The sequence below is a fragment of the Kutzneria sp. NPDC052558 genome (genome assembly GCF_044547355.1).
Classification (GTDB): domain Bacteria; phylum Actinomycetota; class Actinomycetes; order Mycobacteriales; family Pseudonocardiaceae; genus Kutzneria.
In genome coordinates this window covers 64,913-177,541 of the sequence record NZ_JBIUAG010000021.1, presented here as the reverse complement: position 1 = coordinate 177,541, position 112,629 = coordinate 64,913, and the positions used below count along the sequence as shown (strand labels likewise).

Below are 112,629 nucleotides of genomic sequence, written 5' to 3'. Positions count from 1 at the left end.
AAACGCCCGGTCCCATTCCGAACCCGGAAGCTAAGCCCTCCAGCGCCGATGGTACTGCACTCGTGAGGGTGTGGGAGAGTAGGACGCCGCCGAACTTAACTTGGGACGCCCCTTGTCTGCGGCAACGCGGACAGGGGGCGTTTCGCTATGTTTCACCAGGGGAATTAGTCGGTCCCCCGCATCCCGACCTGGGGATGGCCGGTCTCGGTCGCCCAGCCCCAGACCCCCGGATCGCTGAGCAGCGACTACCGTGTTGTTGGACCGGTCTACGGGGTCGGTCGTGTCTAGGAGGTTTGTAGTGTCCAGGTTCGGGCAGCGTCCCGGCGATCGTGACGGCGGTCAGCGTGGTGGCGACCGTCAGCAGCGCACCGGCGGCCAAGGATCAGGTGAAGGCCGAGGGCAGCAGCGCGGCGCCGGCGAGCGGCGGTCGTACGGCGACCGTCAGCAGGGCGCGCCCCGCCAGGACCGTGGCGGCAGCTGGTCTCGCGACAACAACAACAGCAGCAGCAACAGCCGTGGCGGCAGCGGTGGCTACCGGGGCGGCAGCAACGACCAGCGCGGTGGTTCCGGCGACCGTCCCCGGTGGAACAACGACCGGGACAGCCAGCGCTCCGGCGGCTACCGCTCGGACTCCGGCGACCGCCCCCGCTACAACTCGGACCGCACGGGTTCCGGCGACCGTCCGCGTTTCAACTCGGACCGGTCCGGCTCTGGCGACCGTCCGCGCTACAACTCCGACCGTTCGGGTTCCGGGGATCGGCCCCGCTACAACTCAGAGCGGAGTGGCTCCGGCGATCGCCCCCGCTACAACTCGGACCGCACGGGTTCCGGCGACCGTCCGCGTTTCAACTCGGACCGCTCGGGCTCCGGTGACCGTCCGCGCTACAACTCCGACCGGTCCGGGTCGGGGGATCGGCCGCGCTTCAACAGCGACCGGGGCAACGACCGTCCCCGCTACAACGACCGCGACGGCTCGCGTTCCAACGACCGCGACCAGCGTGGCGGCGACCGGCCTCGCTTCAACGACCGTGCCGGCTCCGGCGACCGCCCGCGCTTCAACAACGAGCGCAGTGGCGACCGGCCCCGGTACAACAACGACCGCGGTGGGGATCGCCCGCGCTACAACGATGATCGCGGTGGCGACCGTCCGCGCTTCAACAGCGACCGGGGCGGCGACCGTCCCCATTTCAACAACGACCGGGGCAATGACCGGCCGCGGTACAACGACCGCGATGGCTCGCGTTCCAACGACCAGCGTGGCGGCGACCGTCCGCGGTTCGGGGATCGGGACCAGCAGCGCAGCGGGGATCGCCCGCGTCACAACAACAACGACCGTTCGCGCTTCGGTGGCGACCGCGACCAGCGCGGCGGCGGCTACCGCGGCGACCGGGCCGGCTCCGGCGATCGGCCGCGCTACAACAGCGACCGCAACGACCAGCGCGGTGGCTCGGGCGACCGTCCCCGCTGGAACAGCGACCGGGACAACCAGCGCTCCGGTGACCGGCCCCGCTACAACTCGGACCGGCCGCGCTACGGCAACGACCGCGTCAACGACCGGGACCGCGACGACGTTCGCGACGGCGCCAGCAGCCGTCCGCAGCGGCCGGCCAAGTTCCAGGACCGCAAGAAGGACTGGACCAAGAACGACGGCAAGCCTGGCTACGGCGACCGCCCCAAGCGTTTCGACGGCGACCGCAAGCCCCGCACCGCCGGCCGCCCCCAGGGGGGCAGCGCCTCGGGTCCGCGCGAGCAGCGTCACGAGCGTCCCCGCAACTTCGACGAGCGTCCCCCGCTGCGCGCGGTCGACGCCGAGCCGTCGGAAGAGCTGGAGATCGCCGAGCAGGCCGAGGCCGTAGAGGCCGTCGCCGCCCAGGAGCGCGCCGAGGTCGACCCCGCGAAGCTCGACACCGCCGAGCTCGAGGACGACGCCGACGAGGACACGGCCGAGACCGAGGACGAGCAGGCGGCCGACGAAGACGGCGAGACCGCGGCCGAACGTCAGGACGAGTCGCAGGACGAGGTCGAGCAGCCGCGCGTCGACCGGTTCGGCACGCCGTTGCTGCCGGAGGGCGCCGTGTTCTCCGCGCTCGACCCCGAGGCGCGCATGGAGCTCCGTAGCCTGCCGAAGGCGCTCGCGGAGGTCGTCGGCGCGCACCTGGTCGCCGCCGGCATGCTGGTGGACGAGGAGCCGGAGGAGGCCCTGGCCCACGCCCGGTTCGCCCGGACGAAGGCGGCGCGGGTCGGCCTGGTCCGCGAGGCGGCGGGCCTGACGGCCTACCACGCCGGCGAGTGGGCCGAGGCGCTGTCGGAGCTGCGGGCCGCTCGCCGGATGAGCGCCGGCCCGGGGCACCTGGCCGTGATGGCGGACTGCGAGCGGGCGCTGGGTCGTCCGGAGCGGGCACTGGACCTGGCCAAGGAGGCCGACGCCCAGAAGCTGACCAAGGCCGAGCAGATCGAGCTGCGCATCGTCGCGGCCGGGGCCCGGCGTGACATGGGCCAGCTCGACGCGGCCGTGGTGGCGTTGCAGGGCGACGACCTCGACCCGGCCAAGCACGAGCCGTGGAGCGCCCGCCTGTTCTACGCCTACGCGGACAACCTCGCGGCCGTCGGCCGCACCGAGGAGGCCATCCGCTGGTTCATGCAGGCGGCCGAGTTCGACGACGAGGAAGAGACCGACGCCTCGGAGCGGGCCATCGAGCTGAGCCAGGACGGCGAGAGCGGCGAGGAGCAGGAGTGACGCAGCCGGACGACCTGCTGGCGGCCTACGACGCCCTCCTGCTCGACCTCGACGGCACCGTCTACCGCGGTGGCGAGGCCGTGCCGGGCGCCGTCGAGGCGATCAAGGCCAGCCGCGAGCGGGGCGCCGGCATCCGTTACGTCACCAACAACGCCTCCCGCAAGCCGGCGAGCGTCGCCGCCCACCTGAACGAGCTGGGTTTCCAGGCCTCCGACGACGAGGTCAGCACCAGCTCCCAGGCCGGCGCGGCGGTGCTCGCCGAGCACCTCGAGCCGGGCGCCCTCGTGCTGATCGTCGGCACGCAGGCCCTGGCCGACGAGGTCACGGCGGTCGGCCTGACCACGACGCGCACCTACTCGCCCGAGGTCGCGGCGGTCGTGCAGGGCCACTCGCCCGACACCGGCTGGAGCGACCTCGCCGAGGCGGCCCTGGCCATCCGCAACGGCGCGTTCTGGGTGGCGTGCAACATCGACGCCACCCTGCCGACCGAGCGGGGCCTGATGCCGGGCAACGGATCCATGGTCGCCGCGGTGCGCACCGCCACCGACGTCGAACCGGTCGTCGCCGGCAAGCCGGCGCGGCCGCTGATGGACCAGGCGATCCGGTCCGCCGGCGCGAGCAAGCCGCTCGTCGTCGGCGACCGTCTCGACACCGACATCGCCGGGGCCACCGCCGCCGAGCTGGACGCGCTGCTGGTGCTCACCGGCGTCGCGACCCCGGCCCAGGTGCTCCAGGCCCCGGCCGAGCTGCGCCCCCGCTACCTGTCGGCCGACCTGTCCGGCCTGCTGCTGCCGCTGTCCGAGGTGGAGATCGCCAAGCAGCCCGGCTGGGACGTCGCGGTCGGCGACGGCGAACTGACCGTCACCGGCTCCGGTGACCCGCTGGCCCTGCTGCGCGGCCTGTGCGCCGCCTGGTGGCCGGCCGGCGGCGGCCCGGTGACCGTGCGTGCCACCGATGACGCCTCGATGGCCGCCTTGGGTGCGCTGAATATCGGCTAGCGTTGTACGAAGTCACCCGAGTTACTCCTTCCGGGAGCCACAGATGACCCAGCCGCCAGTCCCGGGCCCGCCGCCGACCACGGGGCGCAGTCTGCCCACCGGACCACGCGCGCCGATGTGGCCGGCCGACGGCGCCGGGGGGACGACCCCGCACGACACGCCCATGGCGACGATCGACTACGCCGTCGCCAGGCTGGCCGAACTGGACACCCTCGACGTCGCCGAGCACCCGGCGCGGTTCGAGGCGGTCCACGCCACGCTGACCGACGCGCTGTCGGCCATCGACGGGTTCTGACCCCGGTGACCCGCAGGGCACGGCTGGACGCCGAGCTGGTCCGTCGCGGACTGGCCCGGTCGAGGGCGCACGCGTCGGAACTGGTCGCCAACGGCCGGGTGACGGTGCGCGGCACGGTGGCCACCAAGGCGGCGACGGCCATCGAGGCCGACACCCCGGTCATCGTGCGCGAGGACGACGACGACCCGAACTGGGCCTCGCGCGGCGCGTACAAGCTGGTCGGCGCGCTGGACGCGTTCGACATCCCGGTCGAGGGACGCCGCTGCCTGGACGCGGGCGCGTCCACCGGCGGCTTCACCGACGTGCTGCTGCGCCGCGGCGCCCGCGAGGTGGTCGCCGCCGACGTGGGCCGCGGCCTGCTGCTGTGGCGGTTGCAGACCGACGACCGGGTCGTGGTTCTGGACAAAACGAACGTGCGCGCGTTGAACCCGGAATTGACCGGTGGCGTCGTCGATCTCGTGGTCGCTGATCTCTCCTTCATCTCCCTGGGCCTGGTGCTGCCCGCCCTGCTGTCCTGCACGACCGAGGACGGCGACATCGTGCCGATGGTGAAACCGCAGTTCCAGGTGGGCAAGGACAACGTCGGCCCGGGCGGGGTGGTGCGCGGCGGCCGGCTGCGCGCCCAGGCCGTGCTCGGCGTGGTCGGCGAGGCCGCCGAGCTGGGCCTGCGCCTGCACGGCGTGGTGGCCAGCCCGCTGCCCGGCCCGTCCGGCAACGTCGAGTACTTCGTGTGGTTGCGGCGCGGCGAGCCGCTACCCGAGGAGCAGGCCGCGGAACTGGTCGCCACCGCGGTCCGGGAGGGGCCGAAATGACGCAGCTCACCGTGAACGGCGACCGGGAGATCCTGCTCGTCGTGAAAACCGGCCGGCAGACCAACCTGCGGCTGGCCGAGAAGGTCGCCGGCCGGTTCGCCGAGGCCGGCATCCGGCTGCGGGTCGTCGAGGACGAGGCCGCCGACCTGGACCGCTCCTGCTACGCCGAGGTCGCGCCGGCCAGCACCGCCGCGGTCGGCACCGAGCTGGTGTTCGCCCTCGGCGGCGACGGCACGCTGCTGCGGGCCGCCGAGCTGGCCCGGCCGTTCGGCACCCCGGTGCTGGGCGTCAACCTGGGCCGGGTCGGCTTCCTGGTCGAGGCCGACATGGACGACCTGGACGAGGCCGTGCAGCGGGTGATCGACCGCAACTACCACGTCGAGGAGCGGATGACGCTGGACGTGGCGGCGCAGGTGCAGGGCGAGGTCATCGCCCACACCTGGGCGCTGAACGAGGCCAGCGTGGAGAAGAGCAGCCGGGAGCGGGTGCTGGACGTGGTCGTCGAGGTCGACGCCCGTCCGGTGTCGGCCTACGGCTGCGACGGTGTGTTGTGCGCCACACCGTCCGGGTCGACGGCGTACGCGTTCTCGGCCGGCGGCCCCGTGGTGTGGCCGGACCTGGACGCCCTGCTGGTCGTGCCGAGCAACGCCCACGCGCTGTTCGCCCGGCCGTTCGTGGTGTCGCCGAACTCGGTGGTGGCCTTCGAGATCGACCCGCACGGCCACCCCGCGGTGCTGTGCTGCGACGGCCGCCGGCTGGTCGAGCTGCCCGCCGGCACCCGGGTGGAGGTGGCCCACTCCAGCACCCCGGTCAAGCTGGTGCGGCTCAAGCAGGACCTCTTCTCGGACCGCCTCGTGAACAAGTTCGCCCTGCCGGTGCAGGGATGGCGCGGTCCCGTTCTCGACTGACCAGCCCGTTCGGGTTGGCGGCGCTGACCGGTTTGGCCCGCCCCGGTCGTGGAACGTCAGGGGTTGGCACTAGTGTTCGACCTGTGCTGATCGAGATGCGTATCCAGGGTCTGGGCGTGATCGATGAGGCCAGCATCGAACTCCACCGGGGTTTGACGGTGGTCACGGGCGAGACCGGCGCCGGCAAGACGATGGTGGTCACGGGCCTGCACCTGCTCAGCGGGGGCCGGGCCGAGGCCTCGCGCGTCCGCACCGGGGTGGAGCGGGCCGTGGTCGAGGGGCGCTTCCACACGCCACCGGGCAGCCCGGCGGCCGAGGTCGCGGCCAACGCGGGCGCGGACCCGGACGAGGACGGCAGCCTGATCGCGGTGCGCACGATCAGCACCGACGGCCGGTCCCGCGCGCACCTGGGCGGCCGCTCGGTGCCCGTCGGGGTGCTCGCGGAGATCTCCGAGCAGCTGATCGCCGTGCACGGGCAGAACGACCAGCTGCGGCTGGCCCGGCCGACCGAGCAGCGCGCCGTGCTGGACCGGTTCGCCGGCGACGCGGTCGCCGAGCCGCTGACCCGGTACAAGCAGCTGCGCGACGAGTGGGTGGCGGTGTCCACCGAGCTCGTCGAGCGCACCGAGAAGTCGCGGGAGATGGCCCGCGAGGCCGACCTGCTCAAGCACGGCCTGGCCGAGATCGAGGCCGTCGACCCGAAGCCCGGCGAGGACGAGGACCTGCACGCCGAGGCCCGTCGGCTCGCCGACGTGGACCAGCTGCGCGAGGCCGCGCAGGGGGCGCAGTACTCGCTGAGCGGCGCGGCCGACGTCGAGGTCGAGGCAGTCGGCGCGCTGGGCATGATCGCCGAGGCGCGGCGGCGGTTCGCCGGGACCGAGGACCCCAAGCTGCGGGACCTGGAGCCCCGGCTGGCCGAGGCGTCGGTGCTGCTCACCGACGTGGCCACCGAGCTGGTCGGCTACCTGGAGTCGCTGGACGCCGACCCGGCCCGCCTGGAACAGGTGCTGGCCCGGCAGCAGGAGCTCAAGCAGCTGACCCGCAAGTACGCGGCCGACATCGACGGGGTGCTGGAGTGGGCTCGGGTGTCGCAGGAGCGGCTGGCCGGGCTGGACACCTCCGAGGAGGCGCTGGCCGAGCTGGCCCGCCGCCGCGACGAGCTGGCCGGGCAGCTGGCCGAGGCGGCCAAGGAGGTCACCGCCGAGCGGACCATGTCGGCCGAGGAGCTGGGCAAGGCCGTCACCGAGGAGCTCAGCGGGCTGGCCATGGCCCAGGCCACCGTCGAGGTCGCGGTGCTGCCCCGGGTCGCCGAGCCGGACGACGCGGTGGCGTTGGACGTGGACGGCCAGCGGCTGCACGCCGGCCGTGAAGGCGTGGACGACGTGGAGCTGCGGCTGATGCCGCATCCGGGATCGCCGGCGCTGCCGGTGAACAAGGGCGCGTCCGGTGGCGAGCTGTCCCGGGTGATGCTGGCGCTGGAGGTCGTGCTCTCGCACGCCGACCCGGTGCCGACGCTGGTGTTCGACGAGGTGGACGCCGGGGTCGGCGGCCGCGCCGCGGTCGAGGTCGGCCGGCGGCTGGCCCGGCTGGCCCGCAGCCACCAGGTGATCGTCGTGACCCACCTGCCGCAGGTCGCCGCGTACGCGGACCGGCACATGGTGGTGAACAAGGTCGCCGAGGGCGGGCTGACCAGCAGCGGCGTCAAGGTGCTGGACGAGTCGGAGCGGGTGGTGGAGCTGGCCCGCATGCTGGCCGGCCTGGACTTCACCTACACCGGCCGGGCCCACGCCGAGGAGCTGCTGGACGCCGCCCGCAACGACAAGAAGGCCGACGAGCCGGTGCGCAAGACTCGGAAGAAGGCGGCGAAGTCGTAGGTCACACGGGGAGGGGCAGTCATGGGCATGTCGCCGAGTGTCGGTGCCAAGCAATGCACGAGGCCCCGCCGATGCTTCGCGCTGGGCGAGGCATCGGCTACCCGGGAGGCCGAGCACCAGGTGAGTGTAGGAAGGGGGCTTTCCTACACTCCGAGTGTAGGAAAGCCCCCTTCCTACACTCAGAACGGTGCTGCGGGATGGGGTCAGGGGGTGATGGGCTCCAGGAGGCGGCGGGGGGTGGCCAGGGCGCGGGTGACGGCGTCGGCGGAGGCGTCGGCCGGGGACGCGCCGGGGCCGGTGGTGACGAGGTAATCCCGTACGGCCAAGGACTTTCCGCAGAGCTGGCAGACGCCGGCCAGGTCGACCTCGCCGTTGTCGTCGGCGTGCCGGAAGTGGCGGCGGGGGCCATCGGGGGCGTAGTGCTGGTCGCCCCAGGCGACGAGGGCGCGCAGCGCCGGGAAGAGGCCGATTCCCTTGTCGGTCAACGTGTACAGCTCACGTCGGCCGGCACCGGGGGTCTTGGCCAGCACGCCGGCGGACACCAGCAGCGCGAGGCGTTCGCTCAGCACGGCCCGAGGGATCCTCAGATGCGCGGCGAAGTCGGCGAAGCGTTGCACGCCATAGAAAGCGTCGCGCACGATGAGCAACGTCCACCGCTCGCCGATGATCTCCAGGGTGCGGGCCAGGGAGCAGTTCTCGCCGGTGTACACAGCCACGCCCACCAGCCTACGCCCACTAGGTTCGGAAAACGAACCTAGTGGGCGACAGGGCTGCCGGCGGTGGAACTGTGGACGGTCGACCGTGGCCGCCGGACCTCCCGGCGGTCGGCTGATCTGCGGTCGGCCGGCGTGTGGCCAGTCGGCCGGCAGGTGGCTGATCTGCGGTCGGTCGGGCGTGTGGCCGGTCGGCCGGCGGGTGGCTGATCTGCGGGTGGTCGGCCTGTGGTGCTGACCTGCGTGTTGCTGGCTTGCGGCGGGTCGGCCGGCAGGTGGCCGATTTGTCGGTGGTCGGCCCGGCGGTCGGTCGGCAGGTGGCTGATCTGCGGGTGGTCGGCCTGTGGTGCTGACCTGCGTGTTGCTGGCTTGCGGCGGGTCGGCCGGCAGGTGGCTAATCTGCCGATGGTCGGCCCGGCGGTCGGTCGGCCTGCGGGTTGCCGGTCTGCGGGCAGGTGGCCCGCAGGCCAGCCGGGCTACAGGTTGCGGTCGGCGTAGATCTTCATGGCGTCCCGCACCAGCTCGGCGGTGCCGGCGCCGTGGCGGTCGTAGTTCTGGCTGAACCGGGGGTCGGCCACGTACATCTCACCCAGGCCGACGAAGTACGGCTTGGTGACGGTGGCCGCGGCGGCGATCCACTCGTGCAGGCGCTTGGTGATGGCCTGCACGACGTCGTTGTCGGCGGCCAGGCCGGCCTGGTGGGCGTGGCCGAAGTCGGCGGCGATGTCCAGCTGCCGCTGCTGGTGGGCCCGCCGCTGCTCCTCCGACAGCGAGTTCCACCACTGGTCGCCCTTGTCGTAGGCGTCCTTGCCCCAGCGCTCGATCACCTCCTCCTTGTGCTGGGTGTGATCGAAGCCGTCGAAAACCTCCTCGGCCATCAGCTGCTGGCCCCCTTCCGTCTTCTCCAACGTGGTCCGCACCGAAGCGATCTGGCGGGTGATCCGCTGCCGCTCCTGTTCGAGCAGGTCGAGATGGGTGCGCAGCGCGGCGGCGGTGTCCCGCTGGCCGGCCAGCACCTCGGCGATGGCCGGCAGCCCCAGCCCCAACTCCCGCAGCAGCAGGATCCGCTGCAACCGGACCAGGGCGTCCTGGTCGTAGTAGCGGTAGCCGTTGCTGCCGACGCGACTGGGGCTGAGCAGCCCGATCTCGCCGTAGTGACGCAGGGTCCGGCTGGTGGTGCCGGCCGAGCGGGCGATGTCCTGGATCGACCACTCCACCGCTGCCCTCCTGATCTCGTTCGGTGTGAAAACCACGGTAGAAGTTGACGTAACGTCAATGTCAAGCACGAGGCAGCAGGCCCAGGGCCTGGGCCCGTAGCACGCTGGTGAGCCGGTCGCCCGCGCCGAGCTTCCGGTAGGCGTTCTCCAGGTGCTTGGTGACGGTCCCGGTCGCGATGCCCAGCCGCCGGGCGATGGCCTCGGCGGTGAGCGACTCGGCGGCCAGCGCGAGCACGGTGAGCTCGCGAGGCGTCAGCAGGACCTGCACGGCGGGCTCCAACCGGTCCGCCATGCGTTCGAACAGCGCGGCCCCGCAGGCGCGGAACAACGTGGTGGCCAGCTCGCCCTCGAGCTGCGCCGCCTTGGCCTTGCCGGCGGCGGCCAGCGCCCCGGCGGCGACCAGGTGAGCCCGGCCGGAGTCGACCCGGTCGCCCATGCGAGCGAACCGATGGGCCGCGTCGACCGCGTGCTCGGCGGCCTCCAGCGGCGCCGACGCCCGCAGCGCGTGGGCCCTGGCCAGTGCGGCGAAGGCCAGCGGGAGCTGCCGGCCGACGGTGTCGGCGACCCGCTGCGCGAGCTCGGCCCAGACCAGGGCGTCCTCGGGCCGGCGGCATTCGGCCTCGGCCTCGGCCAGCAGCTGGAGGTAACTCACCCGGGTGACGGGCTCGAAGCCGGTCAGCTCGGCGTCGCCGCCGGCCCGGCGCAGCAGCTCCACCGCGCCTTCGGCGTCGCCGGCGTACATCCTGGCCTGGGCCAGCATGCCGTGGGCCACCCCGGAGAACCAGTCGCGGACCGGCCCGGCCAGCCGCACGGCCTCGGCGCCGAGCCGCACGCCCTCGGCCGGGTCTCCCAGCCAGGTGACGATCCACGACTGCTGGGCCAGCGCCATGGTCCGCAGCTCGTCGCTGCGCATCAGCAGCGCGGCCTCGGCGGCGTCGTCGAAGCACGCGGCCGCCTCGTGCAGCTGGCCCAGCAGGCCGTAGGCGGTGCCCTGCCCGATCCGCAGGTACGTCACGAGATGGTTCTGCCCCGTGGTGCGGGCCAGGTGCAGGCCGCGTTCGAGATGCCGCAGGGCGCCGTCGAGCCGTTCGTAGACCAGCTCGTTCCAGCCCAGCCAGACCACGGCCTCCAGGTGCCGGCCGAGATCGTTGTCCAGCAACGAGTCCACCATCACGGTCGACTCATCCAGCAGCGCCAGCACCTCGTCGTCGAGCACGCCCTTGACGTACGCGTGCTGCACGCATGCCCCGATCGTGGCCGCGAGCAGCGGGGCGTCGCCGACCCGGCGTGCGGTGGCCAGCGCCTCCCGGGCCCAGTCGCGGACGTCGGCGAAGTTGCCGCCGACCAGCCCGCCCTCGGCCAGCCCGAGCTTGAGCACCGCGGCCGCGGCGCTGTCCGGATCGGACAGTCCGTTCAGCTCATTGAGTGCCAACGCGTGCGCCTCGGCGTGTCGGCCGAGCAGCCGCTCGATCTGGGCGCAGAATCCGACCACCTGCGCGCGCGGCACCGCCGGCTCGGCCGGCATCAGCGCCAGCACCTCGTGCAGCACTTCACGGCTGCGCTGCAACTCGCCGGTCACGCCGAGCGCCTTGGCCAGCATTCCCAGCAGTGCCAGCCGCATCTGCTCCTCGGCCGGGTCGGCCGGCAGCAGCCGCAGCGCCGCCTCCAGCCAGTGCGCCGCGGTGGACGGAGCAGTGTTCATATATGCGACCGCGGCGTCGACAAGGATGTCGATGGACGCTTTGTCGCCGTGTGCCGCCGATTGCGCGACATGATGAGCCCGAACGGTGGCCGGGGCCCGGCTCGCGGCCAGCGCGGCGGCGGTCCTGGCGTGCGCGGCGAACCGCCAGCCACCGCCGATTCCTTGGTATACCACGCTTCTGAGCAGCGGGTGCCGGTAGCGCACGCCGCCGGTCCCCAGTGGACGGAGCAGGTCACGCTCGGTCAGCCGGTCCAGCGCGGCCAAAGTTTCAGTAAGGGAGAGGTCGGCCGCGGCCGCGACGAACGCCGGCTCGGCCACGTCGGCGACCACCGCGACCGCCCGGGCCACCTGGAGATCGATGTGGCCCAGCGTGGCCAGTTCCGCGGCCAGCGCCGCGTTTCCGTCCGCGTCCGGGTGGCGGGCAAGCGCTTCCAGATACAGGGGGTTACCGCCGGCGGCGTCGTAGCGGGCCCGGTCGAGATCCTCGCCGACGAGCTGACGCGCCTCGGCGAACGTGAGCGCGCCCAGCTCGATCTCCTCGACACCGTCGGAAAGCGCGGCCGACAACCGGGGCGGCGCCTGGCGCGGCCGGTACGCCGCGACGATCACCACCCGGGCCCGCGGCGGGTGCCGCACCAGGTGGTCCAGCAGCTCCAGCGAGGCGTCGTCGGCCCAGTGCACGTCGTCCAGCAGCAGCGCCAGGCCCGCCGGCGCGGCCAGTTCGACCAGCCGGGCCCGGATCGCCCGGTGCACCCGGTAGCGCTCGACATCGATGGCATCCACGACTTCCGGGTTGTCCACCGTGGACAGTCCGTCCCCGGACAGCACCCCGAACGGGACGTGCCGCTCGAACTCCCCGGCCCGCCCGGACACCACGGCCACGCCGCCGTCCCGGGCCAGCGCCGCGAACTCGGCCAGCAGGCGGGACTTGCCCACGCCGGGCTCGCCGGTGAGGCGGACGAACTGGGCGGTGCCGAGACCGGGGGCGAACAGCTTGCCCCGCAACAGATCCAATTCGCGCCGACGGCCAACCAGCGGCGTCCCGATCACCACGGAAATGACGCTATCGGGGACCGTCCACTCTGGTACCGCCGGAAAGAGTGATCTTGAAACGGCCATTGTGTCCAATGTGGCTGACCTGCGCGGCGAGTGAATGTGAGCGTTCTCCCCATGCCGGTTCTGTCAGGCGCTGCCCGTTGCCGTCCGTGCAACTTGCGTGCCGCACAGGAAAAACTCACCCGTACCGGTTGACCTTCCGGCACCAACGCGGCGTGGCGAACGGCGCAACGCGTTGGGCTGAGTGACCATCGAGGACATGAAGCTCACCGGACTGTTGTCGCGCACTCAGGAAGAGCTGCCAGGCGTCACCGGTGTCGCCAGGGTGGACCGCCGCACCGACGACCTGCTGCGGCGCGTCGGGCCGGGCGACATCGCCGTGCTCGACGCGCTCGACCTCGACCGCCGCACCGCCGAGGCGCTGATCGCCGCCGAGGTGGTCGGCGTGGTCAACTCGTCGCCGTCGATCTCCGGGCGGTTCCCCAACCTCGGCCCCGAGGCGCTGCTGCACGCCGGCATCCCGCTCATCGACGACGTGGGCTCGGGCGTGCTCAGCTCGATCAAGGACGGCACCAAGCTGCGCCTGCACGAGGGCGTCGTCTTCCACAACGGCCGGGAGCTGGCCCGCGGTGTGGCGCAGACCCCGGAATCGGTGGCCGACCAGCTGATCGAGGCCAAGGCCGGGATGTCGGCCCAGCTGGAGGCGTTCTCCGCCAACACGATCGAGTTCCTGCGCCGGGAACGCGGCCTGGTGCTCGACGGCCACGGTGTGCCCGAGCTGTACGTGCCGATGCGCGGCCGGCAGGCCCTCGTCGTCGCGCCCGGCTACGGCCACGTCGACGACCTGCGCCGGGTGCGCAAGTACATCAAGGAGTTCCGGCCGGTGCTGATCGGCGTGGACGCCGGCGCGGACACGCTGATGGACGCCGGCCTCACCCCGGACGTCATCGTCGGCGACCCGGACGGGATCAGCACCGACGCGCTGCGCGCCGCCACCGAGGTCGTGCTGCCGGCGCAGGCCGACGGCCACGCGCCCGGGCTGGAGCGGATCCAGGACCTCGGCATCGGCGCGGTGACCTTCCCGGCCTCGGCCAACGCCGAGGACCTGGCGCTGCTGCTGGCCGAGGCCCACGGCGCCGGCCTGGTCGTCACCGTCGGCTTCCAGGCCACCCTGCGGGAGTTCCTGGACCGCGGCACCGGCGGCTCCATCCCGTCCACCTTCCTCACCCGCCTGAAGCTGGGCAGCAAACTGGTCGACTCGCACGCGGTCGCCGAGCTGCACCGCTCCCGGGTGTCCGCGGGCACCGTGCTGCTGCTGGTGCTCGCCGTGGCCGCGGTGGTCGCGGTCGCGCTGCTGGTGTCCGACGTCGGCAGCGTCTACCCGACGCTGCTGGCCGGCGCCTGGCACAACCTCGTCAGCTGGCTTGGGGGCCTGTTCGGATGATCTCGTTGCGCAATCACGTCATCTCCATCGCCGCGGTGTTCCTGGCGCTGGCCGCCGGGGTCGTGCTCGGCTCCACCTCGCTGAGCAACCGGGTCCTCGGCGGCCTCGCCGACGACCGGGCCAACCTCAGCAAGCAGGTGGCCGACCTTCAGTCCAGGCAGACCGACCTGACCGGCCGGCTCACCGACGCCGACCGCTACGCCCTGAGCACCGGGCCGCTGGCCGTGCGCGGGGCGCTGGACGGCAAGTCGGTGGTGCTGATCACCACCGCCGACGCCAAGCAGACCGACCGGGACGGCGTCGCCGGCCTGCTGCGGGCGGCCGGCGCCACCGTGACCGGTGAACTCCAGCTCACCGACGCGTTCACCGACCCGACCAAGTCCGACCAGCTGCGGTCGCTGGTGACCCGGCTGCTGCCGGCCGGCGTGCAGCTGCCGACCGCGGCCGACCCGGGCACCCTGGCCGGCGGCCTGATCGGGCCGTTGCTGCTGCTGGACAAGGCCACCGGCAAGCCGCAGGCCTCGCCGGACGAGACCGCCGCCGCGCTGACCGGCCTGGCCAGCGGCGGCTACGTTCGCCAGGGCCAGGGGCTGCGCGCCGCCCAGCTGGCGCTGGTGATCACCGGCGGCGCCGTCGGCGGCGACGCGGCGGCCGACCGGGCCGCGGTCATCGCCCGCTTCGCCACCCAGGTCCAGCGCTCCGGCGGCGGCACGGTGCTGGCCGGCCGCACCGGCTCGGCCGACAACTTCGGCCCGCTGTCGGTGGTCCGCGCCGACGGGTCGGTGCTGTCCACCGTGGACGACGTGGACAACCCCGCCGGCCAGGTCGTCACCGTGCTCACGCTGCGCGACGCGGCCGCCGGCAAGGTCGGCAGCTACGGCACGGCCGGCAACGCGCAGGCCCCGGCTCCCACATCCGCCACCGGGTGAGGTGCTACTGTGAAATCCCGTGGACAGGCCGATCGGCCCAGCCGCCGGCCTACATCAGGACCAGTCACCACGGGAGCCCCTCTTGTCACAGGTACGCATGACCAAGCACGTCTTCGTGACGGGAGGTGTGGCCTCCTCGCTGGGCAAGGGGCTCACCGCCTCCAGCCTCGGCCAGCTGCTCACCTCGCGTGGCCTGCGCGTCACCATGCAGAAGCTGGACCCGTACCTCAACGTGGACCCCGGCACGATGAACCCGTTCCAGCACGGCGAGGTGTTCGTCACCGAGGACGGCGCCGAGACCGACCTGGACATCGGCCACTACGAGCGGTTCCTGGACCGTGACCTGTCCGGCTCGGCCAACGTCACCACCGGCCAGGTCTACTCGGCGGTGATCGCCAAGGAGCGCCGCGGCGAGTACCTGGGCGACACCGTGCAGGTCATCCCGCACATCACCGACGAGATCAAGTCCCGGATCCGGGCCATGGCCGACCCGGACGAGAGCGGCGCCGCCCCGGACGTGGTGATCACCGAGGTCGGCGGCACCGTCGGCGACATCGAGTCGCTGCCGTTCCTGGAGGCCGCCCGGCAGGTCCGCCACGACGTGGGGCGGGACAACTGCTTCTTCCTGCACGTCTCGCTGGTGCCCTACCTGGCGCCCTCGGGCGAGCTGAAGACCAAGCCCACCCAGCACTCGGTGGCCGCGCTGCGCAACATCGGCATCCAGCCCGACGCCATCGTGTGCCGGGCCGACCGGGAGATCCCCGACGGCCTCAAGCGCAAGATCGCCCTGATGTGCGACGTGGACACCGAGGCCGTGGTGGCCGCGCCGGACGCGCCGTCGATCTACGACATTCCCAAGGTGCTGCACGCCGAGGGCCTGGACGCGTACGTGGTGCGGCGGCTGGACCTGCCGTTCCGGGACGTGGACTGGAAGGTGTGGGGCGACCTGCTGGAGCGGGTGCACAACCCGGGCGAGCGGTGCCGGATCGCCCTGGTCGGCAAGTACGTCGACCTGCCAGACGCCTACCTGTCGGTGACCGAGGCGCTGCGGGCCGGCGGCTTCGCGCACCGGGCCAAGGTCGAGATCAAGTGGGTCCCGTCCGACGAGTGCCAGACCGAGGCCGGCGCGGCCCAGGCACTGTCCGGTGTGGACGGTGTGCTGGTGCCGGGCGGCTTCGGCGTGCGCGGCATCGAGGGCAAGATCGGCGCCATCCGGCACGCCCGCACCCGCGGCATCCCGCTGCTGGGCCTGTGCCTGGGGCTGCAGTGCATGGTGATCGACGCCGCCCGCGGGCTGGCCGGCATCGCCGACGCCAACTCCGACGAGTTCGGCGAGCCGACCCAGAACCCGGTCATCTCCACCATGGCCGACCAGACCGACGTGGTCGCCGGCGAGCGGGACATGGGCGGCACCATGCGGCTCGGGGCGTACCCCGCGAAGCTGACCCCGGGGTCGCAGGCCGCCAAGGCCTACGGCACGACCGAGGTGTCCGAGCGGCACCGGCACCGCTACGAGGTCAACAACGCCTACCGGGCGCGGCTGAGCAAGGCCGGGCTGGTGTTCTCCGGGCTGTCGCCGGACGGGCACCTGGTCGAGTTCGTGGAGCTGCCGGCCGACAAGCACCCGTTCTTCGTGGGCACCCAGGCCCATCCCGAGCTGAAGTCCCGGCCCACTCGGCCGCATCCGCTGTTCGCGGCGTTCATCCGGGCCTCGCTGGACTACGTCGCCGCCGAGCGCCTGCCCGTCGAGCTGGCCGAGGTGACCGCGTGACCGAGCAGGAGCGGCGCCACGTCTTCGAAGTGGCTTCCAGCAAGGACATCTACGTCGGCCGGGTCATCGCCCTGCGCTCCGACTCGGTCGTGATGCCCGGCGGCAACACCGCCGTGCGGGAGATCGTCGAGCACCTCGGCGCCGTCGCCGTGCTGGCCCTGGACGCCGACGACCAGGTGACCCTCATCCACCAGTACCGGCATGCGCTCGGGCGCCGGATCTGGGAGCTGCCCGCCGGTCTGCTGGATGTCGTCGGCGAGGAGCCCGTGCTCGCCGCCCAGCGGGAGCTCAAGGAGGAGACCGGCCTCGCCGCCTCGTCGTGGGTGACCCTGGTCGACGTCGCCGCCTCGCCCGGCTTCACCGACGAGGTAGTGCGCGTGTTCCTGGCCCGCGACCTCACCGACGTCGGCCGCGAGATTCCCGACGGCGACGAGGAAACCGACCTCGTGACCCGGAAGGTGCCCCTGGCCGAGGCGATCCGCATGGCCCTGGCCGGCGAGATCGTCAACGGCGCCTCGGTCAGCGGCATCCTCGCCGCCCACGCGGTGTTGTCGGGTGCGGCGGAAGCCCGCCCCGCCGAGACCCCGTGGGTCGACCGCCCGACGAGGTTCGCCGCCCGCTGAGCGTGGCCGGGCGGGTAGATCAACTGTGCTGAGCCGCCCCCGAATCAAGGGAATCACCCGAACCTGGCAGTGCCGGGCTGGAGACGATCCGACCGGAGTCGCTCCGCCCGGCATTGCCAGGTTCGTTGTGTAGGCTTGAAAACGGGGGCGTGTGCCATGAACGTCGTTGGCGGTGGACCGGGGTTGGGCCGAGACGCCTGTGCTGGCGCAGCTGTCCTGGTCGTCGCGGGTTGTGTTGTCCCGGGAACGTGGCTCCGGATGCCCTCGATCCGGGTGGTCGGCACGTTGATGCTCGCCGGCGGCTCACATCAGAGATCGACGACCAGCCGCGCGGAGCGGGCGCGCGAGACGCAGGGGAACATCACCTCGTGCGCGGCCTGTTCGGCCGGGGTGAGCAGGGAGTCACGGTGATCGACTTCGCCGCTGAGGACGCCGGTCTCGCAGGTGCCGCAGGTGCCCTCCTCGCACGACGACAGGACCGGTAACCCCGCCGCGCGAAGGGCATCGAGGGCGGATCGGTCGGCGGGGACCGTGACGACCTGCCCACTGCTCGCGATCTCGATCTCGAACGCGCCGTCGGAGGTGCTCGGGGCCTGTCGCTTCGGGGTGAACCGCTCGACGTGCAGGCTGGCGTCCCGCCATGAGCGGGCCCGCTGCTCGACGGCCTGTAGCAGGGGTTCGGGCCCGCAGCAGTACACCGCGGTGCCCGGCTCGGGGGCGCCGACCAGCGCGTCGAGGTCCAGCAGTCCGACCTCGTCCTCGGGATGCACAGTGACTGCGTCACCGTGCTCGGCGGCGAGCTCGGCGAGGAAGGGCATCGACGCCCGGCTGCGGCCGCCGTAGGCGAGCCGGTACTCGATCCCGTCCGTGCGGGCCGCGTCCATCATCGGCAGGAGCGGGGTGATGCCGATCCCGCCGGCGATGAACAGGTAGCGCTTGGCCTCGACGAGCTCGAAGTTGTTCCGTGGCGGCGAGGCGTCCACGACGTTCCCCTCGGCGAGGATGTCGTGCACCCACCGGGATCCGCCCCGGCCCCGCTGCTCCCGCCGCACGGCGACCCGGTAGCGCGTCGGATCTCCGGGATCGCCGCAGAGCGAGTACTGGCGCAGCATCTCCCCGCACTGAAGGTCGATGTGCGCGCCGGGAGTCCACGCGGGCAGCCGAGATCCGTCGACAGCGACGAGGTCGAGCGCGGCGACCCCGTCGGCAGCCATCCACCGGGCAGCCAGGCGCAGCGGCAACCTGGCCGGAATCATCGAGCGACTCCACCGATGCGGAGGGGGCCGGTGACACGCGCAGGCTTCCAGTGCGGGTGGTCGCACGACCCCGCCGGCAGCTCTACTGCGTCGTCCGCGGCGAGGCAGTGCCCGTGCCGCGAGTCCGTGCCCGGGATCCACGAGACCCGGGACACCCGGCCGTCCTCGCCCACCGCGGCACGCTGTCCCGTGCCCGCAGCCGCTCGAGCCATCGACATCTCCTTCTGCCGTGGCGGGAGTCAGCGGGTCTCGGCCGCGGCGAGGCGGTGGAGCAACCGGCGCAGGCGCAGTCCCGGCACGTCCGCGGGCACGCTGTGCTCGACGACTCCCTCGCGGGTGTCGCGCTCGACGTGCTCCTGGATCCAGCCGAGCGCTGCGACGTCCTCGTTGAAGATCGTCTCGAAGCGCTGCGCATGTTCGATCGGGTCGACCGTGAATGGCACGTCCTGCCAGGCCATCCAGAACTGGTGGGTCGAGTCGTCGTCCGCCGGGGTCAGGCAGTGCGCCATCACGACCGTCCGCAGCTTCGCGGCGGCGGGGTCCGTCGGCTCGAAGCTCTGCACCGCATAGTTGATCGCAGGAGTCACCGACATGGTCCGTGTGGAGTGGAAGACCGGGGTGCTCGGGTCGTCCCCGGTCGGCAGCGCGTAGCCGCCGAGCACGGTGTGGAGATCCTTGCGGTAGCCCACGGCGAGCTCGGTGAACCCGTCGGGAAGCTCGTCGGGCGGGAGAAGCGCCAGCGCGGTCTCGGTGAAGTCCGACACGCCGAAGCCGTGCAGGAACTCGAGGTGGGTCAGGTCGAGCAGGTTCTCGTGGACCATCAAGTAGTTGCAGGGGTTGATGGTGTAGCCGGTGACGCTGTGGCCCCCCTCGGTCTCCGCGGGCCAGGGGATGAGCGCAGGGTCGGCGTCCTGCGGGTTGCGACCGGTCCAGATCCAGACCCACGGCCCTCGCTGGAGAGTCGGGTAGCTGCGGACCGTGATGTCGCCGGGGCTCGCGCCGGGCACCGCGAGGCAGCGGCCGTCCTTGCCGTAGGTGAAGCCGTGGTAGCTACAGCGGATGGTGTCGCCGATGCGGAGGCTGCGGGACAGGGGGAACCGCCGGTGGGCGCAGCGGTCGTCGAGGGCGATGAGCCCGCCGTCCTCTGCCTCGTAGAAGCAGACCGGCTCGCCCAGGATCCACCGTTGCCGCAGGTCCTGGCCGAACTCGCTGCGGGCGGCGAGCACGTACCACGCCTCGCGGATCAACGGCGCGGTCGCGCCGGGTGAGCGTCGAAGGGGTCCGGCGGTGGTCCGATTCTCTGTGGTGGTCACGAACGCGCTCCTTCGGTAGCCGTGCGGGGTGGTGGGGTGTCGATGCGGAGCCCTGGGGCGACGACGAGCGGAGGACGGCCAGGTGGCCGGCGATCAGCGCGGCGCCCGTCGGGCCGCCGAGCGCCAGCCGTGATGCCGCGACGAGCGGGCCGGGTCCCGAGCCGGGGACTGGGCGGTGGTAGGCGGACACGCCGGCGTAGCGGACCCCGACGGGTCGTCACGTCCGGAGCGCCTCGAGCTGGATGGGGAGTCCGTCGGTGGGCATCGGGCCGGTGGTGTAGCCGATCGGTGGCTCGTAGCCGGCGGGCACGGTCCAGCGGTAGCGGAGCAGCAGCTGGTGCATGATCGCCTTGACCTCCATGACGCCGAAGTGCAGGCCGATGCACTTGTGCGCGCCACCGCCGAACGGAGCCCAGGCGTAGCGGTGCACCTTGTCCTCGCGGCGGTCCTCGGCGAACCGGCCGGGATCGAACTCGTCCGGCTTCGGCCACACGTCGGCCAGCCGCTGGGTGGCGTAGGTGCTGGTCATGACGATCGTGCCGGCCGGGATGTGGTGGCCGAGGATCTCGGTGTCGCGGACGGTCTCGCGGGCCAGCGAGCCGACCGGCGCGTTGATCCGCATGGCCTCCTTCATCACCAGGTCCAGCGTGGTCAGCCGGTCCAGATCGGCGAACTCGATGGCGTCCTTGCCGAGCTCCTGGGCCTCCACGCGCGCCTTGTCCTGCCACTGCGGGTGCCGGCCGAGGTAGTAGCCCATCATCGCCAGCGTGATCGTGCTGGTGTCGTGCGCGGCCACCATCATGAAGATCATGTGGTTGACGACGTCGTCGTCGGTGAACCGCTCCCCCTCCTCGCTGGTCGCCCGGCAGAGCACGCTGAACAGGTCGTCCCCGCCGTCGGCGCGGCGCGTGGCCAGCCGCTCGCGGAAGTACTGCTCCAGGACCCGCCGCCCGCGCCGCCCGCGCGCCCACGCCCCACCCGGCACGTTCGCCCTGATGTAGGCCAGGGCGCCGTGCACCGTGTCGACGAACGCATCGGTGAGCCGGTCCGCGTCCGCGCCGACGTGTTCTCCGACGAAGACCTCGTTGGCGATGCCCAGCGTGAGCTGTTTCGCGGCGTCGTACAGCGCGAACCGGCGACCGGGGCGCCACCCGTCGAGCTCGCGGGCGATCCGCGGGTTCATCGCGTCGAGGTAGTTGGCCAGGCGGGGACGGGCGAACGCCTCCTGCATGATCCGGCGGTGCAGCCGGTGCTCCTCGAAGTCCATCAGCATGAGGCCGCGGTGCAGGAACGGGCCGATGAAGTACTCGTAGCCCCCCTGGTTGGCGAACGCCTTGTCCCGATTGGCCGCCAGGAGCTCGGTGCCCTCCGGTCCGATCACCCAGACCACCTTGGCGCCGAGCATGACACCCCAGCTGACCGGACCGTACGTCGCGTACCGGCGCCGGCCGAACTCCAGCATGTCGTACAGCGCACCCAACGCGTGGCCGATGAACGGCAGTCCGGGGTCGCCCATCACCGGCTTGAGCCGGGGGTCCGGTGGCGTGGCCAGCGGAGCGGGACGGACCGGCGCCCGCGCGGCCAGTGCGGCAGCGGCCGATTGCATGTGCCTGACGAGGGCACCAGTCATGACAGCCCACCCTTCCCGACGCCTACGTCGACGAAGCAGGCCCTCACGATAGAGGAATCACGTGTTTCCGTAAACACGTGATTCCTATTTGTCGGCGCTGTGCCAGACTGGCGGCATGACTCGGACGGTGACCGGCACCTACGGCGGGGTGTCGGCGGAGCAGCGGCGGGCCGAGCGGCGCCGCCGGCTGCTGGACGCCGCACTGGATGTGATCGGAACCCAGGGCTGGTCCTCGACGACCCTGCGCGGCGTCTGCGAGCGGGCCAAGGTCGGCCCGCGCTTCTTCTACGAGAGCTTCGCCGATCTCGATGCGCTGGCCGCCGCTCTGCACGACGAGATCCTGGAGGCCGTGCTGGCCCGCGTGCTGGTCGCAGTCGACGCCGCACCCGACGATCTGCCTGCGCGCACGACGGCCGTGTTCCATGCCGTGATCAGCGAGTTCTTGGACGACCCGCGCCGGGCTCGGGTGTTGTGGGTCGAGGCGTACGGCAGCGAGGCGCTGCTGCGGCGGCGGTTCGCCGCGATGCGCCGGCTGGCCAGGATGGCCGTGGAGCAGAGCCAGGACCTGCTGGATCTGCCACCTGACGGCGACCGCGTGTTGCGAGCCGTCGCGATGATGCTCACCGGCGGGGTCACCGAGTTCGTGCTGGCCTGGCTGGACGGCGGGATGGACCTCAGCCGCGACGAGCTGGCGGAGATCAGCGTCGAGTACGCGTTGACCGTGGGTAGGGAGATACCGGCGATCGCCGACCGTCTGAGCCGCTCCCGCTCAGATTCCTGATCGAGCGTACGGGTCGGGAGATCCGGTCGGGGGCTGCTCAGAGCGCCTTCACCGGTACGGCGTCCACTGCGTGGTGGTGTCGCCGGTGCGGATGGAGTGCAGGCGCCGGCGCAATTCGGAGCGGGCGTCGGTGTCGCGGGCGATGGGCATGCCGACGGCGGCGAGTTTGAGCTCGCGGAGTTCGCGCAGGACCGGGAATCCGGGCCAGTGGGTGACGTCGAAGCCGTAGGCCTCGGCGAGCTGGCGGTGCTGGTCGCCGCCGCGCTGACTGCTCCCGGGCCGGAAGCGGAGTTGGCGCACGGCCACCGGGACCAGGTCCCATTCGCGGGGGCCGACGCAGGCGGTGTCGAGGTCGCACCAGATGGCGCCGCCGGGGGTGGCGATGAGGTTGCCGACCTGGGCGTCGCCGTGGATGACGCACTCGGGCAGCTGGTAGTGAATCGTGGCGAGGGCCTCCTCGATGGCGTCGCAGCGGCGGGCCAGCAGGTCGAGGTCGGCGTCGGGCCAGCCGCGGGTGCGGGCGTCGTGGATGCGGGTCCGCAGATCGGTCACGGGATCCCAGCGCGGCAGCGAAGCCCCGGCGGCGGGCACGCGGTGCAGCCGCCGCAGCAGGCGGGCGAGCTCGGCGACGGTGGGGGTGCGGCCGGTGTCGGCGGCCCGCAGCCAGAAGGTGACGACGTGCTCCTCGACGTGCACGATCTGCGGCACGCCCTGAGCCGGCTGCACCACGGGCACCCGATGCCGGTCGAGCAGCCGAGCGGCCTCGACCGCCGCCAGGGCCCGGCGGCGAAGGCCGGGCGTGAGCGTGATCCGCACGATGATGGGATGCCGCTCCAGGCGGTACACGGCGTTGTTGACGCACCGCACGATCCGCGCCCCGGTGTCGTCCAGGCCCACCCGGGCACAGGCGCGCGCCAGCACCGATCTGATCGAGGTGTGGTCGCCGGTGAGCATGTGTCCCCTTCCGCCGATCAGGGGGTACCCAAGGCGCGGGGACTCGACGCGTTTCGACGATACCCACGCTGTCGTGGGCGGTGTAGTGGCCGCTGTTACGGTTGCCGCGACCGAGGCCGAAATGCCCTCCCGGCCTGGCGCGCCGCGTGATACGGCTGCACGGCGGGGGGCCCGAAGGCCGGGGATGGTGCCACGTGGAGGACGGCCGGGCACGGGAGGTCACCGCGTCCATCAACAAGATGGCGCTGGAGGAAGGGTCGCCGGTCGCCGTGCGCCACGTGTGCCGGGCCTGCGCGGAGCGGATGCGGGCGGTCGGCGTCGTCCAGTACGTGGTGTCCGACCTGGGGCAGGGCGAGCCCGTCTACGCCACCGACCTGGCCGCCGAGCAGATCGCCGAACTCCAGGTGACGCTGGGCGAGGGGCCGGCGGTGGACACGCTGGCCGAGGAACGCCCCATGTTCGCCGTCGACCTGACGTCGCCGTCGCCGTGGCCGATGTTCGCCCAAGCCGCGGTCGATGCCGGGGTGCGAGCGGTGTTCGCCTTCCCGCTACAGATGGGCTCCATCTCGGTCGGCGTGCTGGAGATCTACCGCGCCGCGCCGGGCGACCTCACCACCGTCGAGTACCGGGACGCCCTGCTCTACACCGACGCGGCCATGGCCCTGCTGCTGGAGCACGTCGACGACGTGCCCACCAACGCCGAGAACAACCTGTTCGCCGGCGGCTTCGGCAGCCGCTGGGACCTCGTGCACCAGGCCACCGGCATCATCTCGGTGCAGTTGGGCGGCGGGCTGGGCGAGGCCTTCCTTCGGTTGCGAGGCCACGCCTTCCTGACCGGACGTGGCCTCGCCGACGTCGCCGAGGACGTGATCGAGGGCCGGCTGCGCTTCGACGGCGACGACTGCTGACCGGTCAGACGCGGTTCACGTGCAGGACCGGGATGACGCGGCTGGTCTTGCGCTCGTAGTCGCCGAAGCCGGGCATCTGGGCCACGGCCTGGGCGTAGAGCCGGGCCCGTTCGGACTCGTCGGCCACCTCGACCGCCCGCGCCCGGTACTTCTCCGTGCCGATCTCGGCGGTGAACTCCGGGTGGGCCTTGAGGTTGTGGTACCAGGCCGGGTGCTTGTCGGCCCCGGCGGCCGAGGCGATCACGTACACGCGCTCGCCGTCCTTGAAGTACACCACCGGATTGGTGCGCTCGGCGCCGCTCTTCGCGCCGGTCGTGGTCAGCAGAATCAGGTCCGCCCCGGTGAAGTTGCCGCCGACCTTGCCGCCGTTGGCCCGGAATTCCTCGATCACCTGCGTGTTGAAGTCAGTCACGTCACAGCCAACACCGTCGGCCGCCGGATCCATTCCGCCTCCCGTCCCCGGTCGGGTGGTGTACGGTGCGTCACATTCCTGCCGCCCTGGGTCACCGGCATGGGGGGAGAAACGCATGGCCGCGTTCGCCAGTGGCGAGTACCGGGCGCTGTTGTCGGCGTACACGGTCTCCATGGCCGGCGACCAGTTCGCCCGGGTGGCGCTGTCGGTGCTGATCTTCGAGCGCACGGGTTCGGCGGCGCTGACGGCGCTGACCTACGCGCTGACGTTCCTGCCCGACCTGGTCGGCGGCCCGCTGCTGTCCGGACTGGCCGACCGCCGTCCCCGGCGCACGGTGATGATCGTCGCCGACGTGCTGCGGGCGGTGCTGGTGGCGGTGATGGCCTTGCCGGGCCTGGGTTTTCCGGTGATCGCGGCACTGCTGGTGGTGGTCCAGCTGGCCGGGGCGCCGGCCAACGCGGCCCGCGGCGCGCTGCTGCCGCAGATCCTCGGCGACGACGACTATCCGGCCGGCCAGGCCGGGCTGTCCTCGGCCGGGCAGGCGGCGCAGGTGGCGGGCTTCGCCGGCGGCGGCGCGCTGATCGTCGCGATCGGCACCGGCGGTGTCCTGCTGGCCGACGCTGCGACGTTTGCCGCCTCGGCCGCGTTGGTGCTGCTGGGAATTCGGCACCGCGACGCGGCCACCAAGGCCGACGCCAAACGGAGCTGGGGGCGCGATGTCGTGGCCGGGGCCCGGCTGGTCGCCACCACGCCGAAGCTGCGCGCGCTGATCGCGTTCGCCTGCATCTCGGGCATCTACATCGCCGGCGAGGCGCTGGCCGCCCCGTACGCCGCCGAGCTGGGCGGCGGGCCGACGCTGGTCGGCCTGCTGTTCGCGGGCTTCGCCGCCGGCGCGGTCGCCGGCATGCTGCTGCTGGCCCGGCTGCCCGAGCCGGTGCGGCTGCGGCTGTTACCGGTGCTCGCGGTGTGCTCGTGCCTGCCGCTGGTCCTGTGCGTGCTCGACCCGTCGGCGCCGGTCGTGGTGCTGCTGTTCGTGCTCAGCGGGGTCGCCAGCGGCTACCAGGTCACCGCCAGCACCACGTTCATGCGGAACGTGCCCGACGACCGCCGCGGGCAGGCGTTCGGGCTGGCCGTCACCGCGCTGAAGGTGGCCCAGGGCGTCGGCGTCGGGCTGGCCGGCGTGGTCGCCGAGGAGCTCACCGCGCACGGCACGGTGGCCCTGGCCGGCGTGGTCGGGGTGCTGGCCGCGATCGGCGTCGGGCTGATGTGGCGGAGCGCGTCGGCCGTGCCCTCGACACGGCCGACGCCCGCCCCCGGCTAAGCCGTCAGCGCCATTCGCTGGGCCGGCCGACGCCGCGCCACTCGGAGGGACGGCCGGTGCGGGGGGACTCGCTGCGCTTGATCATGATGTGCCTCCGTGTGGGCGTCGGGCGTGATTTTCGTTTCCCCCGAGCGGACCACGACACTGTGTCGTTCCCTGATTACAGTGACTGTTTCCGGCCATGGGGGGTGCAGCGACGTGAATCGGGTCGACCCACGCCGCTGGCGTCTATGGTCCCTCCCACGTGGACTACTCGCGTACGTCCTCGTGGTGGAGTTGGCGACCGTACTCATGCTGGTCACCACCGCTTCACTGACCCCGATCACGTCCGCGGGCTGGCTCTGGTTCACCGTGCTGCTCGGCGCGTCGGTCATTCACTTCGAGGCCGCCCAGGGAATCGAACGTATTCGCGAAGTTTCCGCCGAGGGCAGCCCGTACACGCATATGCAGAGCGTCTGGTATTTCGCCGGCGTGCTGTTGTTGCCGCTGCCGCTGCTGGCCTCGCTGATCGCTGTGTCGTTCACCTACGAGTGGTTCCGGGTGTTCCGGGGCCAGGCGGTCGCGTACCGGAAGGTCTTCTCCGCGGCGACCGTGGTGCTGGCCGTCGGGGCCTCGCAGCTGGCCTTCGCCGCCTTCTTCCCGGGCGTCGGCCTGCCCTACGCGGCCCTGCTGGACGGGCCGCTCGGCGCGCTCGCGGTGATCGTCGCCGGGCTGGCCTACCGGCTGGTCAACTACGCCCTGGTGGTCGGCGCGATCGTCGCCTCCAACCCCGAGCAGCCGGCCCGCAAGGCCCTCGGCCACGCCTCCGACCAGCTGATCATCGCCGCCAGCGTGGGCCTCGGCTACGCCGTCGGCGTGTTCACCGTGGACCGGCCGTGGTCGATGCCGATCCTGCTGATCACCGTGCTCGCCCTGCACATGGGCCTGCTGCTGCCGCAGTTCCGCATCGCCGCGCACACCGACGCCAAGACCGGCCTGGTCGACGCCTCGTGGTGGTCCGACCGCGCCACCGACCAGCTCGACCGGGCCCGGCGGCTGACCAGGACCGTCGGCGTGCTGATGATCGACCTGGACCACTTCAAGGAGGTCAACGACCGCTACGGGCACCTGGCCGGCGACCGGGTGCTGGCCGCGGTCGCCGAATGCGTGCGGCACTCCGTGCGATCCCTGGACCTGGTCGGGCGCTGGGGCGGCGAGGAGTTCGCCGTGCTGGTGCCGGCCGTCGGCGTCGACGAGCTGCACGCCGCCGGCGAACGGGTGCGGGCCGCCGTGTCGGCGCTGGCCGTGGACACGCACGACCTGGAGGGGCGGGAGGTCACCGTCACCGGGCTGACCGTCTCTGTCGGCGCCGGGCTGTTCCCCGGGACCGCCGTGGAGCTCAGCGACCTGCTGCTGGCCGTGGACGGCGCCCTGTTCCAGGCCAAGAAGCAGGGCCGCAACCGCACCGTCATGGCCGCCCGCATCGTCCCCGCCCCCGCCGTGGAACGCACCGCCTAGAAGCTGACCACGCGGTTGCGGCCGTTGTGTTTGGCGGTGTAGAGGGCGGTGTCGGCGGCGTGCAGGAGGCGGTCGACCACCGTGCCGGCGGTGGGGTACATGGCCACGCCGATCGACACCGACAGGTCCCGGATCACCCGGCCGTCGTCGGCGAAGTCGATCGGCACCGCCAGCTCGCCCACCGCGCGCCGGATGCGCTCGGCCACCGCCACCACATGCTCCTCGCCGACGCCGGGCAGCAGCACCACGAACTCCTCGCCGCCGAACCGGCCGACCGAGTCGTAGGAGCGGACCTGGGCGGTGATCGTGTCGGCCACCGCCTTCAGCGCCAGGTCCCCGGCCAGATGCCCGTACGTGTCGTTGACCTGCTTGAAGTGGTCCAGGTCGACCATCAGCACGCCGGTCGTCTGCTGGGTGCGCTCGGCCCGGGCCAGCTCGCTGGTGGCCAGGTTGTGCCAGCCCAGGGTGTTGAACAGGCCCGTCTTCTCGTCCTTGGTCGCGGCCACTTCCAGCTGCTTGACCAGCACGCCCCGGTGCAGCACGAGCAGCGGCGGCACGACCATCACCACCAGCAGCGGCTGCGTCGCCACGGCCAGGGCCGTCAACGTGCCCAGACACAGGGTGGCCAGCTCCACCAGGTTGTCGGCCCAGCCGCCGAACAGCTCGCGCACCGAGTGGCGGGTCATGTTCAGCGCGCCCAGGATCAGCAGCGCGTTGGCCACGAAGTAGGCCGCCACCGTCGCCGCGATCACGCCCACGCCCGGCCAGCCCAGCGCCAGCGCGCCGTCGATGCCGTGCACGCCGAACAGCTCCAGCACCAGCCGGGCCGCGTAGCAGGTCAGCACCACCACCGACCCGTTGATCACGCTGCGGAACGCCGGCACCCGTTGCAGCCGGTACCAGCTGCGCAGGGCCAGATGCGCGTACAGGATCGCCACCAGCGCCGCCACCAGGGCCGGCGGCAGCAGCAGGACGCCCGCGAACGTCCACACCGAGGTCATGTTGATGTGCGGCGTGCCGTTCACCCGGCGGCGGATCCGCTCCACCTGCCGGCCCAGCTCCGCCTGGGTGATGCCCAGCGCCGCCAGCGTCAGCGTCACCAGCCCGTCCGTCAGGCTCGGGTGAACCCACCCGGCCGCCAGGACCGTAGTAGCCACCGCGAGCGCCTCGACGACCAGGCAGAACACGATCAGCCGCGGGCGCTGCCGCCACAGTGTCCATTGACGGGGAGTGACCAGGAGGTCACGGACGTGCACCGACGAGCCAACGCCCGGCCCGGTGTCGTCCATAATCGTGCTCCGGCACTCCCTGCGGTGACTGACCCGACCCGGTCAGCCAAGCACACCGAGCGAGCCAGGTCAGCCACCGTGACCTGGATGGATCAGCGAGGGGAGGTGCAGCGGCCATGAGCAACCGCGACAGCTGAACCCCTCACGCGCGTCACGCGCCGTTGTAGAGACGGTGGCCGTCGACCAGTTCGATCTCACCCGTGTTGTCGGCGGCCACCCGTAGTTCGTTAGCGAAGCCACTGGCGCTGAAGCACAGCAGCCGGCAGCTCGCCGCGCCCGGAACGCCTCGGTCGGCGAGCAGCCCGCGGATGTGCCGAAGCCGCTCGGCATGGCCGGACGTCATCGTCTCTTCCCACTTGGCCTCGCCGATCGCGAGCAACGTCTGGCGATCGGCGTCGTCCCGACCCCACACCACCACGTCCAACTCGTGGTTCTGCTTCAACACCGGATCGGCCACCGAACCCGAGGCCACCTTCGTCCGTTGTCCGCCCACCGAAGTCGGGTCCGCGTACCAGCGCACCCAGTCGCGACAGACGCCTTGGAAATGCGGTCCGACGATCTTGCTTCGAAACGTCTGTCCAGATCGCTGCCAGACTCGCTCGGCGTTGCCGGGACGCTCCAGGTCGGTCCACTCCGGCCGCATCATCGCGTAGTGGAAGGCCACGATCGGCTCGGCGATCCGGTACGCGGATCGCTTGCCGTGGAACGCGTCCGGATCGCGATGGATCATGCCGGTGTCCTCAAGGACGGTGAGCGCGTGTCCCAGATCCGTCGACTTCCGCCCCAGGTAGCCGGCGATGCCGCTGCGGGTGTGATTGCCGTTGCCGATGGCCGAGAGCACTCCGTGGTACAGCGCCGTGTCCCGAAGGTCCGGCTCCTCGGCGAGCAGGAACCGCGCCTCGCGGAACAGCGGCCGGGACGGGTTGAGGACGTTGCGGATCACCCAGTCGTCGAAGTCGGTGATGCCGTCCGGGATGTCGCCAAGGGTGAATTCACGGTGATACGCGGGCGTTCCGCCGACGACCGAGTTGACCAGCAGGGCGAGCCTGGGAACCGCCGTGAGACCCCAGAACTCGGCGGCCAACCGGTAGTCGAGCGTCGGCACCACCAGTTCGAGGCTGGCCCGACCACGTAGCGGAGCGGTGCCGGAGAGCAGGTTTCCCATGAAGGACAGGGCCGACCCGCACAGCAGCAGCCGTACGGGTGTCACCGCGTCGCGCGCTTGTGGGCCGAGTGCCCGCTGCAACAGCGACGGCAGCTCGGGAGAGGCTCGCACCAGGAACGGGAACTCGTCGATGACGACGGGCAACGGGCCGTCGGCGGCCACTGTCATCAGCACGTCGACCGCTTCGTCCCAGGTCTGGAATCGGTGTGGCGCGCGATCGCCCCGGAACCGGGCCAGTGCTTGGCCGAACTGCCGCAGCGACTCCGCCTCGGTCGCCTCGCTGGCGGCGAAGAAGAAGCCGCCGGTGGCGCGACACACGGCGTCGAGCAGGAAGGTCTTGCCCTGACGTCGACGGCCGGACACCACGCCGAGAGTGGCTTCGCGACCCGGGTAGGACACGAACCGGGACAGTTCCGACCACTCGAAGTCCCGATCGAACATCTCAGCAGGACGATCCACGCCGCTCCAATGATAACCGTACCTATTATAAGTACGCCTATCTTAGCGCGTGGGCTTGATCGCCGGGCTAGGCTACGGCGTGAGCTGCCCAGGAATGAGGTGAACTCCCGCTGAGCGCGCCGCATGTCGCCGAGCTGCCCGTGGCCCTCCGCGAGGCCACCGCGGGCTACCTGGACCACCTCGCCGTCGAGCGCGGCACGGCCCGCAACACGCTCGACTCCTACGCCCGCGACCTGCGGCGGTACACCGAGCACCTGGCCCACACGGGCGTGGCCTCGTTGGCCGACGTGACGGAGCGAAACGTCACGGAGTTCCTGGCGGCGCTGCGCGAGGGCGACGCGGAGCACCCGCCGCTGGCGGCGTCGTCGGCGGCGCGGGCGGTGGTGGCGGTGCGGGGCCTGCACAAGTTCGCGTTCCGCGAGGGCCTGGCCCAGCAGGACCCGGCCCGCGAAGTGCACCCGCCGGTCCCGCCGCGCCGGCTGCCGAAGGCGTTGCCGGTGCACGAAGTGCTGCGGCTGCTGGACACGGCGACGGGTGAGGATCCCCGGTCGCTGCGCGACCGCGCGCTGTTGGAACTGCTGTACTCCTCGGGGGCCCGCATCTCCGAGGCCGTGGGCCTGGATCTGGACGACATCGACCGCGGCGAGCGCACGGTGTTGTTGGACGGCAAGGGCGGCAAGCAACGCCTGGTGCCGATCGGACGGCCGGCGCTGGCCGCCGTGGACGCCTATCTGGTGCGGGCCCGGCCGGAGTTGTCCCGCCACGGGCGAGGAACCCCGGCGGTGTTCCTCAACGCGCGCGGCGGCCGGCTGTCCCGGCAGAGCGCCTGGCAGGCGCTGAAGACGGCGGCCGATCGGGCAAGCATCGACGTCGAGGTCTCGCCGCACACCCTGCGCCATTCCTTCGCCACCCACCTGTTGGAGGGCGGCGCGGACGTGCGGGTCGTGCAGGAGCTGCTGGGCCACGCTTCCGTGACCACCACCCAGGTGTACACGTTGGTCACCGTGACGACATTGCGTGAGGTCTACGCCACCGCGCACCCGCGAGCCCTGGCCTAGTTTTAGGCCATTCGCCGCAATCGCGGCTGCTCGAACGAGTGACGTTCACTCGGCGAGGCGCGTTGCCGCGGCCTCCATAGCGCCTTACGCTGCGGCTCAAGGAGAGTCAGGTCACGAGGAGACTGGAGCCATGTCGACACCGCAGCCTGCCGGGGAATCCGGGGAGCGGCTCGTGCGTGGACCCTCCGTCGAGCTCAGCCTGGCGCCGCACGCGCGCCCCGAGAACGACGAGCCGGACGTCGCCGCCAACGGCGAGATCGGCCCCACCGGCCGGCCGGTGCGCCACGTGCCAGAGCCGGCGCTGATCGGCGCCCACGGGCCGGCCACGATTCTGGCGGTGTGCAACCAGAAGGGCGGCGTCGGCAAGACCACCTCCACCATCAACCTGGGCGCGGCGCTGACCGAGTACGGCCGCCGCGTGCTGCTGGTGGACTTCGACCCGCAGGGCGCGCTGTCGGTGGGGCTGGGCATCCAGCCGCACCAGCTGGACCGCACCATCTACAACGTGCTGATGGAGCGCACGGTCGGCATCGAGGACGTCGTGATGCAGACGTGCGTGCCGGACATGGACCTGCTGCCCAGCAACATCGACCTTTCCGCTGCCGAGGTGCAGCTGGTGTCGGAGGTCGGCCGTGAGCACACCCTCGTGCGCACGCTGCGACCCGTGATGGACCACTACGACTACGTGCTCGTGGACTGCCAGCCCTCGCTCGGGCTGCTCACCGTCAACGCGCTGGCCGCGGCCGACGGCGTGTTAATCCCACTGGAGTGCGAGTTCTTCAGCCTGCGCGGGGTCGCGCTGCTGATCGACACCATCGAGAAGGTCAAGGAACGGTTGAACCCCAAGCTTGAGATCACGGGCATCCTCGCCACCATGTACGACCCGCGCACGCTGCACTCGCGGGAGGTGATGGCGCGGGTCGTCGAGGCGTTCGGCGAGACGGTGTTCGACACCGTGATCAACCGGACCGTGCGCTTCCCGGAGACCACGGTGGCCGGCGAGCCGATCACCACCTGGGCGCCCCGGTCCTCCGGGGCCAAGGCCTACCGCGCGCTGGCTCGCGAGGTGATCGCCAGGTGACTCGCCGCGTCCAGCTTCCGGGTGCGGCCGAGTTGTTCCGGTCCACCAGTGTGTCCAGGGCGGCCGCTGTCGCGCCCGGTGAGCCCCCCGTTTCGGACGACGCCGTATCCTCGGCGGGAACCGGTCGCCGCAAGCACGAGGCGAAGATCACGGTCTACCTGTCCGACGAGGAGCTGCTGGCGTTGGAGCACGCACGGCTGGCGCTGCGCGCCGCGCACGGCATCGCCGTGGACCGCGGCCGGGTGGTGCGCGCCGCCATCGCGGCCGTGCTGGCCGACTTCACCCTCAACGGGGCCCAGTCGCAGCTGGTCAAGGGCATCACCGGGGATGACTGATGTGGATCCCGGGATCCCCGCCGAGCAGTCCGGTGGCAAGTTCACCGTCAAGCTGACCAACTTCGAGGGCCCGTTCGACCTGCTGCTGCAGCTGATCTCGCAGCACCAGATGGACGTCACCGAGGTGTCGCTGAGCCGGGTCACCGACGACTTCATCGCCCACCTCAAGACGCTGGGCGAGCAGTGGGACCTGGACGAGACCACCGAGTTCCTGGTGATCGCCGCGACCCTGCTCGACCTGAAGGCGGCCCGGCTGCTGCCGGCCGGCGACGTCGAGGACGAGGACGACCTGGCCCTGCTGGAGGCCCGGGACCTGCTGTTCGCGCGGCTGCTCCAGTACCGGGCGTACAAGCAGGTCGCGGCCCTGTTCGGCGAGCTGGAGGCCGGGGCCCTGCGGCGGTATCCGCGGTCGGTGTCGCTGGAGGACCGCTACACCGAGCTGCTGCCCGAGGTGATGATCGGCATGAGCCCGGCGCGCTTCGCCGAGCTCGCCGCCGCCGTCTTCCGCCCCAAGCCGCCGCCCACGGTTTCGCTGTCCCACCTGCACATGGGGGCCGTGTCGGTGCGCGCGCACGCCGCGATCCTGCGGGTGCGCCTGGCCGAGGCCGGCGTCGCGACCTTCGGCGACCTGGTCGCCGACTGCGAGAACACGATCGAGGTGGTGGCCCGGTTCCTGGCGCTGCTGGAGCTCTACCGCGAGACCGTCGTGCTGTTCGAGCAGGACGACGCGTTGGGGGAGCTGACGCTGCGCTGGTCCGGCGGCAGCCTCGAGGAGGCCCGGGCGGCGGCCGAGGTGGATCGGGCGTTCGCCGACGAGGAGGAGTACGGGTGACCGAACCCGAGAACACCCCGGCCGAGCCGGAGAACACCGAGCCGGCCGAGGACACCCAGGTCGAGGCCGCCGAGGTCGAGGGCGCCGAGGTCGAGGCCGCCGAGCCCGAGGTCGTGGACGTCGCCGCGGCGATGGGCGTCATTCTCGACGAGGCGGCGGCGTACCAGGCGACGTCCTCCGAGGACGACGAGGAGGTCCCGGCCTCCACTCTGCCCGACCTCGCCGACGACGCCGTGCTGCACGCGGCGCTGGAGTCGCTGCTGCTGGTGGTCGACTCGCCGGCCGAGGACGAGCTGCTGGCCACCACCCTCGACCAGCCGGTGAAGCGGATCCGGGAGGCCATGCAGGCGCTGTCGGCCCGGTACACCGAGTCCGGCAGCGGTATCGACCTGCGGCGGGTCGGCGACGGCTGGCGGCTGCACACCCGGGACGTCTACGCCCCGTACGTGGAGAAACTGCTGCTCGACGGCCAGCGGGCCAAGCTCACCCGGGCCGCGCTGGAGACCCTGGCGGTGATCGCCTACCGGCAGCCCGTCACCCGATCGAGGGTGGCGGCGGTGCGTGGCGTGAACGTCGACGGGGTGATTCGGACCCTGGTGACGCGGGGTCTGATCGAGGAGACGGGCAACGACCCCGACACGGGTGGCATCCTGTATCGGACCACCGAACTCTTTCTGGAGCGGTTGGGGCTGTCCTCGTTGCAGGATCTGCCGCCGATCGCTCCGCTGCTGCCCGAAGTGGATGCGATCGACGATGTCGGCTAAGAACTCTGATGATGGTGTGCGCCTGCAGAAGGTGCTCTCCCAGGCGGGCGTGGCCTCGCGCCGCGCGGCCGAGGAGCTGATCGCGGAGGGCCGGGTCAGCGTCGACGGCAAGGTCGTGCGGGAGATGGGCCGGCGGGTCGACCCCGACACCGCCGTGATCCACGTGGACGGCAGCCGGGTCATCGTGCGCGAGGACGTGCTGCACATGGCCCTGAACAAGCCCCAGGGCGTGCACTCCACCATGTCCGACGAGATGGGCCGGCCCTGCGTCGGGGACTACGTGCGGGAGCGCGCCGAGTCCGGCGGCGCCCGCCTGTTCCACGTCGGGCGGCTCGACGTGGAGACCGAGGGCCTGCTGCTGCTCACCAACGACGGCGAGCTGGCCCACCGGCTCATGCACCCGTCGTACCGCGTGCTGAAGACCTACCTGGCCGAGGTGCCCGGGCCGGTGGCCAAGGACGTGGGCAAGCGGCTGAAGGCCGGCATCGAGCTGGAGGACGGGCCGATCAAGGTCGACGCGTTCCGCCTGGTCGACTCGCTGCCCGGCAAGGCGATGGTCGAGGTCGTGCTGCACGAGGGCCGCAAGCACATCGTGCGACGGCTGCTCGACGAGGTCGGCTACCCCGTGCTGCGCCTGGTCCGCACCGAGATCGCGGGCGTCCAGCTCGGCAACCAGCGGCCGGGGTCGCTGCGCCGGCTCACCCGGGCCGAGATCGGCCAGCTCTACGCGGCCGTGGGCATGTAACCACTGTCGCTTCAGTGTGGATCGAAGGGCCCTGGGGAGAAGCCCCAGGGCCCTCGGTCTGCGCGGGTCGGGCCCCCGGAAAACGTTCGCCTCGGTGACTTCCGGCGGCCCCGGGGACGTGTCGCGCCGGGGCCGCCGTGCCGCCTCCAGAAAACCTCCGCTCGGGGGCTCTTCCTGCCCAGGAAGAGCCCCTGTTTTCATGGTCGAGATGGTAGAATCGAACACGTGAGCGAACCTTCGAACCCGACTCCCAAGCCGTGGCCAGTGTTCCGCTAACTCCTTCCCCTAGCTGATGACTTTCGCCACGTCGGGGAGTCGTGTGAGGTGAAAGTCATCAGCTAGGCTTACTAGTTGTGGACGACAACGAGCTGGCGGTCGAGGTTCGGGAGGCGGTGTCGCGGCTGGCCCGCCGGCTGCGCCAGGAGCGGCCGCCGCATGAGCTCGGCCTGACCGCCCTGTCCGCCCTTTCGCGGCTCTACCGACTCGGCCCCGCCAGCCCCTCCGCGCTGGCCGCCGCCGAGAACGTGCAGCCGCAGTCCATGACCCGGGCCCTGGCCACCCTCGCCGAACGCGGCCTCATCGTCCGCGAGCCGCACCCCACCGACGGCCGCCAGACCGTCGTCACCATCACCGCCGCCGGCCGGACCGTGCTCGAACAGGACCGCTCCCAGCGCGACGCCTGGCTCGCCGCCAAGATCGCCGACCGCCTCACCCCGGTCGAGCAGGAGTTCCTCCGCGCCGCCGCCAAACTCCTCCAGGTGCTGGCCCGATGACCGTCCTCGCGCGTGGCGGTGGGCTGCGGCTGGTGCTGCCGGTGGTGCTGGGCACGCTGCTCAACGCCGTGAACTCCTCGATGATCGCGGTGGCGCTGGTCGACATCCAGCACGAGTTCCACGCCGGGGCCGAGGTCGTCTGGCTGGTGTCGGGCCTCTACCTGGCCACCGCCGTGGCCCAGCCGACGATGGGGCGGCTGGCCGACCGGTTCGGGGCCCGGCGGGTGTTCTGCTGGGGGCTGGTGATCGTGATGTTCGCCGCCGTCGGCGCGCCGTTCGCGCCGGGCCTGGGGTGGCTGGTCGCGGCCCGGGTGCTGCTGGGCATCGGCACCTCGGCGGCGTATCCCTCCGGGGTTTCCTTGATACGACAGGGAATCAGCGGTGAGGCGACCAACGCCCTCGGGGCCATCTCCGCCGCCGGGCAGGTCGCCGTGGCCCTGGGGCCGCCGCTGGGCGGCGTGCTGGTGCTGCTGGCCGGTTGGCGGTCGATCTTCTGGGTCAACCTCCCGATCGCCGCCCTGTCCCTGGTGCTGGTGCTGCTCTGGGTTCCCCGTGACCGTGCCCCACGGTCCACTTCGGTCGGTCTGGATCCCTGGGGAATCCTGCTGTTCGCCGCCGCCATGGTCGGCCTGCTGGTGTTCCTCCTCGAGTTCCGGTGGGTCTACCTGGCCGCCGCCGCTGTGCTGGGGATTGTCCTGCTGTGGTGGGAACTTCGCGTCTCCCACCCGTTCATCGACGTCCGGATGCTTCGCGCCAACCGCCCCCTCAGCCGCACCTACGCCCGGGTCGCCGTCACCTACGTCGTCTTCTACACGATCTTCTACGGCGTTCCCCAGTGGCTCGAACAGGGTCGGCTGCTCAGCAGCGCCGAGGCCGGCCTGGTCGTGCTGCCCATCGCCGGCATGGGCATCGTCGCCACCGTCGTCGCCACCCGCCGCCCGCGCTGGCCCCTGCTCGTCATCGGCTCCGCCGGCCTCCTCGTCGGCAGCCTCGCCCTGCTCCTGGTCGGCGCCTCCACCCCCGTGCTGCTCCTGGTGATCGTCTCCGCCGTCCTGGGCATTCCCAACGGCTTCAACAGCCTCGGCAACCAGACCGCCATGTACGCCGCCGCCCCCTCCTCCCAGATCGGCACCGCTTCGGGGTTGTATCGCACCTCCCAGTACATCGGTGCCAACCTGGCGGCGGCGTTGGTCGGTCTGGGCCTCGGCGACCACGCCACCGACTCCGGCCTCCACCTGCTGGCCGTGGTGATCTCCGTGATCAGCGCCGGGCTGTTGGCCGCCGCGCTGCTCCGCCGCAAGTCCTGAATACTGACCACATGCCGCTCCGCTGGTTCCTGATCCTGTTGCCCGTGGTGATCGTCGCGTTGGTCGGTGGTTACCTGTGGATCCAGTACGGCGGCACGGTCATCGCCGAGGGCCGGGTGAAGGTGCGGGTAGCCCTTGCCGGCGCCGGTGAGCCCGTGCTGTTGGCGGACTACGTGAGTGGTGATCTGACCTTGTCGCAACCGCTCGCCCTGGGCGTGCTTCACATCGACCGTGACCAGGCCCCGGAGGGCGTGGCCTCGGGAGACCTCCTCGACTGTGCCTACCTGCAACGGATGGCGCCGATCGTGGAGCGGCCCCGCGCCGCCGTGGTGAGTGATTGCCACCGGGTGTCCGGCTAGAACCAGGATCCCAGCGTGTGGTCCCAGGCCCAGCCCACCCCGCCGACCACGGTCTTGCCGGTCTCGACGATGCTGCCGGCCGTGTCGACCACGACGTCGGCGGCGGTGTCGGCGACGTCGACGGCCGCGGTCCCCAGGGTGCCGGCGGCATGCTCCACGGCGTCACCCCAATGCCCCTGCGAGATGTCGCTGACCGTCTGTTCCCCGCCGTGGTGGATGTCGGTGACGGTCTGGGCGCCGTCCTTGATCAGGGTGCCCGCGGTGTTGCCGATGACCGGGATGTTGGACGACACCTCCGGCGGCAGCGGGTTGTCCTGCCAGTGCTGCTCGGAGACCTGGTCATAGCGGCCGGTGGCGATGTCGCCGAGATTGCGCAGTGATTCCGAGCCAGGCTCGTAGTAGCCGGAATGCGCGTTTCCGGTCCAGGTGCTGTCGAAGGCCCCGAACTGCCGAGCCCCGAACGAGCCGTCGTACGGCCCACGGGACGAGCCGTCCTCGGTGAACCAGCTGCCCTGGGTCGCCTGCACCACCGGATCGTGCCGGGCCGCGCCGGCCCACACGTGCCCGTCGCCGGCGGAGAGCTGATCGGCATTGGAGGCGCCGACGCCGGGAGAGCCGACGAACACGATGTCGTCGGCGGCCAGGCCGTGCATGCCGGCCTTGCCGACCACGGTGCTGCCGTAGCTGTGACCGATGACGGTCAGGTGCTGGTGGTTGCCGGCCTGCTCGGCTGCCGCCCGGTAGCCGTCGACGTCGGCGACCAGCCGTGGCGCGCCGTCGTCGGCGTCCTTCGCGCTGACGACCTGGCTGCCCAGCAAGGAATCGGGCGCGTCGTAGCCCAGCCACTGGATCACCGCGTTGCCGCTGCCGGCGGAATCCATCTGGCCCTTGAGGTTGGCCGCACGGTCGAGGTCGAAACCGTCCGGGCCGAGCGTCGCGGTCGTGCCCGGCACGCAGACGGCGACGTTCTTGGCGGTGTCGGGGTTGCCGAAGGCCACCGCCATGGTGCCCTGCTTCTGACCGGGACCGTCGGGATCCCAGGACAGCACATAGACGCCGTCGCCCTTGTTCTTGCTGTCGGCGTCGGCGAGCCGTTGACCGGCGTTGGTGGCGTTCTCTCGTCGGCGGTAGGCGTCTTGCCGGTCGTTGAGCAGTCTGGATAGCTCAGGATCGTTGGACTCGCGCAGCTTTTCCTCGTCGTTGGGGTTGAGCCCCAGTTGTGTCGCCCGCTCGATGACCCGGGTGTCCAACTCGCTGTACTGCACGTTGAACCGGCGCTGGTCGACGTCGATGCGGCGGCGGTTGGCGGTGTTGAGTACCTCGGCGGGCAGGCCACGCATCCGGCCGAGCTCGTCGAAGTTCTTGGCCAGCAAGGAATCCCGCTGCTGCGGGGTGAGGCCGGCCCACCACCGGGCGATGTCGCGGGGGCTCGCGCCCGGCGGGGGCAGCGCCACCGACTGGATCGCGGTCGCCGCCCAGGACGGCGCGGTCCCGGCCTTCTGCGCGAATCCGGGCTGCAGCCGGTTCAGCTTGTCGGTGGCCGCGTCCAGGGCCTGCTCGTGCTGCTGGCGGATCTCCTCCAGTTCACGGTTGATCCGGTCAGCCAGCTTGGCGAGCTCCGGGGCGGGCAGCCCGGCCGGTTTGGTGAACCAGTCGGTCATGGCCCGGTCGGCGGCGGCCCGGACCTGGCCGCAGTTGTCGGCGACCGAGCGGAGGACGGCGGTCGCCGCGGTGAGGTTGTCCTTAGTCGCGTTGATCGCGTTCGCGGTCGTCTGGGCCCGGTCGGCGAACGCCTCCGAGGCCGGTCCGGTCCAGGCGCCGGTCGCCGTGGTGGTCCCCGTCCGCACCGATTCGGCCGCGCGGTCCAGGGCGCTGATCGAGGCGGTGATCGGATCGATCGCCCTGGTCACCTGCCCCGCGTCGGCGGCGACCAACCGGGCGTAGAGCTCGACGGGGTCGTTGCTCACCGGCCACCGGCCTTGCGCAGCCCGGCCGCGGCGTCGCCGTCTGCGCCCTGGTAGAGCGCTGCCGTGCTGGTCAGGTTCTCCGCCGCCTCGTCCATCCAGGCCGAGCCGTGCTCCTGGTCGTCACTGTGGGTGGTCGTGAACGTCTGAAGGGCCGCGGCGAGGCGGCCGGCGGCCGGGACGTCGCCGAGCGCGTGCGAGTCCAGCCGGAGCAGGACCAGCAGCGCCGCCGCCTCGCCCACCGCGTCCGCGCCCGCCCTGACCTGCTGTGACGAAGCGCGTACGGCGTCCGGATCGACGCTGAACCCCTCGGACACCGGCCACTCCCTCACCCGACGAACACCGCCGACTACAGTCAGTATGTCGGATTTGGGAGCGGGGAGGCGCATGTCGTGGAAATACCCTGGGTGACGGTGTTCACCGAGCAGTCGAGGATGTTTCGGGACGCCGTCGGCGGGGCCGAACCGACCGCGCCGGTGCCGTCCTGTCCAGGGTGGACGTTCACCCAGTTGGTCCTGCACGTCGGCCGGTTCCTCGAGTCCGCGACCGCGTACCTGGCCAGCGGCAGCACCGTGCAGCTGCCGCCGCTCGCGCCGCCGCCCCCGGTGGAACCGTTGGCGTATCTGGACGAGCAGTTGGCCGCGGCCGCGGAGCTCCTGCCGGCCGTGCCGGCCAACCGTCCTGTGTGGACGTTCTCGCCGGCGGCGCCGGATCTGGCTTGGGTCTGGCTGCGCCGCATCGCCCACGAGCTGACGTTGCGTCGGTGGGACGCGCAGGCCGCGCTGGTGGCCCTGGTGCCGACCGATCGTGAGCAGGCGGTCGACGGGGTGGACGAGGCGCTCGGCACCATCCTGGCCGCCCGCGCCACCGGCGACGTGCCGTCGCATACCGCCGGCACCGCCCTCGTCAGCTGCGGCGACGGCCCGGAGACCTGGCTGGTGCGGTTCACCCCGGGCGAGGTGCCCGCCGTCGACCGGCATGCCGGGCCGGCGGACGCGCGCCTGACCGCCAACGCCTCCTCGCTGTTCTACCAGCTCTGGGGCCGCCTGGAGCTCAAGGGTGAGGGGGATCCGGCCGTGCTCGGGGCTTTGCGAGCTGGCTGAGGAATCAGGCCGTCGCCTTGGGGACGCCGCCGACGGAGTCGATGGCGGCGCGCAGGCGGAGCTGGGTGTCTTCCATCCAACGCAGGAGATCGGGCCAGCGGTCCTGGTCGGTGACGGTGGGGCCGATGAGGCGGGTCTCGATGCGGCAGGACTTCTGGCCGGGCAGCTCGTCGAAGATCAGGTCGTCGCCGAAGCGCTCGATGATCTCGGGGGAGCGGACGGCGAGGACTTCCCAGCGGGCCAGGTTGATGGCGGGGTCGGGGTGCTGGAAGTTGAGCTCGGAGCGGCAGCCGAACTGGGTGAAGGAGACGATCCATGAGGTGCCGGTGACGCCGCCGGGCAGGTCCCACCAGTTCTGCGGCGGCGGGGCGGAGTCGCTCCAGCCGTGGCGTTGCACGGCGGGACGGAAGGCGGTCCAGAACCGGCGGTAGAGCTCGTTCTTGCTCTCGGGCTGCGGGTCGGCGGGGACGGCCCGGTCGGCGGACTTCGGGGCCGGGCCGATGGCGTGCCGGATCGCGGCGGCGATGGCGCGGATGGTCTCGATGGCGTCGGAGGTGGCCTGGGCGGTGATCTCCTGCTTCGCCCGGGCCTGGGTGGGATCGATGTCGGCCTCGTGGGCGATTCGGTTGCGGCGGTTGACAATGGCCTTGAGCAGTTCCTGCACTTCCTCCGGCCGTACCGGCTGGTCGGACTCCTCGCCCATCCGCTTCGCGACCGCAGGCCACAGGGAGACGTCGCTGACGTACTTCAGCGCCTCCTTGATCTTTTCCGGCGCCTGGAAGGACAAGTAGCCGAACTGGGCACGTAAGTGGGCGTCGAACGCCTCGGGCAGGGGCTTCGCGTGGTGGTGCACGTCCTCGAACAGCCGCATCGGGACTTCGAGAGTCAGGAACTTGCGCGGCCGCGGCAGGTCGACGTTCAGCGCGAACACGAGCGCCCGGCCGTAGACCTCGCGGTGCACCCAGTGGTCCAGCGCCGACACCGCCTGCACCCACGCCGCGCGGTACAGCTCGGCCACGTCGAAGACCCCGACCTGAAGGCGTTCCAGGTGCTGGCCGCCGGTCACCAGGTCCCGGGCGTACTCCAGGTTGCTCTGTAGCTCGGAGAACGCGTCCACCGGTTCGGACGCGTCATCGGTCGATGCTCGATCCGCCACCGGTGCAGTATGCCGCCGGCCGCCGGAAACCCCCAGGCCCCTTGCCATTTCGTTGTGAGAGGATCGGCGACAGGGGAGGAATGGACATGGGACTGGACTACAGCTACGTGATTCACGTGCCGACGGATGGCGTCGCGCGGGCGCTGACGGCGCTCGCGGCGGTGGCCCCGCCGCCGCAGAATCCGCCGGTGACGGTGACGTTGCCCGGCGAGGACCGGATCGTGCTGCCGTTCACCTCGGGCTTCAAGAGCGATCCGGTGGACTGCTCCGACGGCGGGGACCTGTGGCTCGACACGGTGATGCTGATCGACATCGATGACGATCACACCCAGGAGTACTTCGACGAGCATGCCCGGGAGTACATCGAGGGAGCGGAGCGGGGGCGTCTGGGATACCTCTATCTCCAGGTGAGTTTCGTGTCCCAGGTGCATTCCCGGTACGCATCGCTGGAATTCACGGCGGCCACGACGAGCATGAGCATGCTGATGGAGCATTCGGCCAGCGTGGAGGCGGCGTTCGCGGGGTTGACGGCGGCCAGCGGCGGCGTCTGCTGTTGGCTGGACCGGGAATGGGAGAGCCTGGAGGTGCGGTGGCTGAACGGGGAGAAGTGCCGGGACAGGGTGCCCGGCCCCCGGTACGCCACCGGGCTGGACGTGGCAGCGACGTGGCCGGAGCTAGGCTGACTTTGTTGCCAGGAATACGTATTCGCGGCCGGGGCGGTCGGGGGCGTCGCGGAGGTCGGTGACGGTGAAGCCGTGAGCGGAGAGGTCGGCTTCGATCTCGGGGCGGTCGCGGAAGCGGAGGGTGGAGGTGGAGGTGAGCTGCTCGCCGTCGGGGAAGATCCAGGTCCAGCGGAAGGTGACGAGGGGGCCGCTGACGTCGAGCAGGTCGACCCAGGTCTGCACGCCGTCGACGATCGTGAGGGTCTGCTCCCGGTTCCAGCCGAGCCAGCCCTGGCGGGCGGGGATGCGGGTCTCGAACATCAGCACGCCGCCGGGGCGTAGGGCGGTGGCGGCGCCGGTGAGGGTGGCGGACCAGTCGGCGGGATCGACGATGGCCTGGGCGGCATTGCCGGTCATGACGGCGAGATCGGCGCCGAGGGCGGGCAGATCGGTTGCGGTGCCGTGGATCCAGCGCACGCGCGAGGCCCCGGGCTTGGCTCGGGCGACGTCGAGGGAGGCGAGGGCGGGGTCGACGCCGGTGACGGAGACGCCCCGATCGGCCAGCAGCAGGGCCAGAACCCCGGTGCCGCAACCGATGTCGACGACCTGACGGGCCGACAGCTCGGCGGCGACGGCGAGGTAGGGGTCGAGGTCGTCACGGGAGCCCTCGTGCCGGTCGTAGAAGGCGGCCAAGCGGGGATGGGTGAACCCTTCGTCTGCCACGAGAGCCGACTGTAGGGCAGACGCCCCGTGACCGCCGACGGATTTAGCAGCGCTGGGTGGGCACGAGCAGGTCGGCCAGTTCCTGGCGGACGGCGTCGGCCTCGGCGTCGCGGGACTGCCGGTCGTAGACGGCGATGGCCTCCTGGAAGGCATCCCGGGCGGCGTCGACCCGGCCGAGGGCGAGCTGGGCCCGGGCCAGGTCGGAGAGGGTGGCGCCGATGACGGTGTTGTTGCCGATCCGGCGGTAGAGGGCCAGGGCCCGCTGGTGGTGGCCGAGCGCGGTGGCGTGGTCGCCGGTCATGGCGGCGATCACGCCGAGCACGTCGGTGGCGTCGGCCTCGTTCTCGATGTCGTTGTGCTGACGGAAAAGGGCCAGTGCCTCCTCGCAGCGGGCACGGGCCCAGTCGTGACGGCCGAGGCGGGCGGCGAAGGTGGCGACCAGGTTGAGGGACTCGCCGATCCAGATCGGCTCGCCGGTGCGCCGGGCGGCCTCGAGGGCGGCCAGCTGGTGGTCGAGCGCGGGCTGCCATTCGCGCAGTCGCTTGTACACCAAGGCGATGGCCTGCTCGGTGCGGCAGAGGTTGATCGGATCCCGCTCCCGGTCGATGAGCCCGAGAGCGGTCTGGATGTGGTCCAGCGCCTCGGAGAGCCGGTGCACGCGCGAGTAGGCGCGGCCGGCCTGGCGGTGGATGACAACGGCCACGGAACTGTCCACATGGGACACTGAGCGCAGCGCGGCCTCCCAGAAGGCCAGGTTGTCCAGGTGCACGCCCTGCCGGTAGCAATACGTGGCGGTGACCCAGGCCAGCTGCCACACCGCGTCGTGCCAACGGAGGTCGACGGCGACCCGCTGCACGGCGAGCAGGCAGGCGCGTTCGGTGTCGAACCACCGCATGCCGTCGGCGGGCTCGTCGGGCTGGCAATCGTCGGGCAGCGGCACATAATCGACGTCCTGGGTGAAGACGCCGAGCGCCTGGTCGGCGGCTGCCGCGGAGTGCACGTAGAACGCCACCAGCCGGCGCAGGGCGGCCTCCTGGTCGCCCGAGACCTGGGAGACGGCGAACAGCCGGACCAGGTCGTGCATCCGCCACCGCCCGGGAACATCCTGGTGCAGCAGGGAAAGCCGCTCCAACGCGCGGAGCACCGGCCCGGTCCGGGCCACCGGAAGCCCGGCGAGGGCGGCCGCCGCCCCGAGGCTGATGTCGGGGCCGGGGGACAGGCCGAGCAGGGCGAAAACCCGGGACTGCTCGGCCGGAAGGGCGCGGTGCGAACAGGAAAGCACCGCGGCGACGCCGGCGCTGGGGTCGTCCTCGTCGAGCACGCCGAGCCGGGTCGCGGCGTCGCCGAGCTCGGAAGCCAAGGCGGCCAACGGAAAACCCGGCCGGGTCTGGGCCCGGCCGGCGACCAGGCTCAGCGCCAACGGGAAACCGGCGCAGCAGGCCAACAACTCGCTGACCGCCTCGGGTTCGGCGGCCAGCCGTTCGGCGCCGACCCGGTCGCCGAGCAGCAGGCTGGCGGCGGCGTCGTCGAGCAGCCCGACCGGCAGCGGCCGGGCGCCGTGATTGGACACCAGCCCGGCCATCCGGTCCCGGCTGGTCACGATCACCGCGCAGGTGGGACTGCCCGGCAGCAGCGGCGCGACCTGCGCGGAGTCGGCGGCGTTGTCCAGCACCACCAGCATCCGGCGGTCGGCGAGCAGGCTCCGGTACAGCGCGGCCTGCCCGTCCAGATCGGTCGGCACGTCCCCGCCGGACACCCCGAGCGCCTCCAGAAACGCCCGCAGGGCAACGGAAGGCGGCACGGGATCGGCGGCCGGATCGAACCCGCGCAGGTTGACGTGCAACTGCCCGTCGGGAAAGGAGTCGAGGTGCCGGTGTGCCCACCGCAGCGCCAGCGCGGTCTTGCCGATGCCGCCGTTGCCCCAGACGGTCGCCACGGGCATGGAGTCCCCGCCGGCCAGGGCCTGGGACAACGCCTCCAGCTCGTCGGCCCGCCCGGCGAACCACGCGGGCGGGGCCGGCAGCTGCCGCGGCACGACCGCCGGCCGCCGGGTGCTCAGCGCCGGGTCGGCGGTGAGCATGCGCTGGTGCAGTTCCCGCAGCTCGGGGCCGGGATCGGCACCGAGGTCCTCGGCCAGCCGCCGGCGTACGGCGTCGTACCGGCTCAGCGCCTCGGCCTGCCGCCCGGCCCGGTACAGGGCCAGCAGCAGCTGCCCGGCGACCCGCTCGTCCAGTGGGTGCTCGCCGGCCCGAGCCAGCAGCTCCGGCACGAGGGCGGCGTGCTGGCCCAGCCGTAGCCGCAGGTCGGTGTGGTCGAGCTCGGCGGCCAGCCGCTCCCGGGCCAGCCGACCCCGTTCCCGCACGGCCCACTCGGAGTCCAACCCGGCCAGCGCCTCGCCCCGCCACAGCGCCAGGGCCCGCTCGTACAGCCCCGGATCCTCGGCCGCGCGGGCCCGAGTGACCAGGTCTCGGAACTCGTGCACGTCGATGGTCAGCGGATCCTCGACGACCAGCGAGTAGCCGCCGTCCCGCCGCACGATCGACACGCCGTCGACCCGCCGCAGCCGGGTCAGGTAGCTGTGCAGGGTGCCGGTGGCCCGCTGCGGCGCGTCATCGCCCCACACCCGGTCGACCAGCTGGACGGTCGGCACGACCGCGTTGGCGTCGATCAGTAGCGCGGCGAGCACGCTGCGCTGCCGGGCGTGACCGATGTCCGCCGACCGACCGTCGACGTGCACCTCGACCCCGCCCAACAGCGCGAAACGTACCGTCACGCCCTGTGCATAACGCCTCTGGCCTGCGGATTCAAGTGGAACGCAATATTTCGCCGCCACCGGTCATGCAGACTGGCGGCCGAGCGCGCCGCCGGTCCTGGCGTAGGAGGGAGCGCCACGAACGGCGGCGCGGTCAGCCCCGCAGCGGCCGGAAGAACTCCCGGATCTCGGTCACGAGCGCCTCGGGCTGCTCCATGGCGGCGAAGTGCCCGCCCTTCTCGAACTGGGTGAAACGCTGGAGGTTGTAGGCCCGGGCGATCCACTCGCGCGGCGGCCGCGACAGCTCCTTGGGGAACGCCGCGAAACCGGTCGGGGCCTCGATGAAGGAGGGGGCCAGCAGCGGCGTGCGCTGGTCGCGGAAGGCCTCGTAGTACAGCCGGGTCGAGGTGGCGATGGAGTTGGTCAGCCAGTAGACGCTGATGTTGGTCAGCAGGTCGTCCTTGCTGAACACGGACTCGACGTCGCCGTCGCAGTCGCTCCAGGTGCGGAACTTCTCCACGATCCACGCGGCCAGTCCGGCCGGCGAGTCGGACAGGCCGGCCCCGAGCGTGGCCGGCTTGGTGCCCTGGATCTGGCCGTAGGCGCCTTCCTGCTCGCGCCACTGGGACCCGTTGGCCTTGAAGTCCCGCTCGGCTTCGGTCAGCGGCTCGGAGTGCTCGCCGACGATCGGCCGCGTGCCCATCATGTTCAGGTGGATGCCGGCCAGCGAATCGGCGTGGTCACGGCCCAGGCTGGTGGTGATGATCGCGCCCCAGTCGCCGCCCTGCGCGCCGTAGCGGGAGTAGCCCAGCACCCGGGTCATCAGCTCGTGGAAGCGGTCGGCGATCTCGGTCGGGCTGACGCCGGGCGTGCCGGGGTGCGGGGAGAAGCCGTAGCCGGGCAGGCTGGGCGCGACCACCGTGAACGCGTCGGCCGGGTCGCCGCCGTGCGCGGCCGGGTCGGTCAGCGGGCCGAGGATCTTGCTGACCTCCCAGAACGAGCCGGGCCAGCCGTGGCTGAACAGCAGCGGCAACGGGTTCGGGCCGTTGCCCTCGACGTGGACGAAGTGGATGTCGGCGTCCCGGACGGGCGCGGTGAACTGCGGCATCTCGTTGAGCCGGGCCTCGGCTGAGGGCCAGTCGAACTTGGTCCGCCAGTACTCGACCAGCTCGGCCAGATAGGCCGTGGGCGTGCCATGGGTCCAGTCGTCGGACAGTGCGGGGGCGAACCGGGTGCGGGCCAGCCGCTCGCGCAGGTCGTCCAGGTCACGGGCCGGGACCTCAATTCGGAACGGCTTGGCCGAACTGGCGCTTTTGTAGTCGGTCACGGTTCATCATGGTGGTCATGAACGGCTGGGTGCGTCCAGTGCGAACTGGTTGGGTGGTGCGGGACTTCGTGCCGGGCCCGGACGTCGACGAGTTCGCCGAGCCGGACCAGGTGACGGCCGCGCTGCGGGCCGAGGGCGCCTCAAGGGGCACCCTGTTGGCCGTGCAGCACCCGCACCGCACGCCCGAGGCGCTGGCCAGGGGTCTGGGGCTCACCGCAGCGCTGCCGATCGCCCGCGCGGCGCTGGATCACTTGCGGGCCCTGCACTATCGCCAGGTGCACGACGTGATCGCGCCCTATCAGGTGGACGGCCCGGACGGCTGCGCGCACGGCGTGCTGTGCATGGTCGACCCGGCCGAGGTGGGGCGGGTCACGCACACCGAGGAAGTGTTCCCGGACGTCGTCGCCGAACGGTCGGCGGTGCTGTCCGGACTGGCCTGCGCGACCAGCGCGGCGATGCTCGTGCCGGTGTCCGGCGGCGCGGCGCTGACCTCCCTGATCGGCGACATCTGCGGCGAGCTGGCCGAATCCGTGGTGTCCCATGTGGACTCAGGTGGGCGTCGGCACCGGATGTGGTTGCTGGGCAAGGGATCCCGGCAGACGGAGCTGCTGGAGCTGCTCCAGGAGCAGTCGCTGCTGGTGGCCGACGGCAATCACCGGGTGGCCGCCGCCGCGGCGACCGGATCGCTGTTGGCGCTGGTCACGGCCGGTCCCGACCTGCAAATCGGCTCGATCCACCGAGTGCTGGCCGGCACCGGTCTCGACGTCGACACGATGCAGCGGCGGTGGCAGGAGATCGGGCTGGCGGTCACGCGCGGCGTCGACCCGGCCCCGCCGCGGTTCCCGGGCGTGGTCGTGGTGCTGGCCGGCGGCGAGGCGCTGCGGGTGGCCCTGCCGGACATGGGATCGGAGAAGCCCCAGATCGATCACGGCGTGGTGGAGCAGGTCCTGGTCAGGGAGGCGCTGGGCATCGATCCCGATGGTCCCTCGCTTCGCACCCTCCCGGCCGGGCGGCCGCTGCCGGCGGACGCGGATGCCCTGGTGCAGCTGGCTCCCGTGCCGTTCGAGGACGTGCTGGCGGTGCACGCCGAGGGTCGGCGGATGCCCAGAAAGGCAACGTACTTCACGCCCAAACCGCGCAGCGGACTGCTGCTCGCGGCGCTGTGACCGGGGTTTCGGCTAGGGTCGGGTCATGGCAGTGCGGGCGGTGCGGGGCGCGACGCAGATCGACGCCGACGAGCGGGAGCAGTTGCTGGAGGCGACCGCCGAGCTGGTCGAGGCGGTGCTCTCGCGCAACGGGCTGGTGCCCGACGACCTGATCAGCGTGGTGCTCACGGCGACCCCCGACATCAAGTGCGAGTTCCCGGCGTACGCGGCGCGCATGGCCGGGCTGGCCGACGTGCCGCTGCTGTCGGCCACCGAGATCGACGTGGCCGGGGCCATGCCGCGGGTCATCCGCCTGCTCGCCCACGTGGAGACCGACCTCACACGGGCCGAGATCAAGCACGCCTACCTCCGTGGCGCCGCCGCCCTCCGCACCGACCTCCCCCACTGACCTGTCCCCACCGACCCCGCCCTTGATCAACGCTCCTTTCCTCTCGTTGAACGTCAGTAAGGGCCCCTTCATGACGTTGCGGGCGGCTCCCTGATTCGTTCCTGGACGGGGGCACCAGGCAGAATGGGTGCGGACGGTCGGCGACTTCGGGAGGCGTTACGGTGGAACGCGGCGAGCTGCGTGGTGTGGTGGCCCTGGACGGGCCCTCCGGCACCGGCAAGTCCACCGTGGCCCGACGGCTCGCGAGCCGGCTGGGCGCACGCTACCTGGACACGGGCGCGATGTACCGGGCGGCCACGGTGGCGGTGCTGCGGGCGGGCGTGGACCCGACCGACGCCGACCGGGTGCGCGACACGGTGGCCCAGGCCGACATCACGGTGACCACGGACCCGCAGGCCCAGGCCACGGCCCTGGGCGGGGACGACGTGAGCGCGGAGATCCGCGGCCCGGAGGTCACGCTGGCGGTGTCCCCGGTGTCGGCGGTCGCCGAGGTCCGGGCCCAGCTGGTGGCCCAGCAGCGGTCGATCATCGCGACGGCGCTGGCCGAGGTGGGCGGCATCGTGGTCGAGGGCCGCGACATCGGCACCGTGGTCGCGCCGGACGCCGGCCTCAAGGTGTACCTGACGGCCGACGCGCAGGCCCGCGCCGAGCGGCGCACCAGGCAGGACGCGGCCGCCGGCCGGCAGTCGACGGTGGACGCGACGCTGGCCGACGTGCGCCGCCGCGACACCTACGACTCGACCCGCAAGGTTTCGCCGGCCAAGGCCGCCGACGACGCCGTCGAGCTGGACACCACGCATCTGGACCTGGCGGGCGTGCTGGCCGAGCTGCTGGCCATGGTGGAGGACCGAGGGCTGCGCGCGGTCCCGACCGGGAGCGCCAGTGAACACTGACCTGCCGGACGGCTCCTGGCCCCGGCTGCACGAGTTCGCCCGCTGGCTCGGGGCCTTCGTCTTCGTGCCGTTCTACCGCCTGCGTGTGCACGGCCGCGAGAACGTGCCGACGACCGGCCCGGTGCTGATGATCGCCAACCACAGCACCATGGTCGACGGCCCGGTGCTGTTCGCGGTCTCGCCGCGGCGACCGGTCTTCCTGATCAAGAAGGAGATGTTCAAGGGCCCGTTGGGTTTCCTGCTGCCGCGCATCGGCCAGATCGCGATCAAGCGCGGCGAGCCGGACCGGGCCCCGCTGATGACCGCCGTGCGCATCCTCAAGGGCGGCGGTCTGGTCGGCATCTTCCCCGAGGGCACGCGCGGCGCCGGCGACGTCGACGAGGCCCACAACGGCGCCGCCTGGCTGGCCCGCACGGCCGGCGCGGTGGTGCTGCCGGTGGCCTGCCGGGGCACGCTGCGCCCGCCGGGCCTGACCAAGCGGCGCTTCCGCCCGCACGTGGACGTGCTGGTGGGCAAGCCGTTCGAACTTCCGGCCGACAAGGGCCGTGCCGCGCTGACCGCCGCCACCGAGCGGGTCCGGGTCGAGCTGGCCGACCTCGTGGCCGAACTGGATCGTCTGCGGGCAGGTCGTCCGCCGGCGAGCAATAGCAAGGAGCACGAGGCGTGACTGAGTTGGACGGCACCTGGAGCGACGAGGCCGAGTGGGCCGCGGTCGACGGGGGCGCGGAGCAGGGCGACCCCGACGCCGGGGCGGTGCCGCAGCCGGTGCTGGCCGTGGTCGGGCGGCCCAACGTGGGCAAGTCGACGCTGGTCAACCGCATCCTGGGCCGCCGCGAGGCGGTCGTGCAGGACACCCCCGGCGTGACCAGGGACCGGGTGGCCTACGACGCGCTGTGGAGCGGCCGGAAGTTCACGGTCGTCGACACCGGCGGCTGGGAGCCCGACGCCAGCGGCCTACAGGCCTCGGTGGCCCAGCAGGCCGAGATGGCCATGCAGACCGCGGACACCATCCTGGTCGTGGTGGACGCCTCGGTCGGCGCGACCGCCACCGACGAGGCCGTGGCCAAGGTGCTGCGCCGGTCCAAGCGGCCGGTGCTGCTGGTGGCCAACAAGGTCGACGACGACCGGCTGACCGCCGACGTGGCCTCGCTGTGGTCGCTGGGCCTTGGCGAGCCGCACCCGGTCAGCGGCCTGCACGGCCGCGGCTCCGGCGATCTGCTGGACGCGATCCTGAAGGCGCTGCCGGAGACGCCGCGCGACGACTTCGTGGAGCGCATCGGCGGCCCGCGCCGGGTGGCCCTGGTCGGCAAGCCCAACGTGGGCAAGTCCAGCCTGCTCAACCGGCTGTCCGGCGAGCAGCGCTCGGTGGTCGACTCGGTCGCCGGCACCACCGTCGACCCGGTGGACTCGCTGGTCGAGCTGGACGACGAGGTGTGGCGCTTCGTCGACACCGCCGGCCTGCGCAAGCGGGTCAACTTCGCCAGCGGCACCGAGTACTACGCCTCGCTGCGCACCAAGGCGGCCATCGACGCGGCCGAGGTGGCGATCGTGCTGCTGGACGCCAGCGAGCCGATCGCCGAGCAGGACCTGCGGGTGCTGACCATGGTGGTGGAGGCCGGCAAGGCCCTGGTGCTGGCCATGAACAAGTGGGACCTGGTCGACGAGGACCGCCGCTACGAGCTGGAGAAGGAGCTGGAGCGGGGCCTGGTGCGGGTGCCGTGGGCGCAGCGCATCAACGTCTCCGCCGCCACCGGCCGCTCGGTGCGCAAGCTGGCCCCGGCCCTGCGCACCGCGCTGACCTCGTGGGACTCCCGGATCCCGACCGGCGTGCTGAACTCGTGGCTGTCCGACCTGATCGCCGCCACGCCGCCGCCGGTGCGCGGCGGCAAGCAGCCCAAGGTCCTGTTCGCCACCCAGGCGCAGACCCGGCCGCCGACGATCGTGCTGTTCACCACCGGCTTCCTGGAGGCCGGCTACCGCCGGTTCATCGAGCGCAAGCTGCGCGAGCAGTTCGGCTTCATCGGCACGCCGATCCAGATCTCGGTGCGGGTGCGGGAGAAGAAGCCGCGCAAGGGGTAGCGCATGCCGGTTCGGGTGGTGCTGGCCGAGACCGACGCCGCGCTGCGGGCCGGTCTTCGGCTGCTGCTGGAGGCCGGCGGCCGGGTCGACGTGGTCGCCGAGGTGGATCCCGGGCCGGGGCTGCCGGCGGTGGTGCGGGCCCGGCGGCCGGACGTGGTGCTGGTCGAGGACGTGGCGGCGGTGCGCGGCCTGGCCGGCGGGCCGCCGGTCGCGGTGCTGACATCGTCCATTGTGGACGATGAGGTGCAGCGGGCGATCGACCTCGGCGCGGCCGGCTTTCTGCTGACCGACGCGGAGCCGGAGAGCCTGGTCCGCGCGGTGCTGGACCTGGCCGCCGGCGGCGTGGTGTTCGATCCCCGGGTGGCCGCCGCACTGCTGCCCCGGTTGCGCCGCACCGCGCTGCCGGACAGCGAGCTGCTGTGCGGACTGTCCACAAGGGAGCGTGAGGTGCTGGATCTGTTGGCCGGCGGCCGTTCCAACGGGGAGATCGCCGCCGAGCTGGGGCTGACCGAGGCGACGGTGAAGAGTCACGTGTCCACGCTGCTGGGCAAGCTGGGTGTGCGGAACCGGGTGCAGGCGGCGCTGATCGTGCACCAGATCCGGCCGTAGCGGTTACAGTGCCTCGTGGCCGACACAACTCAGCGCGTGCGCAATCCCTGGGGGCAGGGTGAGCGGCTGCGGCTGGAGATCCTGGCCGCGGCGGCCCGGCTGCTGTCGGAGCTGGACGGCGAGCAGGGGCTGACCATCCGGGGTGTGGCGCGGGCCGTGGGCATCGCGCCGGCCAGCATCTACCAGCACTTCGCCGACAAGGCCGCGTTGGTCAAGGGCTTGATCGAGTACGACTACGAGCTGCTGTCGGCGGCCATGGCCGAGGCCGACGCGTCGTGTCCGGAGGACGCGGTGCTGGACCGGGTGCGCGCGCAGATCCGGGCCTACTGCCAGTTCGCGCTGGACAGCCCCGGCCACTACCGGCTGATGATCAACAATCGGCCCGTGACGATGCCCCGGAGCGGGCCGCTGGTCGGCATCGTGCACGAGGTGATCATGGCGTTCGAGCGCTGCGAGCGGGCCGGCGTGCGGCTGCGGGTGTCGGCGCGCAAGGCGGCGATCACGGTGTTCGTGGCCGCGCACGGCCGGGTCGCGCTCTCACACGCCTCCGAGCGGGAGCCGGGGCAGACCGAGGCCGTGCTCGACTTCGCCGACGAGATGGTCTGGCTCGTCACGGAGTGACCCCGGTCACTCACCATCGGCCACTAGTTGGATAGTGCAACCAAATGGCGCTATGCTGGCCAAGTCAGCGAACATTCGTTTGGTAACTGGGGGTCACGTTATGACCGAAACCCTCCCCGCGTACCCGATGACCCGGGCCGCCAAGTGCCCCTTCGACCCGCCGCCGCAGCTGCGCGAGGTTGAGCCGATCAGCCGGGTGACGATCTGGGACGGCAGCACGCCGTGGCTGGTCACCGACTACGACGCCCAGCGGGCCGTGCTGTCCGACCAGCGGTTCAGCGCCGACAGCCGCATACCCGGCTTCCCGGTGCAGTCGGCCGCCGTCAACATCCGGCGCGAGCGGGCCCGGTCGTTCATCGCCATGGACGACCCGGAGCACGACCGGCTGCGCAAGATGCTCACCCGCAACTTCATGATCAAGCGGGTCGAGGCCATGCGGCCGCGGGTCCAGCAGATCGTGGACGACCTGATCGACACCATGCTCGCCGGCCCCAAGCCGGCCGACCTGGTGACCGACTTCGCGCTGCCGGTGCCGTCCCTGGTGATCTGCGAGCTGCTCGGCGTGCCCTACTCCGACCACGAGGTCTTCCAGGAGTGGAGCAAGAAGCTGGTCGGCCGGCTCACGCCGCGGGACGAGGCGGTCAAGGCCAGCGAGGAGCTCCAGGAGTACCTGCTGGGCCTGGTGGCGGCCAAGGAGAAGGAGCCGACCGACGACATGATCGGACGGCTGGTCACCGATCAGCTCGCTGCCGGCGAGCTGACCCGTGACGAGGTCGCCGCGATGGCGGCGCTGATGCTCATCGCCGGCCACGAGACCACCGCCAACATGATCGGGCTGGGCACGCTCGCGCTGCTGGAGCACCCCGAGCAGCTGGCCGAACTGCGCGAGACCGAAGATCCGAAGCTGGTCGCCAACGCGGTCGAGGAACTGCTGCGCTACCTGACGATCGTGCACAGCGGGCGGCGGCGCGTGGCCACCGCGGACATCGAGGTCGCCGGCCAGCTCGTCCACGCCGGCGAGGGCATCATCCTGGCCAACGACGTCGGCAACCGCGACGAGACCCAGTTCCCCGAGCCGGACACGCTGGACATCCACCGGCAGGCGCGCCACCACATGGCCTTCGGCTTCGGCGTGCACCAGTGCCTCGGCCAGCCGCTGGCCCGGATGGAGCTCCAGGTCGTCTACAGCACCCTGTACCGCCGGATTCCCACGCTGGCGCTGGCCATCCCGTTCGAGGACGTCCAGTTCAAGCACGAGATGGGTGTGTACGGCGTCCACTCGCTTCCCGTCACCTGGTAAGGACTTTTCGCCATGAAGGTTGTCATCGATCAGGACAAGTGCGTCGGCGCCGGGCAGTGTGTGCTGCTGGCCCCGGACGTGTTCGACCAGCGCGACGAGGACGGCATCGTCGTGCTGCTCAACGAGTTCCCGCCGGCCGAGCTGCACGACGACGTGCGGCAGGCCGCCCGGGTGTGCCCGGCGCTGGCCATCGAGCTGGACGAGTCGTGATCGCCGTTGTCGGGGCGTCGGCCGCGGGCCTGACCGCGGCCCAGACGCTCCGGCGCGAGGGCTACGACGGGCCGCTGACGGTGATCGGCGACGAGGACCTGATGCCGTACGACCGGCCGCCGCTGTCCAAGCAGATCCTGTCCGGGGACTGGGAACCGTCGAAGATCGCCCTGCCCTGCGCCGTCGAGGACATCGAGTGGCGGCTGGGGGTGCGGGCCACCGGGCTGGACGTCGGGGGCCGGCGACTGGCACTGTCCACAGGGGACGATCTGGCCTACGACAAGCTGGTCATCGCCACCGGGGTCACGCCGCGGCGGCTGCCGTTCGGGCAGGAGCTGGCCGGCGTGCACACGCTGCGAACGCTGGCAGATGCCCTGGCGTTCAAGGAGGAGCTGGCCGCGGCGGGGTCGGTGGTGATCGTCGGGGCCGGCTTCATGGGGTCCGAGGTCGCGGCCGTCGCCTCGGGTCTTGGCGCGGACGTCACCGTGGTGGATCCCCTGACCGCGCCCATGATCCGCCAGTTCGGGCCGTGGCTCGGGGGCCTGGTCGCCAAGCTGCACGCCGATCACGGGGTGCGGCTGCGGTTGGGAGTCGGCGTCACCGGATTCGTCGGCACGCAACGGGTTCGCGGGGTGTCGTTGGCCGACGGGACCGTGCTGCCGGCCGATGTCGTGCTGGTGGCCATCGGCTCGGTTCCCAACACGTCGTGGCTGGCGGGCAGCGGCCTGTCGCTGACCGACGGCGTCGACTGCGACTCGCTGTGCCGGGCCGCGCCCAACGTCGTGGCCGCCGGCGATGTCGCCTCGTGGACGCATCCGGTGCACGGCCGGCGGATCCGGGTCGAGCATCGGATGAACGCCACCGAGCAGGGCATGGCCGCCGCGCGGACCCTGCTGGGCAAGGGCGAGCCGTACGCGCCGATCCCGTACTTCTGGACCGACCAGTACGACGTGAAGATCCAGGCCTACGGCACTTTCCCCGAGGGCGCAACGCCTTGCGTCGCCGCCGGCGACGTCGGGGCCGGTCGTTTCGCCGCCGTGCACGTGGAGGACGGCCGGGTCACCGGGGTTGTCGGCTGGAACCTCCCCCGCGATACCCGGCAGCTGCGCGCCCGCATCGGCGAGCCGGCCTGATCCTCGGCCGGTCCCTGCCGGGGACCGGCTTTCCGGGGAAGGCTCGGCCCTCTCGGGGGAGGGTCGGGCCCCACCCTCCGGAAGCCCGACCTCCCCCTCTGGGGCCGGGCTTCCGGCTTCCCCCTCCGGATGCCTGATCTGCCCCTCTGAGGCCGTGTCATGAAGGGGCCCTTCCTCTCGTTCAACGCGAGGAAGGGCCCCTTCATGACATCAGGCGGCGCTGCCGTAGTCGCGGGTGATGACCTCCAGGTTGTGGTTGTCGGGGTCGGGGAAGTAGAAGCCCCGTCCGCCGTCGTTGGTGTTGATCTGGTTGGCCCGCTGGTGCTGCGGATCGGCCCAGTAGGGCAGGCCGGCGGCGCGGATCCGGTCGAAGATGGGCTGGAACTGGTCGTCGGCGACCTTGAAGGCGAAGTGCAGCTGGGCGATGTCGCCGTCGGCGTGCATGAAGTCGAGGCTGAGGTGGTTGTCCAGCTGGACCACCTGGAACGGCCCGAACGTGACCGGCGCGGCCACGCCGAGAACCTCGGCCAGGAACGTCGCCGACTTGTGCGGGTCGGAGGCGGGGACGATGGTGTGGTTCAGTTCGATTGCCATGTCACCCACCGTAGAACTTCCATCACGCTGGAGGTCTAGTCTCCGGGCGCTGGCATTGCCGGGTGACGATGACATCGACATCTGGGCGAGCCGCGAATTGGCGTGGCGGCGACCGCCGCCGATCGCCCAGGATGGGCGGGTGTCCCAGCGTGAACTCGTGGTGCTCGGCTCGGCCAGCCAGACGCCGACCCGGCACCGCAACCACAACGGCTACCTGCTGCGGTTCGACGCGGAGGGCATCCTGTTCGACCCGGGCGAGGGCACGCAGCGGCAGATGATCCAGGCCGGCCGCACGGCCACGGAGATCACCCGCATCTGCGTGACCCACTTCCACGGCGACCACAGCCTGGGCCTGGCCGGCACCATCCAGCGGCTGTCGCTGGACAACGTCCCGCACCCGGTGCGGTGCTACTACCCGGCTTCGGGACAGGTGTACTTCGACCGCCTGCGGTACTCGACTTCCTTCCACGAGCGGGCAACTCTGGTCACCGTACCGTTGCAAGTGGACGGTCAGGTGGACCCGCTGCTGTCGGTGGCGGCCCTGGATCACCGCATCGACTGCTACGGCTACCGCGTGGCCGAGCCGGACGGCCGGCGCATGCTCCCCGAGCGCCTCGCCGAGTTCGGGATTCGCGGCCCGCGGGTCGGCCAGCTGCAACGGGACGGCGTCGTCGAGGTCGACGGCCGCAGGGTCACGGTCGAGGAGGTCAGCGTCTTCCGCCCGGGCCAGGTCTTCGCGTTTGTCATGGACACCCGCATGTGCCCGGGCGCGCTGACCCTGGCCCGGGACGCGGATCTCCTTGTCGCCGAGTCGACTTTTCTCGACCAGGACCGGGATCTGGCCCACCGCTACCGCCACCTCACCTCCCGCGAGGCCGGCCGCCTGGCCGCCGAGGCCGGGGCGCGGGAGCTGGTGCTGACCCACTTCTCCCAGCGCTACCCCTACGACGAGGCCGAACGCTTCCGCGAGGAGGCGGCGCTGGAGTTCAAGGGCGAGATCCACCTGGCGGTAGACCTGGCCACCATCCCCTTCCCGGCCCGCCGATGAGCTGGCTGCATCCGGACGTCGAGGTCCGCCGCTCGGCCATCGAAGGCAGCGGTCTGTTCGCCACCCGCCCCATCCCCGCCGGCACGGTCGTCGCCCGGCTCGACGGCACCCTGGTGACGACCGCCGGGGCGTGATCACCAGGGACGACTGGCGGCACGTGGACTTCGAGGGCCACGCCGTGCCGGCGGTCCTGCGGCGGCGGTGATTTGCGACAATCGCCGGCATGGCGGAGGAGTACCGGGTCGGCGTGATCGGTGGCGTCGAGTTCGGGTTCGTGCTCACCGACCGGCCGTGGGAGCTGGCCATCGACGGCATCGTGGTGTCGGTCGGCGACGGCCTCGGCAGCCTCGGCGAGGCGCTGGAGGCCGAGTTCCCGGTCCCGTTGTGGACCGAGACCAACTTCCTGGCGGTCTCCGCCGAGCACGCGGTGGTCGTCGACCTGCCCGCCCATCCCAAGAGCCAGCTGCGCAAGGCGATTCTGGCGACCCCGCGGAGCGATCGTGGCGCGGAGGTCACGACGGCGTCGGTCATCACGGCCACCCGGGCGGCCATGACCGCGGCCGGCGGCGCCGGCGTCTACGCGCTCGGATTGCCACTGCTGGGGACCGGCGCGCTCGGTGAGGATCCGGTCAAGGTCGCCCACGCGATGGTGCCGGCGGCGGTCTCCGTGGTGCAGAGTCTGCCCGGCCTGCGGCGGGTCGTCTTCTTCGGCCGGAACCAGAGCACCGTGGCCGCAATCCGGAAGGAGTTCGCCGAACTCGGCTTCGCCGCCGCCGAGGTTCGGACACCCGAGGAATCCGGCGATCTGGCCGGGGGGATCTCCAGCGATCTGGTCGATCCGACCCAGCCGATCGCGCTGGATCGGGACCGGCTGGGGTTCGCGCCGTACGTGTCGATGCTGGCCACGGTGATCGCCGACCGGGAGACGCCGTTGCCGCTGTCGATCGGGGTGTTCGGGCCGTGGGGCGCGGGCAAGAGCTACTTCATGGGCCTGCTGCGCACCGAGGTGGGCCGGCTGGCCCGGCAGGACGACCGGTACTGCGGGGAGATCGCGCAGATCGCGTTCAACGCCTGGCACTACGCGGACAGCAACCTCTGGGCCAGCCTGGGCGACGAGATCTTCCGGCAGCTGGCGGGGACGGAGACCAAGCCGGCCGAGCGGGCCGAGCAGATCCGCACCGAGCTGGCCGGGCAGCTGGAACAGCGCAAGCAGTTGGAGGCGGCGACCCAGCAGGCCCGGGAGACCGCCGCCGATCTGCGGGCGCAGGTGGACAAGGCCACCGCCGACCGTGACGTCAGCGCCCGCGAACTCGTTGCGGCGATTGGGAAATCCACCGAGCTGCGGGCGGACATCGGCAAGCTCTGGGAGCGTCTGGGCATTCGGGACGAGGCCGAGCGGGGCAAGCTGCTGGCCGAGGAGCTGCGCGGAACGCTGACCGAGGCCGACGTCCTGCGCCGCGCGCCCCAGGAGCGGCGGGGCCGGGTCGCGTTGGCGGCAGCGGCGATTCTGTTGCTGGGCGGGCTGTTCACGGTGGCGATCGCGCCGGAGCTGCGGGCGTGGCTGGCCGGCGTCGGCGGGGCGTTCGCCCTGGTCGCGGGCTGGGGCACGTACGCGCTGGCCAAGGCCCGCTCCGGGCTGCGGGTGCTGCGGAAACTCACCGAGGACCTGCACTCGGGACTGGCCAGGGAAGCCGACGAATCCGTTGGCGACATGCTGGCGAAGCTGCGGGCGGCCGAGGCCGAACAGCTGGTCGCGGAGGCGCAGCTGAAACAGGTGGTCGAGCATGTGGGCGAGCTGGGGCGGGAGTTGGCGCAGCTGGCGCCGGGCAGCCGGCTCTACTCGTTCCTGGCCGACCGGGCCCGCAGCGACGCCTACAGCGGCAGCCTCGGCCTGATCTCGGTGATACGCAAGGACTTCAAGCAGCTCGTCGACCTGATGGCCGAGTGGCGGGACAACCCCGACCGCGGCGACTCGCCGCGGCGGCCGGTGGAACGCATCGTGCTCTACATCGACGACCTCGACCGGTGCAGCCCGCGCCAGGTGGTCGAGGTGCTGCAAGCCGTGCACCTGCTGCTGGCCTTCGAGTTGTTCGTGGTGGTGGTCGGCGTGGATCCGCGCTGGCTGCTCAGCTCGGTGCGCAGCCACTACGGCGAGATCCTCGACGGCCACGCCGGCCCCGAGGACTACCTGGAGAAGATCGTCAACATTCCCTTTGTGCTGCCGGGAATGGTGCACGGCAGCATGAGCCGGCTGCTGGGCGGCCTGGTGATCGCGGAGGAGTCGGCCGAGGCGTCCACGACGGCCGACGAACCGCGGTCGATCGCCGAGGTGCTCACGCCCGGCCTGATCACCGTCGAGCCAGGGTCCGAAGTGGACGCTCAGCGCCGGCCCCGCCGCGAGGCCGCGCCGCCGCGCCCGCTGACCCAGCCGGAGCTGGCGCTGCTGTCGGCGCTGGACCCGCTGGTGGCCACGCCGCGTGAGGCGAAGCGGATCGTCAACCTGTACCGCATGATCCGGGCCACCCGGAACCTCTCCGACGCGGCCAGCTTCCTGGGCGGCGAGTACCAGACGGTGATCGTCCTGCTCGGGCTGCTGACCGCCCCGGCCGACCTCGCCGGCGTCGTGTCCGACGCCCTGGTGCGCCGTCCGGCCGACACCCGCTGGGCCGCGTTCGTGGCGGAGTTGGCTCCGCGCAAGGAGAGGGACTCCTGGCGCAACGGCATCGCCGGGGAGATTCCCGACGAGGCCGTTGCCTGCTGGCGGCACCTGCACCACGGCCTGGCCCAGGTGTCGAGCCAACTGTCCATCGAGGACGTCTCCGCCCCGCAGGCCTGGATCTCCCGCATCCGCCGCTTCTCCTACGCCCTGGCCACCTAAAACCGCAGGTCACCCCGCGAGTCCCGCCCGCAGTCACACCGAACTGATGAATCCGTTTCACCAGTTCGGTGTGACGCTGAGCGGGACTCGCGGGGGTCGGCCGGGACAGGGGGAGACGGCCGAGGGGGTGGGGGTTAGGAGATGGTGACGGATCCGGTGAGGGGTAGTGCGCGGGAGGAGCCGCCGACGCGGATGGTGTTGGCGCCGGTGGCCTTGGTCCAGCCGTTGTTCCAGTACTGGAAGCTGCGGGCGTCCAGGGTGACCGAAACGTGTTGGGACTGCCCGGGGTTGAGGGTGACGCGGGTGAAGCCGCGCAGGCTGTTGGGCGGCTCGCCGGTGGCGGCGGGCTGGCCGACATAGACCTGGGCGACCTCGGCGCCGGCCCGGGAGCCGGTGTTGGTGACGTCGAAGCCGACCTGAACCGCGCCGGAACTGTCCGGAGTGGACACTGTGAGGTTCGAGTAGCCGTAGGTGGTGTAGGAAAGGCCGAAGCCGAACGGGAACATCGGCGCCTTGTTCTGGCTGTCGTACCAGCGGTAGCCGACGTTCACGCCCTCGGAGTACTGCACGGTGCCGTTCTGGCCCGGCCACTGGGCCGCCGAACTGGCCGGCACGTCGTTCAGCGAGTTCGGGAAGGTCACGGGCAGCTTGCCGGAGAAGTTGCTGTCACCGTAGAGAAGTGACGCGATGGCGGCCCCGTCCTCCTGACCGGGGAACCAGTTCTCCACGATGCCCCGCACCGAGTTGGCCCACGGCATGGTGACCGCCGAGCCGGAGTTGACCACGACGATGGTGTTGGGGTTGGCCGCGGCGACCTGGCTGACCAGGGTGTTCTGATCGGCCGACAGGTCGATGTTCTGGAGGTCGCCGCCCTCGGAACCGGCGTTGCTGACGAACACCACGGCGGTGGAGGCGGCCCGGGCCGCGGAAACGGCCTGTCCCAACAGGTCCTGGTTGGGGATCTGCCAGCCGAGGTTGAGCTGGCTGCCGCCGCCGTCCTGGAAGTAGTCGACCTCGATGCTCACCGGCTGCCCGGCGGTCAGCGTGATCGAGCCGGTCTTGGTGGTCGGCGGCTGGTCGGCCCAGTTGCTGATCACCTGCTGCCCGTTGACGAACAGCCGGCTGCCGTCGTCGCTGGTCAGCGAGAAGGTGTAGCTGCCGGTGGTGGGCGGGGTGAGGGCGCCGGTCCACTTGGCCGACCAGTTGGTCGCCGGCACGCCGGCGGTCGGGGACTGGGTGCCCCAGATGAAGTTGACGTTCGGGTCGGTCCGGGTCAGCAGCGGCGGGCCGGACAGGCCGGTGCCGCTGTAGAAGGTGGCGGTGAGGCCGTTGCCGAAGAACGACGGGTCGACGATCTCCCCGTTCGGCGCGGCCACGCCCTGCGAGTACGTGACGGTCGCGTTGCCGGCGCGGGCCTTGATGCCCTGGTACGGCGTGATCACGTGCGGCGCGTTGACGTGCGCGGAGCCGCCGCCGGCGGTCAGGGCGTTCTGCCCGGCGTCGTCGCCGATCACGGCGACGGAGCCGGAACCCAGTGGCAGCGCGGAGTTGCTGTTCTTCAGCAGCACACTGCCCTCGGTGGCGACCTGGTTGGCCACGGCGGCGTGCGCGTCGCTGGTCACCACGGAGTTGACGGTGCCGGTGGGGGAGTGGTCGAACAGCCCGGCCCGGAACATCGCCACCAGGATGGCCCGCACGTGACTGTCAATGGTGGCAACGGAAACCTGGCCGCTGGCCACCGCCTGGGTCAGCGCCGCGCCGTAGTACTGGCTGCCGTCCATCTCCATGTCCATGCCGTTGGTGACCGACGGGACGGTGGAGTGGGTGCCGCCCCAGTCCGAGGTGACGAAGCCGGCGAACCCCATCTGCTGGCGCAGGATCGTGTTCAGCAGCACCCCGTTCTCGCAGGCGAAGGTGCCGTTGATCTGCGAGTACGAGCACATCACCGAGTCGGTCTGGCCCTGCTGCACGGCCGCCTGGAACGCCGGCAGGTAGATCTCCTGCTGGGCCCGGTCGGAGACGACGGCGTTGTCCTGCGTGGTGTTGCGGTAGGTCTCCTGGTTGTAGACGGCGTAGTGCTTGACCTGCGTCATCGGGCCCTGGGCGCGAATGCCCTGGAGGTCGGCCGCGCCGAGCTGGCCGGCCAGGTACGGGTCCTCGCCCAGCGACTCGAACGCCCGACCCCAGCGCGGATCCCGGACGATGTTGATCGTTGGACCAAGGACGAGGTTCGCGCCCTTGCCCCACTCCTCGGCCCCGATCACGCCGCCGTACTGCTTCATCAGCGCGCTGTCCCAGGTCGCCGCCCCGGCCACCGGCGCCGGCAGCTGGGTGACGCCGACCGCGCCGTCGGCGACGCCGGCCGGCCCGTCCTGGAGGTGCAGGCCGGGGATGCCAAGGCGGGCAATGGGATCCACGCAGGCGCCGTAGCCGCAGGACGCTCCGCCGTGCATCATGGTCAGCTTCTCGTCGGTGGTCATCTGGGCCAGCAGCGCATCGGCCCGCTGTTCCGGCGAACCGGCCGGCGGCGGGGCGGAAGGCGTGCCGTAGACCTGGAACTCCGAGACCTGCCCGGCCGGCCAGCCGGTGTTGGCGGTGAAGGTCAGCCGCACGTACCGCTGCGCGCTGCCCGGCAGCGAGATCGTCACCGTGTTGCCGGTGGCCGGGTCGAAGCGATATCCGTTGCTGGCCACCAGGTTGGTGAAGGTCGTGCCGTCATTGCCGCCGCTGACCGTCAAGGTCTGCGTCCGCGCGCCCCAGGCCGTCGATGGCGGCAGGGTCAGCGTGATCGAGTTGACGGCGGTGGACGCGCCGAGGTCGACCTGAAGCCATTGCGGGAAGGCGTTGTTGGCGCTTTCCCAGTAGCTGCTGGTGTTGTTGTCGTTGGCGTTGCCGGGCGGGAAGCCGCCCTGCGAGCCGCTGGCGGTGATCGCCTTGCCCAGGGCCAGGTTCACGTCGGCCGGGGCCATCGAGCCCGGGTCGAATTTGTCCACCCAGTACTTGGTGCGGTCGAGGTAGGCGGTCGACGAGGCCGTGCCGGTCTGGCCGTACGCGCCGTCATAGGTGAGATATCCGTGCCCGGCCGGCGGATTCGAGCTCGCCGGCTCGATCTGGGAGCCCTCGTGCCACTCGTTGAACGAGGTCACCGACACCCAGTCCGGGTTGCCGCCGATGGTCGGGCTGAGCGCGTTGTTCCACGTCTTGTCGTACTCGGCCCCGTTGTCGCGGTTGACCGTCGGCGTGGTGTTGCCCGGCACCGCGCGGTCGTCGATGTAGCCGGGCGCGACGGAAGGAGCCCACACCATGCCGTGCTGATGGCAGTACGCCCCGGCGTTGGCCCAGCCGGGCGCGGTCGCGGCGGCGATGCCGTCGTAGGTGTACATGCCGTTGAAGTGCGCGACCTTCGTGGTGTCGGTGGTCTGGGCCAGCACGATGTTGCCGCCGGTCACCGAGTCCAGGGCCGACCAGTCGGTGATGTTGAGGCTGTCGAAGACGTAGAACGCGGGTTTGCCGCCGTGCAGGGGATCCCGGTAGAACGCCGGGCTCGACCCGTAGCGGGAGTTGATGTAGTTGACGTCGGAGGCCACCGAGGATCCGGTGCGGTTGCCGTACGGCTCGATGTGCCAGGCCACCCGGATCCCGTGCCGTGCGGCGGCGGCGAGCACGCCGGCGGCCAGACCGTCCTCATAGGACCCCTGACCCCACCAGCTGTAGATGATCACGCCCGCGCCGGACCGGGCGATCCAGGTCATCTGCTGGTCCACCGCGCCGTTGACATCGCCGGAGTCATACGCCCCGAGCGAGGGGTAGAAGTTGGCGCCGATGTCGTCCGGCGGGGTGTGGCCGCCCTGGTCCCAGTGCCGGTAGCTGCCGTTCACGGTCGGGCTGCCGTACCAGGGGTAGTAGAACAGCTGCACCTTGTCGGACAGGCCGGCCGCGTTGCGGGCCACCGCCGCCGGGGCGGTCACGGCGACCAGCGTGCCCAGCAGCAGGGCCGCTACGGCGATCAGACTTCTCAAGCTTCGCATGGCAGGGTCCATTCGGAAGCCGATGTAACAGGGAAGTGAACCGACCATAGGCTTCTGAACGGAAAGCTGCAATAGTTCGACTAGGTAGTGCAAGAAACCGACAGATACCGCCTCGGACGTGCGGAAACCCCGCCCGGTCGACGCTGACCGGGCGGGGCGCCGTGATCGCGATCAGCCGACGGCGATCGCGAACACGTGCAGCTTGGGCTGTCCCTGCGTGGCCACCGAGGTGACGTTGGGCAGGGTCACCACCGAGATCGTCTTGCCGGCCTGCAACGGCACCGACGAGTAGTACATGTTGACCTTCTGCGTCTGCTGCCCGCCACCGTTGTTGAGGTACGGCAGCGCGGCCACGACCTCCTCGCCCGGCAGCGACGGCGACTGCCACCAGTCGTTGAAGCCCAGCGCGAACTGCTGCGTGGTGCCGTCGGTGTAGACGATCGTGCCGCCGCCCGACGGCGTGCCGGAGTCGCCGGTGCCGATGAAGCCCAGCTTGCTGCCGGACCCGCTGAGCAGCACCGACTGCCCGCCGGTGAGCACGTTGTCCGGCTGTCCGCCGCCGGAGGTCGGCCAGGTGAAGGTCAGTCCGTCATGCTGCACGGCGCCGCCGGAGGTGAGCCCGGCCGCCGCCAGCGCCTGGGCCGAGTAGCTCAGGCCGCCGCCGTCCAGGTTGCCCTGCCCGGTGTTGTGGTCGTCGCTGATGCCGACGTTGTTGTAGGCCGCGGTGAACGACGCGTACGGCACCGACACCTGCCCGACATCCGTTCTGGTGCCGGCACTTGTGGTCGCCGAGGCGCTGAACGGAAACGCGCCGGGTGTGGCGTTCGCGGGCGCGGTGATCTGCCAGGTCGTCTTCACGGTCTGGCCGCCGGCCACCGACGGGAAGGTCGCCGCCGAGGTCGCCGTCGCCGTCCAGCCGGCTGGCGCGGTGACCGACATCGTCACGTTGCTGATCGCCGCGGTGCCGCCGTTGGCGAAGGTCGTGGTCGCGGTGATGCTGTCGCCGGCCTTGACGATCGGCGGGATGGACAGCGTAAGCGAGTGTCCGACGACGATCACCGCGGTGCCGGTGACCCCGTTGACCGTGACCTTGATCGTGGCCACGCCGTCGCCGGCCGCCCGCACCAGGCCCTTCGCGTCGACCGTGGCCACCGCGGTGTTGCTGGAGGCGTAGGTGACCTTGGCCTTGGAGAGGTCCACAAAGGACTGGTCGTTGTTCACGGCCATCACCACGTTGTCGGCGCTGGCGTGCTGCTGGCCGGTGTCGTCGGCGATCCACTTGTTCTTGCCGGTCAGGTCGATCGTGTCGCCGGCCCGGTACACGACCGCCTCCGGCTGGACGGTGACGTAGGAGATCTTCGGCGTGATCGCGCCGGTGACCGTGGTCTTCACCGTGCTGGCCACGTCGTGGGAGTTGGACGCCACCTGGAACTGGTACGTGCCGTTGTAGACGGTCTGCTTGGCGCCGTCCCACTGGGACAGGTCGGCGAGCTTGACCGGGATGGTGATCTTCTGCGACTGCCCCGGCTTGAGCACGCCGGTCTTCTTGAAGCCGGCCAGCCGCTTGATCGGCAGTTCCACGTTGGGCACGGTGAACTGCTGCGCCGCATAGAGTTGCGCCACCGTCGCGCCGGCGGCCTTGCCGGTGTTGGTGACGGTGAACGAGACGTTGACGGTGCCGTCGGCGGTGACCGTGGACTTGTCGATCGTCGCCGGCGAGTAGCCGAACGTCGAGTAGCTCAGGCCGTAGCCGAACGGATAGCTGGGCGTGCCGGTGAAGTACTGGTAGGTCCGCCCGAGGCCGTTGGTCTCGTTCGGGGCCAAACCGTAGTCGTTCATCGGCGGCAGCTGCGAATCGTCCTTGTACCAGGTGAAGTTGAGATGCCCGCTGGGATTCTGCTTGCCGGTCAGCACATCGGCCAGCGCCGCGCCCTGGGCCTGCCCGTTGTAGCCGGAGAACACGATCGCCGGCACGCTGGCCTGGATGTCGTCGAGCACGACCGGGCCGTCGGACTGCACCACCAGCGCGGTGTTCGGGTTGCCCAGCGCCGCGACCTGCGTGATCAGCGAGTGGTAGTTGCCGGGCAGCGCCAACGTGCTGCGGTCATGCCCCTCGTTGGCCACAGTTCCATCCGTGCCAACGAATTCCACCACCAGGTCGGCGCTCTTGATGTCCGCCTGGGTCTGCGCCGACAGCGTGGCCGGGCCGGTCGAGCCGGTGGACGTGCCGGCGGCGTCGAAGATCACCTGCGCGTCGGGCAGCGCGGCCTTGATGCCGCCGACCGCCCCGACCTGCACGTTGGGCTGGCCCGAGTAGTTGCCCAGGGTGACCTTGTTGGCCATGTCGCCGAGGATGACGACCTTCTTCACCTTGGCCGGCGTCACCGGCAACACGCTGTGGTCGTTCTTCAGCAGCACCAACGAGTTGTCGGCCACCTTCTGGGCAAGGTCCTGGTGGGCCGGGCTCTGGATGACCGACTTGGTGATCTTCGTGTACGGCACGCTGCCGGCCGGGTCGAACTCGCCGGTCGCCATCCGGACCGTGAACACCGGCACCAGGGCGGAATCCAGCACGCCCTCGCTGAGCACGCCGGCGTTGATCGCCTCCTGGATGTTGGGCAGGGTGTTCTCCTCGCCCGGGCAGTTCAGCGCGGTGCCGGCCCGCAGCGAGAAGGCCTGGCCGCCGGCTGCGCCGGACACCTTCTGCCCGGAGGCGGTGTTGGTCCAGGTCGCGCCCGACCCCTTGCCGTCGGTGGTCCAGCCCGGCGGGGCCCAGTTGTGGCCGTCGTTGGGCTGCTTGTAGGTGGTGCCCACCGCACCGCAGTCGGAGGTGATGTAGCCGCCGAAGCCGTAGGTCCGCTGGGCCAACTCGTTGGTGGTGTAGGTGTTGGCCACCGACGGCGTGCCGTTGATCGCGTTGTACGAGGTCATCAGGCCGGAGACGTGCGCGTTCTCGATCAGGTCGCGGAACTGCGCGGTGTAGTAGTCGCGGATGTCGGCGTCGCTGGCGTCGGAGCTGATGCCGGTGCGGTTGAGCTCGACGTCGTTGAGCGCGTAGTGCTTGGCCGTGGCCGCCACCTTGAGATAACCGTTGGCGGACTTGCCGTTCAGGTCGTTGCCCTGGTAGCCGTCGACGAACGCGCCGGCGATCTGCCCGACCAGGTACGGGTCCTCGCCGAAGGCCTCGTCGGTGCGGCCCCAGCGCGGGTCGCGGTCCATGTTGACCGTCGGCGCCCAGTAGGTCAGGGAGCCGTAGTTGTTGACGTCCGGCCCGATGTTGTTGGCGCTGACACCCCACAGCGACTTGTCCAGGAAGCCGCGGACCTCGTCGGAGACCGCGGTCGTCTCCTGGTAGACCAGGTCGGGGTCCCAGGCCATGCTGGACGCGAAGTTGGTGGGGAAGCTGGTGGCGTGCACCTGCTCCGGCGGGGTGTTGGGATTGGTCGACGCGCCCAGCCGGTTGATGCCGTGCTGGCCCTCGTTCCAGTAGGTGTACTGCTGCACCCCGAGTCTGGGGATCGCCGGCCCGCTGTTCGTGGACAGCTGGCGGACCTTCTCCTCCAGCGTCATCCGGGACACCAGGTCGGCCGCGCGCTCGGCGAACGAGTAGTGCGTGTCCTTGTAGACGGGTAAGGGATCGGTGGCAGCCGCGCTGCCACTGGTCAGGCCGAGGGCGCAGATCACCGCGCACGCCGAGGCCACAGTCGCCGATATCCGCATGACTTGGCTGCCTCCGTCGTTGGAGAAGCTCCGGTGTGCGGGGCTGGCGGCTAGGCCATTATGGCTGGTTTTAGCCCAAAAATGGCGCCCCGACGGGACTACGATGCCCAGGATTGTCTGGTAGTGGCCCTAAGTCAAGGTGTTACCGTGACCGCATGGCGCAGGCTCCGCTCAACCTGAGGGAAGAGGGCCGGCTGCGGGTGTTGCAGGCCCTGCACCGCACCGGACACAGCAGCCGGGTGGAGCTCGTCCGCCGGACCGGGCTGTCCAAGGCGACCGTGTCCACGCTGGTCGCGGACCTGATGGCCGCCGGCCTCGTGCGCGAGGACGACGAGCCGCCGGACGCGGCCCGCCGCACCGGCCGGCCCGCGCAGGCGCTGTCCCTGGTGCCGACCGCGGCGTACGCCATCGGGGCCGACATCGGGCACCAGCACGTCAGGGTGGTGCTGTGCGACCTGCTCGGCGCGCCGCTGTGGGACCGGTTCGTGGTCAAGGAGGTGGACCGGGAGCCGGCGCAGACCCTGGACCTGGTGGCCGACCTCGTCGCGCAGGCGTTGGCGGACAACGCCATTCCGGCCGAACGGGTGCTGGGCATCGGCACCGGCATCGCCTCGCCGGTGGACAAGAGCGGCGAGCTCGGCAACTCGATGATCATGTCCGCCTGGGCCGGGCTGCGGCCGGCCTGGGAGCTGGAGCGGCGCACTGGACTGACCGGTCTGGTCACCAACGACGCCAACGCCGGCGCCCTGGCCGAGCGGCTCTACGGCGTCGCCCGCGACACCGGGGACATGGTCTACGTCCGGCTGTCGGCCGGCATCGGCGCCGGCATTGTCGTTGACGGACAACTGATGCTCGGCGCCCGCGGCCTGGCCGGCGAGGTCGGGCACCTGCTGGCCGAGCCCGGCGGGCGGATCTGCCGCTGCGGCAACCGGGGCTGCCTGGAGACCGTCGCCAGCCCCGTCGCCGTCGCCGAGCTGCTGGCCCGCAGCTGGGGCGAGCCCGTCACGCCGCTGGACCTGCCCCGCCTCGTCGCCGAAGGCAACGCCGGCGCCTGCCGGGCCGTCGAGGACGCCGGCGAGGCCGTCGGCCGCGTGCTGGCGTCGGTCGTGACCTTGGTCGACCCGGAACTCGTTGTGGTGGGCGGAGATCTGGCCTCGGCCGGGGAGCTGGTCCTGGCCCCGGTCCGGTGGAACATCCGCAAGCACGCCCTGTCGTTGGGGGCGCGTCAGGTGTCCGTGGTGGCCGGGGAGCTGGGCGACCGGGCCGAAGTCCGGGGCGCGGCGGGCATCGTGCTGTCCAACGCCCCTCGTCTGCTGGCCACCGCCGGCGTGGACCTGGCGGCCGGCTAGACCCACCGACTCCCCGCCCGCCGACTCCCTGCCCCGCCGATTCCCCGCCCGCCGACTCCCCGCCCCGCGCCGCCCCCGCCGACTCCCGCGCCGCCCCCGCGCTGGTCCTACGCGCCGGCCCTAGGCGCCCGCGCCCGCTTCAGCGCCCATGATCAACGCTCGTTTCCTCTCGCTGAACGCCAGGAAAGGCCCCTTCCACGCGTCCAAGATGCCATGAAGGGGCCCTTCCACGCGTCTAACGTTATGAAGGGGCCCTTCCTGACGTTGAACGTCAGGAAGGGCCCCTTCATGACATCTGGGTCAGGGCTGTTGCTGGAGGCGGAAGGACTGCGAGGCGACGCCGGTGCAGGTGGCCTGGGTCAGCTGCGTGCCGTCACCCGAACCGGACGTGGTCAGGCACTTCTGGGTGGCCATGCTGGTGAAGTGCCAGTAGCCGCCGCCCTCCTGGACCGCCTGCCACTGCTGGTTCGTGCCGCCGCCGAAGGCCCACAGCTGGATGCCGGCGCCGTCGGCGGTGGAGCGGCCCGACACGTCCAGCGATTCCGCGGTGTTGCCACGGTTGTTCACGCGCAGCCACGGGCCGTTCGTGCCCTGGAACTGGAACTGCTGGCCGGTGCTGTTGTTGCAGGCGTACTGCTGGATCACGGTGCCGTTGGCGGTGCCGCCGCTACGCGCGTCGACGCATTTGCTGTTGCCCTTGTTCACCAGGCTGAAATAGGCGCCCGGGTTGATCTGGTCGGTCGGCGCGTCGGTGGTGGCGCCGCCGCCCAGCCAGAGCAGGCCGTCGATGATGAACTTGTCCTGGACCGGATCGGCGAACGTCGACGAGAGCGGCGTCTTCGTCGTGTAGTTCATCGCGTCGTGGCCGAAGTTGGCGTACAGCATCTTGAAGTTCTTGTTGGTCCACAGAATCGGGTAGTACCCGCTGTACCACGACTGGTTGGGGTCGGTGCCGACCGGGAAGCTGGAGGCGTCGACCGAGGCCAGGACCTGGATGTTCGGGTTCTGCCGCAGGTCGTTCTGCCAGCTGTACCATTCGCTGACGCCGGCCATCCACGTCGTCGGCAGGCGGCGGGTCGCGGCGTGGGCCGAATCGGTGTGCAGAATGGCCGTCGTCGGGAACCAGGTGTTGTTGTTGAACGTCCCGGTGCCCATGAGCGTCTGGTTGAACCACGACCAGTTCGTGCCCGAGTCGTTGTACGCCGACACGTGCCAGCCGAAGTAGGCGCCGCCGTGCGTCATGTAGTTCTGGAAACCGGCCCGCTGGCCGGAATCGGTCGGGACGTCGTCGAGGAACATGACCACGTTGGCCGTGGCCGTGGTCAGGGTGTTCAGCATCGACCAGTTGTTCGTCTGCGTGTACGAGAAGTTGTACTGGGTGGCGACCTGGGGGAACCAGATTGCCGCCTCCTTCTCGAATGCGATGTGCGCGTCGTCGTACGTGCCGCTGTAGAAAGCCAACACCTTGAACTGCGGCGCCTGCGGCGCGGCCGGAGCGTTGGCCGCCACGGACAACACCATCAGCATCGACAGCGCGGCGACGACGGCGCGCATGATCCTCGATTTCACCTGACTGGACCCTCTTCCGTTCAGGGCGACGGGGTAGGGGCCGTCCGAGCTGGCGGTCTGCGGAGCGACGTGCAGTCAAGAGAGCATAAATCCCACACTTAGTTCAAGACTCTAATTAGGCGAGTGACGACGTTCGGAGCAACGGTCACGGGTGCTGGGCCCGGTGGCGCTGGACGGTGTCCTGCGTCAGGCGGAGCGAATCGTATTCTTCACGGCCTGAGTTTTTTCGCGACACCTAGCGGGAATTGCTGCCCGTCAGGTGAGTGCGAGCGTGACGACCAATGCCGCCAGCGCGGCGGTGGTGCCGAGCGTGCGCACGTTGTTCCAGCGCACCCAGCGCTGCTCGAACGCCCGCCAGGCCGACCCTGGATCGGCCGCATCGGCCCGGTCCAGGGCCAAGTTGAGCGGGATGTTGACCCGGAAGGTGATCACCAGCGCCGAGCCGAACAGGAGCAGGCCCAGCGCTTCGCCGAGGACCCGCGGCCAGTTGCCGGCGACGGCGTCGGCGACCAGCGACACCGCCGTCAGCAGCGGGGCCCCGGCGAAGCTGAGGGCGAACACGGGATTCTGGATGGATGTGTTGATCCGCTGCATGGTCTGCACGCGGACGGCGTCGTCGCTGTGCCGCAAGGCCGGCATCACGGCACAGCTGAAGGCGTAGAACAGCCCGGCGCCCAGTCCGGTCGCCACGGTCGCCAGCACCAGTACGACTTGTCCGAACATGCCGGGAGTCAAGACCCGCCGGCGCTGTCCGTCAACGGCAACTTCAGGCCGCGGTCGCCGCCGCGTGCACCGCCTTGATCAGCCCGTGGTTCTCGGGGCCCGGGCCGCCGGGGAAACCGAAGCGCCGCCGCACGTAGCCGTAGGCGATGCCGTTGCGGGGATCGGCGAACGACTCGGTGCCGGGTGCGCCGGCGTGGCCGAACGCGCCCTGCCCGAGCACCGGATACGCCGTCGCCGCGCTGATGAAGCCGAGACCGAACGCCTGCGGGTTGCGGGTGACGATGTCGGTGCCGACCGAGTGGATCTGGCCGACCGCCGCGATCGTGTCCGGCTTGAGCAGGTCGGTGATCGCGGCCGTGTAGAAGTCGGCCAGGCCGCGCGCGGTGCCCACACCGCCGACCGAGGCCGGGCCGAGCTCGCGGACCACCCGGTGGTTGGGCAGCTCCTGGAGATCGGCCGCCCCGGGATGGTTGCGGTTGAAGGCGATCCCGGTGAGGCTGTTCGGCCCGGTGGCATTGGCCTGCAACTGCGCCAGCTGCTCCGGCGTCGGCCGCATCGGTTGCGTGGTAAGGAAACGCGGCTCCAGCTCGGCCGGTAGGCCCAGGTAGAAGTCGATGCCCCGCGGGCCGCGCACCCGCTCCTCGTGCAGCTGTTGGATGCTGCGGCCCGTCACCCGGCGCACGACCTCGCCCGTGAGCGCCCCGATGACCAGCGCGTGGTAGCCGAACGCCGTGCCCGGCCGCCAGTAGGGACGCTGGCCGGCCAGCCGCTCGGCGATGATCCGGTCGTCGGCGATCTCCTCGATGCGGAACCCGCCGTCCGCGCCGACCACGCCGGCCCGGTGCGAGATCAGGTCCCGCAGCGTCACCTCGCCCTTGCCCTCGGCCGCGAACTCCGGCCAGTAGTCGGCCACCCGCCGGTCCAGGTCGAGCACGCCGTCCTGCACCAGCAGCGCCACCACCAGATGCGCCGCGCCCTTGGTCGCCGAGAACACCCCGACCAGCGAGTCGGCGGTGACGTCCGGGCCCGTCCACAGGTCCACGACCCGCTCCCCGCGGACGTTGACCGCCAGCTGCGCCGAGTAGTCCTCTCCCTCGGCGGCCGCGATCGCCGCGAACTCGTCCCGCACGGCCTCGTACCCGGGCGCGACGGCGCCTTGTGGTGTGGTCACGTCGCCTTACAAGTCGGCGGCCCGGCCGGCTATTCCCCGTCGAACCGGATCGGCAGGGCCGACAGCCGCCAGGTGCCCGGATCCGGGCTGCGCACCGGTTCGCCGGCCAGGCGCATCTCGGGGAAGCGGTCGAACAGGGCCGTCAACGCCACCTCCGTCTCCACCCGGGCCAACGCCGCCCCGAGGCAGAAGTGCGGTCCGTGGGCGAAAGCCAAGTGCCCCAACGCTCCTGGGGCTCGGGTCAGGTCCAGGCGGTCCGGGTCGGGGAACGCCTCCGGGTCGCGGTTGGCCGACAGCATCGAGACGCTGACCGGCTCGCCCCGGGGAATGGTCACGCCGCCGATCTCCACGTCCTCCGCCGCGAACCGTGGCGTCGTCAGCAGCTGCGGCGTGCACCAGCGCAACAGCTCCTCCACCGCCCTCGGCATCAGCGACCGGTCCTCGCGCATGAGTCGCAGCTGCTCGGGATGCCGCAGCAGCGCCTCCACCGCGTTGGCGATGAGGTTGCCCGGCACCTGCCCGGCGAGCACGAGGTGCCAGACCAAGACGACCAGGTCGTCGTCGCACGCCCCGGTCTTGACCAGTTCTCCCAGTACGCCACCGTTGTCGTCCGCCTGCCCGACCGCGGCCCTGGCGCCGGCGATCACGTCGGGGATGGCTTCCTGGAAGGCCTGTCCATGCCCGCTGACCACCGCCGTCCCGACCCGGCGCCACAGCGGACGGTCGGCCTCGGGGATGCCGACGAGCTCGCAGATGACCTCGATCGGCAGCGGCCAGGCGAAGTCGGCCAGCAAGTCGAACCGGTCGGGCAGTCGTCGGACGAGCGTGTCGGCGAGCTGCTGGATCCGTGGCCGGAACTCGGCGGCCCGGCGGGCGGTGAAGGCGGGGGAGACGAGCCGGCGCAGGCGGGAGTGGTCGGGCCCGTCGAGCTCGCCGAGGTTGGGAGTGTCGGGCAGGCCCGCCGGCCGCATCGTGTAGCTGGCCCGGCTGAGCCGGAATCGAGGGTCGGTCAGCACCAGGCGGGCGTGCTCGTGCCTGGTGACGATCCATAACGTGCCCAGGCCCGGCACCGGCATCCGGGCCACGGGGGAGTCGGCGCGGGCGGCGGCGTAGGTGGCGACCGGGTCGAGCAGCACGGTGGGGTCGGACGGGTCCAGCTGCATGATCGCTCCATTCAGATGATGAGATCATATGTTTCTACCATCTGAGTGGTGACGGTATCTTCGGGCCGGTGTCCGACGCAAGCAAGGAGGGGCATGGCTCGGCTGACCAGGGCGGAAGCGCAGGAGCGCAACCGGGCGAAGGTGCTGGCGGCGGCCCGGGCCGAGTTCGCCGAGCGGGGCTTCCGGGAGGCCAAGATCGACGTCATCGCCGAGCGGGCCGAGCTGACCCGGGGCGCGGTGTACTCGAACTGGCCGGGCAAGCGGGCCCTCTACTTCGCGGTGCTGGCCGAGGACGCGGAAAACCTGCCGCTGCCCGAGCATCCCGAGTACGGGATGACGCCCCGCGAGGCCCTGGGGGCGTTCGCCCGGGCCTGGGTGGCCCGCCTGCCGCTGGTCAACGACCGCGAGGCGGCCCGGCTGGGCCTGGACCTGATGCCGGAGGTGCTGGCGTCTGAGCAGACCAGCCGCCCGTTCGCCCAGCTCACCCGGCTCACCGCCAGCCTGCTCGGGCTGGCCCTGGAGCACCTCGATCCCCAGGCCGGCCGGCTGGTCCGAGTCGCCGAGGCCGCGATGACCATGCTGCACGGCGCCAGCCAGCTCGCGGCCGCCGCGCCCGGCTTCGGCGAGCCGTTCAATGTGGTCACCGCGTGCGAGAGCTTCGCCAGGCTTCCCCTGACGGACGTGTGGCCGGCGCAGCCGCCGATCGTCTCCCCGGTGCGGGATGTCGACGAGCCGTGGAATCCGCCGCCGGCTCTGGATCTGCTCAGCCGCCGGCCGATCCGCACCGGCAAGGGCGTGGTCGCGATCCTCGGCCTGCACCGGCTGTCCGCGGCCGAGGAGATGATCCGCGCCGCCTCGCCGACCGACGAGGTCACGATCGCGTTCGTCACCGCCGAGCCGGCCGAGCTGCTGGCGCTGGGCCGGCTGGTGATCGCCGAGTTCCGCGCCGGCCTGTACCAGGCGCTGCCCGGGCCGGCCTGGCCGCGAGTGCAGATTGTCGCCGACTCCGGTGCGTTCGCCGCCGCTGCCGGCGTAGCGTCCGCCGTGGACGGGACCGAGGTGGCCCTCCGGGTGCGGAACGGCCGCATCGTCCGGCGATCCGAGGGGTTCGGTGCGTGCCATGCCGTCTGCTGAGACGCGGGTCGTGGGACGGCGCATCGCCCAGGGGCTGATCGACCGGCTGATCGTCTTCGTGCCGATGCTCGCGCTGGCGATCGGGATGACGGTGTCCGTGCTGCACCAGCCGTCGCTGTGGCTCGTGCCGGAGTTGGTGTTCATCCTCGGCCTGCTGCTGGGCGGGCTGACCGTCGATGTGTGGATTCCTCACCGCACCGGCGGCCGCACGCCCGGCATGCGGCTGCTCGGCCTTCGGATCATCACCGAATGGGGCGGCACCCCCACGCTCGGCGCGTACGCGTTGCGCTACCTGCTGGTGATCGTCGATGGCTTCGCCTTCGCCATGCCCGGCCTGCTCGTCATGGCGTTCAGCCCGCGCCACCAGCGCGTCGGCGACCTCGTGGCCCGCACGCTCGTGGTCCGCTCAACCGCGCCGGGCATTGACCAGCCGGACGATTCCCTGCGCCAGCATGCCGACACCGCAGACCGCCAGGAAACCCTGTAGCACCAGCTGTTCCGTGTCGACCGCCCCGCGCGTGAACGTGTAGACCGCGCCGGCGATGATGATCAGCGCGACGCCGATGTCCATCCACCCGATGCGCGACTGCTTGGCCGGGCTGTCGAATCGTTGCTTCGTCATGCCACCGAGCCTTGCCCTCGCCCGTCCCCGCCACCTCGATCCGGCGAGTGGTCCCGCCTCAGACTTTCGGCCGATCCGCCCCCGCCCGCCGGCCGGCGCCGCCAGGATGGGGTGATGTCCTGGGATGAGGCGGCGGCGACCTTCGACAACGAACCCGATCACGGTCTGCGGGACCCGGCGGTGCGGGCGGCCTGGGCAGCGGTGCTGCTACCAAGGCTGCCTTCGGTGCGGTCCCGGATCGCCGATCTGGGCTGTGGGACGGGGAGCGTGTCCGCGCTGTTCACGGAGGCCGGCCATAAGGTGTGCGGCGTGGATCAGTCGCCACGGATGCTGGAGATCGCGGCGTCCAAGGGCGGGGCCGAATTCATCCTCGGCGACGCGGCGGATCCGCCGCTGACCCCGAAATCCTTCGACGTCGTCTTCACCCGGCACGTGCTGTGGACCCTGCCGGCCGAGGCCGTCGGTCGCTGGGTGGAGCTGCTGCGGCCGGGCGGACGGCTGGTGCTGGTCGAAGGCCGTTGGTCGACCGGGGCCGGGCTCACCGCCGAGCAGTGCCGACGGCTGGTGCTGCGGCACCGGCGGGAGGCGGTGGTGACCCCGCTGACCGACCCGGCGCTCTGGGGCGGTCCGATCGACGACGAGAGATATGTGCTGGTCAGCGCCGTGTAAGAGGCAAAATGAAGACGACTCTTACCGGAGGTTGGCGTGCGTGTTCTGGTGATCGGCGCGGGGGCGACGGGCGGGCTGTTCGGGGTGCGGCTGGCGCAGGCCGGGCGGGACGCGACGTTCCTGGTCCGGCCGCGGCGGGCCGAGGTGCTGAGACAGCGGGTGCGCGGCGGCTGAAGCTGTGCCGCAACGAGAGCTGCCCGGCCGTCTTCCACGACACCTCCCGCAACGGCAGCCGGATCTGGCATGACGTCTCGACCTGCGGCAACGCCGCCAATGTCCGAGCCCATCGGGCCCGGAATCGCACTTTCGGTTGAGGTGGAGCGGCCGGTTCCCAGGGCAGGATCGAGATCGTGAGTCACGGCTGGACGGGCCGTCGGGGCCCGATGGTGGCCGAGTGCCTGGCGCTCGGCCTGCTGTTGGCCGTGGACATCGGCTGGGCGGTGCACGCGGGCCTGCCGCCGGGGCTGATCGGCGAGGTGGCCTTCGAGCTGGCGCCGGGGCAGTCGACGGCGGTGGCGCTGTTGGCGGTGCTGCGCCGGCGGTTCCCGAACCGGGTGCTGGTGCTGGGCTGCGTGGTGGCGGCGCTGTCGCTGCTCGGCACGGGGGCCTTTGTGGCGTCGGCGGCGTTGGGGGAGCCGCTGCCGATGGAGCTGGGTCTGACCGAGTTGCTGGCGTTGGCGTTGCTGGTCGGCTCGGCCGCCCGGCGGCTGGCGACGGTGCCGGCGGTTGTCGTGGTCGCGGCCGGTGCGGTGGCGATGATCGCGCAGGCGCTGCTCCGGTACGGCTTCGGCGGACTGGTGGCGGTGCCGACGGCGGTGGTGTGGGGCGGCGCGCTGGCGGTCGGATTGCTGTTGCGGGACGCGGATTTCCGGCGCAAGAGCGCGTTGTCCGAGGTCCGGGTGGGCGAACGGCTGCTGCTGGCCCGGGAGTTGCACGACCTGGTGGCGCACCACGTCACCGGCGTGGTGGTGCTGGCCCAGGCCGGCCGCCGGGTCGCGCCGGAGCGGGACGAGGTGTTCGGCGAGATCGAGCAGGCCGGCACGGAGGCGCTGGCGGCGATGCGCAGGCTGGTCGGAATGTTGCGCACCGAAGGCGGCCTTGGCGCCGCGCCCACCGGCCTGCTGGACGCCGTCGAACGAGCGGCGCCGCCGGGCGCGCGGCTGACCGTCCAAGATGGACTGGACGTGCTCGCGGTGACGCCGGAGGCGGCGACCACCGTGCACCGGGTGATCCAGGAGTCGGTGACCAACGCGCATCGGCACGCCCCGCAGGCCCGACAGGTCGACGTCGAGGTGCGGGTGGACGGCGACTGGCTGGTGGTCGAGGTGGTCAACGACGGCGTGCGGGCGGTGTCCGGCGGCGACCGCGGCTACGGCCTGGTCGGCATGGCGGAGCGGGTCGACGCGCTGGGCGGTAGTCTGCTGGCCGGCGCGGCCCCGGGACAGCGATGGCGGGTGTCCGTGCGACTGCCTTTGAGTAGAACGGTGTGAACGTGAGCCTGCGGGTGCTGGTCGCCGACGACCAGGCGATGGTGCGGACCGGGTTCCGGCTGATCCTCAACGGGGAGAAGGACATCGAGGTCGTCGGCGAGGCGGCCGACGGCCGGCAGGCGGTGTCGATGGCCCGCGAGCTGCGCCCGGACGTGACGCTGATGGACATCCGCATGCCCATGATCGACGGGTTGCAGGCGACCCGGCTGCTGGCCGGTCCGGACGTGCCGGATCCGTTGCGGGTGGTGGTGGTCACGACCTTCGACCTGGACGAGAACGTGCACGCCGCGCTGCGCGCCGGGGCCTGCGGCTTCCTGCTCAAGGACGCGGGGCCGGGCCTGCTGATCGAGGCCGTGCACGCCGCCGCCAACGGCGAGGCCCTGGTGTCGCCCTCGATCACCACCCGGCTGCTGGCCCACTTCGCCGCCCCTCGGACCGACCGCAAGCCGCTGGAACCGTTGACGGAGCGCGAGTTCGACGTCGTCCAGCTGGTGGCCCGCGGCCGCACCAACGCCGAGATCGCCGCCGAGCTGGTGATCTCCCTGTCCACGGTGAAGACGCACCTCGGGGCCGTGCAACGGAAACTGGCCGCCCGCAACCGGACCGAGGTGGCGATCTGGGCCTGGGAGACCGGGTCGGTGCGCTAGCCTCGGCGACCTCGTGGCCGAGCGTCACGGGCCTGCCGGTCAGCGGCAGCGAGCTGTCGATCAGGTGCAGGTCGGGCAGACACACGCCGGTGCGCGGACGCGATGCGGACCTTGTCGTCGGCCGGTTCCGGCTCGGCGAGCATCATTGCCCCTCTTCGGAAGTGCCGATGCGGAAGACCGTTCCCCGGGGCCAGCCGGAATCGCCGTCGCGGGCGACGCCGCGAACTCGGCCGCCGGTGGTGCCGACCATCACTGGAACTCCAAACCCTCGAAGGCGCCGGCTGCCCGCCATTGCTCGATGTAGCGGAAGAAGGCCGCCGGACCATCGGGATAGCCGACCAGCCGCAGCCCGGCCGATCCCTGGTCCTGGCCTTCGTTGTTGTAGTAGCCGGGAGTGCAGTCCGGGCCGCCGATGGCCGAGGGCTGAGCGGTCTGCACGAGGTCGACCCAGGCCTGCTCGGCCTCGGCGGTGACCTCGACCTCACGCAGGCCGTCCCGCACCGCGTGCCCGACGATGGCGGCGATCGTCGCGGCGGAGTCGACGATGTTGCTCGGCACGTTGGCGATGAGGTTCGCGCCCTGGGACGGTTGCACGACAAAGGCATTGGGGAAGCCCCGGGTGTGCATGCCGTGCAGCGTCCGCATTCCGTCTGCCCACCGGTCAGTCAGCGTGACGCCGTCGCGGCCGGTCACCTCGTAGCCCGAACGCCGGGTGAAGCCGGTGTTGACCTCGAAGCCGGACGCGTAGATGACACAGTCCACCTCGTACTCCTGGCCGCCGGCGACCACGCCCTTGGCGGTGATCCGCTCCACCCCCTTGCCGTCGGTGTCGACGAGATGGGTGTTGGGACTGTTGAAGGACTGGAGATACTCGTCGTGGAAGCAGGGCCGCTTGCACAGCCGGCGATACCAGGCCTTGAGGTGTTGCGCGGTGTCGTGGTCGGCGACGATGGTGTCGACCCGGGAGCGGATCTGGTCCATCTTCTCGTAGTCGGCCCGCTCGGCCAGCGTCATCCGCGTCGCCATGGTGCGCTCGCCGGCCGGCAGCGTGGCCATCTCGTTGCGCAGCTGCCAGGAGAGCTCGGTCCAGCCGTCCTGGATCAGGTCCTGCGTGGCGACGCCGCCGAGGACGTCGGCGAAGTTGGCCAGCAGCCGCCGCTGCCAGCCCGGCGTGGCCATCTCGGCGAACCACTCCGGGTCGGTCGGGCGGTTGCCGCGGGCGTCCACAGAGGACGGCGTGCGCTGGATGACGAAGAGCTCGCCGCAGGCCTCGGACAGCCGGGGCACGGCCTGCACCGAGGTCGCGCCGGTGCCGATGATCGCGACCCGCTTGTCGGCCAGCTTCTCCAGCGACTCGCCGGTGTAGCCGTAGTCCCAGCGGTTGGTGTGGAACGAATGGCCGGCGAACTCGCCGATGCCTGGGATGGCCGGCAGCTTGGGCACGTGCAGCGGCCCGATGCCCATGGTCACGAACTGCGCGGTCAGCCGGTCGCCGCGGTTGGTGCTGACGACCCACCGCGATTCGTCGGCGTCCCACCGCAGATCGGTGACCTCGGTGTGGAACAAGGCCTGGTCGTACAGGTCGTACTGCTGGCCGATGCGCTGGCAGTGCTCCAGGATCTCCGGGCCGTGCGCGTACTTCTCGGTCGGCATGTGGCCGGTCTCTTCGAGCAGCGGCAGGTAGATGTACGAGGTCGTGTCGCACTGCGCGCCCGGATACCGGTTCCAGTACCAGGTTCCGCCGAAGTCGCCGGCCTTGTCGATGATCCGCACGTCCTCGACGCCGGCTTCCTTGAGCCGGGCGCCGACGACGAGACCGGAGAACCCGCCGCCGATGCACACCACGGTGGTGTGCTCGGCCAGCGGCTCCCGCTCGGTCACGGGCGTGAAGGGATCGCCGATGTCGAACTCGTCGGCCAGCCGCACGTACTGGCTGGCGCCATCCGGCCGCAGCCGCTTGTCCCGCTCCGCCAAGTACTTCTCGCGCACCGACGTGATGTCCACGCCCGTGGCCGGCCTAACCTGCGCAGTGCTCATTTTTGCAGGCGGTCGAACGAGACCAGCAGATGCTCGGGGCCGCGCAGCACGGCGTTCTCGCGGTAGGGCGGCGGATCCGCGACCAGGCCCGGGTTGTCCAGCCGCCGGGCCAGCGCGGTCAGGGCGATCTGGGCCTCGGCGCGGGCCAGCATCGCGCCCACGCAGTAGTGGATGCCGCCGCCGAAGCCGAGGTGGGCGTTGTTGGGGCGGTCCGGCACGAACCGGTCGGCGTCGGCGAACACGGAGGCGTCCCGGTTGCCGGCGGCCAGCATCACGCGCAGCGCGGAACCGGCCGGCACCAGCACCCCGCCGATCTCGATGTCGGCGGTGGTGCTGCGCGCGGTCATCTGCACCGGCGGGTCATAGCGCAGCACCTCCTCGACCAGCGTGGTGGCCAGCTCCGGCTCGTTTCGCAGGCGGGCCAACGCATCCGGGTTGCGCAGCAGGGTGAGCATGCCGTTGGTGATCAGGTTCACGGTGGTCTCGTGGCCGGCGATCAGCAGCAGCGCCAGCGTGGCCCGCAGGTCGAGCGGCCCCAGCCGGTCCGCGGTCGGATCGGTCGGCATGAACGCGGACAGCAGGTCGTCGCCGGGCGTGCGGGACTTCTCCTCGATCAGCCCGTTCAGGTAGTCGATCAGCGCGTTGCGGACCTGGGTCAGCTCGCGCAGCTCGGCCTCGTTCGGCTCCTCCACCGGGTCAAGGCCGCGGGTCAGCTTGCGGGCGAACTCGCCGAAGATCGGCTCGTCCTCCTGCGGCACGCCGAGCAGCTCGCAGATCACCGTGACCGGCAACGGATAGGCCAGGTCGTCGACGATGTCGAGCCGGCCGGGGCCGTCGCTGACGTGCTGGTCGAGCAGGGTGGCGACCAGGTCATCGAGGTGGTCGCGCATGCCGATCACCCGCGGCACGAACTGGTCCATCACCAGCTTGCGCAGGCGATCGTGGCTGGGCGCGTCCTGCACCAGGAACGAGGCCGGGGCCTTGGCCTCGCCGCGGTCGATGTCGTCCGGGTCCAGCCGGTTGGCGCTGATCCGGGGGTCGTGCAGCACGCGCTTGATGTCCTCGTGCCGGCTGACCAGCCAGGTGCCGTCGGGCATCCGCGTGACCGGGAGCTCCAGCATCCGCTCGTACAGCGGATACGGGTTCGGCCGGCTGTCCAGGCGCAGGGTCCGCGACATCAGGTCGCCGGCGGTCAGCGTCTCCGTGGTGGTCATGGTCCTACCTCACTGCCGCGACAAGGGGTTGGGGAAACTCGGCGTCCACAACGGACGCGACGGCGGGCCCGTCGGGCGCGTTGATCACCGGCGGGAAGGCCGCGCCGGCCGTGATCAGGTCGGCGTAGCCGTCGAGCTGGCGCGGGGCGTTGACCGCCACCGCGGCGACGGTGCGGCCCTCGCGGCCGTACACCGCGACGAACTTGTTGGCTGGCAAGGATCCTTGGGTGACGACGACCTCGTCGCCGTAGGTGGGCAGGCCGACCGACTTCAGGTTCACGCCGAACTGGTTGGACCAGAACGCCGGCAGCTCGTCGTGGCGGCGGTGGCCGTTGTGCACCAGGTTGTGCGCGACGGTCCTGGCCTGCGACACGGCATTGCCCCAGTGGTCGAGGCGGACCAGGTCGCCGGGGTACAGCGGATGCGGCCACCGGGCCACGTCGCCGGCGACGAACACCCCGTCGGCCACCGAACCGTCGGCGGTCAGCGCCCGGCCCGTGGTGTCGCAGACGGCCCCGCGGCCGTCGGCCAGGAGACCCGAGCCGGCGATCCATTCCACATTGGACACTGCGCCGAGGGCGATCACGGCCACGTCGACGTCGACTGCCGTGCCGTCGGACAGCCAGGCCCGGTGCAACCGGCCGGCGCCGTCGAGCTTGGTCACCGTGGTCTCCAGCCGCAGGTCGACGCCGGCCGCGCGCTGCACGTCGGCGGCGAACCGGGCGACCGTGCCGCCCAGCGCGCTGGACATCGGGGCGACCCCGCGGTGCGTCAACGTCACGTTCAGGCCGAGTTCACGGCAGCCGCCGGCGACTTCGGAGCCGGTGAACCCGCCGCCGATGACCAGCACTCGCTCGGGGCCGGCGGCCAGGTCGGCGCGCAGCCGGTCGGCGTCGTCGCGGCCGCGCAGCACGTGCACGCCCCGCAGGGCGGCTTCCTCCGGCACGGGCCACGGCCGGGCCCGCGTGCCGGTGGCGATCACCAGGCCGTCGAAGGCGATCCGGCGGCCGTCGGCCAGCCGGACCTGGCGTTCCCGCAGGTCGAGCCCGGTGGCGGCGACGCCGAGCAGCCAGGTGGCGGCGACGTTGCGCAGCCGGGGCAGCGTGACGTGGTCGGTGTCCAGCCAGCCCGACAGCACCGCCTTGGACAGCGGCGGCCGGTCGTACGGGGCGTGCGGCTCGTCGCCGATCACGGTCAGCTCGCCGGTGAAGCCCTCGTCCCGCAGCGCCTCGGCCGCGCGCAGCCCGGCCAGCGAAGCGCCGACGATCACGATGCGGTTCATCGGGGCAGCTCCTCGGTGGCCCGGTCCAGCGCGATGGCCTGCACCGGGCACGCCGCGGCGGCCCGTTCCACCTGGTCGCGCACGTGGTCGCCGGGCTCGTAGTCGTACTCCAGCGTCTCCTCGCTGTGGAACCGGAACACCGACGGCGCCGCGTAGACGCACTGCCCGTAGTTCTGGCAGCGGTTCAGGTCCACGACCAGTCGAGTGCTCATGGGCACCCCCTCTCTCCCGTAACCGAAGCTATTCGGATAGGAGTCACTATGTCAATATGAGATCCTACCCAGATGTCGAGGGCGTGCTAAATTCCCTGGTCATGGACGTGCAGCCCCGACGACGGCTCACCCGGGCCGAGGCCAAGGCCCGCACCCGGACCCTGCTGCTGGACGCGGCGGCCGAGGTCTTCGCGCGCAAGGGCTTCGCCGGGGCGTCGGTGGAGGAGATCGCCGAGACGGCCGGGTTCTCCATCGGCGCCTTCTACTCCAACTTCGCCAACAAGGACGAGCTGTTCGTGGAGTTGCTGTCCACCCACAGCCGCAACCAGATCGCCGAGTCGGCCCGCCTGATGGACGACCGGGCCGAGGGCAAGCACGGGCTGGGGCGGCAGCTGGTCGCGGCCGCCGACGAGGACTTTCCGTTGCTGGAGGCCGAGTTCTGGCTGTACTCGGTGCGCAATCCGGAGGTGGCGACGGCCCTGGCCGAGCGCATGCGGGAGCCCCGCGAGGCGCTGGAGAAGCTCGTCGGCGAGGCGCTGCGCCGGATGGACCCGCCGGTCACCGATCTCGACGTGCCGGTGTCGGTGGTGGTGGCGGCGATGTTCGCCGGGCTGGTGCGGCAGCGGCGCGTCGACCCCGACTCGGTGTCGGCCGAGCTCTACGACCAGGCGCTGCACTGGCTGTTCCGCGGCATCGCCGCGCAACGTTGTCAACCTCAGGGTTGAGCGGGTCTCAACCCCGTTTCTCCACCCGAGCTCCAACCCCGCTCCGACGCGGCGCCGCCGGCCGCGGCGGGACGCTGTACGGCGTCAGAGCCGGAGTTGGGGAGGAAGAAACCATGAGCACGCAGGCGCCGCAATCCGTGCAGTTGCGCAGCCTTCTGCCGAGCATCGCGTTCAACGCGGTGGTGCCGCTGGTGGTGTACACCCTGGTGCGGCCCTACTTCGCCAGCGACGTCTCGGCGCTGGTGGTGGCCGGTGCGATCCCGCTGCTGATGACCGTGGGCGGATTCCTGGTGCGCCGCAAGGTGAACGCGATCGGCGTGATGTCGGTGATCGGCTTTGTCGTGGCGGTCGTGGTGCAGCTGCTCACCGGCGGCGACGGCTTCATCGTGAAGATCAAGGGCGTGTTGATCACCGGTCCGGTCGGGGTGATCTTCCTGCTGTCCGCGCTGATCGGCCGCCCGCTGATCGGGGTGATCTTCCGGTATCTGGCCCGCCGCAACCCGAACCGGCGGCTGCCCAACCACCACCAGTCGACGGTGACCACGCTGCTCATCGGCGGCATGCTGACGCTGTCGGCCGCGGCCACCGTGGTGATGGCGCTGACCCTGCCGACCACGGTGTACCTGGCCCTGTCCGACGTGGTCGGGCTGGGTATCGTCGGCCTCGGCTTCCTGGCGATCTTCCTGGTGCGCCGCCGGTGGGCCGCCCAGCGGGAGGCGGCCGAGTCAGTGCAGCAGGCGTAGCCCGCCCACCAGCTTGTCGACCAGATTGCGCGGCCCCACCAGGCTGATCGCGTAGTAGCGGAGCCCGTCCGACTTGGCCAGCGTGTCCAGGTAGTCCTGGTACACGCGGCTGGTCTGGGCGGGTTCCGGCATGTCGACCACGTGCACGCCGATCTTGTCGATCGCCTTGGCCCGCACCGCGGCGACCTTGTCGCGGCCGGCGGCCAGGATCGAGCAGCCGGTCCACGGCAGGCCGGGGTGGAACCGGCCGACGGCGTCCTCGCCGCCGGGGCCGAGCAGGGTCGGGACGGCGTGGCCGACCGCGGCGGCCAGGCAGCCGACGGCGTTGGCGATCAGGCCGGGGTTGAGGTCGCGGTCCACGACCATCACCCACTTCAGCCGGGCCTCCCGGGTGGGCTGGTCGATGCGGATCTCGTCGGGGGCGAACGCGGGCAGCATGGCTCGGTCTCCTCATGATGTGCGATGGATGGCCGAGATGCTAGGTGGAGTCACCAGCACTTACCATGAGCGCCGAATTTCGTTCGGCAAAGAGGGTGATTTCGGGATGTTGGACGAACTAGATCAGGCGCTGCTGCGGGCCCTGCAACACGATGCGCGGCGAACCAACCGCGAACTCGCCGCCGCCACCGGGGTGTCGCCGTCCACCTCGCTGGAGCGGGTGCGGGGCCTGCGCCAGCGCGGCGTGATCAAGGGCTACCTGGTGGACGTCGACCTGCCCGCGATCGGCCGCGGCGTGCAGGCCATGATCGCCGTCCGGATCCGGCCGCCGTCGCGCCGGCACATCGAGGCCTTCCGCCAGTGGGTGGCCCAGCTGCCGGAGACGATCGGCGTGTTTGTCGTCTCCGGCAGCGAGGACTTCCTGATCCACGTCGCCGTGCCCGATAACAACAGCCTCTACAGCTTCGTCATCGACCGGCTCACCGAACGCCCCGAGGTCGCCGACGTGCGGACCAGCGTGGTGTACGAGCACATTCGCAGCCCCCGCATCGAACCGGCCTGACGCCCCCCGCCCCCCGCCACCCCAGCCACCCCGCCTCACGCCCCAGCCACCCCGCCTCGCGCCCGCTCCACCCGCGGCTTCACTCCCGTGCCGCCCCCGCCCCTTTTCGGCTCTTCGTACTGATGTGTGGGTGGGCATGCCCAGGTAGCAGACGGGCACGTCGCTGCAGCGTCTAGGTTTCTGGACTGTCGAGGAACAAAAACTGCATAGACGGAGAACGACGTGCCCACTACCAGGGTATGGGGTCGGCTGCTGGGCGTGAACACAGCGGTCGTGGAGAAAGTCGCGTTCGACGAGCACGAGCAGGTGCTCGTCGCCTCAGTCCGGGTGCGCAAGCGCGATCGCGGCCGATGCGGTGTCTGCCAGCGTCGCTGTCCCGGATACGACGCCGGGCAGGGACGACGCCGCTGGCGGGCACTGGACCTGGGGACCGTGCGCGCGGTCGTGGAGGCCGACCTGCCGCGAGTGTCCTGCGCCGAGCACGGCATCGTGGTCGCCTCAGTGCCCTGGGCCCGCCACAGGGCCGGACACACCCGCGCGTTCGACGACACCGTGGCCTGGCTGGCCACCACCTGCTCGAAGACCACGGTGCGGCAGCTGATGCGCAGCTGGCGATCACCATCCACTGTGGACAGTCAGCCGTCTTCCCCTGGCGTGAGGCCGAATTCCGTGTAGTAGCCGATGGTCGCCGCGACGTCCGGCATGCCGATGGTGATCGAGGCCAGGCCGTGCAGCGCCATCACGCGCCGCCGGCGAAGGTGTGCCGCATGGTGCCGATGCCCTCGATGTAGGTGACGAGTTCCTGGCCCGGCTTGAGGAAACGCTGCGGGGTGCGGCCCATGCCCACGCCGGACGGGGTGCCGGTGAAGATCACGTCCCCCGGCAGCAACGGGGTGATCGCGGACAGCCGGGAGACCAGTTCCGGCACCGAGAACACCAGGTCGCTGGTGCGGCCCTTCTGCATCTGCTCGCCGTCGACCAGGCAGCCCAGTTCGACGTCGTCACGGTCGGGCAGCTCGTCCGGCGTGACCACGACCGGGCCGAGTGGCCCGAAGCCGGGGTGGGACTTGGCCAGGCTGAACTGCGGTGCCGGGCCGGAGCGCTGGAGGATCCGCTCGGACAGGTCCTGGCCGACGGTGAGGCCGGCGACGTGGTCCCAGCCGTCGGCGACGCCGACGTGCTCGGCCCGCCGGCCGATCACCGCCACCAGCTCCACCTCCCAGTCCACGTCGCCGGCCGGCAGGGCGATCTCGCCGGTCGGGCCGGTCAGGCAGGTGACGAACTTGGTGAACACGGTCGGCTCGTCGGGCACCGCGAGGTTCGATTCCCGGGCGTGGTCGGCGTAGTTCAGGCCGATGGCGAAGATCTGGCGCGGGCGGGGGACCGGGTTGCCGAAGTCGCCGGGCGCGACGAGGGCCGCCTTGGTTGCGTCCAGCGTCGCCGCGAACGCGGTCACCTCGTCCCAGCGCTCGTAGGCGAGCTGGATGTCCGGGGAGAAGGCGCCGCCGCTGGCGTCGGCCAGGTCCACGGCGCGGTCGGGTGCGGTCACGACGGCCGCACGGCCGTTGATGTCGGCCAGCCTCATGATGTGCCTCCTCAGGTCGTGCCATGATTCAAGCAACTTTCGAAAGTTGAGTCAACGTTCGCACTGAGCTACGCTCTGCGCATGGCGACCACGGCGGTGACCCGCACCGACGGTGTGCACGCGCGGCTGCGGGAGGACATCCTGGGCGGGGTGCTGCCGCCCGGGCACCGGCTGAAGTTCCCCGACCTGTGCAAGCGCTACGACACCAGCGTCGGCGCCGCCCGCGAGGCCCTGACCCGGCTCGCCTCCGCCGGTCTCGTGCGCGGGCAGGCCCACCAGGGCTACGTCGTGACGCCGCTGTCGGTCGAAGATCTCTCCGAGCTCACCGTCGCCCGGGTCGAGGTCGAATGCCTCGTGCTGCGCATGGCCATCACCGAGGGCGACGTGCGCTGGGAGGCCGACGCCATCGCCGCCCACCACCTGCTCGAACGGGCGCCGTATCTCGACCCCGACAACCCCGCCCGCTCCACCGCCGAATGGGCCGCCGCGCACGCCGCCTTCCACGAGGCGCTGCTGGCTGGCTGCGGCAATCGCCGGCTGCGCGAGGTCGCCACCGGTCTCCGGGACGAGGCCGAGCTCTATCGCCAGTGGTCCATCACGCCGGCGCTGGCCAAGGGGCGCGACGTCAACGCCGAGCACCGCGCCATCCTCGACGCGGCGGTCGCCCGCGACACCGAGCTGGCGGTTCGGCTGCTGGGCGAGCACATCTCGTTGACGTCGCGTCTGCTCATCGACTCGGCGGAGGCCTGAGCCGCACCGATCGCGGGCTCGTGCGCCGCCTGGGCGGTGACACCGCCCACGGCAAGGCCGGAGTTCACTCGTATGTCGGCAAACCCCGGGACCATGGCCACGGTGAGTGGGCGTTAACCCGATCGGGCAGAAGGCACGCCGGCATGACTCACCGCACGCATGTGCGAATTTCTCGGGAATGCCCAGGCCACCCGGGATGTGTCGGCAGGAGTTTTCCGACTGCGGCGACGTTACATTAATACATGACATGAGCTGTATACAATTCCGGTCATCGGACCTCTTCTCCTCCCGCATCAATTCGGGCACCGAACGGAAGGCCGATCGGGCACTCGGGCTTGACCGGTTCCACGGGCACGTGCGCAGAATTGGCTCGAATGCGGCAGCGGTCGCGAGGGGGGCGAGGCAGTGGGCGTATTCGAGCCGCCGTTCCGTGTCGGCGGGCCGCGCGAGGCAATGGTGTGAACGAGTTGTCCGGGACGCGGAAGTGGGACGAAGTGGACGAGACCGATGTGCTGATCGCCGGGGCCGGCCCGGTCGGCCTCGCCCTCGCGCTCGACCTGGAGCGGCGGGGCGTGCGCTGCCTGGTGCTCGAGCCCGGCGACGGCAGCGCGGTCACGCCCGACGTGAGCCCGATCGGGCCGCGCACCATGGAGCTGTTCCGTCGCTGGGGGGTGGCGGACAAGATCCGCGGGGCCGCGTTCCCCGGCGCGCTGCCGCGCGACATCGCCTGGGTGACGCAGGTCGGCGGGCACGAGATCCACCGCTTCGAGCGGTTCAGCCACACCACGCACACCCCAGAGCCGGAGCAGCTCTGCCCGGCCGACTGGCTGCTGGCGGTGTTGCAGACCGCGGTCGGCGCGTACCCGAGCGGGCCGATCCTGTACCACCGCACGCTGGCGGGCTTCACCCAGGACGCCGACGGCGTGACGGCTCGGGTCAGTGGCCTGGGGACCGTGCGCGCTCGCTATCTGGTCGCCGCCAACGGGCCCCTCTCGTTGATCCGCAGCGCCTGCGGCATCCGGCTGACCACACGGTTCGAGCCGAAATTCATGCGGCACATCGTGTTTCGCGCGCCCGAGCTGGCCAATGGGCTGGCCGCCCGCGGGCATCGGCCGGCGCTGACGTATTTCCTGCTCCAGCCGAGCGGACTGCGTTTTCCCTTGCAGGCCATGGACGGCGAGGGCACGTACAAGCTGATCGTGGGCAGCGAGGTCGGCGCGACCGACGCGGAAACCCTGGTGCGCGACGCGATCGCCTTCGACACACCGACCGAGGTGCTGTCCGACGGGCAGTGCAGCGTGCCGCACGTGGTGGCCGAGCGCTACCGGGCCGGGCGGGTGTTCCTGGTCGGCGACGCGGCGCACATGCTGTCCGCGCCCGGTGGCTTCGGCCGCAACATCGGCATCGCCGACGCCGCCGACCTGGCCTGGAAGCTGGCCGCCGAACAGGCCGGCTGGGCCGGGCCGGAGTTGCTCGACAGCTACGACATCGAGCGCCGGCCGGTCGCCATGGAGGGCCTGGAGGCGGCCGGCATCGCCATGCGCGGCCGTGGACCGGACACCGTGTCGGCCAAGCTTCGGGACGACACCTCCGACGGCGTGCTTGCCCGGACCGAGCTGGGGTTGCAGCTGGCCGAAAGCGTTGCCCACTGGGACGTCGACGCCCCGGAGGTCCACTTCGGACACGGCTACCGGTCGTCGCTGGTGATCGGCGACGAGGCGAAGATGACCGCGCCGTGGCGGCCAAGCAGCGATCCGGGTTTCCGGGCCGCCCACGCGTGGCTGCGGCCCGGTGTGTCCACATTGGACGTTTTCGGTGACGGTTTCGTGTTGCTGTGCTTCGACTGGCACGAACGGCTGGCCGAGGTGGAGCGGGCGTTCGAGCGGCGCGGCGTGCCGTTGCAGGTCGTGACGTGCGCCGACGAGCGGGTGGCCGAGCTCTATCGGCAGCCGTTCGTGCTGGTCCGGCCGGACGACCACGTGGCGTGGCGCGGCACGCAGCCGCCGCCGGATCCGTTGCTGTTGGTGGACATGGTGCGCGGAGCCTGTTGAGTTTCGGGTGCGAGTCGTGGCCGCCACCACGGCGGTCGCGCGGCACACCACATTTTCCGGCCTTGGCCCCACTGCCTGGGCCGGGGTGAGCAGGTCTGTCCGGCCCATCCCCGCGAGCCAGGGAGCGGGATCGGCCGGTCGGTCGGCAGGGCTCCGGAACCGGTTCCGGAGGTGTGGGAACGAGTTAACAGCGCGGCAACTCGGCCGTCAAGACTGTTGACAGACTTCGTACTCTGGGCGTGAGAGCGATCCCAGGGCCGGGCCCACTCCCGGCGGGTGAACCGTGAGCCGACCCCTGCCCCCGTGTGAAGGGTTCGCCGCTCATGACACTCGCCCGCTGGCCTGCGTGGCTGTTCGCCGCGCTCGCGGCCGTGATCATCGCCGCCCTGCTGACCGTGCCCGGAGTCGGGCACGCCGCGCCCGCCCTGCTCTCCCAGGGCCGCGCCGCCACCGCCTCCTCCACCGAGAGCGCCGCCTTCCCGGCCTCGTCGGCCGTCGACGGCGACGCCGGCACCCGGTGGTCCAGCGCCGCCGCCGACCCGCAGTGGCTGGAGGTCGACCTCGGCGCCCCGCACACCCTGACCCAGGTCGTGCTGAACTGGGAAGCCGCCTACGCCAAGGCGTTCCAGCTCCAGGTGTCCTCCGACAACAGCACCTGGACCAACCTCACGCCGGTCACCGCCGGCGTGGCCGGCAGCCAGACACTGACCGTCACCGGCTCCGGCCGCTACGTCCGGATGTACGGCACCCAGCGGGCCACCCAGTGGGGCTACTCGCTGTGGGAGTTCCAGGTCTACGGCGACGACACCTCCTGCAACACCGCCGATTCCGCGTTGAACCAGCCGGTGCTGGCATCGTCCACACAGGACGCGGGGGCGTTCCCGGCCACCGCCGCCGTGGACGGCAACGCCGGCACCCGGTGGTCCAGCGCGGCGTCCGATCCACAGTGGATCCGAGTCGATCTGGGCAGCGTGCGGCAGGTCTGCGGCGTGGAGCTGAACTGGGAGGCGGCCTACGCGTCGTCGTTCCAACTCCAGATCTCCACTGACGGCAACACCTGGAGCAACCTCACGCAGCCGGCCGCCGGCGTCGCCGGCAACCAGGTCCTGGCGGTCAGCGGATCCGGTCGGTACGTGCGGATGTACGGCGCCCAGCGGGCCACCCAGTGGGGATACTCGTTGTGGGAGTTCGTGATCCACACCGTCGGCGCCCCGCCCACGACCACCACCCCGCCGCCGGGCAACTGCCCGTGGGTGAAGTCCACCGCCCCGATCGCCGACCGGGTCAACCAGCTGATGGCGGCCATGACCAACGCGCAGAAGGTTGTTGTGCTGCACGGAAACGGGGCGACCGGGCCGTACATCGGCAACACCGACCCGATCCCGGCCCTGTGCGTGCCGGCGATGGGGCTGCAGGACGGCCCGGCCGGCGTCGGCGACAGCCTCGACGGCGTGACCGAGCTGCCCGACCCGACCGCGGTCGCCGCCACCTGGGACGTCAACGCGGCCAAGAACTACGGCACGGTGATGGGGCAGGAGTTCGCCGGCAAGGGTGCGAACGTCGTGCTCGGCCCGACGATCAACATCGTCCGGGATCCGCGCTGGGGGCGGGATTTCGAGACCTACAGCGAGGATCCGTACCACGCCGGGCAGACCGCCGTCGGCGCCGTGCAGGGCATCCAGGGCCAGGGCGTGATGGCCCAGATCAAGCACGCCGCCGCGTACAACGTCGAGGGCGGCGCGTCCCGCGGCACGCCTTCGGACAACGTGATCATCGACGACCGCACCCTGCACGAGATCTACCTGCCGGCGTTCCAGACCGCGCTCACCCAGGGCCAGGCCGCGTCGGTGATGTGCGCGTACAACCAGATCAACGGCACGCCCGCGTGTCAGGACTCGGCCGTGATGAACACGGCCCTCAAGCAGGCCACCGGCTGGGACGGCTTTGTCGGCTCCGACTGGGGTTCGGCCACCGGCGGCGCGCCGCAGCTGGCCAACGGCGGGCTGGACATGGAGATGCCCGGCGGCGCGTTCTTCGGGCAGGCCCTGCTGGACGCGGTCAACCAGGGCACGGTCTCCCAGTCCACTGTGGACGACATGACCCGCCGGGTGCTGACCCAGATGTTCAAGTTCGGGCTGTTCGACCACGGGGCCACCGGCGCCACCGGGGCCGTCGTCACCAGCGCCGCCCACACCCAGGTGGCCCAGGACGTCGCCGCGCAGGGATCGGTGCTGCTGAAGAACAACGGCGTGCTGCCGCTGAGCACGTCCGGGCTGAAGTCCATCGCCCTGCTCGGCGGGGACGCCATCGACCCGCAGAACATCGGCGGCGGCAGCGCCAAGGTCAACCCGTCGCCGGCCGCCGTCAATCCCATCAACGGCATCACCAAGCGGGCCGGCACGGGCGTGAGCGTCCAGTGGGTCGCCGGCGCCGGCGAACACGTGCAGACGCCCGACATCCCGTCGGCGGTGGCGCTGGCCCAGAAGTCGGACATCGCGATCGTGTTCGCGTCGTACGGGGAGAGCGAGACCGACGACCTGGCCTCGATCGACCTCCAGTTCTCGCAGAACGACCTGATCAGCGCGGTGGCCGCGGCCAATCCCCGCACGATCGTCGTGCTCAACACCGGATCCGCGGTGACCATGCCGTGGCTGGGCAGCGTGGCCGGCGTGATCGAGGGCTGGTATCCCGGGCAGGAGAACGGCGACGCCATCGCCTCGCTGCTGTTCGGCGACGTCAACCCGTCCGGCAAACTGCCGGTGACCTTCCCGCGCAGCCTCGCCGACGTGCCGGCGTCCACGGTCCAGCAGTTCCCCGGGGCCAACGACCGCATCGAGTACTCCGAGGGGATGAACGTCGGCTACCGCTGGTACGACTCGCACAACATCACGCCGCTGTTCCCGTTCGGCTTCGGCCTGTCCTACACCACCTTCGGCTTCTCCAACCTGACGATCTCCGCGCAGGCCAACGGATCCGCCACCGTGAAGGCCACCGTCACCAACACCGGCAGCCGGGCCGGGGCCGAGGTGCCGCAGCTCTACATCGGACAACCCGCCGCCAACGGCGAGCCCCCGCACCAGCTCAAGGGCTACCAGAAGATCACCCTGTCGCCCGGGCAGAGCCAGACCGTGACGTTCACCCTGACGCCCCGGGACCTCGCCCACTGGAACGGCGCCGCCTGGACCACCAACGCGGGCGCCTACGGCGTCTTCGTCGGCGACTCCTCCCGGAGCCTGCCCCTGACCGGCACGATCACCGTCACCACCGCCAGTTGACCCGCTGAACCCGGCTCGACACCCCCTGCCGTCGAGCCCCCACCCCGGCGAGTCCCGCCCACAGTCACACCGAACTGGTGAAACGGATTCAGCAGTTCGGTGTGACGCTAAGCGGGACTCGCCGGGGTCAGGCGGATTCCCTTATCACCAAAGAAGTCGGGACCACATGCGGCTCCTCGGGCAGGGGGACGCCGTCCAGGAGGTTGTCCAGGAGCATGGTGGCGGCGGCTTCGCCCATCTCGCGGGAGGGCTGGCGGACGGTGGTCAGCGCGGGCACGGCGTGGGTGGCCAGCGCGATGTCGTCGAAGCCGATCACGGCGACGTCGTCGGGGACGGAGCGACCGGCCTCGCGCAGGGCGTCCAGGGCGCCGATGGCCATCATGTCGTTCTGGGCGAACACGGCGTCGAACTCGACGCCGGTGCGCAGCAGCTCCCGAACGGCGGTCAGGCCGCTCTCGGGGGTGAAGTCGCCCTCCACGAGGACCTTCTCCACCAGCACGTCGCGGAAGCCCTGCACGCGTTCGACGGTGCAGCCGAACTCGGCCGGCCCGGTGATCATGACGACGCGGTCGCGGCCGGTGGCGGCCAGGTGCCGCGCGGCGGAGGCGGCGCCGGCGCGGTTGCTGGTGGCGACCGAGGGGAAGCCGCGGTGGTGGCCGCGGTCGTCGATCATCACGACCGGCAGCCCGGACTCGTGCAGGGTCTCGATGTAGCTGAGCGCCTCGGGCGGCTCGACCAGCAGCAGCCCGTCGAACGCCTTGGCCGACACGTGCCGGGCGAACTGGGCCATGGAGTCGGCGCCGCGGTTGACGGTGTTCAGCAGCAGCCCGTAGCCCTTGGCCTCCAGCACGTCGGCCACGCCCTGGAGCACGTCGCCCATCCACGGCCAGGTCAGCCCGGGCACCAGCATGCCGACGGTGTTGGTGCGCCCCTTGGCCAGCCCGACCGCGCCGGCGCTGGGGATGTAGCCGGTGGCGGCGATCACCTCGCGGACCCGGATCGCGGTCGCCGCGTCCACATCCGACTTGTTGTTCAGCACCCGCGACACGGTCGTCTTGCTCACCCGTGCCCGCCGGGCGACCTCGGCGATCGTGACCCGCATGGCTGTCACGGTACCCGGCCGGGCATGCCCTGTCGTCATGTGTCGACCACGGCGGTTGACAGTGTCTGCTCGGCACTTAGTATGGGCAATGAACTAACTAAGGAGGCGTTGTGACGGCGCAACCCACGAAGGCGGACCGGTTCAGCTTCGGCCTGTGGACGGTCGGCTGGCGCGCCAACGATCCCTTCGGCGAGCCGACCCGGCCGGCGCTGGACCCCGTCGAGTCGGTGCACCGGCTGGCCGAGCTGGGCGCGTGGGGCGTGTCCTTCCATGACGACGACCTGATCCCGTTCGGCTCCGACGACGCCGCCCGCGAGGACCGGATCACCCGCTTCCGCAAGGCGTTGGACGAGACCGGCCTCGTGGTGCCGATGGCGACCACGAACCTGTTCACCCACCCCGTGTTCAAGGACGGCGGCTTCACCAGCAACGACCGCGGCGTCCGAAGGTTCGCGCTACGGAAGGTGTTGCGCAACCTCGATCTCGCGGCGGAGCTCGGTGCCTCGACCTACGTGCTGTGGGGCGGCCGCGAGGGCTCGGAGACCGACGCCGCCAAGGACGTCCGCGCGGCGCTGGACCGCTACCGCGAGGGCATGAACGTCCTGACGCAGTACGTGATCGACCAGGGTTACGACATTCGCTTCGCCATCGAGCCCAAGCCGAACGAGCCTCGCGGCGACATCCTGCTGCCCACGATCGGCCACGCCCTGGGCTTCATCTCCACGCTGGAGCACTCCGAGCTCGTCGGCCTCAACCCCGAGGTCGGCCACGAGCAGATGGCCAACCTCAACTTCGTGCACGGCATCGCGCAGGCCCTGTGGCAGGACAAGCTGTTCCACATCGACCTGAACGGCCAGAAGGGGCCGAGGTTCGACCAGGACCTGATCTTCGGCCACGGGGACCTGCTGTCCGCCTTCTTCCTCGTCGACCTGCTGGAGAACGGCGGCTACGACGGCCCGCGGCACTTCGACTACAAGCCGTTGCGCACCGAGGACATCACCGGCGTCTGGGCCAGCGCCGCCGCCAACATGCGGACCTACCTGCTGCTCAAGGAGCGGGCGGCGGCCTTCCGTGCCGACCCGGCGGTGCAGGACGCGTTGGCCACGGCCAAGGTTGCCGAGCTGTCCGAGCCGACGCTGGCCCCCGGCGAGACGGTGGCGCAGTTGCGCGCCGCTGACACGGACTTCGACCCCGACGCCGTGGGCGCTCGCGGTTACGGCTTCGTCGAGTTGGAGCAGCTGGCCGTCGAGCACGCGTTGGGGGCTCGCTGACATGACGCTTGTCGCCGGGATCGACTCGTCCACCCAGTCCTGCAAGGTGGTTGTGCGGGACGCGGACACCGGGGCGCTGGTCCGCGAGGGCCGCGCCACGCATCCGGCCGGCACCGAGGTCGATCCGGCGGCGTGGGATCGCGCGCTGGGGGAGGCGATCACGGCCGCCGGCGGCCTCGACGACGTCGCCGCGCTGGCCGTGGGCGCCCAGCAGCACGGCATGGTGTGCCTCGACGACGCCGGCGGTGTCGTCCGGCCCGCGTTGCTGTGGAACGACACCAGGTCGGCAGCCGCCGCGGCCGATCTGGTGTCCGAACTCGGCGGTCCGCGGGCGTGGGTGAAGGCGGTCGGCAGCGTCCCGGTCGCCTCGTTCACGATCACCAAGCTGCGTTGGCTGGCCGAGCACGAGCCGGCCAACGCGGACCGCACCGCCACCGTGTGCCTGCCGCACGACTGGTTGACGCAGCGGCTGACCGGCGGCGAGCTGCACACCGATCGCAGTGATGCCAGCGGAACCGGCTACTGGTCGCCGTCGGACGGCGCGTACCGCGAGGATCTGCTGGCCATGGCGTTCGGCCGCCGGCTCGCGCTGCCGCGCGTGCTCGAGCCGGCGGCGGCCGCCGGTCACACCCCGTCCGGGGCGCTGGTCGCCGCCGGGGCCGGCGACAACGCGGCCGCAGCCCTTGGTGTGCAAGCGGAACCGGGCGATGTCGTGGTGTCGATCGGCACCTCCGGCACCGCGTTCGCGTCCAGCGTCATCCCGGCCGGCAGCGCGGTGGTGAACGGATTCGCCGACGCGCAGGGCCGTTTCCTGCCCCTGGTCTGCACTTTGAACGCCGCCCGCGTGCTCGATGCCACCGCCCGGATGTTGCGGGTCGGCGTCGACGAGCTCTCGGAGCTGGCCCTGGCCGCGCCGCCGGGGGCCGACGGCCTCGTGCTCGTGCCGTATCTGGAGGGAGAGCGCACCCCCAACCGTCCCGACGCCTCCGGCAGCCTGCACGGCCTTCGGCTGGACACCGCCACCTCCGCGCACCTGGCGCGGGCCGCGGTCGAAGGGCTGCTGTGCAGTCTCGCAGATGCCGTGGATGCCTTGGTGGAGCTGGGAATTCCGTCCAGACGGGTGTTGCTGGTTGGCGGCGGGGCCAGATCCGAGGCGGTCCGTCGGATCGCGCCCACGGTTTTCGGTTGCCCCGTAGTGGTTCCCGAGCCGAGCGAATTCGTCGCCGACGGCGCCGCCAGACAGGCCGCATGGGCGTTGCACGGGGCAGTGGACCCTCCACAGTGGAGCGCGCTCACTTCCCGGGGCTACCAGGCCGATCCGGCGCCGTCGGTGCGCGAGCGGTACGCGCACGCCCGTGAGCTGGTGCTCGACCGTCCATCGTAGACTCCTTGACTCCCTTGTCCGACAAGCTCTACGCTGCCGGCGATGGCGAGGTCCTTGCCGCCACAAGGTCTTCTTGTCAACGATGACAAGGAGTATTCGACATGGGAGTCTCTCGACGCACGTTCCTCGCGTCGGCGCTGGCCGCCGGCGCGCTCGGACCGGCCGCGTTATCCACCGCGTCCGCCAGCCCGATGGCCAGCGGACCCGGCGACGTGGTCGGCAAGATCACCGTCGGTTACCAGGGCTGGTACGCCTGCATCGGCGACGGCGCGCCGATCAACACCTGGTGGCACTGGAGCCAGAACGCCGGCCAGGCCCCGTCGCCGACGAACAACAACAACATCAAGGCCTGGCCGGACATGCGGGAGTTCACCAAGGGCTACCACACGGCCTACAACAACCTCAACAACGGCCAGCCGGCCAACCTGTTCTCCTCCTACGACCAGCAGACCGTGGACATGCACTTCGGGTGGATGAGCTCATACGGCTGCGACACCGCCGCCCTGCAACGCTTCAATCCCAACGGAAGCGAGGGCCCGACCCGCGACGCGATCACCGCCAAGGTCCGCACCGCCGCCGAGACCCACGGCGTGAAGTTCTACATCATGTACGACGCCACCGGGTGGACGAACATGCAGTCGGAGATGAAGGCCGACTGGACCAACAAGATGCGCGCCTACACCTCATCGCCGGCGTACGCCAAGCAGAACGGCAAACCGGTGGTGGGCATCTGGGGCTTCGGCTTCAGCGACGGCAACCACCCGTGGAGCGCCGCCGTCTGCCTCGACGTGATCAACTGGTTCAAGGGCCAGGGCTGCTACGTCATGGGCGGTGTGCCCAGGGAATGGCGCGTCGGCGGGGCCGGCACCCGCACCGGCTTCATCGACACCTACCACGCCTTCAACATGATCTCCCCGTGGATGGTCGGCGCGATCAGCAACGCCGCCGGCTCCGACAACATCTACACCACCATCAACGTCGGCGACCAGGCCGACTGCAACAGCCATGGCATCGACTACCAGCCCTGCGTGCTGCCCGGCGACGTCTCCGGCCGGCAACGGGCCCACGGCGACTTCATGTGGCGGCAGTTCTACAACATGGTTCGTGTCGGGGCGCAGGGCATCTACATCTCCATGTTCGACGAGTTCACCGAGGGCAACCAGATCGCCAAGACCGCCCCCGACTCCTCCTGGGTGCCGGCCGGCTCGGGGCTGCTGGCCCTGGACGAGGACGGCACCAAGTGCTCGTCGGACTACTACCTGCGCCTGACCGCCGACGGCGGCCGCATGCTCAAGAAGCAGATCGCCCTCACCCCCACCCGCCCCACCAGCCCCGCCTAGTCCCCGCTCCGAATGCCAGGAAAGGCCCGATACTGGCGCAGTGAAAGGGCCTTTCCCGGCGTTGGGCGACAGGAAACGAGCGTTGATGTTGAGGGTGGGGTGGGGGAGCGAAGGTGGCCTGCGGCCTTCGCTTCCTACACGCCCAGCGCGGCGCAGATCCGGTCCACGTCCGCCGAAGTGGTGCGCCAGTTGCTGAAGGCGGCGCGGATGGCGGGGACACCCCGATAGACGGTCGGAGTCAGGAACGCCTCGCCGCTGCGGGTCAGGTCGTCGAGCACGTCGGCGACCTGGCCCGCGGCCGGGGCGAAGCAGACGACGTTCAGCCGCACCGGGGCCAGCAGCGTCCAGGCCGGGCTCGCGGCCAGCCGTGCGCCCATTTCCCTGGCACAGGCGATGTTGCGCTCGACGATCTCCCGGTAGCCGGCGCGACCGTAGGCCGCCAGGGCGAACCAGGCCGGCAGGGCGCGGAGCCGGCGGGAGGTCTCGGGCGTGAGGTGCATGGGATCGGGATTGTCGCCGGGCAGGCCGAGATAGGGCGACTGGTTCTCGAACACCCGCACCTGAAGGTCCCGGCGGCGGGTGAACTGCACTGCCGAGTCGTACGGCACGTTGAGCCACTTGTGCAGGTCGACGCAGACGGAGTCGGCCTCGGCCCAGCCGTCCAGCAGATCCGCGTAGTCCGGGGACACGGCCGCGAATCCGCCGAACGCCGCGTCGACGTGCAGCCAGAACTGGTACCGGGACTTCAAGGACGCGATGGCCCGGATGTCGTCGAAGTCGACTGTGTTCACGGTGCCGGCGTTGGCGACCACGATCGCCGGCCCGGCCGCCAGTTCCCGTTCCAGGGCAGGGAGATCGACGGCCTCGCGGCCGGAGAGGGTAGCGACCGGAACCAGGTTCCTGCGGCCGATTCCCAGTATTGACAGGGACTTTCCGATACTGGAGTGCGGGGTCCCGGACAGCACCCGGATCGGCTCGGCCAGGCCCTGATCGGTCACGCGGACGCCGCGCAGCTCGCCGAGCCACTCCCGTCCGACCGCCAACCCGACGAGATTGGACATGGTCGCCCCGGTGACGAAGGCGCCGGGCAGGTCCAGGCCGAACAGTTCTCCCAGCCAGGCCACGGCTTCCCGCTCCAGCGCCACTGCCGACGAGCCGACCGCGCCGTGGGCGTTCTGGTCCAAAGTGGACGTCAGCCAGTCACCGGCCAGCGCCGCCGGGGTGGCGCCGCCGGTGACGAAGCCGAGGTAGCGCGGCCCGGCGCTGCCGGAGAAGCCGGGCTCCCACCGTGCCGCGAAGGCGGCCATGGCTGCACGCAGGCCGTCGCCGGAAGCGGGCAGCGCAACGGCCTTGCCGCTGGCCCCTGGCACCGCGGCCGGGCGGTCGTCGAGGCCGGCGAGGATGCGGGTCGCGTAGGCCCGCGTCTCGTCGAGCAAACCGGGCAGCTCGGCCAGATCCTCGGCCAATTTCGGGAACATACGGCCAGACTAGGGGCGGACGGCCAGCATGGGCAGCAGCACCTCGTCCACGATCGATCGCACGTCCGCCGGCGACACGGTGTCCTTCTCCAGCGACTCGGCCAGCACCAGCCGCGGCCCGACGGCCGTCACCCGGGGCGTGAGGCAGCGGGGATCGGCCTCGCCGCGATCGACGGCGGCCCGCAGCACGTCCATGATCCGAAGTCGCTGCGGGTGCAGGACAAGCCGCTGTACCTGCTCGTACAGGTCGGGATGCTGGCAACGCTGGGTCAGCAGCGGGCGCAGGGCCCGGCCGCGAGTCTCGTCCAGCACGCCGGCGAACTCGCCGAGCACGGCGATCAGATCGCCCCGCAGCGACCCGGTGTTCGGCGCGACCGGGTCGCCGAAGCCGGTGGACGGGTCGGCGAGGGCGGCCAGCACCAGGGCCTCGGGGCTGTGCCAGCGCCGGTAGAGCGCCGACTTGCCGGTGCCGGCCAGCGGCGCGATCTTGTCGAAGGTCAGCTCGGCCACGCTGGTCCGGGCCAGCTCGGCCAGGGTGGCCGCGAAGATGGCCTGGCACAGGACCTCGCCGCGGCGGCGGGTGGCCCTGGGGGCGGGCTCGGAGCTGGTGACCACCGGTTGGTTATAGCGCACCCGCCGGGCCGGGTGTAGCGTTAAGGGACAGATCTGTTCCTTATGGAGGCGATCGATCGTGCGCACCGCACTCACCAACGTCCGGGTCTTCGACGGCCAGCAGCTCACCGACCCGACCACCGTGGTCGTCGACGGCCCGGTCATCGGCGACAACGCCGACGGCGCGCGGGAAGTGGACGCCGCCGGCGCGACGCTGCTGCCCGGCCTGATCGACGCCCACGTCCACCTGTCCGGGCCGGAATCCCTGGACGCCCTGGCCCGCTGGGGCGTGACCACCGCCTTCGACATGGCCTTCTGGCCGGTCGAGCGGGTCAAGGCCACCCGCGAGCACACCGGCGGCGCCGACTTCCGCAGCGCCGGCCTGCCGGCGATCGGCCCCGACGGCATGCACGCCAAGGTCATCAAGATCCCGGCCGATGCGATCGTCCTGACCCCGGCCGACGCGCGCCGGCACGTCGAGCTCCGCGTGGCCGAGGGCGTCGACCACATCAAGGGCATCGCCGAGGCCCCCGGCGACGGCGGCCCCAGCCAGGAGACCCTGACCGCGCTGGTCGACGCCGCCCATGAGCACGGCCTGAAGGTCGTCATGCACGCCGCCAGCGTCGGCGCGTACACCCTCGCCGTGGCCACCAAGGCGGACTTCATCACCCACGTGCCCGTCGACGGCGTGATCAAGCCCGACGATGTCGCCGCCATGCGGGCCAACGGCCAGATCGACATCCCGACGCTGGCCATCTTCGAGGCCGGCGGCGGCGCCACGGACAACCTGTTCGCCAGCGTCGCCGCCCTGCGCGAGGCCGGTGTCGAGATCGTCCCCGGCACCGACGCGCACTCCACCCCCGCCATCCAGATCCACAACCCGCACGGCCAGAGCCTGCACCGCGAGTTCGAGCTGCTGGCCCTGGCCGGCCTCAGCCCGGTCGAGATCCTGCGCTCGGCCACCGAGGTGTCGGCCCGCGCCTTCGGCCTGACCGACCGGGGCCGGATCGCCCCCGGCCTGCGGGCCGATCTCCTGCTGGTGGACGGAGATCCGACCACGGACATCAGCGCCACCCGCAACATCAAGGCCGTCTGGTGCGCCGGCAACCCCATCGCCCTTCCCGCTACGTGAATGGCTCAGGTGGCTCCTGAACGCAAGTGAGCCACTCACGTGCGGAAGTGGCGGGGGCGTCAGGGCGGGCTGAAGGCGTCGGCGCTGGTCAGGGGCTGGATCGGGGCGTACGCGCTGACCGCGTGGAAGTCCGCGATCTGATCGAACGGGCACGTTCTCCCGTCCGGGGTGAACCGCCGCCGGGGGCCGTCCGTGTAACTCGCGAACGGCTTCCGGAACGGCCGGAACCGCTTGTCCCGCCTGGAGAATCCCGATGATCCGCAAGACTGTCGCGTCGGCGGCCGCCCTCGTCGCCGCCGGGGCGCCTGTTCACCGGCGCCGGCTGCACGGCCGCTCGATCGTCATCGACGGCGACGTGCGGGGCCTGGGCACGCCCGGCTTCGACAAGCTGACCGCCTCGGTCCGGCTGGGCTGATCACTCTACAGAGGACGGTCGACCGATGAACTCCAAGGTAGCTGTGGTTGTGCTGGCCGCCGTCGCGGTGCTGGTGTCCGGGTGCGCCCGGGAGGTCGCGGGCTCGGCCGCGGTCGACCGGCCGGACCCGAACCAGGTCGCCGGTCTGGCCGTGACCACCGGCGACAGCGGTCCGCGGCCGGGCGTCGCCGACGCCGGCCTGCCGGTCGCCAACTCCGACGGCAGCGCCGTCGACCGGCTGGCCGCCAACGCCGTCGCCGACGTGCAGGCCTTCTGGCAGAAGGAACTTCCGGCCGACTTCGGCAAGGACTTCACCCCGGTCCGGCAGCTCACCTCCTACGACTCGACCGGGCAGCCGCTCCGGCTCTGCGGCTCCAGCAGCGCCGGCCTGGTCAACGCCTTCTACTGTCAGCAGGACGACTCCGTGTCCTGGGATCGGGGCCAGCTTCTGCCGCAGCTCAACGATTCCTTCGGCCCGATGGCCGTGGTCGCGGTGCTGGCCCACGAACTCGGCCACGCCGTGCAGTTCCGGCTCGGCAGCGTCAACCAGGCCACGCCGACGATCGTCAAGGAGCAGCAGGCCGACTGCTACGCCGGCGCCTTCTTCCGGTCGGTGGCCGAGGGACAGGCCCCGCACTTCCAGCTGTCCACCGGCCCCGGCCTGAACCAGATCATGGCCACCCTGTTCTTCATCCGCGACACCGCCGGGGCCAGCGCGCAGTCCGCCAGCGCGCACGGCAACGCCTTCGACCGGGTGACCGCCTTCCAGCTCGGCTTCGCCGACGGGGCCAGGCGCTGTGCCCGCATCGACGTGGCCGAGGTGCGGAGCCGGATCACCGAGCAGCAGTTCAACCCGAACGACCAGGATCAGGGCCTGGGCAAGGGAAATCTCCGGGTCAACGACCAGAGTGCGCTGCGGGATCTGCAAACCACGCTCAAGGCCGTGTTCCCGCAGGGGCAGCTGGTCGCCGGCCAACAGTCCTGTTCGGACGCCAAGGCGACCTCGCCGGCGTCGTACTGCCCCGGCACCGACAAGATCTCACTCGACCTGACCAACCTGGTCCGGATCGGCACGCCGCCCCAGAAGGGGGCCAAGGGAGGCATCGGTGACTTCGCCGCGTTCGCCGAGATCGCGTCGCGCTTCGCACTCGCCTACGAACACGGGACCGGCCATGCCCTCGACGGTCCGTCGACCGGCCAGCTCACGGCGTGCCTGACCGGCATGTGGGCCGGCACGATCACCCCCGAGCGCCAGGGCGCGCTGCAACTGTCGCCCGGCGACCTCGACGAGGCCGTGGCCGAGATGCTGGCCGGGTCCAGCCTGATCGCCGCCGACGTGAACGGCCGCTCGGTGCCGTCCGGTTTCGCCCGGGTCGAGGCGTTCCGCGACGGCTTCACCTCGACCGGCCTGGCCATCTGCACCAGCAAGTACAGCGGCTGAGTCCTACGCTCGGGCCATGGACACCACGCAGCTGGAGCAGATCAGGACCGGCCGGGGATTCTTCGCGGCGCTGGACCAGAGCGGCGGCAGCACGCCCAAGGCGCTGGCCGAGTACGGCGTCGGGGCCGACCGCTACGGCTCCGACGCCGAGATGTTCGACCTCGTGCACGCCATGCGGACCCGGCTGATCACCAACCCGTCGTTCGACGGCTCGCGGGTGCTGGCGGCGATCCTGTTCGAGCAGACCATGGAACGGGAGATCGAGGGCGTGCCCACCGCCCGGTTCCTGTGGCAGCGCAAGAGCATTGTGCCGATCCTCAAGGTCGACAAGGGGCTGGCCGACGAGGCCGACGGCGTGCGGCTGATGAAGCCGATCGACACCCTCGACGACCTGCTGGCCCGGGCCCGGGCGCACGGCGTCTTCGGCACCAAGATGCGATCGGTGATCAACTCGGCTGACCCGGCCGGCATCGGCGCCATCGTGGACCAGCAGTTCGAGTACGGCGACCGGATCAGGGCCGCCGGCCTGGTGCCGATCCTCGAACCCGAGGTGACGATCACCAGCCCGGACCGGGAGAGGTCCGAGGCCCTGCTGCTCGACGCCGTCGCCGCGCGGCTCGACGCGCTCCCCGCGGACGCCCTGGTCATGCTCAAGATCAGCATCCCGACCCGCCCCGGCCTGTACGGCGAGCTGGCCGCCGATCCCCGGATGCTGCGGGTCGTGGCCCTGTCCGGCGGCTACAGCCGCGACGAGGCGTGCGAGCGGCTGGCCAAGGACCCGACCCTGATCGCCAGCTTCTCCCGGGCCCTGCTGGAAGGGCTGACCGAGCAGCAGTCGGACGAGGCTTTCACGGCACGGCTGGAGGCGTCGATCGAGCAGATCTACCAGGCCTCAACGCACTAGCGCGGCCAGCGCCTTCTTGTCCGGCTTGCCGTTGGCGGTCAGCGGCGCCTCGGCCAGCTCGGTGATGGTGGCCGGCACGCAGTTGGCGCCGAGCAGGTCGCGCACCGAATCCCGCAAACGTTGCGGATCGGGCGCCCTGTCCGAGGCCCGGGTGACGAAGGCGTGCACGGCCTCGCCGGTGCGCGGGTCGGGCAGCCCGATCACGTAGGCCTGCCCGACGGCCTCGTCCCGGACCAGGGCGTCCTCGATGGCGCTGGCGTAGTAGGTCTGGGCGTTGACGATGATCACGTCCCTTGTCCGCCCACGCAGGTGGAGCAGGCCACGCTCGTCGAAGCTGGCCAGGTCCTGGGTGCGCAGCCAGCCGTCGGCCAGCACCTCGGCGGTCAGCTCGGGCTGGTCGAGGTAGCCGGACATCATGAACGGGCTGCGCACGAACATCTCGCCGACCTGCCCGGTCGGCACCTCGCGGCCGTCCGGGTCGCGCAGGCTGATCTCCACGTCCGGGTGCGGCCGCCCGACCGAGTCCATGGCCCGCTCGTCGACGGCGTCGCCCGGGGACAGCAGCGAGACCATGCCGATCTCGGTCTGCCCGTAGTCGTTGAACACAACCGGCCCGAGCTGCTCCTGAACCCGCGCGTACAGTTGCGCGCTCACCGGCGAGCCGGAGATGGTCAGCGCCCGCAGGCTGCGCACGTCGAGGTTCTCGGCTTCGAGCACGTCGAGCAGATGGTGCGCGCGGGGCACGGTCAGCATGGCGGCGGTGATCCGGTGCGTCTCGAACACGTGCGGGATCCGGCTCCCGTCGGCGATCACCACGGTGCCGCCGGCCAGCAGGCAGCGCGTGGTGTAGTGCATCATCACGGCGCTGGCCAGCGTGCCGTGCAACAGGAAGCGGCTGGCTCCGGCGATCAGCGCGCCCATCCCCGGCGTCCAGGTCGACGGCTGCCAGGGCCAGCGGGCCGCGAGCGCCCGGTAGGTGTAGACGATTCCCTTGGGCCGCCCGGTGCTGCCGCTGGTGTAGACCACGGTGGCGATGTCGTCCGGGTCGGCCGTGGCCGTCAGCTCGGCCGGCTCGTGTTCCTGGAGCCAGGCCAACATGTCGTCGTCCACCACGAGGTCCACGCCGCCGGCCAGGATGTGCTCCCGCTGCTCGGGCGGCAGTCCCGGCACCACCCCGATCACCCGGCACCCCAACGCGAATCCGGCCAGATAGCCGGCGAACGCCTGCGGCGTCAGGGAAACCTCCAGGGCGACGGTCTTCGCCCCGGTCGTCCGCAGCCCGCCCGCGATCCGCGCGGCCATCGAGGCCAGCTCCCGCCGCGTGACCCTCCGGTCCTCGTGCTCGAACGCAACAGCGTCCGCATTGGTGGCGAGCTCGTCCAGCAGCACCTGGGGGAACACCATTGGCTCATCCTGGCCCAGCCCGGACGCCGCCGGCCCGCGCTCTGACCCACCTCTGAGCAATACTGGTCCGGATGGACGTCGACCTGCGCAAGCTTCGCTACTTCGTCGCCGTCGCCGAGGAGCTGCACTTCGGGCGGGCGGCGGAGCGGCTGCACATCGCCCAGCCGGTGCTGTCGCGGCAGATCCGGGCCCTGGAGGACGAGCTGAAGGTGCGGCTGTTCGCCCGGGACCGCAGGCACACCGAGCTGACGGCCGCCGGCGAGCAGTTGCTGGCCGACGCCCGGCCGCTGCTGGCGGGCGCGCAGGCGTTGCGGCTGCGGGTCGGCCGGGCCGCGCGGGGGCAGCACTCGTTCACGGTGGGCTTCATGCCGGGCCTGATCGTCACGGGCGCGGTGCGGGCCCTGTCCGACCGGCATCCCGAGCTGACCGTGAACGTGGTCCGGACCAGCTGGAACGACCAGGTCGAGGTGGTGCGCGACGGCCGTGTCGACGTCTCCTACATCCGGCTGCCGGTCGACCAGTCCGGGCTGACGGTGCGGCCGCTGCTGTCCGAGCCGCGGGTGGCGGTGCTGCCGGCCGACCACCGCCTGGCCGGCAAGGAGTCCGTCGCCGTCGCCGATCTGGCCGACGAGCACCTGCTCCAGGACCCGGACGCGGTGCCGGAGTGGCGGGACATCGCCACCGAGCTGCGGGACGGCACGAGGGCCGCCATGGTTGCGTTCCACGCCGTCGAGGAGAAGCTGGAGCACGTGGCCACCGGGCGGGGCATCACGGTGCTGCCGCTGTCCACCGCCACCTTCTACACGCGGCCCGACATCGTGCACGTGCCGGTGCGGGACATTCCGCCCAACCAGGTCTGCCTGGCCTGGGACGCCGGCCGCCGCAGCCGCCTGATCACCGAGTTCGCGGCGATCGCCGAGTCGGGCTGAGTCCGGCGGCTAGGCGGTGCCGACGACCGCGCCGCCGATGGCCAGCTCGGTGGCCGGGTCGCAGCCGATGAGCTCCTCGACGAGCTCGTCCCGGATGCTGGTGGTGAAGGCGGTCCGCAGCCCCAGCCCGGTGGCGGCCAGCGACAGGGCGTGGTTGCGGTGCCCGGCGTCCAGTTGCAGGGTGCGGTAGCCGCGCGGCGAGTCGTGCCGCCACAGGACGCTGGTGTAGAAGACGACCAGCCCGGCGTCGGCGGCCCAGATCTGGTCGCCGCAGGCCGCGACCAGATCGCCGGCGCTGACCGGGTCGCCGACCATGGCCAGCTCGTGGGCGCCGCCGTCGTAGTGGTAGACGCCGGGCTTGAGGCCCTCGACGTTCTGAACGACCGGGTACAGCTCGGTGGCGTGCTCCGTGGTGACCTGGAGCAACGCCCCGAGCGAGGCCAGCGGCACCGGATCGGGGCCGAACTCCCGGTGGTGCCGGTTCTGCCGCAGCACGTCGAGCAGATCCCGGTGCCGCCACTGGGCCTGCTCGGCCGATGGCAGCGCGATCCGTTCCGTGTCACGGAAAGTGTCGACCGGCTTGCGCCCCTCCGCCGCCCCGACCGGGAAACGGCTGCCGCGGGTGGTCCGGGTCGCGAAGTGGTAGGCCCGGGCGATCGGCCCCCACCGGCCCCAGGCGTGCAGCACGGCCCGCTCCTGGGCGTCCCGCTGCGAGCCCTCGGCCACCAGGACGTCGTTGGCCAGCAGCGCGGTCAGGATGGGCCGGTGCCGCTCCGGCACCGAGTCCCGGTCCCGCCAGCGCAGGAACCAGCGCATCACCACGTCGGCCTCGTCGCCCAGCACGAACTGCCGCTGGTCCAGGTAGTCCTCCCAGACGACCTGGCCATCGGCCACAAACGCCGCGCCGCACGCGGAGACCCGCAGCCGCATCAGGTCACGGCGCCGATGTCCACAAGCTTGTCCACAGCCGTCAGGTTATCGTCGCCTAACCGGGTCGGCGGACACCGGGACCGCCCTCGGCGGGATCAGCTGCCCGTTCGGCCGTAGGCGCGGGCCTGAATCCGGTACAGCCGCGCGTATCGGCCGTCGGCGGCCATCAGCTCGGCGTGCGACCCGCACTCGGCCAGCCGGCTGCCGTCCAGCACGAGAATCAGGTCGGCCATCCGCACCGTGGCCAGTCGATGCGACACCAGAACCGTGATCCCGGGCCCCTTCGCCCGGGCGTAGCGGTCGAACAGCGCGTCCTCGGTGGCGGCGTCGAGGGCCGAGGTCGGCTCGTCCAGCGCCAGCAGCAGCGGATCGTCGCGCATGAAGCCCCGGGCCAGGGCGACCCGCTGCCACTGGCCGTGCGAGAGATCGACGCCGTTCTCCCAGGTCACGCCCAGTTGGGTGGACAGCGCCACCGGCAGGCCGCCGGCCCGGGCCACGGCGGCGTCAAGTGCGACAGGATCGTTGATCCGCGGCAGGTCTCCGACGCCGATCGACTCGGCCGCGGCGTATTCGAACGGGAAGAAGTCCTGGAACGACCCGGAGACCCGCTCCCGCCACCGCGCCGGGTCGATCGCCGCCAAGTCCGTGCCGTCGACCAGGATCCGGCCGGCGGTGGGGGAGTAGAGCCGGCACAGCAGCTTGACCAGGGTGGACTTGCCGGCCCCGTTCTCGCCGACGACCGCGACGGTCGAGCCGGCCGGCAGCGTGACGCTGACGTCGTCGAGCACGTTCTTGGTGGTGCCGGGATAGCGGAAGGCGAGGTGCTCCAAGCGGATTCCGGTGTCGAGACGGTCGGGCGGCGCGAGGGTGGCGGCGTCGCGCTGGGCGGCGGCGTAGTCCTCCAACCAGGCCAGCCGGCGCGAGACGTCCAGCCAGATGACCCGGAAGAAGTGCGTCTTCTGCACGGTGTTGGCCACGTACTGGGCGAGCCGGCCGCCGGCGGCCAGCACCAGCAGCAGCGTCGTCGGCTGGCGCACGACGGAGGCGATCACCACCAGGTAGGCCGCGCCGAACAGGGCGTGCGCGGCGGCCTGCCACCAGGCCGTGCCCCAGCGCGCCCGGGACAGCCGCCGGTGCCGTCGCCGCCACTCCTGCCGGCGCAGGTCCTTGATCTTGCCCTGCACGCCGAAGACGCGGATCTCCTTGGCCGGCCCGGGAGTCGTGCCGAGCTCGAACAGGTGCTTGGCCAGCCGGTCGTGCTGCGCCCCGGCCTCCTCGGCCCGCCGTTCCGCGTCGGCCCGCCAGGTCGACACCAGCACCGTCGGGACCGCGACCACACCGAGCAGGCCGAACCACGGGTTCACCGCCATCAGCAGGGCCACCGTGATCACCAGCCGGACCAGGGCTCCCAGCGTGGTGAACAGTTGCTGGTAGAGCTCGCTCAACGCGTCGGCGTGGTCGCGCAGCACCGAGATCCGGTCCATCACGTCCGGCCGCTCGTGGTGCTCCAGCGTGGTTATGGTCGACTGTATACGGGCGACATGCTGCTCGACGACAATCGCCGCCCGATCGGCGAACCGCCGGTTGGCGCGGTCGCTGACCGTCGCCAGCAGCCACCCGCCGACCGCCAACCCGGCCAGACCACCCAGCGCCACTGCCGGATTCGAGCCCAGCAGCGAGAACGCCAGCGCCAGCAAGGCATCCGGCACCGCCGCCGCCACGGTCGTCACGAAGGCCACGGCGATCAGCAGCGGCCCGGCGCGGTAGCCGAGCTTGAGGGACCGCAGCAGGGAGGGGAACCAGCCGGGCAGCTCAGTCATGGTCGTACCTCGCCGCCTGGAGGTCGAACATCGTGCGGTACTTGCCGTTCGCGGCCATCAGCTCGTCGTGGCTGCCCAGCTCGGCCACCTTTCCGTCGTCCAGCACACAGATCCGGTCGGCCTGGCGGACCGTGCCGAACCGGTGCGACACCAGGATCGTGGTGCAGCCCCGGGTTTCCCGCAGGAACCGGGTGAAGGCCTCGGTCTCGCCCCGGACGTCCAGCTGCGCGGTCGGCTCGTCCAGCACGACGATGCCGGCCCCCTGGCGGGTGGCGCACAGCGCCCGGGCCAGCGCGATCCGCTGCCACTGGCCGCCGGACAGGTCCGTGCCGCCGTCGTATCCCTTGGCCAGCACGGTGTCCAGGTCGGTGAACTCCGCGCCGGTGGCCTTCAGGGCCAGGGTTATGTCCTCTGTGGACGCCCCGTTGGGGGCGACGTTCTCGCGCAGCGGCAACTGGTAGCGGATGAAGTCCTGGAACACCGCCGTCACGTTCGACCGCCAGTCCTCGATGTCCAGGTCCCTCAGGTCGACGCCGTCGGCCTCGACCGTGCCGTGCGTGGGGTCGTAGAGGCGGCAGATCAGCTTGACCAGAGTGGTCTTGCCGGCCCCGTTCAGACCGACCACGGCCAGCGAGGCGCCGGCCGGGATGGTGAGGTCCAGGCCGTCCAGCACCGGCCGGTCGGCGTTGGGGTAGCTGAAGCTCACGTTGCGCAACCGCAGGTCGGTGCCGGTGGTCCGGCGCTCGCCGGCGGGCAGGCCGCCGGCCCGCGCCATCGTCGCCTCCAGCCGGCCCGCCGCCCGTACGGCCTCGATCGCCGGCGGCAGCGCCCAGTTCAGGCCGCCGAAGGCGATCGTCGCGGTGCCGATCGCCGCCTGCGCGAACGCGGCCCGCTGGCCGAGGCCGAGTCCGTTGTCGGCGGCCAGGGCCCAGAACACCAGGCCGTTGGCGGCGATCAGCGTGGTCAACGTCCAGCCGACGCCGCGCCGGCGCAGTTGTGTGGCCTGCCACCGCAGATCCACCAGCTTCTGTCTGTTGTGGACGAACTGGCGGACTGTCCAGTCGCTCAGCCCGAACAGCCGGATCTCCTTGCCCGCCGGGGGATCCACCGCCAGCCGGTACGTGTACTCCGCGCGCCGCTGGGCGTGCTGCACCTCGGGCGTGTCCCGATCCCAACTGCTGCTGTCGCGCAGCAGCCAGTGCGTGGCCAGCCATGCCGCCGCCAGCAGCGCGCCGGCCCACCAGTGGAATGTCGCCAGCAGGACCGCCTGGCCCAGGCCGGCCAGCGCCTCCACCAGGCTGCCGGCGATCATGCCCATCGACAGCGCCAGCGGCGGCCCGGAGATGCCCTGGTCGAAGTCCCTGGCCACGGCCAGCTGGCCGGCCAGCTCCCGCGACTCCAGGTGCGCGATGCCGGGCGGCCCGGTCGTGGCCGTGAGCAGGCGGTCCTGGAGCCGGGACGAGAGGTGGTCGCCGAGGTTGGTGCTGACCTGGCCGTGCACCGGGGCCAGCACCTGCATCAGCAGGAACACCATGCCCAGGGCGATCAGCGATGCCGTCGGATCGGCGGCGGCGATCAGCGCCCCGACCTCGTACGCGAACAACGCCGGCAACACGGCTTGTGCCACTGCCAGCAGCCACCACGCCGCCGCCAGCCCCCGATGCGCACGCCACAACGCCCTGACGAATTCCCCCATGCGCCGTACCTACCGCGAGCCCCCCTCACCGTCAACCGAATACCTCCGCGAGTCGCGCTCCACCAGACTCGCGGGGGGTTCAGCGGCTGAGGGAGGGGACGGCGTGGCGGGAGGTGGCGTGGAGTTGGTACCAGATCTGGTGGTCGCGGAGCACGGAGAGAGTGGCGGGCCAGGTCGACACGGCGGGGGTGGCGACGGCGGCCAGCAGGCGGGCGCGGTCGAAGGACTTGGCACCGGTCAGGTACGAGCGGAAGGCGTCGATGCGGCGGTCGAACTCTCGGTCGGCAGGGGCGAAACCGGCGTCGGAATACGTGTAGTGCGGGCGGGGCAGGCCGGCGACGTCGAACATCAGGTCCAGGCCCTCGCCGACGCGGAAGTCGGTGGGGTGGGTCAGGTGGAACACGCCGGCGTGGCCGGAGCGGCTGACCGACACGGCGTCGGCGACGACCAGGTCGACCGGGGCCAGGCTGACCGGAGTGGCGGGGTCGACCCGCAGCCGCAGCGGCCGGGTGCGCTCGGCCGGATCGCCGAGCATGGACAGCATCCGCTCCAGCTGCACGAGCTGCCGGTGGATGCCGTGCATGCCGGTGTGCCCGCCGACCACGGCGTGGGTCACGCTGTGCCCGATCACCAGGCCGGGCCGCAGGATCCGCTTCACCAGGCCGTCGGCGGCCAACACCGCCCACTCGGCGGAGATCTTGCTTTCCTCGTGGCGGTTGTTGTGCAGCGGGTCGGTCACCGGCAGTTCCCGGACCGTCCCGTTGCGACGGCCGGCGACGTAGGCGGTGCTGAAGTGGTTGAAGGAACGGCAACCCAGTGCGACGGCCAGCTCGACAGCGTGTCGCGTGCCGAGCACATTGGTGCGCTGCAAACCTTCCCAGTGCCGGTCCTCGCACCGCTGGTCGGCCGCGCAGTGCCAGAACTCGTCCGCGCCGGCGGGAAAATGGTCCGGATCCACGCCGCAGAGCGGAAGTTCGACATCGGCCGGCACGGCCACGCAGCGGCGCCGGACGGCGTCGTCCAACGACTCACCGTGACCGAAGGCCCGTGCGGCGGCGGTGAGGGCGGCGGTCAGCCGGCTGCCGGCGTCGGACCGGCCGGGGCGGACCAGGCAGGCCACGTCGGCGTCGGTGCGGCGCAGCAGCTCCAGCACGAGCGCGGAACCGACGAGGCCGGTTGCTCCGGTGACGACGTGCACGAAATCCTCTTCCCGAACGCGATGGCGGTCCCTTCGATGCTACGGAGGCGAGAGGTCCGGTTCAGCGCACGTTCGGGCCGAGTTGCCCTGACAAAGGTGCCTCCCGCGGCCGGTAAGTGTGCGCTCCGCCACAATCCGGCCGGGCGTAGGCTGGCGCCATGGCAGTCGTGAAGATCAACGCGCTTGACGTGCCCGAGGGCGCGGGCGAGGAAATCGAGAAGCGGTTCGCCGCTCGGGCGGAGACGATGAACTCGGTGCCCGGCTTCCTGGGCTTCGAGCTGCTGCGCCCGGTCGGCGGCGAGAGCCGGTACTTCGTCTACACCCGCTGGGAGTCCGACGAGGCCTTCCAGGCGTGGAGCGCGGGGCCGGGGGGCGGGGGCGCGCCCCCCCGCCCCCCCCCCCCCCCCCCCCCCCCCCGGGGCCACCAGCGTGGGGTAGGGGTCGCCCGCAAACGGGGCCCCCAGCACGCCAGGCGACCGCGGGGTTAGCC

Annotated in this window: 100 protein-coding genes, 1 rRNA gene and 1 pseudogene; 63 read left to right on the top strand and 39 right to left on the bottom strand. The window is 71.3% G+C overall.

The genetic code is table 11. The features are described from left to right. The 7 genes from rrf to recN all read left to right on the top strand — a co-directional run. Window positions 1-95, top strand: a 5S ribosomal RNA gene (rrf, locus tag ACIG5F_RS32325); the annotation flags it as partial. A gap of 203 nt (window positions 96-298) precedes the next feature. Further along, window positions 299-2,737 (top strand): hypothetical protein, encoded by a 2,439-nt coding sequence (locus ACIG5F_RS32320; RefSeq protein WP_396523706.1) that lies wholly within the window; start codon window positions 299-301, stop codon window positions 2,735-2,737. Beyond that, window positions 2,734-3,735 (top strand): HAD-IIA family hydrolase, encoded by a 1,002-nt coding sequence (locus tag ACIG5F_RS32315; RefSeq protein WP_396523705.1) that lies wholly within the window; start codon window positions 2,734-2,736, stop codon window positions 3,733-3,735. Before ACIG5F_RS32320 ends, ACIG5F_RS32315 begins: the two co-directional genes overlap by 4 nt. A 43-nt stretch (window positions 3,736-3,778) precedes the next feature. Then, a complete protein-coding gene (locus ACIG5F_RS32310) occupies window positions 3,779-4,030 on the top strand; it encodes a hypothetical protein (RefSeq protein ID WP_396523704.1) in 252 nt (83 codons plus the stop codon). A gap of 5 nt (window positions 4,031-4,035) precedes the next feature. Continuing rightward, window positions 4,036-4,842, top strand: a complete 807-nt coding sequence (locus ACIG5F_RS32305; RefSeq protein ID WP_396523703.1) for a TlyA family RNA methyltransferase — start codon at window positions 4,036-4,038, stop codon at window positions 4,840-4,842. Further along, a complete protein-coding gene (locus ACIG5F_RS32300) occupies window positions 4,839-5,750 on the top strand; it encodes an NAD kinase (RefSeq protein WP_396523702.1) in 912 nt (303 codons plus the stop codon). The genes ACIG5F_RS32305 and ACIG5F_RS32300 overlap by 4 nt, the downstream gene beginning before the upstream one ends. 83 nt (window positions 5,751-5,833) lie before the next feature. Continuing rightward, window positions 5,834-7,624, top strand: coding sequence for a DNA repair protein RecN (gene recN, locus ACIG5F_RS32295; protein ID WP_396523701.1), 1,791 nt, complete (start codon window positions 5,834-5,836; stop codon window positions 7,622-7,624). A gap of 203 nt (window positions 7,625-7,827) precedes the next feature. On the opposite strand, the gene ACIG5F_RS32290 is transcribed toward recN, so the two are convergent. From ACIG5F_RS32290 to ACIG5F_RS32280, 3 genes are all read right to left on the bottom strand, one after another. Then, window positions 7,828-8,340, bottom strand: coding sequence for a winged helix-turn-helix transcriptional regulator (locus ACIG5F_RS32290; RefSeq protein ID WP_396523700.1), 513 nt, complete (start codon window positions 8,338-8,340; stop codon window positions 7,828-7,830). A 473-nt stretch (window positions 8,341-8,813) separates the two neighbouring features. Further along, a complete protein-coding gene (locus tag ACIG5F_RS32285) occupies window positions 8,814-9,554 on the bottom strand; it encodes a MerR family transcriptional regulator (RefSeq protein WP_396523699.1) in 741 nt (246 codons plus the stop codon). 61 nt (window positions 9,555-9,615) lie between these two features. Continuing rightward, window positions 9,616-12,309 carry an AAA family ATPase gene (locus ACIG5F_RS32280; RefSeq protein ID WP_396523698.1) on the bottom strand — a complete coding sequence of 898 codons (2,694 nt, stop codon included), beginning with the start codon at window positions 12,307-12,309 and terminating at the stop codon, window positions 9,616-9,618. A gap of 262 nt (window positions 12,310-12,571) precedes the next feature. Between ACIG5F_RS32280 and steA the strand changes: the two genes are divergently transcribed. From steA to ACIG5F_RS32260, 4 genes are all read left to right on the top strand, one after another. Beyond that, complete coding sequence (gene steA / locus ACIG5F_RS32275; protein ID WP_396523697.1) at window positions 12,572-13,756, top strand: putative cytokinetic ring protein SteA; 1,185 nt, start codon at window positions 12,572-12,574, stop codon at window positions 13,754-13,756. Then, window positions 13,753-14,685: a copper transporter gene (locus tag ACIG5F_RS32270; RefSeq protein ID WP_396523696.1), complete on the top strand. Its 933-nt coding sequence runs from the start codon at window positions 13,753-13,755 to the stop codon at window positions 14,683-14,685. The genes steA and ACIG5F_RS32270 overlap by 4 nt, the downstream gene beginning before the upstream one ends. A gap of 97 nt (window positions 14,686-14,782) precedes the next feature. Continuing rightward, window positions 14,783-16,456, top strand: coding sequence for a CTP synthase (locus tag ACIG5F_RS32265; protein ID WP_396523708.1), 1,674 nt, complete (start codon window positions 14,783-14,785; stop codon window positions 16,454-16,456). Further along, window positions 16,453-17,079, top strand: coding sequence for an NUDIX domain-containing protein (locus ACIG5F_RS32260; RefSeq protein ID WP_396523695.1), 627 nt, complete (start codon window positions 16,453-16,455; stop codon window positions 17,077-17,079). Before ACIG5F_RS32265 ends, ACIG5F_RS32260 begins: the two co-directional genes overlap by 4 nt. Window positions 17,080-17,387: 308 nt before the next feature. On the opposite strand, the gene ACIG5F_RS32255 is transcribed toward ACIG5F_RS32260, so the two are convergent. From ACIG5F_RS32255 to ACIG5F_RS32245, 3 genes are all read right to left on the bottom strand, one after another. Continuing rightward, entirely contained in the window at window positions 17,388-18,335 is a 948-nt protein-coding gene (locus ACIG5F_RS32255) for a PDR/VanB family oxidoreductase (protein WP_396523694.1), read from the bottom strand. A gap of 239 nt (window positions 18,336-18,574) precedes the next feature. Further along, window positions 18,575-19,648: a Rieske 2Fe-2S domain-containing protein gene (locus ACIG5F_RS32250; RefSeq protein WP_396523693.1), complete on the bottom strand. Its 1,074-nt coding sequence runs from the start codon at window positions 19,646-19,648 to the stop codon at window positions 18,575-18,577. A 217-nt stretch (window positions 19,649-19,865) separates the two neighbouring features. Continuing rightward, on the bottom strand, window positions 19,866-21,278 hold the full coding sequence (locus tag ACIG5F_RS32245) for a cytochrome P450 (protein ID WP_396523692.1): 1,413 nt from the start codon (window positions 21,276-21,278) through the stop codon (window positions 19,866-19,868). A 115-nt stretch (window positions 21,279-21,393) separates the two neighbouring features. Between ACIG5F_RS32245 and ACIG5F_RS32240 the strand changes: the two genes are divergently transcribed. Beyond that, window positions 21,394-22,059 carry a TetR/AcrR family transcriptional regulator gene (locus ACIG5F_RS32240; protein ID WP_396523691.1) on the top strand — a complete coding sequence of 222 codons (666 nt, stop codon included), beginning with the start codon at window positions 21,394-21,396 and terminating at the stop codon, window positions 22,057-22,059. A 48-nt stretch (window positions 22,060-22,107) separates the two neighbouring features. Here the strand turns inward: ACIG5F_RS32240 and ACIG5F_RS32235 are convergent, their stop codons facing one another. Beyond that, window positions 22,108-23,013 carry a phosphotransferase family protein gene (locus tag ACIG5F_RS32235; protein WP_396523690.1) on the bottom strand — a complete coding sequence of 302 codons (906 nt, stop codon included), beginning with the start codon at window positions 23,011-23,013 and terminating at the stop codon, window positions 22,108-22,110. 194 nt (window positions 23,014-23,207) lie between these two features. On the opposite strand from ACIG5F_RS32235, the gene ACIG5F_RS32230 reads away from it, so the two are divergent. After that, window positions 23,208-23,921, top strand: coding sequence for a GAF and ANTAR domain-containing protein (locus ACIG5F_RS32230; RefSeq protein WP_396523689.1), 714 nt, complete (start codon window positions 23,208-23,210; stop codon window positions 23,919-23,921). A gap of 4 nt (window positions 23,922-23,925) precedes the next feature. On the opposite strand, the gene ACIG5F_RS32225 is transcribed toward ACIG5F_RS32230, so the two are convergent. After that, the gene (locus ACIG5F_RS32225; RefSeq protein WP_396523688.1) at window positions 23,926-24,333 is read right to left on the bottom strand and encodes a nitroreductase family deazaflavin-dependent oxidoreductase; all 408 of its coding nucleotides are present in this window, start codon (window positions 24,331-24,333) and stop codon (window positions 23,926-23,928) included. Between the two features lie 115 nt (window positions 24,334-24,448). Here ACIG5F_RS32225 and ACIG5F_RS32220 point away from each other — a divergent pair, with 115 nt between their 5' ends. Then, entirely contained in the window at window positions 24,449-25,654 is a 1,206-nt protein-coding gene (locus ACIG5F_RS32220) for an MFS transporter (protein WP_396523687.1), read from the top strand. Window positions 25,655-25,924: 270 nt separating this feature from the next. Continuing rightward, the gene (locus ACIG5F_RS32215; RefSeq protein WP_396523686.1) at window positions 25,925-27,151 is read left to right on the top strand and encodes a diguanylate cyclase; all 1,227 of its coding nucleotides are present in this window, start codon (window positions 25,925-25,927) and stop codon (window positions 27,149-27,151) included. On the opposite strand, the gene ACIG5F_RS32210 is transcribed toward ACIG5F_RS32215, so the two are convergent. Together ACIG5F_RS32210 and ACIG5F_RS32205 are read right to left on the bottom strand one after the other, a co-directional pair. After that, the gene (locus ACIG5F_RS32210; protein WP_396523685.1) at window positions 27,148-28,440 is read right to left on the bottom strand and encodes a diguanylate cyclase; all 1,293 of its coding nucleotides are present in this window, start codon (window positions 28,438-28,440) and stop codon (window positions 27,148-27,150) included. The two genes, ACIG5F_RS32215 and ACIG5F_RS32210, sit on opposite strands and share 4 nt — an antisense overlap. 151 nt (window positions 28,441-28,591) lie before the next feature. Continuing rightward, window positions 28,592-30,064 (bottom strand): ATP-binding protein, encoded by a 1,473-nt coding sequence (locus ACIG5F_RS32205; RefSeq protein ID WP_396523684.1) that lies wholly within the window; start codon window positions 30,062-30,064, stop codon window positions 28,592-28,594. A gap of 140 nt (window positions 30,065-30,204) precedes the next feature. Here ACIG5F_RS32205 and xerD point away from each other — a divergent pair, with 140 nt between their 5' ends. From xerD to ACIG5F_RS32160, 9 genes are all read left to right on the top strand, one after another. After that, window positions 30,205-31,122, top strand: coding sequence for a site-specific tyrosine recombinase XerD (gene xerD, locus ACIG5F_RS32200; protein WP_396523683.1), 918 nt, complete (start codon window positions 30,205-30,207; stop codon window positions 31,120-31,122). Window positions 31,123-31,252: 130 nt separating this feature from the next. Beyond that, window positions 31,253-32,203, top strand: coding sequence for a ParA family protein (locus ACIG5F_RS32195; protein ID WP_396523682.1), 951 nt, complete (start codon window positions 31,253-31,255; stop codon window positions 32,201-32,203). Next, complete coding sequence (locus tag ACIG5F_RS32190; RefSeq protein WP_396523681.1) at window positions 32,200-32,538, top strand: hypothetical protein; 339 nt, start codon at window positions 32,200-32,202, stop codon at window positions 32,536-32,538. Before ACIG5F_RS32195 ends, ACIG5F_RS32190 begins: the two co-directional genes overlap by 4 nt. Further along, window positions 32,531-33,370: a segregation and condensation protein A gene (locus ACIG5F_RS32185; RefSeq protein WP_396523680.1), complete on the top strand. Its 840-nt coding sequence runs from the start codon at window positions 32,531-32,533 to the stop codon at window positions 33,368-33,370. The genes ACIG5F_RS32190 and ACIG5F_RS32185 overlap by 8 nt, the downstream gene beginning before the upstream one ends. Next, window positions 33,367-34,134: an SMC-Scp complex subunit ScpB gene (gene scpB / locus ACIG5F_RS32180; protein WP_396523679.1), complete on the top strand. Its 768-nt coding sequence runs from the start codon at window positions 33,367-33,369 to the stop codon at window positions 34,132-34,134. The genes ACIG5F_RS32185 and scpB overlap by 4 nt, the downstream gene beginning before the upstream one ends. Then, window positions 34,124-34,879 (top strand): pseudouridine synthase, encoded by a 756-nt coding sequence (locus ACIG5F_RS32175; RefSeq protein ID WP_396523678.1) that lies wholly within the window; start codon window positions 34,124-34,126, stop codon window positions 34,877-34,879. The genes scpB and ACIG5F_RS32175 overlap by 11 nt, the downstream gene beginning before the upstream one ends. Before the next feature lie 353 nt (window positions 34,880-35,232). After that, complete coding sequence (locus ACIG5F_RS32170; protein WP_396523677.1) at window positions 35,233-35,652, top strand: MarR family winged helix-turn-helix transcriptional regulator; 420 nt, start codon at window positions 35,233-35,235, stop codon at window positions 35,650-35,652. Then, entirely contained in the window at window positions 35,649-36,959 is a 1,311-nt protein-coding gene (locus ACIG5F_RS32165; RefSeq protein ID WP_396523676.1) for an MFS transporter, read from the top strand. Before ACIG5F_RS32170 ends, ACIG5F_RS32165 begins: the two co-directional genes overlap by 4 nt. 11 nt (window positions 36,960-36,970) lie before the next feature. Further along, complete coding sequence (locus ACIG5F_RS32160; RefSeq protein ID WP_396523675.1) at window positions 36,971-37,318, top strand: hypothetical protein; 348 nt, start codon at window positions 36,971-36,973, stop codon at window positions 37,316-37,318. On the opposite strand, the gene ACIG5F_RS32155 is transcribed toward ACIG5F_RS32160, so the two are convergent. Then, window positions 37,315-39,285 carry an alpha/beta hydrolase gene (locus ACIG5F_RS32155; RefSeq protein WP_396523674.1) on the bottom strand — a complete coding sequence of 657 codons (1,971 nt, stop codon included), beginning with the start codon at window positions 39,283-39,285 and terminating at the stop codon, window positions 37,315-37,317. The two genes, ACIG5F_RS32160 and ACIG5F_RS32155, sit on opposite strands and share 4 nt — an antisense overlap. Then, entirely contained in the window at window positions 39,282-39,599 is a 318-nt protein-coding gene (locus tag ACIG5F_RS32150; RefSeq protein WP_396523673.1) for a type VII secretion target, read from the bottom strand. The genes ACIG5F_RS32155 and ACIG5F_RS32150 overlap by 4 nt, the downstream gene beginning before the upstream one ends. A gap of 75 nt (window positions 39,600-39,674) precedes the next feature. Here ACIG5F_RS32150 and ACIG5F_RS32145 point away from each other — a divergent pair, with 75 nt between their 5' ends. Then, window positions 39,675-40,385 (top strand): maleylpyruvate isomerase N-terminal domain-containing protein, encoded by a 711-nt coding sequence (locus tag ACIG5F_RS32145; protein ID WP_396523672.1) that lies wholly within the window; start codon window positions 39,675-39,677, stop codon window positions 40,383-40,385. Between the two features lie 4 nt (window positions 40,386-40,389). Here the strand turns inward: ACIG5F_RS32145 and ACIG5F_RS32140 are convergent, their stop codons facing one another. After that, window positions 40,390-41,541: a DUF4268 domain-containing protein gene (locus ACIG5F_RS32140; RefSeq protein WP_396523671.1), complete on the bottom strand. Its 1,152-nt coding sequence runs from the start codon at window positions 41,539-41,541 to the stop codon at window positions 40,390-40,392. A 112-nt stretch (window positions 41,542-41,653) separates the two neighbouring features. Beyond that, on the bottom strand, window positions 41,654-41,776 hold the full coding sequence (locus ACIG5F_RS32135) for a hypothetical protein (protein WP_396523670.1): 123 nt from the start codon (window positions 41,774-41,776) through the stop codon (window positions 41,654-41,656). A 244-nt stretch (window positions 41,777-42,020) separates the two neighbouring features. Between ACIG5F_RS32135 and ACIG5F_RS32130 the strand changes: the two genes are divergently transcribed. Next, window positions 42,021-42,224, top strand: coding sequence for a hypothetical protein (locus tag ACIG5F_RS32130; protein ID WP_396523669.1), 204 nt, complete (start codon window positions 42,021-42,023; stop codon window positions 42,222-42,224). Here the strand turns inward: ACIG5F_RS32130 and ACIG5F_RS32125 are convergent. The 3 genes from ACIG5F_RS32125 to ACIG5F_RS32115 all read right to left on the bottom strand — a co-directional run bounded on the left by ACIG5F_RS32125 (window position 42,216) and on the right by ACIG5F_RS32115 (window position 47,005). Continuing rightward, a complete protein-coding gene (locus tag ACIG5F_RS32125; protein WP_396523668.1) occupies window positions 42,216-42,926 on the bottom strand; it encodes a class I SAM-dependent methyltransferase in 711 nt (236 codons plus the stop codon). The two genes, ACIG5F_RS32130 and ACIG5F_RS32125, sit on opposite strands and share 9 nt — an antisense overlap. A gap of 43 nt (window positions 42,927-42,969) precedes the next feature. Further along, window positions 42,970-45,699 carry a BTAD domain-containing putative transcriptional regulator gene (locus ACIG5F_RS32120; protein ID WP_396523667.1) on the bottom strand — a complete coding sequence of 910 codons (2,730 nt, stop codon included), beginning with the start codon at window positions 45,697-45,699 and terminating at the stop codon, window positions 42,970-42,972. A 133-nt stretch (window positions 45,700-45,832) separates the two neighbouring features. After that, window positions 45,833-47,005: an epoxide hydrolase family protein gene (locus ACIG5F_RS32115; RefSeq protein ID WP_396523666.1), complete on the bottom strand. Its 1,173-nt coding sequence runs from the start codon at window positions 47,003-47,005 to the stop codon at window positions 45,833-45,835. 17 nt (window positions 47,006-47,022) lie between these two features. On the opposite strand from ACIG5F_RS32115, the gene ACIG5F_RS32110 reads away from it, so the two are divergent. The 10 genes from ACIG5F_RS32110 to ACIG5F_RS32065 all read left to right on the top strand — a co-directional run bounded on the left by ACIG5F_RS32110 (window position 47,023) and on the right by ACIG5F_RS32065 (window position 55,404). Then, complete coding sequence (locus tag ACIG5F_RS32110; RefSeq protein ID WP_396523665.1) at window positions 47,023-48,171, top strand: DUF1015 family protein; 1,149 nt, start codon at window positions 47,023-47,025, stop codon at window positions 48,169-48,171. A 25-nt stretch (window positions 48,172-48,196) separates the two neighbouring features. After that, window positions 48,197-48,559 carry a chorismate mutase gene (gene aroH, locus ACIG5F_RS32105; RefSeq protein WP_396523664.1) on the top strand — a complete coding sequence of 121 codons (363 nt, stop codon included), beginning with the start codon at window positions 48,197-48,199 and terminating at the stop codon, window positions 48,557-48,559. Between the two features lie 161 nt (window positions 48,560-48,720). Beyond that, a complete protein-coding gene (gene cmk, locus ACIG5F_RS32100) occupies window positions 48,721-49,452 on the top strand; it encodes a (d)CMP kinase (protein WP_396523663.1) in 732 nt (243 codons plus the stop codon). After that, window positions 49,442-50,119 carry a lysophospholipid acyltransferase family protein gene (locus ACIG5F_RS32095; RefSeq protein WP_396523662.1) on the top strand — a complete coding sequence of 226 codons (678 nt, stop codon included), beginning with the start codon at window positions 49,442-49,444 and terminating at the stop codon, window positions 50,117-50,119. The genes cmk and ACIG5F_RS32095 overlap by 11 nt, the downstream gene beginning before the upstream one ends. Then, window positions 50,116-51,531, top strand: a complete 1,416-nt coding sequence (gene der, locus ACIG5F_RS32090) for a ribosome biogenesis GTPase Der (RefSeq protein ID WP_396523661.1) — start codon at window positions 50,116-50,118, stop codon at window positions 51,529-51,531. Before ACIG5F_RS32095 ends, der begins: the two co-directional genes overlap by 4 nt. 3 nt (window positions 51,532-51,534) lie before the next feature. Beyond that, window positions 51,535-52,140 carry a LuxR C-terminal-related transcriptional regulator gene (locus ACIG5F_RS32085; RefSeq protein ID WP_396523660.1) on the top strand — a complete coding sequence of 202 codons (606 nt, stop codon included), beginning with the start codon at window positions 51,535-51,537 and terminating at the stop codon, window positions 52,138-52,140. A gap of 15 nt (window positions 52,141-52,155) precedes the next feature. Beyond that, window positions 52,156-52,761: a TetR/AcrR family transcriptional regulator gene (locus ACIG5F_RS32080; RefSeq protein ID WP_396523659.1), complete on the top strand. Its 606-nt coding sequence runs from the start codon at window positions 52,156-52,158 to the stop codon at window positions 52,759-52,761. Between the two features lie 100 nt (window positions 52,762-52,861). Beyond that, entirely contained in the window at window positions 52,862-54,061 is a 1,200-nt protein-coding gene (locus ACIG5F_RS32075; protein WP_396523658.1) for a cytochrome P450, read from the top strand. Between the two features lie 12 nt (window positions 54,062-54,073). Further along, window positions 54,074-54,271: a ferredoxin gene (locus tag ACIG5F_RS32070; protein WP_396523657.1), complete on the top strand. Its 198-nt coding sequence runs from the start codon at window positions 54,074-54,076 to the stop codon at window positions 54,269-54,271. Continuing rightward, window positions 54,268-55,404, top strand: coding sequence for an NAD(P)/FAD-dependent oxidoreductase (locus ACIG5F_RS32065; protein WP_396523656.1), 1,137 nt, complete (start codon window positions 54,268-54,270; stop codon window positions 55,402-55,404). The genes ACIG5F_RS32070 and ACIG5F_RS32065 overlap by 4 nt, the downstream gene beginning before the upstream one ends. A 210-nt stretch (window positions 55,405-55,614) precedes the next feature. Here the strand turns inward: ACIG5F_RS32065 and ACIG5F_RS32060 are convergent, their stop codons facing one another. Beyond that, the gene (locus ACIG5F_RS32060; protein WP_396523655.1) at window positions 55,615-55,998 is read right to left on the bottom strand and encodes a VOC family protein; all 384 of its coding nucleotides are present in this window, start codon (window positions 55,996-55,998) and stop codon (window positions 55,615-55,617) included. A 139-nt stretch (window positions 55,999-56,137) separates the two neighbouring features. Between ACIG5F_RS32060 and ACIG5F_RS32055 the strand changes: the two genes are divergently transcribed. The 3 genes from ACIG5F_RS32055 (at window position 56,138) to ACIG5F_RS32045 (ending at window position 59,924) form a co-directional block, all read left to right on the top strand. After that, window positions 56,138-57,046, top strand: a complete 909-nt coding sequence (locus ACIG5F_RS32055) for a ribonuclease Z (protein ID WP_396523654.1) — start codon at window positions 56,138-56,140, stop codon at window positions 57,044-57,046. Further along, the gene (locus ACIG5F_RS32050; protein ID WP_396523653.1) at window positions 57,043-57,180 is read left to right on the top strand and encodes a hypothetical protein; all 138 of its coding nucleotides are present in this window, start codon (window positions 57,043-57,045) and stop codon (window positions 57,178-57,180) included. The genes ACIG5F_RS32055 and ACIG5F_RS32050 overlap by 4 nt, the downstream gene beginning before the upstream one ends. Window positions 57,181-57,269: 89 nt before the next feature. Further along, window positions 57,270-59,924, top strand: coding sequence for a P-loop NTPase fold protein (locus ACIG5F_RS32045; RefSeq protein WP_396523652.1), 2,655 nt, complete (start codon window positions 57,270-57,272; stop codon window positions 59,922-59,924). Window positions 59,925-60,058: 134 nt separating this feature from the next. Here ACIG5F_RS32045 and ACIG5F_RS32040 read toward each other — a convergent pair whose 3' ends face one another. After that, window positions 60,059-63,952 (bottom strand): glycoside hydrolase family 3 C-terminal domain-containing protein, encoded by a 3,894-nt coding sequence (locus tag ACIG5F_RS32040; protein WP_396523651.1) that lies wholly within the window; start codon window positions 63,950-63,952, stop codon window positions 60,059-60,061. Between the two features lie 171 nt (window positions 63,953-64,123). Then, window positions 64,124-67,672: a glycoside hydrolase family 3 C-terminal domain-containing protein gene (locus tag ACIG5F_RS32035; RefSeq protein ID WP_396523650.1), complete on the bottom strand. Its 3,549-nt coding sequence runs from the start codon at window positions 67,670-67,672 to the stop codon at window positions 64,124-64,126. Between the two features lie 155 nt (window positions 67,673-67,827). Here ACIG5F_RS32035 and ACIG5F_RS32030 point away from each other — a divergent pair, with 155 nt between their 5' ends. Continuing rightward, window positions 67,828-69,021: an ROK family transcriptional regulator gene (locus tag ACIG5F_RS32030; RefSeq protein WP_396523649.1), complete on the top strand. Its 1,194-nt coding sequence runs from the start codon at window positions 67,828-67,830 to the stop codon at window positions 69,019-69,021. Between the two features lie 300 nt (window positions 69,022-69,321). Here the strand turns inward: ACIG5F_RS32030 and ACIG5F_RS32025 are convergent, their stop codons facing one another. The 4 genes from ACIG5F_RS32025 to ACIG5F_RS32010 form a co-directional block, all read right to left on the bottom strand. Then, window positions 69,322-70,590 (bottom strand): ThuA domain-containing protein, encoded by a 1,269-nt coding sequence (locus tag ACIG5F_RS32025; protein WP_396523648.1) that lies wholly within the window; start codon window positions 70,588-70,590, stop codon window positions 69,322-69,324. Between the two features lie 255 nt (window positions 70,591-70,845). Next, window positions 70,846-71,313, bottom strand: coding sequence for a DUF1772 domain-containing protein (locus ACIG5F_RS32020; RefSeq protein WP_396523647.1), 468 nt, complete (start codon window positions 71,311-71,313; stop codon window positions 70,846-70,848). A gap of 43 nt (window positions 71,314-71,356) precedes the next feature. Beyond that, entirely contained in the window at window positions 71,357-72,484 is a 1,128-nt protein-coding gene (locus ACIG5F_RS32015; protein ID WP_396523646.1) for a serine hydrolase domain-containing protein, read from the bottom strand. A 29-nt stretch (window positions 72,485-72,513) separates the two neighbouring features. Then, window positions 72,514-73,647 carry a cytochrome P450 gene (locus ACIG5F_RS32010; RefSeq protein ID WP_396523645.1) on the bottom strand — a complete coding sequence of 378 codons (1,134 nt, stop codon included), beginning with the start codon at window positions 73,645-73,647 and terminating at the stop codon, window positions 72,514-72,516. Window positions 73,648-73,740: 93 nt separating this feature from the next. Here ACIG5F_RS32010 and ACIG5F_RS32005 point away from each other — a divergent pair, with 93 nt between their 5' ends. Next, window positions 73,741-74,781, top strand: a complete 1,041-nt coding sequence (locus tag ACIG5F_RS32005) for a TetR/AcrR family transcriptional regulator (protein WP_396523644.1) — start codon at window positions 73,741-73,743, stop codon at window positions 74,779-74,781. Next, on the top strand, window positions 74,768-75,268 hold the full coding sequence (locus tag ACIG5F_RS32000) for an RDD family protein (RefSeq protein WP_396523643.1): 501 nt from the start codon (window positions 74,768-74,770) through the stop codon (window positions 75,266-75,268). The genes ACIG5F_RS32005 and ACIG5F_RS32000 overlap by 14 nt, the downstream gene beginning before the upstream one ends. On the opposite strand, the gene ACIG5F_RS31995 is transcribed toward ACIG5F_RS32000, so the two are convergent. Further along, on the bottom strand, window positions 75,188-75,403 hold the full coding sequence (locus tag ACIG5F_RS31995; protein WP_396523642.1) for a hypothetical protein: 216 nt from the start codon (window positions 75,401-75,403) through the stop codon (window positions 75,188-75,190). The two genes, ACIG5F_RS32000 and ACIG5F_RS31995, sit on opposite strands and share 81 nt — an antisense overlap. Window positions 75,404-75,517: 114 nt before the next feature. Here ACIG5F_RS31995 and ACIG5F_RS31990 point away from each other — a divergent pair, with 114 nt between their 5' ends. Genes ACIG5F_RS31990 through ACIG5F_RS31970 form a run of 5 tightly spaced genes read left to right on the top strand, consistent with a single transcriptional unit; the run spans window position 75,518 to window position 78,209 of the window. Continuing rightward, the gene (locus tag ACIG5F_RS31990; protein ID WP_396523641.1) at window positions 75,518-76,072 is read left to right on the top strand and encodes a class I SAM-dependent methyltransferase; all 555 of its coding nucleotides are present in this window, start codon (window positions 75,518-75,520) and stop codon (window positions 76,070-76,072) included. Window positions 76,073-76,108: 36 nt separating this feature from the next. Beyond that, complete coding sequence (locus tag ACIG5F_RS31985; protein WP_396523640.1) at window positions 76,109-76,246, top strand: 2-dehydropantoate 2-reductase N-terminal domain-containing protein; 138 nt, start codon at window positions 76,109-76,111, stop codon at window positions 76,244-76,246. Next, entirely contained in the window at window positions 76,243-76,386 is a 144-nt protein-coding gene (locus ACIG5F_RS31980) for a CGNR zinc finger domain-containing protein (protein WP_396523707.1), read from the top strand. The genes ACIG5F_RS31985 and ACIG5F_RS31980 overlap by 4 nt, the downstream gene beginning before the upstream one ends. A 36-nt stretch (window positions 76,387-76,422) precedes the next feature. Then, window positions 76,423-77,562, top strand: coding sequence for a sensor histidine kinase (locus ACIG5F_RS31975; protein ID WP_396523639.1), 1,140 nt, complete (start codon window positions 76,423-76,425; stop codon window positions 77,560-77,562). Window positions 77,563-77,564: 2 nt separating this feature from the next. After that, complete coding sequence (locus tag ACIG5F_RS31970) at window positions 77,565-78,209, top strand: response regulator (RefSeq protein WP_396523638.1); 645 nt, start codon at window positions 77,565-77,567, stop codon at window positions 78,207-78,209. A gap of 249 nt (window positions 78,210-78,458) precedes the next feature. Here ACIG5F_RS31970 and ACIG5F_RS31965 read toward each other — a convergent pair whose 3' ends face one another. From ACIG5F_RS31965 to ACIG5F_RS31950, 4 genes are read right to left on the bottom strand one after another with little or no spacing between them, the layout of a single operon-like run. After that, on the bottom strand, window positions 78,459-80,246 hold the full coding sequence (locus ACIG5F_RS31965; protein WP_396523637.1) for a flavin-containing monooxygenase: 1,788 nt from the start codon (window positions 80,244-80,246) through the stop codon (window positions 78,459-78,461). Then, the gene (locus ACIG5F_RS31960; RefSeq protein WP_396523636.1) at window positions 80,243-81,460 is read right to left on the bottom strand and encodes a cytochrome P450; all 1,218 of its coding nucleotides are present in this window, start codon (window positions 81,458-81,460) and stop codon (window positions 80,243-80,245) included. Before ACIG5F_RS31960 ends, ACIG5F_RS31965 begins: the two co-directional genes overlap by 4 nt. Before the next feature lie 4 nt (window positions 81,461-81,464). Continuing rightward, window positions 81,465-82,742: an NAD(P)/FAD-dependent oxidoreductase gene (locus tag ACIG5F_RS31955; protein WP_396523635.1), complete on the bottom strand. Its 1,278-nt coding sequence runs from the start codon at window positions 82,740-82,742 to the stop codon at window positions 81,465-81,467. Further along, entirely contained in the window at window positions 82,739-82,954 is a 216-nt protein-coding gene (locus ACIG5F_RS31950; RefSeq protein WP_396523634.1) for a ferredoxin, read from the bottom strand. Before ACIG5F_RS31950 ends, ACIG5F_RS31955 begins: the two co-directional genes overlap by 4 nt. Window positions 82,955-83,010: 56 nt before the next feature. On the opposite strand from ACIG5F_RS31950, the gene ACIG5F_RS31945 reads away from it, so the two are divergent. Together ACIG5F_RS31945 and ACIG5F_RS31940 are read left to right on the top strand one after the other, a co-directional pair. Beyond that, window positions 83,011-83,679: a TetR/AcrR family transcriptional regulator gene (locus tag ACIG5F_RS31945; RefSeq protein WP_396523633.1), complete on the top strand. Its 669-nt coding sequence runs from the start codon at window positions 83,011-83,013 to the stop codon at window positions 83,677-83,679. Between the two features lie 113 nt (window positions 83,680-83,792). After that, window positions 83,793-84,422 carry a VC0807 family protein gene (locus ACIG5F_RS31940; RefSeq protein ID WP_396523632.1) on the top strand — a complete coding sequence of 210 codons (630 nt, stop codon included), beginning with the start codon at window positions 83,793-83,795 and terminating at the stop codon, window positions 84,420-84,422. Here ACIG5F_RS31940 and ACIG5F_RS31935 read toward each other — a convergent pair. Continuing rightward, window positions 84,405-84,860: a DUF2000 domain-containing protein gene (locus ACIG5F_RS31935; RefSeq protein WP_396523631.1), complete on the bottom strand. Its 456-nt coding sequence runs from the start codon at window positions 84,858-84,860 to the stop codon at window positions 84,405-84,407. The two genes, ACIG5F_RS31940 and ACIG5F_RS31935, sit on opposite strands and share 18 nt — an antisense overlap. A gap of 106 nt (window positions 84,861-84,966) precedes the next feature. Between ACIG5F_RS31935 and ACIG5F_RS31930 the strand changes: the two genes are divergently transcribed. Beyond that, entirely contained in the window at window positions 84,967-85,422 is a 456-nt protein-coding gene (locus tag ACIG5F_RS31930; RefSeq protein ID WP_396523630.1) for an Lrp/AsnC family transcriptional regulator, read from the top strand. A 222-nt stretch (window positions 85,423-85,644) separates the two neighbouring features. Further along, window positions 85,645-86,052, top strand: a pseudogene (locus ACIG5F_RS31925) (transposase family protein); the annotation flags it as partial. A 109-nt stretch (window positions 86,053-86,161) separates the two neighbouring features. Here ACIG5F_RS31925 and ACIG5F_RS31920 read toward each other — a convergent pair. Then, window positions 86,162-87,007: a fumarylacetoacetate hydrolase family protein gene (locus tag ACIG5F_RS31920; RefSeq protein WP_396523629.1), complete on the bottom strand. Its 846-nt coding sequence runs from the start codon at window positions 87,005-87,007 to the stop codon at window positions 86,162-86,164. Between the two features lie 81 nt (window positions 87,008-87,088). Here ACIG5F_RS31920 and ACIG5F_RS31915 point away from each other — a divergent pair, with 81 nt between their 5' ends. The 3 genes from ACIG5F_RS31915 to ACIG5F_RS31905 all read left to right on the top strand — a co-directional run bounded on the left by ACIG5F_RS31915 (window position 87,089) and on the right by ACIG5F_RS31905 (window position 93,083). Next, window positions 87,089-87,757: a GntR family transcriptional regulator gene (locus ACIG5F_RS31915; RefSeq protein ID WP_396523628.1), complete on the top strand. Its 669-nt coding sequence runs from the start codon at window positions 87,089-87,091 to the stop codon at window positions 87,755-87,757. A 467-nt stretch (window positions 87,758-88,224) separates the two neighbouring features. Continuing rightward, window positions 88,225-89,808: an FAD-dependent monooxygenase gene (locus tag ACIG5F_RS31910; protein WP_396523627.1), complete on the top strand. Its 1,584-nt coding sequence runs from the start codon at window positions 88,225-88,227 to the stop codon at window positions 89,806-89,808. A gap of 323 nt (window positions 89,809-90,131) precedes the next feature. Continuing rightward, window positions 90,132-93,083, top strand: coding sequence for a glycoside hydrolase family 3 C-terminal domain-containing protein (locus ACIG5F_RS31905; RefSeq protein ID WP_396523626.1), 2,952 nt, complete (start codon window positions 90,132-90,134; stop codon window positions 93,081-93,083). Between the two features lie 127 nt (window positions 93,084-93,210). Here ACIG5F_RS31905 and ACIG5F_RS31900 read toward each other — a convergent pair whose 3' ends face one another. Further along, window positions 93,211-94,185 (bottom strand): LacI family DNA-binding transcriptional regulator, encoded by a 975-nt coding sequence (locus ACIG5F_RS31900; RefSeq protein WP_396523625.1) that lies wholly within the window; start codon window positions 94,183-94,185, stop codon window positions 93,211-93,213. A gap of 110 nt (window positions 94,186-94,295) precedes the next feature. On the opposite strand from ACIG5F_RS31900, the gene xylA reads away from it, so the two are divergent. The 3 genes from xylA to ACIG5F_RS31885 all read left to right on the top strand — a co-directional run bounded on the left by xylA (window position 94,296) and on the right by ACIG5F_RS31885 (window position 98,180). After that, entirely contained in the window at window positions 94,296-95,456 is a 1,161-nt protein-coding gene (xylA, locus tag ACIG5F_RS31895) for a xylose isomerase (RefSeq protein ID WP_396523624.1), read from the top strand. A gap of 1 nt (window position 95,457) precedes the next feature. Next, window positions 95,458-96,840, top strand: coding sequence for a xylulokinase (gene xylB / locus ACIG5F_RS31890; protein ID WP_396523623.1), 1,383 nt, complete (start codon window positions 95,458-95,460; stop codon window positions 96,838-96,840). 101 nt (window positions 96,841-96,941) lie between these two features. Continuing rightward, window positions 96,942-98,180 (top strand): glycoside hydrolase family 71/99-like protein, encoded by a 1,239-nt coding sequence (locus tag ACIG5F_RS31885; protein WP_396523622.1) that lies wholly within the window; start codon window positions 96,942-96,944, stop codon window positions 98,178-98,180. Window positions 98,181-98,314: 134 nt separating this feature from the next. Here ACIG5F_RS31885 and ACIG5F_RS31880 read toward each other — a convergent pair whose 3' ends face one another. Together ACIG5F_RS31880 and ACIG5F_RS31875 are read right to left on the bottom strand one after the other, a co-directional pair. After that, window positions 98,315-99,658, bottom strand: coding sequence for a pyridoxal phosphate-dependent decarboxylase family protein (locus ACIG5F_RS31880; protein WP_396523621.1), 1,344 nt, complete (start codon window positions 99,656-99,658; stop codon window positions 98,315-98,317). Between the two features lie 9 nt (window positions 99,659-99,667). Continuing rightward, window positions 99,668-100,273 carry a TetR/AcrR family transcriptional regulator gene (locus ACIG5F_RS31875; protein ID WP_396523620.1) on the bottom strand — a complete coding sequence of 202 codons (606 nt, stop codon included), beginning with the start codon at window positions 100,271-100,273 and terminating at the stop codon, window positions 99,668-99,670. A 76-nt stretch (window positions 100,274-100,349) separates the two neighbouring features. On the opposite strand from ACIG5F_RS31875, the gene ACIG5F_RS31870 reads away from it, so the two are divergent. From ACIG5F_RS31870 to ACIG5F_RS31855, 4 genes are all read left to right on the top strand, one after another. Continuing rightward, window positions 100,350-101,402 carry an amidohydrolase family protein gene (locus tag ACIG5F_RS31870; RefSeq protein ID WP_396523619.1) on the top strand — a complete coding sequence of 351 codons (1,053 nt, stop codon included), beginning with the start codon at window positions 100,350-100,352 and terminating at the stop codon, window positions 101,400-101,402. 253 nt (window positions 101,403-101,655) lie between these two features. Next, window positions 101,656-101,817, top strand: coding sequence for a hypothetical protein (locus ACIG5F_RS31865; RefSeq protein WP_396523618.1), 162 nt, complete (start codon window positions 101,656-101,658; stop codon window positions 101,815-101,817). A gap of 25 nt (window positions 101,818-101,842) precedes the next feature. Beyond that, window positions 101,843-103,258: a neutral zinc metallopeptidase gene (locus ACIG5F_RS31860; RefSeq protein ID WP_396523617.1), complete on the top strand. Its 1,416-nt coding sequence runs from the start codon at window positions 101,843-101,845 to the stop codon at window positions 103,256-103,258. 16 nt (window positions 103,259-103,274) lie between these two features. After that, window positions 103,275-104,162: a fructose bisphosphate aldolase gene (locus ACIG5F_RS31855; RefSeq protein WP_396523616.1), complete on the top strand. Its 888-nt coding sequence runs from the start codon at window positions 103,275-103,277 to the stop codon at window positions 104,160-104,162. On the opposite strand, the gene ACIG5F_RS31850 is transcribed toward ACIG5F_RS31855, so the two are convergent. Then, entirely contained in the window at window positions 104,151-105,566 is a 1,416-nt protein-coding gene (locus ACIG5F_RS31850; RefSeq protein ID WP_396523615.1) for a class I adenylate-forming enzyme family protein, read from the bottom strand. The genes ACIG5F_RS31855 and ACIG5F_RS31850 overlap by 12 nt on opposite strands. Before the next feature lie 71 nt (window positions 105,567-105,637). Here ACIG5F_RS31850 and ACIG5F_RS31845 point away from each other — a divergent pair, with 71 nt between their 5' ends. Continuing rightward, window positions 105,638-106,495 (top strand): LysR family transcriptional regulator, encoded by an 858-nt coding sequence (locus ACIG5F_RS31845; RefSeq protein WP_396523614.1) that lies wholly within the window; start codon window positions 105,638-105,640, stop codon window positions 106,493-106,495. 9 nt (window positions 106,496-106,504) lie between these two features. Here the strand turns inward: ACIG5F_RS31845 and ACIG5F_RS31840 are convergent, their stop codons facing one another. The 4 genes from ACIG5F_RS31840 to ACIG5F_RS31825 form a co-directional block, all read right to left on the bottom strand. Then, the gene (locus ACIG5F_RS31840) at window positions 106,505-107,425 is read right to left on the bottom strand and encodes a SagB/ThcOx family dehydrogenase (RefSeq protein WP_396523613.1); all 921 of its coding nucleotides are present in this window, start codon (window positions 107,423-107,425) and stop codon (window positions 106,505-106,507) included. A gap of 95 nt (window positions 107,426-107,520) precedes the next feature. Next, window positions 107,521-109,245: an ABC transporter ATP-binding protein gene (locus ACIG5F_RS31835; RefSeq protein ID WP_396523612.1), complete on the bottom strand. Its 1,725-nt coding sequence runs from the start codon at window positions 109,243-109,245 to the stop codon at window positions 107,521-107,523. Continuing rightward, a complete protein-coding gene (locus ACIG5F_RS31830) occupies window positions 109,238-110,941 on the bottom strand; it encodes an ABC transporter ATP-binding protein (RefSeq protein WP_396523611.1) in 1,704 nt (567 codons plus the stop codon). Before ACIG5F_RS31830 ends, ACIG5F_RS31835 begins: the two co-directional genes overlap by 8 nt. A gap of 79 nt (window positions 110,942-111,020) precedes the next feature. Beyond that, entirely contained in the window at window positions 111,021-112,139 is a 1,119-nt protein-coding gene (locus ACIG5F_RS31825) for an SDR family oxidoreductase (protein WP_396523610.1), read from the bottom strand. A gap of 158 nt (window positions 112,140-112,297) precedes the next feature. Here ACIG5F_RS31825 and ACIG5F_RS31820 point away from each other — a divergent pair, with 158 nt between their 5' ends. Further along, a complete protein-coding gene (locus ACIG5F_RS31820) occupies window positions 112,298-112,627 on the top strand; it encodes an antibiotic biosynthesis monooxygenase family protein (protein ID WP_396523609.1) in 330 nt (109 codons plus the stop codon). The last annotated feature ends 2 nt before the right edge of the window (window positions 112,628-112,629 follow it).

Excerpts from the sequence above, each read along its gene's own strand:
- ACIG5F_RS31920 (WP_396523629.1), bottom strand. The coding sequence starts at position 87,007 with ATGAGGCTGGCCGACATCAACGGCCGTGCGGCCGTCGTGACCGCACCC.
- ACIG5F_RS32175 (WP_396523678.1), top strand. The coding sequence starts at position 34,124 with ATGTCGGCTAAGAACTCTGATGATGGTGTGCGCCTGCAGAAGGTGCTC.
- ACIG5F_RS32070 (WP_396523657.1), top strand. The coding sequence starts at position 54,074 with ATGAAGGTTGTCATCGATCAGGACAAGTGCGTCGGCGCCGGGCAGTGT.
- ACIG5F_RS32000 (WP_396523643.1), top strand. The coding sequence starts at position 74,768 with ATGCCGTCTGCTGAGACGCGGGTCGTGGGACGGCGCATCGCCCAGGGG.
- ACIG5F_RS31880 (WP_396523621.1), bottom strand. The coding sequence starts at position 99,658 with ATGTTCCCGAAATTGGCCGAGGATCTGGCCGAGCTGCCCGGTTTGCTC.
- ACIG5F_RS31905 (WP_396523626.1), top strand. The coding sequence starts at position 90,132 with ATGACACTCGCCCGCTGGCCTGCGTGGCTGTTCGCCGCGCTCGCGGCC.
- ACIG5F_RS32195 (WP_396523682.1), top strand. The coding sequence starts at position 31,253 with ATGTCGACACCGCAGCCTGCCGGGGAATCCGGGGAGCGGCTCGTGCGT.
- ACIG5F_RS31965 (WP_396523637.1), bottom strand. The coding sequence starts at position 80,246 with ATGAGCACTGCGCAGGTTAGGCCGGCCACGGGCGTGGACATCACGTCG.
- ACIG5F_RS31860 (WP_396523617.1), top strand. The coding sequence starts at position 101,843 with ATGAACTCCAAGGTAGCTGTGGTTGTGCTGGCCGCCGTCGCGGTGCTG.
- ACIG5F_RS31940 (WP_396523632.1), top strand. The coding sequence starts at position 83,793 with ATGAGCACGCAGGCGCCGCAATCCGTGCAGTTGCGCAGCCTTCTGCCG.
- ACIG5F_RS32265 (WP_396523708.1), top strand. The coding sequence starts at position 14,783 with ATGACCAAGCACGTCTTCGTGACGGGAGGTGTGGCCTCCTCGCTGGGC.
- ACIG5F_RS32310 (WP_396523704.1), top strand. The coding sequence starts at position 3,779 with ATGACCCAGCCGCCAGTCCCGGGCCCGCCGCCGACCACGGGGCGCAGT.
- ACIG5F_RS32240 (WP_396523691.1), top strand. The coding sequence starts at position 21,394 with ATGACTCGGACGGTGACCGGCACCTACGGCGGGGTGTCGGCGGAGCAG.
- ACIG5F_RS31850 (WP_396523615.1), bottom strand. The coding sequence starts at position 105,566 with ATGGTGTTCCCCCAGGTGCTGCTGGACGAGCTCGCCACCAATGCGGAC.
- ACIG5F_RS32245 (WP_396523692.1), bottom strand. The coding sequence starts at position 21,278 with ATGACTGGTGCCCTCGTCAGGCACATGCAATCGGCCGCTGCCGCACTG.
- xylB (WP_396523623.1), top strand. The coding sequence starts at position 95,458 with ATGACGCTTGTCGCCGGGATCGACTCGTCCACCCAGTCCTGCAAGGTG.
- ACIG5F_RS31930 (WP_396523630.1), top strand. The coding sequence starts at position 84,967 with ATGTTGGACGAACTAGATCAGGCGCTGCTGCGGGCCCTGCAACACGAT.
- ACIG5F_RS31915 (WP_396523628.1), top strand. The coding sequence starts at position 87,089 with ATGGCGACCACGGCGGTGACCCGCACCGACGGTGTGCACGCGCGGCTG.
- ACIG5F_RS31840 (WP_396523613.1), bottom strand. The coding sequence starts at position 107,425 with ATGCGGCTGCGGGTCTCCGCGTGCGGCGCGGCGTTTGTGGCCGATGGC.
- ACIG5F_RS32110 (WP_396523665.1), top strand. The coding sequence starts at position 47,023 with ATGAACGGCTGGGTGCGTCCAGTGCGAACTGGTTGGGTGGTGCGGGAC.
- ACIG5F_RS32210 (WP_396523685.1), bottom strand. The coding sequence starts at position 28,440 with ATGGACGACACCGGGCCGGGCGTTGGCTCGTCGGTGCACGTCCGTGAC.
- ACIG5F_RS32010 (WP_396523645.1), bottom strand. The coding sequence starts at position 73,647 with ATGCAGCTGGACCCGTCCGACCCCACCGTGCTGCTCGACCCGGTCGCC.
- ACIG5F_RS31955 (WP_396523635.1), bottom strand. The coding sequence starts at position 82,742 with ATGAACCGCATCGTGATCGTCGGCGCTTCGCTGGCCGGGCTGCGCGCG.
- ACIG5F_RS31935 (WP_396523631.1), bottom strand. The coding sequence starts at position 84,860 with ATGCTGCCCGCGTTCGCCCCCGACGAGATCCGCATCGACCAGCCCACC.
- ACIG5F_RS32220 (WP_396523687.1), top strand. The coding sequence starts at position 24,449 with ATGGCCGCGTTCGCCAGTGGCGAGTACCGGGCGCTGTTGTCGGCGTAC.
- ACIG5F_RS32085 (WP_396523660.1), top strand. The coding sequence starts at position 51,535 with ATGCCGGTTCGGGTGGTGCTGGCCGAGACCGACGCCGCGCTGCGGGCC.
- ACIG5F_RS31990 (WP_396523641.1), top strand. The coding sequence starts at position 75,518 with ATGTCCTGGGATGAGGCGGCGGCGACCTTCGACAACGAACCCGATCAC.
- ACIG5F_RS31845 (WP_396523614.1), top strand. The coding sequence starts at position 105,638 with ATGGACGTCGACCTGCGCAAGCTTCGCTACTTCGTCGCCGTCGCCGAG.
- ACIG5F_RS31945 (WP_396523633.1), top strand. The coding sequence starts at position 83,011 with ATGAGATCCTACCCAGATGTCGAGGGCGTGCTAAATTCCCTGGTCATG.
- ACIG5F_RS32255 (WP_396523694.1), bottom strand. The coding sequence starts at position 18,335 with ATGATTCCGGCCAGGTTGCCGCTGCGCCTGGCTGCCCGGTGGATGGCT.
- ACIG5F_RS32005 (WP_396523644.1), top strand. The coding sequence starts at position 73,741 with ATGGCTCGGCTGACCAGGGCGGAAGCGCAGGAGCGCAACCGGGCGAAG.
- ACIG5F_RS32050 (WP_396523653.1), top strand. The coding sequence starts at position 57,043 with ATGAGCTGGCTGCATCCGGACGTCGAGGTCCGCCGCTCGGCCATCGAA.
- ACIG5F_RS31830 (WP_396523611.1), bottom strand. The coding sequence starts at position 110,941 with ATGGGGGAATTCGTCAGGGCGTTGTGGCGTGCGCATCGGGGGCTGGCG.
- ACIG5F_RS31995 (WP_396523642.1), bottom strand. The coding sequence starts at position 75,403 with ATGACGAAGCAACGATTCGACAGCCCGGCCAAGCAGTCGCGCATCGGG.
- ACIG5F_RS32185 (WP_396523680.1), top strand. The coding sequence starts at position 32,531 with ATGACTGATGTGGATCCCGGGATCCCCGCCGAGCAGTCCGGTGGCAAG.
- ACIG5F_RS32160 (WP_396523675.1), top strand. The coding sequence starts at position 36,971 with ATGCCGCTCCGCTGGTTCCTGATCCTGTTGCCCGTGGTGATCGTCGCG.
- ACIG5F_RS31820 (WP_396523609.1), top strand. The coding sequence starts at position 112,298 with ATGGCAGTCGTGAAGATCAACGCGCTTGACGTGCCCGAGGGCGCGGGC.
- ACIG5F_RS31900 (WP_396523625.1), bottom strand. The coding sequence starts at position 94,185 with ATGCGGGTCACGATCGCCGAGGTCGCCCGGCGGGCACGGGTGAGCAAG.
- ACIG5F_RS32130 (WP_396523669.1), top strand. The coding sequence starts at position 42,021 with ATGCTGATGGAGCATTCGGCCAGCGTGGAGGCGGCGTTCGCGGGGTTG.
- ACIG5F_RS32165 (WP_396523676.1), top strand. The coding sequence starts at position 35,649 with ATGACCGTCCTCGCGCGTGGCGGTGGGCTGCGGCTGGTGCTGCCGGTG.
- ACIG5F_RS32270 (WP_396523696.1), top strand. The coding sequence starts at position 13,753 with ATGATCTCGTTGCGCAATCACGTCATCTCCATCGCCGCGGTGTTCCTG.
- ACIG5F_RS32075 (WP_396523658.1), top strand. The coding sequence starts at position 52,862 with ATGACCGAAACCCTCCCCGCGTACCCGATGACCCGGGCCGCCAAGTGC.
- ACIG5F_RS32040 (WP_396523651.1), bottom strand. The coding sequence starts at position 63,952 with ATGCGAAGCTTGAGAAGTCTGATCGCCGTAGCGGCCCTGCTGCTGGGC.
- ACIG5F_RS31855 (WP_396523616.1), top strand. The coding sequence starts at position 103,275 with ATGGACACCACGCAGCTGGAGCAGATCAGGACCGGCCGGGGATTCTTC.
- ACIG5F_RS32035 (WP_396523650.1), bottom strand. The coding sequence starts at position 67,672 with ATGCGGATATCGGCGACTGTGGCCTCGGCGTGCGCGGTGATCTGCGCC.
- ACIG5F_RS31885 (WP_396523622.1), top strand. The coding sequence starts at position 96,942 with ATGGGAGTCTCTCGACGCACGTTCCTCGCGTCGGCGCTGGCCGCCGGC.
- ACIG5F_RS31960 (WP_396523636.1), bottom strand. The coding sequence starts at position 81,460 with ATGACCACCACGGAGACGCTGACCGCCGGCGACCTGATGTCGCGGACC.
- ACIG5F_RS31950 (WP_396523634.1), bottom strand. The coding sequence starts at position 82,954 with ATGAGCACTCGACTGGTCGTGGACCTGAACCGCTGCCAGAACTACGGG.
- ACIG5F_RS32045 (WP_396523652.1), top strand. The coding sequence starts at position 57,270 with ATGGCGGAGGAGTACCGGGTCGGCGTGATCGGTGGCGTCGAGTTCGGG.
- steA (WP_396523697.1), top strand. The coding sequence starts at position 12,572 with ATGAAGCTCACCGGACTGTTGTCGCGCACTCAGGAAGAGCTGCCAGGC.
- ACIG5F_RS32020 (WP_396523647.1), bottom strand. The coding sequence starts at position 71,313 with ATGTTCGGACAAGTCGTACTGGTGCTGGCGACCGTGGCGACCGGACTG.
- ACIG5F_RS31865 (WP_396523618.1), top strand. The coding sequence starts at position 101,656 with ATGATCCGCAAGACTGTCGCGTCGGCGGCCGCCCTCGTCGCCGCCGGG.
- ACIG5F_RS32030 (WP_396523649.1), top strand. The coding sequence starts at position 67,828 with ATGGCGCAGGCTCCGCTCAACCTGAGGGAAGAGGGCCGGCTGCGGGTG.
- ACIG5F_RS32300 (WP_396523702.1), top strand. The coding sequence starts at position 4,839 with ATGACGCAGCTCACCGTGAACGGCGACCGGGAGATCCTGCTCGTCGTG.
- ACIG5F_RS32235 (WP_396523690.1), bottom strand. The coding sequence starts at position 23,013 with ATGCTCACCGGCGACCACACCTCGATCAGATCGGTGCTGGCGCGCGCC.
- ACIG5F_RS32060 (WP_396523655.1), bottom strand. The coding sequence starts at position 55,998 with ATGGCAATCGAACTGAACCACACCATCGTCCCCGCCTCCGACCCGCAC.
- aroH (WP_396523664.1), top strand. The coding sequence starts at position 48,197 with ATGGCAGTGCGGGCGGTGCGGGGCGCGACGCAGATCGACGCCGACGAG.
- ACIG5F_RS31835 (WP_396523612.1), bottom strand. The coding sequence starts at position 109,245 with ATGACTGAGCTGCCCGGCTGGTTCCCCTCCCTGCTGCGGTCCCTCAAG.